Below are 115,343 nucleotides of genomic sequence, written 5' to 3' on the forward strand. Positions count from 1 at the left end.
TCTCATGTTCTCAGGATTGGATGAAGGTTTCTATCATTTTCCTTGGGAGCTATTTGCAGGATTTGGCATGATGTCTTGGTTGATCCGAGAAGGTTTGAAATTGGTCTCAGATGTGAAAAAGGAGTTTGAAAAATGAAAAAAGCGATTCTCTATCTTTTTATTGGACTATCACTAGTGGTATGGTTGGTAGAAATGTTTACAGGTTGGTTTGATCAAGCCTTCCTTCACCAAGTCATCCGTGGTGCCTGGGGATTAGGATTTATGATTTTTATCGCCTTTCCGATGGGAAAGGAGTGGCTGAAAGGAGAATATCATGAACATGATTAAGGTAGAAAGCCTAAATAAAAACATCAAGGGCAAGGCTATTTTGAAGGGTATTTCCTTTGAGATAGCTGAAGGTGAATGCGTCGCCTTGATTGGGCCCAATGGTGCTGGAAAGACCACACTCTTGGACTGTTTGCTTGGAGATAAACTGGTCACCAGCGGTCAAGTATCCATCCAAGGCTTGCCAGTGACGAGCTCTCAGTTAGACTACACAAGATCCTACCTCCCTCAAGAAAATGTCATCGTTCAGAAATTAAAGGTCAAAGAGTTGATTGCTTTCTTTCAAAGCATTTATCCCAATCCCTTGAGCAACCAGGAAATCGATCAACTATTGCAGTTTGACAAGCAACAAAAAGAACAATTCGCAGAAAAATTGTCAGGTGGGCAAAAGCGTCTCTTCTCTTTTGTCTTGACCTTGATTGGGCGACCAAAGCTTGTCTTTTTAGATGAACCAACTGCTGCCATGGATACTTCAACCCGTCAACGCTTTTGGGAAATTGTTCAGGAGCTAAAAGCTAAGGGAGTTACCATCCTTTATTCGTCCCATTACATCGAAGAGGTAGAGCATACAGCTGACCGGATTTTGGTCTTGAATAAGGGAGAGTTGATTCGTGATACGACGCCTCTAGCTATGCGTAGTGAGGGAATTGAAAAGCATTTTATCCTTCCTCTAGCATACAAGGAAGTCATTGAGCAGTCTAACTTGGTTGAAAACTGGGTACAAAAACAAGATGCTCTGCAAGTAGTCACACGAGAGGCAAATGTTTTTTGGGAACTGTTAGTTCAAGCAGGATGTAGCATACAAGAAATTGAAGTTAATAACCGTAGTTTGCTAGATACAATCTTTGAAGAAACACAAAAGGGAGATGACTAAGATGAAACGATGGATCGCATTAAATAAGATAGAATTCCTATTAACCAAACGGCAACTAGTCTATTATTTATTATCAGTAGGGATGCCGACGGCCTTCTATTTATTCTTTTCAGGCATGTATCAGGACACACCAGGTGGACCGGCTAATTTTATGCGCGACTACCTCATCTCCATGACGGCTTTTTCCATGATGTCGACAGCTATCTTTTCATTCCCAGTTGTTTTACATACCGACAAGATCAACAACTGGCAGAAAATATTACGTCATAGCCCTGTAAATATGGTAGAATATTATCTATCAAAGATAACAAGTATGATGGTTGATTATTTGGTCTCAATTCTGGTTGTTTTCTCAGTTGGACATTTTGTAAGAGGTGTGGACATGTCTCTTGGAAACTGGATTGGAGCTGCGCTTTTGCTGATAGTTGGAAGTGTAGCTTTTGTAGCCCTTGGTTTGGCCTTGACTCTCTTACCAACTAGTCAGTTGATGTCTGTCGTAGGCAATCTTCTTTACTTTGGCTTGGCTGTTTTAGGCGGACTCTGGATGCCCGTCTCTTTATTTCCAGACTGGATGCAAGCAATCGGGAAGCGTCTACCAAGCTATCAGTTGATGGAATTGATCAAGACCTTCTTAAATGAGGGTGGCCTCAATCTATCAGCCACAGTTTATCTACTTGTTTTTTCAGCAGTTTTGTTTGGTTTGACCATTTACCTTCAAGGTCATAAGGAGAATGCTTAATGCTTGAAAGACTGAAGAGCATAGACTATATGTATTGGGCCAGTTTGATTTTTATGGTTTTTCCCATCCTTCCTGTAGTGATTGGGGAGCTTGCTGTCTGGCATTTATTGATTGATATTCTATTTGTCTTGGCTTACTTAGGTGTTTTAACCACCAAGAGTCAGCGTTTATCCTGGCTCTGTTGGGTTATCATGCTAGCCTATGTAGCTGGCTATACTGCCTTTGTTGGTGTAAATTATATCTGGTTCTTCTTTTTCCTTGCCAATCTCTTAATTTATCATTTCGGCGTACGTAGTTTTAATTCTTTACATGTCCGAACTTTTCTCCTTGCTCAAGTCCTTGTTGTGGGGCAACTTTTGATTTTTCAGGAAGTTGAAGTTGAGTTTCTAGTCTATCTACTTGGAATTCTCACTTTTATCGATTTAATGACTTTTGGCTTGGTTCGGATTCGTATTGTGGAGGATTTGAAAGAAGCTCAGGCCAAGCAAAATGCCCAGATAAATCTATTGCTTGCTGAAAATGAACGCAGTCGTATCGGTCAGGATTTGCATGATAGTCTGGGACATACCTTTGCTATGCTGAGTGTCAAAACAGATTTAGCCTTGCAGTTATTTCAGATGGAGGCTTATCCACAGGTGGAAAAGGAATTAAAAGAAATCCACCAGATCAGCAAGGATTCGATGAATGAAGTGCGAACTATCGTGGAAAATCTAAAATCACGGACCCTAGCTTCAGAACTTGAAACTATCAAGAAGATGCTTGAGATTGCTGGGATTGAGGTTCAAGTTGAGAATCAGTTGGACAAGGCTAGCCTGACTCAGGATATAGAGTCGACAGCTGCTATGGTTTTGTTAGAACTGGCGACCAATATCATCAAGCATGCCAGAGCTGAAAAAGCCTATCTAAAACTGGAACGTACAAATCAGGAATTGCTATTGACAGTTAGAGATGACGGGAAAGGTTTTGCAACTGTAAAAGGAAATGAACTCCATACAGTCCGTGACCGTGCAGCAGCATTCTCAGGTCAAGTAGAGCTGGTCAGTTTGAAAGATCCCACAGAGGTGCGCGTGCATCTGCCTTATAAGGAGAGAAAGTAGATGAAAGTATTAGTCGCAGAAGATCAAAGTATGCTTAGAGATGCCATGTGCCAGCTCTTAAGCTTTCAACCAGATGTGGAGACTGTCTTGCAGGCGAAAAATGGAGCTGAAGCTATTGAGGTTTTGGGAAAAGAAGCAGTAGATATTGCCATTCTTGACGTCGAAATGCCAGTCAAGACAGGACTAGAAGCGCTCGAGTGGATCAAACAAGAAGTGCCTGAAACAAAGGTGGTTATCGTTACAACCTTTAAACGTCCAGGCTATTTTGAACGAGCGGTCAAAGCAGGAGTCGACGCCTATGTCTTGAAAGAGCGAAGCATCGCCGAACTCATGCAAACCCTGCATACGGTGTTAGAGGGACGAAAGGAGTATTCTCCAGAGCTGATGGAAGTCATGATGACCCATCCCAATCCCTTGACCGAGCAAGAAGTCGCTGTTCTACATGGAGTAGCCCAAGGCCTGTCTAACCAAGAAATTGCGGACAAGCTCTACCTTTCAAACGGTACTGTCCGTAATTACATGACCAATATCCTCTCCAAACTAGGCGCAAGCAACCGAACCGAAGCAGCCAAAACCGCCGAAGAAGAAGGCTGGTTGTGAGGAGAGAAAGAAAAAATTATCGGAGATAACTTATGTCAAAAAAAATAATAAATGTTGTTGCAGCAGCCATAGAACGAGATGGTAAAATATTTTGTGCACAAAGACCTGAAGGTAAAAGTTTGGGAGGTTTTTGGGAATTTCCGGGTGGGAAATTAGAAATAGGGGAATCTCCTGAACAAGCTTTAGTCCGTGAAATTAAAGAAGAGCTAAATTCTGAAATTGAAATTATTTCTTACATCAATGAAGCTTCATATGATTATGATTTTGGGACAGTTGTTATGAAGACCTATCATGCAAAGCTGATATCAGGGAAGCTAGAGTTGCTTGAACACCAAAATTCAACTTGGTTAGCTCCTAATGAACTAGATACTCTCAACTGGGCTCCAGTTGACCGTCCAGCTGTAGAATTATTAACAAAAAAATAAGAGATTATTCTCTTATTTTTTTGTTAAATAATCATAAAGTGTGGAAGAAATCTCATTGACTAATTCAAAATTCATTGTAACTACAGGAGTTTTTCCATCCTGCATCCTAGTTTCAGTAGCACTATTTTCCAAATAACTAACTGGCCCTAGATAATAGAAATCACTTCCCTCACCGTCTTCTTTTTTTACGAAGAGATGAAGAGCCAAACCAGTTTGATTAGATTGCATAATATCAGCAACTTCTTTGGACTTAAAGCTTCGATTGCTCCGAGAATACCAATGAAAGACTTTGTTGGATAAGAACCCATCTTGATACTGGGTTGTTTCTGTAATATCGTCATCCTTATGATAAGTTACAAAGATAGGACACGTTCCATGTTTGACCTTGTATCCATATACAGTAGAACTTTCATCCTTGTCCCAGTTGAGAAGTCTCACAGCATCTTTTCGAGAGTATTTCTCACCTACTGTCAATGGTTCCTGCGGATATTTTTGAGAGCGCTCTAGACCAGTCTGAATGATGTCTAAGATAAATTTTTTGTATTCCTCTGTAAGAAATTGAGTGAAATCTGTTGCTAGTTGATAAGTGTCATCTTCAATGCTTAAGGCTGACAAACCATACTTTTCTTGATCTCTTTTAACGAAAAAGTTATAGTCTAAACAGTTTTCGATAGATTTAAATAACTGTTCGGAGGATCCTAATTGCTTCATTGTTAGGATTTGTTTAAATTCAGAACGGGAAATCTTTCCTTTTTCTAGTAATATTTTTAAAAGATAGAGTTCTTCTTTTCGTTTACCATTGGATAGTTCTTTGCAGAGGAAAGTCAGAAAACCATTTAATTCAGGAATTTTAATGAACTGATCATCTTTTTCAAAGGAAGCAACAACCTCTCCATAATGATTAAAAGTATCAAAGAAAACATAGGGATCTAGACTATCTAGTTTCCAAAAATCACTGAGATTTGGAGTACGTCCCAAGCGATTCTTCGTTTCCATATAGGCTTCTTTTAGGATAGCTCGATTGGAGAGATTTGTATTGGAAATAGACCTAAAGATTTGTTCTTTAGCCACTTCTTCAAAATTGATAGTTGTTAGACCATTTAAGATATTGGGCTCTCTTAGCTCTCTTCGGTAATTATCTTTATTCATTGATTTATCACCAAATAAAGCGATTGGAATTAAGTAATTATTTTTATAATTTCCAATAAAATCAATGATCGTAACATATTCTTTGCTATCATGTTTACGAAGACCACGTCCCAGTTGTTGAACAAAAACAATACTAGACTGAGTATTTCTTAACATGACCACTTGGTTGACAGAAGGAATATCAATCCCTTCATTAAAAATATCCACTGTTAAAATATAGTCTAGTTGACCCTTTTCGAGTTGAGAAACTACCTCATTTCGTGTTTCAATATTATCATCGCCTGTCAATGCTCGACAAGCTTTTCCATGTTGATTCAATTTTAAAGATAGCTCATGTGCTTCCTGTTTAGAGGAACAGAATATCAACCCTTTTACTTTTTCTCCGCTTACGCCATAAAAATCAATTTTTTGAAGAATATGTTTAACTCGTTCGTTAGATGTTAAGTTTGAGATATTTGTCTTTTCATCGATTAGATGCCCATCTACCTCAATATCCTTTACCCCAAAATAAATAAATGGGCAAAGCATATCATTATCAAGAGCATCTTGTAGACGGATTTCATAGGCGATATTATAATCAAATAGTTCATAAATATTTTGTCCGTCTGTTCGCTCAGGTGTTGCAGTCATTCCTAAAAAGAATTCTGGCTGAAAATGTGCCATCATTTTTTTGTATGAATCAGCCCCAGCTTTATGAACCTCATCGATTAAAATATAGTCAAAATAATCTTTTGAAAATAGATTTAAATGTGAATCACGGGATAACGTTTGAATCGTCGCAAAAATATACTTCTTATTTGTCAAATCAGCTCCAGAATGATAAATCAAACCTTCTGATTCTGGGAACTGTAGAACCTTTTGAAAATCCTTTAAAGATTTTTGTAGGATTTGCTCCCTATGAACGACAAATAGCATTCTTTTCGGCTCAAATTGTTGAACATCAAAAGCTGATAAATACGTTTTACCTGTCCCTGTAGCACTGATGACTAAAGCTTTCTTTTTCCCCGAATCGCGAACGGCTTGCAGACCTCTCAATGCTTCTTTTTGCATTTTGTTAGGTTCAATGCTTGATACCTGATATTCAGCTATTGCCTCTTCTCGAATCTGATCCACTCGAATTGTTTTTTTACGCTTTCTAGCATATGAATCAATCTTCTCTGCCGTTAAAACATCGGATTTTGTCCAAATTTTTTCGAATTCTTTTTTAGTAGCTTGAATTAACTCCCCGTTGTGAGTTGAAGTCAATTTTATATTCCACTCGTAATTGATCTTTAGTGCATTATGAGTTAAATTTGAGCTTCCTGAAATAAGAACTTGTTTCCCATCATGCTCAAAAAGATAAAACTTAGCATGCATTTGAAGACTCTCAGGAGTGAGTCGAACTTCAACATTTCTCAACTTTAGTAATTCTTGCATAGCAACTGGATCATTAAAATCAAGATAAGGAGATATCAGAATTTTACCTTTTATTCCTTTATCCATTAAATCGGATAATTGGGATTTAATCAGAGCAATCCCTGATTGGGTAATAAATGCTACAGAAATATAAAAGGATTGGCATTTTGATAATTCTTCTTGAATATCCTTCAATACATAACGCTTAGACTCTGGGTCATTGATTAATATTTGAGGAGAGTATCCTCCTTCTTGAAATTTAACATTATCAATAAAACCAAACTTTAAAGATTTGATCAAGGTATCTTGAAATAATGTAACGCCTTCTGGCATAGAGCTTCTCTTTTCTATTCTTTTTAACACATTCATTATACCAAAAAAACACGGCATTCCGCCGTGTTTGTGTGTTTATTTCACCAACTTCTTCATCTCATCAATACGTGCTATAGTCGCATCGTATTTGGCTTGGTAGTCGGCTTGTTTGTCGCGTTCTTTTTGGACGACTTCTGGTTTGGCGTTGGCTACGAAGCGTTCGTTAGAGAGCTTCTTACCTACCATATCCAGTTCTTTTTGCCATTTAGCCAGTTCCTTGTCGAGACGAGCCAGCTCTTCTTCGACATTGAGGAGGTCTGCTAGAGGCAAGTAGATTTCTGCCCCTGTGATGACACTTGACATCGCGAGTTCAGGTGCAGGGATGTTTGATGCAATTTCCAGGTGTTCTGGATTTGTGAAGCGTTTGATGTAGTTGACATTGCTGTTAAAGAAAGCTTCCAAGTCGCTATCGCTTGTCTTCACAAGGATTGTGATTGGCTTGCTTGGAGCTACGTTTACTTCCGCACGCGCATTACGAACAGCACGGATCAAGTCTTTGAGACTTTCCACGCCAGTATGAGCCGCAAGATCTTCAAAGGCTGGATTGACAGTTGGGTATGCTGCTGTCACGATAGAGCCTTCTGAAATTTGTCCAAAGATTTCCTCTGTCACGAATGGCATGATTGGGTGAAGGAGACGAAGGATCTTGTCCAAGGTGTATAGGAGAACAGAACGTGTAATGATTTTCTCTTCTTCGTTATCGCTATAAAGGACTTCCTTGGTCAACTCAACGTACCAGTCCGCAAACTCATCCCAGATGAAGTTGTAGAGGATATGACCTGCAACACCAAACTCAAACTTGTCAAAGTTTTCAGTGACTTTTCCGATCGTTTCGTTGAGGTTGTGGAGAATCCAGCGGTCAGTAACGTTTCCAGCTTCCTTGTTAACAACTTTTTCGACATTGGCAGTTGCTTGCTCAAGGGTCAAGCCTTCATTGTTCATGAGGATGTAGCGAGAGATGTTCCAGATCTTGTTAATGAAGTTCCATGAAGCATCCATTTTCTCGTAAGAGAAGCGCACGTCTTGACCTGGTGCAGAACCGTTTGAAAGGAACCAGCGAAGGGCATCGGCACCGTATTTCTCAATAACATCCATCGGATCAATCCCGTTACCGAGAGATTTAGACATCTTACGTCCTTGCTCATCACGGATAAGACCGTGGATAAGAACGTTTTGGAATGGCTGACGGCCTGTGAATTCCAATGATTGGAAGATCATACGAGACACCCAGAAGAAGATGATGTCGTAACCTGTTACCAAGGTTGAAGTTGGGAAGTAACGTTTGAAGTCTTCTGAATCGACATCAGGCCAGCCCATGGTTGAGAATGGCCAAAGGGCAGAACTGAACCAAGTATCCAAGACGTCTTCGTCTTGAGTCCATCCGTCACCTTCAGGAGCTTCTTCACCGACGTACATTTCACCCTCAGCATTGTACCAAGCAGGGATTTGGTGACCCCACCAAAGCTGACGAGAGATGACCCAGTCGTGGACATTTTCCATCCATTGGAGGAAGGTATCGTTGAAACGAGGTGGGTAGAATTCTACCTTGTCCTCTGTATCTTGGTTAGCAATGGCATTTTTAGCCAATTGGTCCATTTTGACGAACCATTGTGTAGACAAACGTGGCTCAACCACTACACCTGTACGCTCTGAGTGACCAACACTGTGGACACGTTTTTCGATTTTAACGAGGGCACCGATTTCTTCCAACTTGGCAACGACTGCCTTACGGGCTTCAAAACGATCCATACCTGCAAATTCAAAGGCCAAGTCATTCATAGTTCCGTCATCGTTCATGACGTTGACTTGTGGCAAGTTATGGCGTTGACCAACCAAGAAGTCGTTTGGATCGTGGGCAGGAGTGATTTTCACAACACCAGTACCAAATTCGGGATCTGCGTGCTCGTCTCCAACGATTGGGATCAGTTTGTTAGCAATTGGAAGGATGACGTTTTTACCAATCAAGTCCTTATAGCGTGGGTCTTCTGGATTGACCGCAACCGCAACGTCCCCAAACATAGTTTCAGGACGAGTGGTCGCAACTTCAAGAGCGCGTGAGCCATCTTCCAGCATATAGTTCATGTGGTAGAAGGCACCTTCGACGTCCTTGTGGATCACCTCAATATCAGAAAGGGCTGTGCGAGCTGCTGGGTCCCAGTTAATGATAAATTTACCACGGTAGATCCAACCTTTCTTGTATAGGTCCACAAAGACCTTACGAACGGCTTTTGACAAACCTTCGTCAAGCGTGAAACGCTCGCGAGAGTAGTCTACAGAGAGCCCCATCTTGCCCCATTGTTCCTTGATGGTAGTGGCATATTCGTCTTTCCATTCCCAGACTTTGTCGAGGAATTTCTCACGACCCAGGTCATAACGCGTAATGCCCTCACCACGCAAGCGCTCCTCAACCTTAGCTTGAGTCGCAATCCCAGCGTGGTCCATCCCTGGAAGCCAAAGAGTATCAAAACCTTGCATGCGTTTTTGACGGATGATAATATCTTGCAAAGTTGTATCCCAAGCGTGACCAAGGTGGAGTTTCCCAGTTACGTTTGGTGGTGGAATGACGATCGAATAAGGCTTAGCCTTTTGATCGCCTGAAGGCTTGAAAACATCAGCGTCAAGCCATTTTTGGTAACGACCAGCCTCAACCTCGGCTGGATTGTATTTAGGTGAAAGTTCTTTCATTTTAATCCTCCGTATTTATATTTTCTTTTAAAATATCTATATATCTTTTTTCTTCTTTATTAACTTTATCAAAATAAATAGACTCTACACTTAGTACTAATACTGTTGTCAAAAGAGTAAAAACTATTGTAATCCAAACTTCTATTTCAGAAGAAATCATCCAATATAACATTCTATATATGCTATAGCTTATGGAGCCAAATAAGATTGCTAAAAACCACCTTTTAGCCTTTGTTATTTCATTAATTTTTCTACTAACATCGCCAAAAAAGAATATGCCTAATACCATAAATAAAGTTGATATAGTTAAAAGCGATGTATCTAAAATTACTTTCACATTAATTTCTTTCACATTAAGAAGAAACAGAAAATTAGATAATGAACCTACTACTAACACAAAATATATCAAATTATTAATTGTATCAAATTTTATTTCGCGTTTTGACCTCTCCCAATCGAATTTTAACAGCAGCTCTAAATATTTTGTTAAAATTCTTACATTTTTACTTGAATAATCAAAATTATCAATTAAGTTCCAAATATGACCATCATTCATATAAAATTCATACTCGTCTTCCTTAGAGATATATCTACCATATGTATTCAGTTGAGTTTCAAGTCTACTTATTGCAGAATATCGGTTATTACCATTTAATAAATCAACTATAATTGATTTTATATCTCTCCGCCACTCTGAACGTTCTTTTGTTATGAATTCTAACTTATTTTTCTTGCTGTTATTTACAAACACTAAAACTGCACTTAAAATAGCTCCTATACCAGCTCCACTGATCAGAGTAATAATTGGGCTTATTTCCAATTTTTTACCTCACTTTCGAAATTCTTCAATAAATCGCAACTGTTGGATTTTCTCGAACAGTTCAACTAACAGTTCAACTAACAGTTTAAACACTCCCACTCACTCTTCAGCAAGCCATATATCAGACTGTCACAGCGGTTGCCTTGAGCATCTTTGCGGTCTCTTATGCGGCTTCAAGGGTAAAGCCAAGCTTTTCCGCGACTCGTTGACTTTGAAGGTTATATCCAAAGCAAGACAATTCTATCTTGTGTAGGTTTAGTTCTGTAAAAGCTAAGTCAATCAAGGTACGCGCTGCTTCTGGGACATATCCCCGGCCCCAATAGTCTGGGTGCAAGGTATAGCCAATCTCCAGTACATCGTCTTCGTGGCGATGGTTGAAATCAACAGATCCTATAACTTTATCAGTCCCTTTGACCACAATGCCGTAGCCAGCTGGGAGATTGTCCTTTTGATTGCGTTCAAGAAGGATATGCTCCAGATAGTAAATTTCATCTTCCAAGGTCTTGACGGGTGGAAAGCCTGCTGGGTAAGAAACCTCTGGCAGACTAGTGTAGACATGAATATCCTCAGCATCAGCTATTGTACGGACTCGTAAAACGAGACGCTCCGTCTCTATTCGTTCTGGCAACTCTGCTCTTGTCATCCTTCTTCCTCGCTTTCTTAATAAAGCTTCCCATGGGATTGACTCGGTCATCTAGATAACGATAAACGCGCTGATGGCCGTCCCCCATAAAGTAAGTCGGCGCAAAGCAGTCATTTTTAAAATGGCCCTTATCATCTAAGAGCTTTGGATCAGCCAGACGGTCGATAATCTTGGCAAAGATATGGCAGATGCCATCTTCCTCGATAATCCTATCCACCTGGCAATCCAATACGACTGGACAAGCCTCTAAAATCGGCGCCTGAGTCTGTTCAGAAATCTCGTAGTCAAGTCCCAAATGTTTCAATTTCTCCCGATGGCTGATAAAGCCAGCCTGCTCCATCTCAAGCATGAGGTTTTCATCAGGGATGTTTACGGTAAACTGTTGATAATGCTTAATCTGGTCGGCTGAATTTTCCTCAGCACCAACACCGATGACCAGCCAATCGCCCAGACTATAAGAGGAACTGCAGGTTGTGATATTGTACCCAAAGTTCTGGTCCTGATACCCTAAGATGAAGATAGGAAAACCATAGTAGAGTTTACTTGTTTTGAAAGATTGTTTCATGACAACCTCCTTTGGCTAAGGGTGTAAAAGAAAAATCGCCCCTGTCATCAATCTGACAGGGACGAATGTGTTTATCCGCGGTACCACCCAATTTCGGGCAGAGCCCGCAACTTTAATCTTCTTGTTTCGCTTTTATGACATCGTTAGCTCGTCTTGGCGTACTTGAGTACAGCCTGCAAATCGCTGCCTAGTCCTAAAAGGAAACAAAAAGATTTATATTTCAATTTTTAATTTCAACTCACTAGCAACCAGTTTTGACACATTTGTGGACTTCTCAGCTCCGCCACTTTCTGTAAAATGTGGACTCAAAACACCTCTAATGGCTTTATTTTAACAAGTTTTTCACGGAAATGCAAGGGACAAGAAAGATTACTTGAACTTGATGCCGTTTTCTTTTAATTTCTTGATAGTAGCTGGACCGATTCCTTTCAAGGCAAGGAGTTCTTTTTCTGTCCAATTTTTGAAGTCAGCAGCAGACTTAATCCCTTCATCGTAGAAAGTTTTAGCACGGTCAAGTGGAAGTCCGCCTAGGTCAGCTGCGAAATCTTCAACAGAAGTTGTAAGCTTGTGGGCTTGCTCTTTAGTTGCTTCTACAGCTTTTTCTACTTGCTTAGAGACTGCTTTTCCTGCTTCACTTGCTGCTTTTTCAGCATGCTTCACAACTTTTTTTGTTTCTTCGACAACCTTGTTTACAGCATTTGAAAGTGCACCTGAGCGACGAAGACTGTTTCTTAATTGTTTTTTACGTTGTAGTTTTTTTGACATGATAAGATCCTTTCAATAAAAAACCCCTGTGATTGAACAAGGACTAATCTTTATGTTTTTATTGTATCAACTTTCTTTGGGAAATGCAAGGCTTCTTAGTTTAGAAAGATAGGAGTCCTATAGGGAATTCCGCCTTAGAATAAGAGAATATGATAGAAGAAAAGCGAAAAATATGGTATAATGAAACGATAGATTTTTGAATAGGAATACAATCATGTTTGGATTTTTAAAAAAAGATAAAGTAACAGAAACACCAGCAGTGGTCCCCGCACATATCGGAGTTATCATGGATGGCAATGGTCGTTGGGCTAAAAAACGGATGCAACCGCGTGTCTTTGGGCATAAGGCTGGGATGGATGCTTTGAGAACGGTAGCCATTGCTGCTAGTGATATGGGTGTCAAGGCTATGACTGTTTATGCCTTCTCGACTGAAAATTGGACACGTCCAGACCAGGAAGTCAAGTTTATCATGAACTTGCCTGTTGAATTTTATGATAAGTATGTCCCCGAATTGCACCAAAAGAACATGAAGATCCAAATGATTGGGGAAACCGATCGCTTGCCAAAACAAACTTTTGAATCATTGAAAAAAGCGGAAGAGTTGACCAAGTTGAACACAGGTTTGATTCTTAACTTTGCCCTTAATTACGGTGGACGAGCTGAGATTACACAAGCGGTCAAATTGATTGCACAGGATGTTTTGGATGCTAAGGTGAATCCAGGCGATATTACAGAAGAGTTGATTGAGGAATACCTCTTTACAGGGCATTTGCCTAAGGTCTTGCGTGATCCGGACTTAATCATTCGAACGAGTGGGGAGCTTCGCTTGAGCAATTTCTTGCCTTGGCAAGCAGCTTATAGTGAACTTTATTTCACAGATGTTTTGTGGCCTGACTTTGATGAGGAAGCTTTGAAAGAGGCTATTGCAGAGTATAATCGCCGCAATCGTCGATTTGGAGGAGTTTAGGAAAAGTTATGAAAAAGGATTTATTAAAGAGAACCATATTTGCCGCTCTGGCATTAGCAATCTTTATCCCGCTCTTGGTGATTGGTGGGCTTTGGTTACAGATTGCTATGGGACTTCTAGCCATGCTAGGGGTTCATGAGTTGCTTCAGATGAAAGGGTTAAATACCATGACCCCTGAGGGGCTGCTGACCTTGTTAGCGACTTTTGCACTGACAATCCCCCTAGAAAACTACTTGACATTTTTGCCTGTAGATGGGAATGTTGTCGCATATGGTGTTGTGATTTTTATCATGTTAGGTTGCACTGTTTTTAGCAAGAATTACACCATTGAAGATGCTGTATACCCAATCGCTATGAGTTTCTATGTTGGTTTTGGATTCAATGCTTTAGTGGATGCTCGGATCGCAGGTTTGGATAAAGCCCTCTTGGCCCTCTGTATCGTATGGGCCACTGATAGTGGTGCTTACTTGGTCGGAATGAATTTCGGTAAGAGAAGATTGGCTCCGAGAGTCTCTCCGAACAAATCAATCGAGGGAGCCTTTGGTGGAATTTTAGCTGCCATGCTTGTCACTCTTATCTTTATGTTAGTAGATAGTACGGTTGCCCTTCCTTATGGCATTTACAAAATGACGCTCTTTGCTATTTTCTTTAGTATTGCAGGGCAATTGGGTGACTTGATTGAGAGTGCCATGAAACGCCATTTTGGTGTCAAGGATTCGGGGAAATTTATCCCAGGACATGGTGGGGTGCTGGATCGCTTTGACTCTATGTTGGCTGTTTTCCCTATTATGCACCTCTTTGGCTTATTTTAAGGAAAGGTGAACAAATATTAAATGTTAGGATTATTAACCTTTATCCTTGTTTTTGGAATTATCGTGGTGGTTCACGAGTTCGGCCATTTCTACTTTGCTAAGAAGTCTGGAATTCTGGTTCGTGAATTTGCCATTGGTATGGGTCCGAAAATCTTTGCCCATATCGGGAAAGACGGGACTGCTTACACGATTCGTCTCCTACCGCTTGGTGGTTATGTTCGCATGGCAGGTTGGGGTGAGGATACCACAGAGATTAAGACAGGAACTCCTGTTAGTTTGACCTTAGCCGAAGATGGTAAGGTGAAGCGCATCAATCTTTCTGGTAAGAAGATCGACCAAACGGCTCTTCCGATGCAGGTCACTCAGTTTGACTTTGAGGATAAACTCTTTATCACAGGTCTGGTTTTGGAAGAGGAAAAAACTTTCTCTGTAGACCATGATGCAACGATTGTAGAAGCTGATGGGACGGAAGTTCGTATCGCTCCGCTAGATGTTCAATATCAGAATGCGACTGTCTGGGGCAAGTTGATTACCAACTTTGCAGGTCCTATGAATAACTTTATTCTAGGAGTTATCGTCTTTTGGATTTTGATTTTCATGCAAGGTGGCGTTCGTGATACGCAAACGAATAACTTCAGTATTATTCCCAACAGTGCATTATCTAAGGTCGGTGTTGAAAATACAGCACAAATCACTAAAGTCGGTTCACACGAAATTAGTAACTGGCAAGATTTGATTCAGGCAGTTGAGACAGAGACCAAGGACAAAACAGCACCTGTATTGGATGTAACAGTCTCTGAAAATGGAACTGAGAAGCAAGTCAGTGTGACCCCTGAGGAAAACCAAGGTCGCTATATTCTAGGTGTTCAACCGAGACTCAAATCAGATATCTGGTCTATGTTTGTAGGGGGATTCACCTCTGCTGCTGATTCAGCCTTGCGCATTCTCAACGCCTTGAAGAGCTTGATTTTCCAGCCTGACTTGAATAAATTGGGTGGACCTGTTGCTATCTTTAAGGCAAGTAGTGATGCTGCTAAAAATGGTCTTGAGAATGTTTTGTTCTTCTTGGCTATGATTTCCATCAATATCGGGATTTTCAACTTGATTCCTATCCCGGCACTAGACGGTGGAAAAATCGTGCTCAACATCATAGAAGCTATTCGCCGTAAACCGCTGAAACAAGAAATTGAAACCTATGTTACTCTAGTTGGAGTTGTGATTATGGTTGTCTTGATGATGGCCGTGACTTGGAACGACATCATGCGTACCTTCTTTTAAGAATTAGAGGAAAAATATGAAACAAAGTAAAATGCTTATTCCAACGCTTCGCGAAATGCCAAGCGATGCTCAAGTTATCAGCCACGCCCTTATGTTGCGTGCTGGTTATGTTCGTCAAGTATCAGCAGGTGTTTATTCTTACCTACCACTTGCTAACCGTGTAATCGAAAAAGCCAAGAAGATTATGCGTCAAGAGTTTGACAAGATGGGTGCTGTTGAAATGTTGGCTCCAGCCCTTCTCAGTGCTGACCTTTGGCGTGAATCAGGACGTTATGAGACCTACGGTGAAGACTTGTACAAATTGAAAAATCGTGAGAAGTCAGACTTTATCTTGGGTCCAACTCACGAAGAAACTTTTACGGCTATTGTCCGTGATTCTGTCAAGTCATACAAGCAATTGCCTTTGAACTTGTACCAAATCCAGCCTAAGTATCGTGATGAAAAACGTCCACGTAATGGACTTCTTCGTACGCGTGAATTTATCATGAAAGATGGTTATAGCTTCCACGCTAACTACGATAGCTTGGATGTAACCTATGATGAGTACAAGGCAGCTTACGAGCGTATCTTTACTCGTAGTGGCTTGGACTTCAAAGCCATCATCGGTGACGGTGGAGCTATGGGTGGTAAGGATAGCCAAGAATTTATGGCCATCACACCTGCTCGTACAGACCTTGACCGTTGGGTTGTTTTAGACAAGTCTGTCGCATCATTTGATGAGATTCCTGTAGATGTACAGAAAGAAATCAAGGCAGAGTTGCTCAAATGGATGGTTTCTGGTGAAGATACCATTGCTTACTCAAGTGAGTCAAGCTATGCAGCTAACTTGGAAATGGCCACTAACGCCTACAAACCAAGCAACCGTGTTGTGACTGAAGACCAAGTAGCTCGCGTGGAAACACCAGGTGTCAAATCGATTGATGAAGTTGCTGCTTTCTTGAATGTCTCTGAAGAGCAAACAATCAAGACCTTGGTTTATATCGCAGACGAGGAGCCAGTTGTTGCCCTACTCGTTGGCAATGACCAACTCAATGAAGTCAAATTGAAAAACTACCTTGGAGCAGACTTCTTAGAACCTGCAACCGAGGCGGAAGTGAAAGAATTGTTGGGAGCGGACTTTGGTTCACTTGGCCCAGTCAATCTTCCAGAAAATGTCAAGATTATCGCAGACCGCAAGGTCCAAGATAGTCGCAATGCTGTTGCAGGTGCTAACGAAGATGGTTACCACTTGACTGGTGTCAACCCAGGTCGTGATTTCACTGCTGAGTATGTCGATATCCGTGAAGTTCGTGAGGGTGAAATCTCTCCAGATGGACAAGGTGTGCTCAACTTTGCACGTGGTATCGAGATTGGTCACATCTTCAAACTTGGGACTCGTTACTCAGCAAGTATGGGAGCAGATGTCTTGGACGAAAACGGTCGTGCAGTTCCAATTATCATGGGATGTTATGGTATCGGTGTTAGTCGTCTCCTTTCAGCAGTCATGGAGCAACACGCTCGCCTCTTTGTTAACAAAACTCCAAAAGGTGAATACCGTTACGCTTGGGGAATCAACTTCCCTAAAGAATTGGCACCATTTGATGTACATTTGATTCCAGTTAATGTCAAGGATGAAGCAAGTCTTGCATTGACAAATCGTATCGAAGAAGCTTTGGTCAATAAAGGCTACGAAGTCTTGACGGATGACCGTAACGAACGTGTCGGTGTTAAATTTAGCGATAGCGACTTGATTGGTCTTCCAATCCGTATCACTGTCGGTAAAAAAGCAGCTGATGGTATCGTAGAAGTTAAGATTAAGGCGACTGGAGATACTATCGAAGTTCACGCAGATAGCTTGCTTGAAACCCTTGAAATCCTAACAAATAAATAAAATCTATAATCAGAAGAAAAACAAGACAAAAATGTAACTAGTTTTTGCCTTGTTTTTTCTCTATAATGAGATAAAATAAAGATAAAAAGAGTAAATAAAGAGGTAGAGCTATGCTAAAATTTCCAAAGGATTTTGTCTGGGGTTCCTCAACTTCTGGGCCACAGACAGAAGGGCGAGTGCCTGGTGACGGAAAAGGAGATAATCTCTGGGATTATTGGTTCCAAGTAGAACCAAATCGCTACTACAATGGGATTGGACCAGATAAAACATCGACCTTCTATGAAAATTGGGAAAAAGATATCGAATTATTGTTAGAAACAGGTCATACAGCCTTTCGGACTTCTATCCAGTGGTCTCGTATTTTCCCACAAGGACGTGGAGAAGTCAATCCTCAAGGTGTGGCTTTTTACCGTCAGGTCTTTGAAGCTATTAAGGCCAAGGGAATCCGTCTCTTAGTCAATCTCTATCATTTTGATCTGCCTTTTGCCCTTCAAGAGGATGGCGATGGTTGGGAAAATAAGGCAACCATCAAGGCTTATGAAGACTATGCGCGTTTCTGTTTTGAAACTTATGGAGACTTGGTAGACCAATGGATTACCTTCAATGAGCCTATCGTTCCTGTTGAGTTTGGCTATTTCTATGATGCCCACTATCCTCATAAGGTAGATGCCAAAGCTGCGGTTCAGGTAGCATATAACACTCAACTGGGCAGCACTCTTGCAGTAAAGGCTTGTCACGAAATGTTGCCGGATTCTAAGATTGGGATTGTCCTCAATTTGACGCCAGCTTATCCACGTAGTCAACATCCTGCCGATGTGAAAGCTGCTCGCATAGCTGATCTCTTTCAGGCCCAATCTTTCCTAGATCCATCTGTCTTGGGAACTTATCCAGAAGAATTAGTGGAAATTTTAGCTGAGCATAATTTACTGCCAGATTCTACAGCAGAAGAATTGAACCTCATTCGTGAACATACAGTAGACTTTCTTGGGGTTAACTACTACCAACCTTTGCGTGTCATGGCGCCACGTTTTGCTAAGCATCCTGACAGCCCGCTTTTGCCAGAACATTTTTATGAACCTTATATCATGCCTGGTCGTAAAATCAATCCCCACCGTGGCTGGGAAATCTACGAGCAAGGGATCTATCATATTGCTCAAAATATCAAGGAAAACTATGGTAATATCGAGTGGATGTTGACAGAGAATGGGATGGGCGTTGAAGGTGAAGATAAATTCCGCGAAAATGGAATGATTCAGGATGATTATCGTATTGACTTTGTCAAAGATCACCTTCGTGAACTTCATCGTGCCATTGAAGCCGGTGCTAATTGTAAAGGCTACTTGATCTGGACATTTATCGATTGCTGGTCATGGCTCAACAGCTATAAAAACCGCTATGGTTTGGTCGAGCTTGACTTAGAAACACAAGAACGCCGCTTGAAAAAATCAGGGCACTGGTTCAAAGAACTCAGTGACAATAATGGATTTTAAGCAATTTTTCAAATAGATTCAAAAAAACCATTGGAAATGAACTTCTCAATTTGAGAACTTCCAATGGTTTTTCTTGTTCTTATAATAGTCCGATAAAAAGTAGTAGAGCTGATAAAGCAATAAAGGCTAGGGTTGCTAGACCACGTTGGCCTGGGCTGTAAATCTTTCGTTCTCCTCGAACTGGGAAGACGATAGCCAGTAATGCACCCCCGACAGCACCCCCAACATGCCCAGCAAGGCTGATACCAGGCATTAAAATACTACCTACTAGATTGATGACTAAGAGGGAGAGGTAGGATTGACCAAGTTGTTGGAGATAGGGATTGCGTGAAGCATATCGGAGAACAACAATTGAGGCAAACATACCGTAGAGGGCAGTTGAAGCACCTGCAGTAATAGCATTGGGACTAAAAACTAGGACAAAGAGATTTCCCATCATACCTGATAGAAGGTAGATAAAGAAAAACTGTTTGGAGCCAAAGATTTGCTCCATCTGACGTCCCAAAAAGTAGAGGGATAGCATATTGACTAAAAAGTGCTGCAAGCCAATGTGGACAAAGGTTGCGGAGAATAAGCGCCAGATTTGTTCAGGCATGGCCTTGATAGCAGGGGGATACACAGCTCCGAATTTATACAAGGTGGCTGCGCTGGTATAGTTGAAACCACTGGTTAGAAACATGAGTATAAAAACCAGGGTTGTCACGAGTAGAAAGAAGCTCGTGACAGGATACCGACGATCAAAAATTTCTTTCATAGATGAGTACCTCCTCAACATGAATATCGTAGTGCTCAGGTTGAAAATTCTGAATCTGACATGGATAAATCGTACTAATAGTATGACCTGGGAAACGCTCTAAGTAGCGGTCGTAATAGCCACCTCCATAGCCAACCCGATAGCCAGAAGTGTTGAAAGCCAAACCAGGAACATGAATCAGGTCAATCTGAGAGGGTTCAAGGATTGTGAAGTCTCCTTGAGGTTCAAGAAGTCCAAAAGAATTTCTTTCGAGTTTCTCTGGTTCATATAGAACAAAGTCCATTTTTCCATGTGGATAGGTTTTGGGAATGAGGAGTGTCTTCCCATCTTTTTGAGCCTGTTCAATGAGTCTAGCTGTCTGAAATTCATGAGGGAAAGACAGGTAAGTGGCGATGGTTTTTGCTTCCTTGTAGAAGGGATGTAGAAGTAGTTGCTCATTCAACCAAGCGTCCATGACTTCCTTTTCTTCGGCTGATAGAGATTTGAGTTCTTGCAAGACCTGCTTGCGTAGGGCTTTTTTCATTGTTTACTCCGCAGCTTTCTTTGCTAAAAAGCTTGATACAGCCTCGACTCCAATTGCCAGAGCTTCTTCCTTAGGACTCATCTTTGGATGGTGAAGAGCATAGGGACTATCAATTCCAAGCCAGAACATGACACCGGGAACCTTGGAGAGAAGATAACCAAAGTCTTCTCCTGTCATGGCAGGTTCGATGTCGATTAGTTCAATTCCCTCTTTTTCATCAAAGAAGGTCATCAATTCTCGAGCTAATTCAGGGTTGTTTTCGACAGGTAGGTAACCTCCCTGCTTGAGTTCAACTTCCACATCCATATCAAAAGCAGCTGCGACACCTTCAGCGATGGCTTTGACACGTTTTTGAACTAAGAGGCTCATGCTATGTGTGAGAGCTCGAATGGTTCCATGCAAGAAAGCTGTATCAGCGATGACATTATTGGTTGTTCCAGCTTGAAAGACACCGAAAGTGACGACAGCTCCCTCGATAGGATCAACATTACGGCTAACGACTGACTGAACTTGAGTGACAAAATAGCTAGCTGCAACCAGAGCGTCGTTTGCTTGATGTGGAAAGGCTGCGTGACCACCTTTACCCTTGAAGCGAATCTTGACTTCGCAAGTTCCTGCAAAGAGTGTATGGGTATTGGTCGCAATCTGTCCAACTTTTAGGTCTGGACGAACATGAAGCCCATAGAATTGGTCAGGCAACCAGTCGTCAAAGGCCCCGTCTTCATACATGAGCATGCCACCTGCTTCGTTTTCCTCGGCAGGTTGGAAGAGAAAGAGGAGATTATTTTTAGGTTGGTTTTCTAGAGCGCGTTCGAGACTTCCTAGGGCAATGGTCATGTGAAAGTCATGCCCACAAGCATGCATACGGTCTGGGTGTTGAGAGGCAAAGGCAAGACCTGTTTGTTCAACGATTGGGAGTCCGTCGATATCTGTCCGCCAACCGATGGTACGTTCTGGCTGACTTCCCTGTAAATACACTAAAATACCTGTTCGCCAAGTGCGAATTTGAACAAAATCTTTACCAACTGTTAATTTCTCAATGACATTGAGCAAATAAGCTTGAGTCTTGACTTCTTCTAAACCGATCTCAGGAATTTGGTGAAGATCACGTCGAGTCTGAATCAAATCTAACATAGTTAATTTCCTTCTGCTGATACGATAAAGAGGCTGGAAGAGTTTCCGCCTCTGTTACTATTTACAAGGTGCGAAGCGCATCTTCTAGCGCTGTTTTTTGTTGGGTTTGGCTATCGATTTCTTTGATAACACGAGCTGGGACACCGGCAACCACAACATTTTCTGGAACATCTTGAGTGACGATGGCACCTGCTGCAACAACAGAACCGCTACCGATTTGAACACCTTCGATAACCACAGCGTTAGCACCGATGAGTACATTATCACCGACACGGACAGGCTCTGCACTAGCTGGTTCGACAACACCTGCAAGAACAGCACCGGCACCTACGTGACTATTTTTACCGACAATAGCACGTCCACCTAGAATAGCACCCATGTCAATCATAGTGCCAGCACCGATTTCAGCACCAATATTGATCACAGCTCCCATCATGATAACAGCGTTATCGCCAATCTCAACCTGGTCACGGATGATAGCCCCTGGTTCGATACGAGCATTGATGTCGCGTTTATCAAGGAGAGGTACAGCTGAGTTGCGAGCGTCTTGCTCAACAACATAATCTTTATTTTCTGTTAGTCCTTCAAGAAGAGGTGCGATATCCTTCCAGTCTCCAAAGAGAACATTTCCAAGCTTGGTAACAGAAGCAGGGATAGATCCAGTAAGTTGCCCCTCAAAGGTCACTTTTACACTTGTCTTTTTCTCAGCATTTGCGATAAATTGGATAATTTCTTGTGCATTCATTTTTGTAGCAGTCATAGATGTCTCCTCACTCTTTGTAATGCTTACTATTCTACCAAAAAAGGCTTCAAAATTGAAGCCTTAAGTGTTAAAAGAAGATTCTTTTAGTTTGTCCTTTGATTCTTCGATGGATAAGAAGATCATGGGAATAATAATCAAAATCATAGCTAATAGCAGGTAGCCGTCCAAGACAAGACCTAGAAATAGAACGCTTAGAATAGCAGAGGATAGCGGTTCACTTGCACTGACCACTGACACCACCAATGGGGATACGAGTGATACAGCCTTCATAGATAGGAAAAAGGCAAAAGCTGTTCCCAAAAAGGCAATGGTCAAACAAATCAAGATGCTCACCCAATCCAGCTGAAAACTAATTCTATAAACAGGATAGAGAAAATTACTAAAGAGTCCAGCCAGCATCATTCCCCAACCAACAGTGGGAACAAAACCATATTTTCGAGCAAATGGCTGGGGCAAAATGACATTAAACATGACGCCCAGCGCACTGAGAAGTCCAGTTAATAAAGCGATAGGAGTGATGGATAACTTAGAGAGATCGCCTTTGGTAGCCATCAAAAAGACCCCAAGCATGGCAGTTAAAACATAGAAGATTGCTTTTTTAGAAGCTTTTTTCTTGTAGATGATACGGTTGTATATGAGAATGAAGACAGGACTGATAAATTGTAGGATGGTTGCAGTTGTCGCATTAGAGTGTTCTACACAGAGATAGAAGAAATACTGAACAGAGAAGATTCCTAAGATGGCATAAGCCAGAAAAGGCAGGTAGTTTTTGCGCTTTCTCCATATATCGAATAGCTGTGAGCGGAACTTAAAGCTAGAAAAGATAAGTACGAAACCACCTGCAAGGCTTAGTCGCATGGAAGTAATCCAGCCAGATGATACTTGATAATGCGTAAAGAAGAATTCTCCTAAAATGCCACAAATACCCCATATTAATCCAGATAGGAGGGAGTAAATGGTTCCCTTAAAAATATTCTTTTGATACTGATTCATATAGAAAGGTTAGCGTTGGGATCTATTCGAAGAAGAGTTGTTGCTCTCACTGGTAGTATTATTGTTAGTATTACCATTATTATTGCTGTTGCTACTGTTATTACTTCGATTATTATTGTTGCTATTGTTATTGTTATCTTTGTCTTTTTTATCTTTGTCTTTGTTATCTTGTTTTATTAAATTTCCAACAATTGTATTCCAAGCATTTCGATAGTCAGCCTCACTACCACCAATTGCAAAGTGGAATGTCGTAGTTGGGGCACCAGCTTGGTTGGCCCAGTAACTTGTAACAGTCTCTCCGCCAATTTCGTAATCTTTTCCGTTGAGATTAACTCGTCCTGGCTTTTGACCAGTTGATTTAAGAACTTGAGAAGAAGTTACACTTGAATCAAGGCTGAAACGCTCAGTTCCCCAAGCAGAAGGAGAAGCTTGTTGAATAGCATTTACCAGATTAGCCATGTACTTAGCATTACGGAAGTATGCGCCGTTAGCTAGGGGACTATTATCATCGTGACCAACCCAGCCTCCAAGAGTCAATTTTGGAGTTGAAAGCATGAGCCACATATCACCTTCTTCGTTGGTTGTACCAGTTTTACCAATCCAATCAGCACCTGCTAACTTAGAATTGATGGAAGCAAGATCGCTTTGAAAGCTCGTGGTTACTCGTGATGAAAGTACGTCTCTCAATAGACTTTGCATAATGGTTGCAGTAGCTTTAGAGTAGACCTGAACAGGTTCGTCTTTATGCTCATATATGACCTCGCCATTGCTTTTTTCGATTTTCGAAATCATGTATTTTTTATGGTAAACTCCATTATTAGCAAGTGTTTGATATCCATTTGTATGTTGAGCTACAGTAACTTCAATTCCTCCTCCCATAGGAAGACTTTCAATACCATATTCTGGGATTTCATAACCCATTTTTTCCATGTAGGAGCGGACATCAACTCCTTTTTCACGGAGCATACGATAGGTCCAGTAGGCAGGGATGTTCCATGAATAATTGAGGGCTTCCTTAAGGTTTATCATAGCTGTTCCTGGACTGTTGACGTGCATGATAGGGGTTCCGTTAGCAAAGTTGGTAGGATAGTTTGATAGGATACTAGCACTTCCCATCAATCCTTGGTCAATAGCAATACCATAAGCTAATAGTGGCTTAGTAGTAGAGGCAGGAGAGCGTTTAGTATCAAAAGCATGATTATTTTGATTGTTTTGGTAATCTCGTCCTCCTACAAATCCTATGATGGCTCCTGTTTTATTATCCATTAAGACATTTCCGACTTCAGGTTGACCACTACTATCATTTAAAAGGTAGCCATAATTTGCCACAGCATCTTGCATGGCAGCGTGGATCGTTTTGTCGATTGTAGTAGTGATACGGTAACCACCATTTTGAATTTCTTTTTCAGCTAATTCACGATAGGATTTTTGGATAGACTCGTTTTTGAGTTCTTGGGCAGAGACGTTGTCTTTTTGTACCAAGTAGTCATACATGAGATTAGTTGCTTCATCGAGAGCAGTAAAGTAGAGATAGCCCCTAGAAGTTACGTCTACACTTTCAGCTGGTAAGAAATCTTGCTTAATGTCATATGCCTTATAGGTTTCGTAGTCTTCTTGACTGAGCACTCCAGTTCTGTACATATTGTAAAGGACATCTTTTGAACGTTTGATACCTAGTTCCATATCCTCTTCGCTCTTCATTTCCCCAGTTGATTCATAAGGTGAGTAGGAGATAGGACTTTGTGGCAATCCTGCTATGAAGGCTGCTTGAGGAATCGTTAGCTGATTGGCGTCAACCCCGAAAATACCCTTGGCTGCTTGTTGAGCTCCTGCGATGTTTTGACCTTTATTGTTACGACCAAAAGGAGCAACATTGAGATAGGTTGTTAGGATTTCGTCCTTGCTCATAGCTCTTTCTAAGGCCAAGGCATCCACGATTTCACTGGCTTTACGAGCAAGTGTAGGAGCATCACCAACCACTTGTTGTTTGATGAGCTGTTGTGTTAGGGTAGATCCTCCACTGGAAGAACCAAGTCCGATGAATTTTCCTAGACTGGCGCGAATAACCGCTTTAGGAACGACACCGTTGTGCTCTGCAAAGTGTTCATCCTCGGTTGCAACGATAGCTTGCTTGAGATTATCTGAAATGGCGTCTGATGACACAGAAGTGCGAAGTAGATCGCTTTCGATAGCGCTAATCATGGAACCATCTGCATAGCGAATTTCAGAGATGGATGAAATATCGTTCACTTGTTTGACTAAATCTTCTGTTTGAGGGACACTTACTTTATCAAACAGGGAAACTGCATAACCGAAAACAACTCCAGTACCTAAAAGTCCACCAAGAAAGGCGATAATGAATAGGGTATTAAAGGTTGCCTTGATTCCCAGTAAGATATTGGCAAAGATAGTCCAAATATTCGTTTTGGTTTGCTTTTTCTTTTTAGATTTTTTAGGACCACTTTTTCCTAAATGTATATTTTTTAACTTTGTTTTTAGGGACTGAAGGAAAGCCAGTCCTTTTTCTTTAAGTTCTAACAATTTATTCTTCATTTCTTTCCTCACTCTTATTATTATACCATAAAAGCAATGATTGCAAGAAATTAGTCTTGGACGAGCTTTAGAGGGGTTAGGCAACAAAAAAACCAGGTAAATTCAACCTGGTTTTAAGGGTTTGTTATTCACCTGAAAGTTCTTTTCCAAGATCAATCAAGTAGTCTTTCAAGTGGTCTTTAACTTGTGGGTGTTTGAGAGCATATTCGATGGAAGTTTTCATAAATCCAAACTTATCTCCGACATCGTAACGTGCACCTTTAAACTCGCGAGCAAATACTCGTTGGGTTTTATTGAGGGTATCGATAGCATCTGTTAGTTGGATTTCATTTCCGGCGCCAGGTTTTTGATTTTCAAGAATACCAAAAATCTCAGGTGTGAGAAGGTAACGACCGATGATGGCTAAATCACTAGGAGCATCCTCAGGTGCTGGTTTTTCAACGAAGGTTTCAACGCTGTAAAGTCCGTCTTTTCCTTCACCTTGAGGTGCGATAACACCATAGGCAGAGACTTCTTCGTGTGGTACAGGCATCACAGCAATGGTAGAAGCGTGAGTCTCTTCGTAATCATTCATGAGCTGTTTGGTCAATGGGACAGCACTGTCATCAGTGATATCCATGAGGTCATCTCCCAGCATTACCACAAAAGGTTCGTTCCCGACGAAAGCTTTGGCTTGTAAAACGGCATCTCCGAGTCCACGTGGGTGTGTTTGACGGATGAAGTGAAGGCGCATGCCTGTTGTTTCATCAACTAATTTTAAGAGATCTGTTTTTCCTTTTTCCCTGAGGTTGTATTCTAGTTCAAAGTTTGAGTCAAAGTGATCTTCGATAGAACGTTTTGACTTCCCTGTTACAACAAGAATATCCTCAATTCCAGACTTTAGAGCTTCTTCAACGATGAATTGAATAGTTGGCTTATCCACGATTGGCAACATTTCTTTTGCCAATGCTTTGGTTGCTGGTAGGAAACGAGTTCCAAGTCCCGCGGCAGGGATAACAGCTTTTCTAACTTTTTGCTTCATGAGCTTCCTTTCTAACGGTGATTATGACCACTCGTTTTCTGCCTTGAACTCGTTACTCATGAGTTCAGAAACAGCATCTTTAATATTAACATTTTCATAAATAACTTGGTAAATAGCCTGGGTAATAGGCATATAGACTCCAAGCTCTTGCGCCAATTCGTAAGCGGCTTTGGTTGTTGAAATTCCTTCGATGACCATTCCCATATTTGCTTCGATATCTGCCAAGGCTTCACCACGCCCAAGAGCATCACCTGCTCGCCAGTTACGTGAGTGGACAGAAGTTCCGGTGACGATTAAATCCCCAACACCTGAAAGTCCGCTATAAGTCAGTGGATTTGCTCCAAGTTTGACTCCTAGACGAGTGATTTCCGCAAGCCCGCGCGTGATAATAGCTGCTTTGGCATTATCTCCAAATCCAAGTCCATGAAGGGCTCCTGCACCAACCGCGATGATATTTTTAAGAGCACCAGCTGTTTCCACTCCGATCACATCTGTATTGGTATAAAGACGGAAGTAGTGGTTACTAAAGAGTGCTTGAACATACTGAGCTGTCTCTAAATCCTTAGATGCAGCAGTAATCAAGGTAATATCACGGACGATTGTTTCTTCTGCGTGACTAGGACCAGATACAACCACAATTTCACTGCGGAACTCTTCAGGGATTTCTTCTTCAAGAATGGTTGAAAGACGTTTGTGACTATTTGGCTCGAGACCTTTTGAAGCATGCATAATAACCACTTTATGATCAAGAACAGCAGCTACCTGTTGAGCTACCAATCTTGTCACCTTAGTTGGAACTACGAACAAGACAGCGTCAACGCCCTTCAAGACTTCTGCCAAATCATGGTAGGCAACAATCTTTTCGTCTAAAACAGTATCCTTAAAATAGCGTTTGTTGGTATGTTGTGTATTGATTTCGTCAATTTGGTCAGGAATATTTCCCCAGATACGTACTTCATGTCCATTGTCATTTAAAACTTGTGACAGAGCAGTACCCCAAGAACCAGGCCCTAAAACAGCGATGGTTTGTTTGTTCATTTTCCCCTCCTTCTGAGAAAGCACTTTCCTATATTCTACCATAAAAAGCCCTATCTTGCATCTATATTATTTATGAAGAATTAACTTAGTAAGAGAGTATAAATAAAAAAACAGCCAATAAGAAATTTGGCTGTTTTTAGGAGACAAACTAGAGTGTAATACTATTGTTTTTAGAAATTTTCATAAATAGTAACAATGAAGTAACTGTCAAGACAGTGAGGATAGTTGACAAAGCAGCTGCCACGCCATAATTTCCACGAAGTACTTCAGTGTAGATAGCTACGGTCATTGTTCTAGTCTTAACATTGTACAAGAGAATCGAAGTAGAAAGTTCTGAAATCATTGTTACCCATGATAGGATTGCACCTGAGATGATACCTGAAAGCATCATTGGGGTAGTGATTTTAGTAAAGGTATTGAGACGGCTACTTCCCAAACTTTCGGCAGCTTCTTCGATACTAGGAGCAATTTGTTGCAAACTAGCAACTGAAGAGCGAATAGTATAAGGAAGTCTTCTGACAGATAGGGACATGATCAAGATGAAGGCTGTTCCTGTAATCATAAGGAAGCCACTTCCGAAGATACCTGTATTGAATGAAGAGATAAAGGCAATACCGAGAACTGTTCCTGGTACGATATAAGGTACCATACTAAGACTATCGATTAGATTCGTAAATAGGTTGCGCTTACGAACTGCAAGGTATGAGATGAAGGTCGCAAAGACAACAACTAGAATCAAGGCAAGTAGAGGAATGCGAATGGTATTGAAAATAGCAGATCCCATACGGTTAAAGGCTGTCTTATAGCTATTTAATGAGTATCCTTTAACAAATACCATACCTGATGTCTTAAGGAATGATGTGTAAATCAAGTAAACTTGAGGTAATACAGAGAATAAGATAATGCCATAAACAGTCACATAAATAGCAGCCATCTTTCCTTTTGTCGTTTTCTTAGGTTCGATTGGATGAAGCGAGTTCATACTAAAGCTGAAACGATTTGAAATGTACTTTTGAATGAGGAAGATAGCAAGTGCGATTGTAATAGCCATGATTGCTAGAGCAGATGCGAATGCTGAGTTGCCTCCAACCTCACTGATAAACTGAGTATAGATTAATACCGGGAAGGTACGATATCCCTCACCAATCAGCATCGGAGTACCAAAGTCTGAGAAAGCTCTCATAAAGACTAGGAGTGCCGCTGCGAGTAAAGTTGGAACTAAGAGTGGCAAAACGACTGTTAGAATTCGTTTAAAGCCGAAAGATCCCATGCTTTCAGCAGCTTCCAAGAGGGAGTTGTCGATACTCTTCATAGTTCCAGCTACGTATAGGAATACGAGAGGGAAAAGTTGGAGTGTAAAGACAAGTACAATACCTTTAAAGCCGTAGATATCAAAACCTGGCAAATGTAGTGTGTTGGTTAGAAATTTTGTGATAACTCCGTTTCTACCAAGAAGTAGAATCCAAGAATAGGCACCTACAAAGGGAGCTGACATGGATGCGATGATAATCAAAATTTGTAAAAATTTCTTTCCCTTGAAGTCATACATTGAAAAAAGATAAGCTAGCAAGGTACCAACAACGACAGAAGTGATTGTGGCAGTTACAGAAACCTTAAAACTATTAATGAGTGTCTCAGAATAATAAGATTTGCTAAAGAATGTTACAAAATTTTCTAAAGAGAAACTACCTTCATGTATTAGCGCTTGTTTTAATACAGTCACGATTGGGTAGACTAAGAAAACTAAGTATGTAAGGAAAATGAAGAAGGAAGATGCAGTCCAGATATTTAGTTTTTTACGATCCATGGCTGACTCCTTTTATGAGATTCCGAGAACCATCTTCAGAGAAGACATTGAGTTTCTGAGTATTGATACGTAAACGAACATGATTTCCTTTTTCTAAATCTTCTTCGAATGTAGATTCTTCACTCACTTGAAGTTTTGGAGCAAATCCTGTTTCAATGAAGTATTCAGTATTTAATCCAAGGTAAACGCTGTCGGTAATTGTTCCATCGATTGGGCCATTTTCATCACGGATAAATTCTTCGGGACGAATGCTGACACGGATGTTTTGTTCGTCGACTTGGTCAAGAGCTGGCATACGAAGAGAATAACCATCTTCAAAGACTATGTAAGATCCATCAGCTTGTTTTTCTAAACGAGCAGGAATTATGTTTGTTCTACCAATAAAGGTTGCGACAAATTCATTCGCAGGTTTGTGGTAAAGTTCTTTTGGACGACCAATTTGTTGAATAACACCATCTTTCATAACGGCAATTTGGTCAGAAATAGCCATGGCTTCTTCTTGGTCATGAGTTACGTAGACAGTTGTAATACCAACTTCGTGTTGAATTTCGCGGATAGCTTGACGCATATCTAAGCGAAGTTTTGCATCTAGGTTACTGAGGGGCTCATCCATGAGGAGAACGCTAGGATTAACAGCCAAGGCACGTGCTAAGGCAACCCGTTGTTGCTGACCACCACTAAGTTTATCTGGTCTACGATCAGCGTATTGGGAGATCTGCATTAACTCAAGGTATTTATTCGTTTGTTTGATGAGTTCATCTTTTGGAACTTTCTTTTGCTTGAGTCCAAATGCTACGTTATCACGCACTGTCAAATGTGGGAAAATCGCATAGTTTTGGAAAACCATTCCAATGTTTCGCTTGCTAGGTTCCATATTGTTGATTTTAGTATCGTCGAAGTAGAATTCTCCTCCTTCGATGCTATTGAAACCTGCAATCATACGAAGCAAGGTTGTTTTTCCGCACCCTGAAGGCCCAAGGAGAGTGAAAAGGCTCCCCTTAGGAATGGTAACGTTTAAATTTTCGATAACAGGTACATCATTGTAGATTTTCTTAGCATTAATAATTTTAATCTCGCTCATAGTCGACCTCTTTTATTGTTTAGATTGGATATCTGTAAAGATTTCGTTGTATTTTTTAACAATATCTGATTTATTTTTGATGACATAGTTATAATCTTCAGTTAGTGTTTTAATTTGTTCGATTGGTTTCATGTTTTCGCTAGTTTTAGCATTTTTACGAACTGGACGGTTAGTAGTTGTTGTACCAAGGGTATCTTGAACTTCTTGAGAAATGATAAAGTCGATAAATTTCTTAGCGTTTTCTTTATTTTTCGCGTTTTTTATAATAGCAGCACTTGCTGGTAAGAAGACAGTTCCTTCTTTTGGATAAACAACTTTAATGTTGGCACCATCGTTTAGAAGTTTAACTGCAGGATCTTCGTATGAAAGACCAACAGCCATTTCTCCATCTGCTACAGCCTTGTAAACACCAGATGAACTTGAGCCAATTTTGCCGTCGATCAAAGTAAAGAGGTCTTTGACATATGTCCAAGCTTTATCATCTGTATACCCACCTTGTGCTTGTAGCATGTTTGTTAGTTGTGCAAAAGCACTAGAAGAGTTAGCTGGGTCAGCAGTTGCAATTTTACCTTTGAGTTCTGGTTTGATAAGATCACTATATCCTTCGATATTCATCCCCTTAGTTAAATCAGGGTTTACAATTAAAACACTTCCGTCTAATGTATAAGGAGTTGAGTAACCAGTTGTATTTTGATATTCTTTGATGACATTTTCATTTTCAGGAGAAACGTAGTTTTCAAAAAGCTCCCCATGAGTAGCATATTGAGTATAAGAACCACCAAATATGATATCTGCAACAGGTGCTTCTTTTTCAGATTCCAATTTTTTAAAGAGTTCGCCAGTTCCTGCTTGAATGAGTTCAACTTTAATGCCATATTTTTCTTCAAAAGCAGGGATTGTTGCACCAATTAGTCCTTCTGAGTTTGGCGAATAGACTACAAGAGTATCGCTACCTCCGTTTTCAGTAGCTTTATCTCCTGAAGCCTCGTCAGAAGAACAGGCAGTCAGCCCCAAAATAGCAAGTCCACAAGCAGCAAAATACATCCATTTCTTTTTCATGATGGATACCTCCAAAGTTTTTGTTATATCTATTTTAAAAAAATGTAAGCGCTTTTAAAACCCAAAATTCTATCCTATTAGGGGAAAATTCTCTACAAAAAAGAAGAATAATTTCTAAACTATCCTTCCTATGTTTTTTAATTCTTTTGGAGAAATATGAAAGTATTTCTTAAAAACTTTTCCAAAATACTTATAGTCTGAGAAGCCGACTTCTTCAGCGATTTGACTAAGAGGAGAGTCAGGATGTTGACTCATCTTTTCAACGGCTTGTTTTAAACGATATTGAAGGATGTATTCGTTCAAGGTGATAGGGAAATCTTCTTTGATAACCTTGTAGAGATAACTTTCGCTATAGCCTAGATTCTCTGCAATGGTAGAAATGGTAAAGTGTAGGTAGTAGTGTTGGTGTACAAATTCGAGAATTTGTTGAATCAGTTGATTTTGAGGATTGATTTTTTGAAGAGAGGTAACAAAGGTTTGATAGTCTTGTAAAAATGGATTGGATTGGTGTTGGGTCATTTTGAGACGAAGTGTTATTTTTTCTAGACACTCTGTTAGTTCTGTGACGTTTATAGGCTTAGATAGGAAGTCTACAGCTCCAAATTGCATAGCTTTTTTAGCATTTTGGAAATCGTCATAGCCAGATAAGATCACTTTTTCATAGGAAATAGACTTTGTGGCTTCAAACATCATAAAAGCATCCATGATGGGCATGGTGATATCCGATAGTACAATATGTGGTTTTAGTTTTTGAATCAGTTCCATTCCTTCTTGTCCATGGCTAGCAGTTCCTACAATTTGAATACCTAAAGCAGAGTAATCGACAGCAATCTCAAGCCATTTTCGAATAAGGTGTTCGTCTTCAACAATGATTAGCTTAAACATGTGTTCTTCCTTTCGTGACAAATTTCACCCAAGTTTCACCTTTGGGATTTACTCCTAAATCCAACTCGACATTTTCAAAAAAGTTATTCAATCGTTTGTAACTATTGACAATACCGTGCTGCGTATGTGGACTATTCAGAGATTCTAAGATATGGAAACATTCTTGTTTAGTTAAACCACCTGCATTATCCAAAACGATAAAAGTCAGTGTTTCTTGCTCTTGAGTGATTTGGATAGAGATAGCAAGGTCAATACGATACTGTCTTCCATATTTTAGAGCATTTTCTACAAGCGGTAATAGGAAAAGTTTCGGAACGGTTTGGGAATATAGACTTTGAGAACAGTTAATTTGATAAGAAAATTGTTCAAAACGAATTTGATGAATCTTTAAGTAAGCTTCAATAATCTCTAAATCTTGTCCAAGAGTCGTTTCTTTCTCTAATTCAGTCACACTGTATCGCAAGATGCGCGTGAGATTTTGAATCAGTTCTTGAGTAATACTCGCATCAATCATACTCGTGATTTTAATGGTTTCCAAGGTATTGTATAGGAAGTGAGGATTGAACTGAGCTTCTAGCATCTTTCTTTCAAAGACCCATTTTTCCTTCTCGATAGTTAACATCTTTTGATGAAGCTCGTCCAACTCCTGTAGCATATCGTTAATTTTCTCGGCTATCAGTTCAAATTCATCCTCAGTATGGAGAGTAAGTTTCTTTTCTTTTTTCTTAGGAATTTCATGTAATTGAAAGACTAAACTTTCAATAGGACCAGCATTATGGGTTGCGATTTTATGGGCGATTCTCCTAGCCTGCCAAAAATATAATAGAAAGATACAAAGTGTTAGTATGGAAGCAAGGCTAAGTAAGCTAGGAATAGGAAAGAATGATTGGAAAGTGTAAATTGAAAAAATTGAATCAACTTTACGTTTTTCAATCAAAATTGGATTTTCAACGAACCAATGTGTTTTTGAACGGAGCGATTTCTCATCAAATTTTTCCAGAGTTGATTGTGTAAATTGATTAGTATTACTAGAGTATATATTACCAAAGGAATCTGTGATGATGTATTTTGAATTAATTAAGGGGATGCTTGATACGAAATCATTCTCATTCACAAAGGAAATACTATATGCTATTGCTCGTTGATTTTGAATTATAGGCATAATAAAGACAGCATAATGTTGCTTGTCCATCGATAGAGCAACTTTCTCTGAAATGGATCCTTGGGTAGTGTTTTGAATTAATAATTTTAAATAATAGGGAGCTAAAAGAGTTTCTTTATGATTGCGATTGGTGCTAAATAAAAGTTCGCCAGTCTCATCGAGAATGACAAAATCAGAACTGAGTTTTAGTTGAGCTTTTGTTTCATAAAATAGACTAAATAATTCTCTATCAGTGTGTTTACCTTCTATAAATTCTGGAACCATTTTTTTATTCATGGTTTCCAATAATTCATAATTTGCTTGTTTCATGTCTTGAACATGTTGAGTAATTTGTTGAGTATCCTTAGCTAGTTGCTGCTTTTGAAGGAAATAGGAAAAACCAAATAGAAGGATAAGGAGTAAGAGAGAAGTCGCTAGGGCAGCTAAAGAACTGCGGTGAAGAATCTCTTTTTGGAGAGAATTTTTGAAAGAATGGGGCATAATTCACCTCTTTGGGAAGAGTTTGTTAAAGTAAGTATAGCAGTATTAAAAATGGAAGGCAAGGTCAAAAAAGAAAAGAGTTAAGAATAAAGAGGCTAATTCCCTCTAAAAATGGTATAATAGGAACATCACGAAAATTGGAGAGACAGCATGAGTTTTTACAATCACAAAGAAATCGAGCCTAAGTGGCAGAAACACTGGGCTGACCATCATACTTTTAAGACAGGAACAGATGCCTCAAAACCTAAGTTTTATGCATTGGACATGTTCCCTTATCCATCTGGAGCAGGTCTTCACGTAGGACACCCAGAAGGATACACAGCGACAGATATCCTTAGCCGTTTCAAACGTGCCCAAGGCTACAACGTCCTTCACCCAATGGGCTGGGATGCTTTTGGTTTGCCTGCAGAGCAATATGCTATGGATACAGGGAATGACCCAGCGGAATTCACAGCGGAAAACATTGCCAACTTCAAACGCCAAATCAACGCCCTTGGTTTCTCTTACGACTGGGACCGTGAAGTCAACACAACGGATCCAAACTACTACAAGTGGACTCAGTGGATTTTTACAAAGCTTTACGAAAAAGGCTTAGCTTATGAAGCGGAAGTGCCAGTAAACTGGGTTGAGGAACTAGGGACAGCTATCGCCAACGAAGAAGTTCTTCCAGATGGAACATCTGAGCGTGGTGGCTATCCAGTTGTCCGCAAACCAATGCGCCAATGGATGCTCAAAATCACTGCCTATGCAGAGCGCTTGCTCAATGACTTGGATGATCTGGACTGGCCAGAGTCTATCAAGGACATGCAACGCAACTGGATTGGTAAATCAACTGGTGCCAATGTCACCTTCAAAGTGAAAGGGACTGACAAGGAATTCACCGTCTTTACGACACGTCCTGATACTCTTTTTGGTGCGACCTTCACTGTTTTGGCGCCTGAGCATGAACTAGTAGATGCCATCGTAAGTGCGGAACAAGCTGAAGCCGTAGCAGATTACAAACACCAAGCTAGCTTGAAATCAGACTTGGCTCGTACAGACCTTGCCAAGGAAAAAACAGGGGTTTGGACTGGTGCTTATGCGATCAACCCTGTAAACGGCAAAGAAATTCCAATCTGGATTGCCGACTACGTTTTGTCTAGCTATGGTACAGGTGCTGTTATGGCTGTACCTGCCCACGACCAACGTGACTGGGAATTTGCCAAACAGTTTGGACTTCCAATCGTAGAAGTACTGGAAGGTGGAAACGTAGCAGAAGCTGCCTACACAGAAGATGGCCTTCACGTCAACTCAGACTTCTTGAACGGTCTTAACAAAGAAGAAGCGATTGCTAAAATCGTGGCTTGGCTGGAAGAAAAAGGTTGCGGCCAAGAGAAGGTGACCTACCGTCTCCGCGACTGGCTCTTTAGCCGTCAACGTTACTGGGGTGAACCAATCCCAATCATTCATTGGGAAGATGGAACTTCAACAGCCGTTCCAGAAAATGAACTCCCACTTGTCTTGCCAGTCACCAAGGACATCCGCCCTTCAGGTACTGGGGAAAGCCCACTAGCCAACTTGACAGACTGGCTGGAAGTAACCCGCGAAGATGGCGTCAAAGGTCGTCGCGAAACCAATACCATGCCACAATGGGCAGGTTCAAGCTGGTACTACCTCCGCTATATCGATCCACATAACACAGAAAAATTGGCTGATGAGGATCTACTCAAACAATGGTTGCCAGTCGATATCTACGTGGGTGGTGCAGAACACGCTGTGCTCCACTTGCTTTACGCTCGTTTCTGGCATAAATTCCTCTATGATATCGGTGTTGTTCCAACCAAAGAACCATTCCAAAAACTCTTTAACCAAGGAATGATTTTGGGAACAAGCTACCGTGACCACCGTGGTGCTCTTGTAGCGACTGATAAAGTTGAAAAACGTGACGGTTCCTTCTTCCATGTGGAAACAGGCGAAGAGTTGGAACAAGCGCCAGCCAAGATGTCGAAATCCCTCAAGAACGTGGTAAACCCAGACGATGTGGTGGAACAATACGGTGCTGATACCCTTCGTGTCTATGAAATGTTCATGGGGCCACTCGATGCTTCGATCGCTTGGTCAGAAGAAGGCTTGGAAGGAAGTCGTAAATTCCTTGATCGTGTTTACCGTTTGATCACAAGTAAAGAAATCGTTGCAGAAAACAATGGTGCTCTAGACAAGGTTTACAACGAAACTGTTAAAGCTGTCACAGAGCAAATCGAGTCCATGAAATTCAACACAGCCATTGCCCAACTCATGGTCTTTGTCAACGCAGCGAACAAGGAAGACAAACTCTATGTGGATTACGCTAAAGGCTTTATCCAATTGATTGCTCCATTTGCTCCTCACTTGGCTGAAGAACTCTGGCAAACAGTGGCAGCAACAGGCGAGTCTATCTCTTATGTAGCTTGGCCAACATGGGACGAAAGCAAATTGGTTGAAGATGAAATTGAAATCGTAGTCCAAATCAAAGGAAAAGTCCGCGCCAAACTCATGGTCGCTAAAGACCTGTCACGCGAGGAATTGCAAGAAGTTGCTCTCTCTGACGAAAAAGTCAAAGCAGAGATCGAAGGTAAAGAAATCGTGAAAGTAATTAGTGTACCTAATAAGCTTGTAAATATCGTAACGAAATAAATTTAAAAGTCCTTCAGAGTAGAATCTGGAGGATTTTTTGTAGATTACCTGTGAGATGTGATATACTATTCACATCTTTAAACTTATAAGTGTGAGACAAGGAGAAAGTTATGCCAGTAAATGAATACGGTCAGATGATTGGTGAATCTGTAGATGATACACCTGGAGTTTTGCCTTCACTTATACGGATAGAAGGGCGATATACGACTATAGAAGCTCTATCGGTGGAAAAGCATGCAGAGGATTTATTAGCTGTCTATGGCCCAGATAGTCCTCGTGAGATGTGGATCTACCTTTTTCAACCACCTGTGGCTAATCTAGAAGAGTTAATGGTAGCTTTAAAGCAGATGATTGAGCAAAAGGATCGCTTTTACTACGCGATTATCGATAAAGCGACTGGTAAAGCACTGGGTACTTTTTCGCTCATGCGTATTGACCAAGCCAATCGCACCATTGAAGTTGGCTCGGTGACTTTTTCTCCGGCTCTCAAACAGACCAGGATGGGAACAGAAGCTCACTGTTTGCTAGCCCGTTATGTCTTTGAAGAACTCAACTATCGACGCTATGAGTGGAAGTGCGACGCCCTCAATCTTCAATCTAGAAAAGCAGCAGAACGTTTGGGCTTTGTCTATGAAGGCACCTTCCGCCAAGCTGTTATCTATAAAGGTCGCACCAGAGATACGGATTGGTTGTCCATGATCGATAAGGACTGGCCACAAGTCAAAGCTCGTTTGGAAACATGGTTGGCTCCTAAAAACTTTGATAAAAATGGGCAGCAGATAAAATCGCTTAGGCAATGTTAGAAAGGTTCTACTATGATAAAATTTACAAAAGAATCCTCTGTTTCAATTGATGACGTTTTACATCTCTATCAGGCAGTTGGTTGGACAAACTATACCAATCAGCCACAGATGTTGGAGCAGGCCTTGTCTCATTCGCTAACGACTTATCTTGCGCGTGATGGTGAGGAAATCGTTGGTTTAATGCGTCTGGTTGGAGACGGTTTTTCATCCGTTTTTGTCCAGGATTTGATTGTTTTGCCTAGCTATCAGCGCCAAGGAATTGGTAGTAATTTGATGAAAGAAGCCTTAGCTGACTATAAGGATGCCTACCAAATACAACTAGCGACTGAACAGACAGAAAAAAACTTGGGTTTTTACCGTTCTCTGGGGTTTGAAACCTTATCTACTTATGATTGTACAGGAATGATTTGGGTGGATCGAAAAAAATTTAAATAATTCTTTTATCTTAAGTTAACTTTAAGTTTACTCATGTATCATGTAATCATTAAGTAAAGACCTCCTAACTTTATTTAATAGAAATCCTAAACTTTTCTTTTTCATAATAATCTCCCTAAAGAAGCCACCAAATCAGGTGGCTTTTTTTATGTTCAAATGCAGAAGTTTTAAGGTAGAATTGACCACATAATCATCCATTTCGACCACATAGCACCAAACTATATTTTTTCTTTTTCCTTTTTGTTAAACTGAAGGTGTAAAAAGGAGGAAGGAAATATGATTTTACAAGTAAAAGGCCTCACTAAGAACTATGGAGACTATACAGCAGTAAAAGATATAAATTTAGAGTTTAAAAAAGGAAGTTTTAACGCAATCTTAGGACCTAATGGGGCTGGCAAATCGACCACGATTTCAATGTTAATCGGACTTAAAAGAGCAACTAATGGTCAAATCATCTATGCGCCCAATACTCGGATTGGAGTTGTTTTTCAAGCAAGTGTATTGGATGAAAAGTTGACGGTCAAAGAAAACCTAGCCATTCGCGCTCAGCAGTATAAGGGGATTAAAGGTGGTCGTGTGGAAGATTTAATCAATCAACTAGGGTTGACTGCTTTTCAGAAACAACTTTATGGAACTTTATCAGGAGGACAGAAACGTCGAGTTGACATTGCTCGGGCTCTCCTAGCCAATCCCGATATTTTATTTCTAGATGAGCCTACGACTGGACTAGATATTCAGACTCGCAAATCCATTTGGGATTTATTGTATCGTCTACAAAGAGATGAAGGGATGACTATTATCTTAACGACTCATTATCTGGATGAAGCAGATGAGGCAGATCAACTTTATATTATAGATCATGGAAAGGTTATTGCCCAAGGTTCTGCTGCTGAAATTAAAAGTGAGTACGCTTCCAATCTTTTAAAAATTTGTTTTAAAGACAAGCAGGTGGAGAAATTCTTACCTAAAAATATGCCTGTGGAAAAGGAAAATGAGTTTGAGTATAGTCTTTATCCTAAGAGCCAATTGGAAGCTATTGATTATTTGACCCAAGTTCGTGAGAAGATTGCTAGCTTTGAATTTCGTCCAGGAACTATGGATGATGCCTTCATAGCCCTTACAGGAAGAGAGGTGCGCTAATGTTAGCTTTGTTAAAACGTGATTTTTTGTTGTATTTTCGTAATCGTTCAGGAGTCTTTTTCTCATTACTGGGAGCTTTGATTTCCTTTCTACTCTATATCATTTTTTTGCAGAAAAATCTGATGGATGCCTGGTCTCAACTTCCTGATAATAAGAGCCTTTTAAATAACTGGCTGATGGGTGGAACATTGGCTGTGACTGGGATTACAACCAGTTTTACAGCTTTGACCCAGATGGTACAAGATCGTGAAAATCAAGTGGATCAGGATCTCTTTTTGACAGATTTAGGGAGCTGGGGCTTGCAACTGTCTTATCTTATTAGTAGCCTTATCATTTCCTTTGTTATGCAAGCCTTTATGCTTGTTGTTATGAGCCTTTATTTTCAAGAAATTCCAGCTATGAGTAAGCTATTTGAAATTAGTTTAATCATGCTGCTAAGTAGTCTCCTTTCAACATTGGTAAATGTACTCTTGATTTATCATTTCCAGTCAGTAGATAGTCTGGGTAAATTGGCTACAATTGTAGGTACAGCTTCAGGATTTTTAGTGGGAACTTATGTACCAATGGGAATTCTTCCTAACTTCGCTAAAGTTCTCATGAAGTGCACACCGGCTACCTATCTTGCTTCTCTCTATAGACAGGTCTTAATGAAGGAGCAATTAGAAACTACATTTATGGGGAATAGTAGCTTATTAGAAGAGTTTCAAGAAAAATTAGGAATCCGGCTTAATTGGCAGAACCTTTTAACAAAGGAAGAAACATACTTAATAGTGGTGAGTATCTGCCTCCTAACTTTTCTGCTTTGGCTGGTAGTAGTTAAAATCTCTAGCAAAAAAATAAAATTTATAGGTTAAGCTAACTTTAAGTCTTCTACTGTATCATGTAATCATTAAGTAAAGACCTCCTAACTTTATTTAATAGAAATCCTAAACTTTTCTTTTTCATAATAATCTCCCTAAAGAAGCCACCAAATCAGGTGGCTTTTTTGTTTGTAGGCTGGATTTTTGCTATAATAGGAACATGAGTAGAATTTTAGATAATGAAATCATGGGTGATGAGGAGTTGGTAGAGCGTACCCTCCGTCCCCAATATTTACGTGAATATATCGGACAAGACAAGGTCAAGGATCAGCTTCAAATCTTTATCGAGGCAGCAAAAATGCGTGATGAGGCGCTAGATCATGTTCTTTTGTTTGGCCCTCCAGGTCTCGGGAAAACAACCATGGCTTTTGTCATTGCCAATGAATTGGGAGTCAATCTTAAGCAGACGTCTGGTCCTGTCATCGAAAAAGCAGGTGATTTGGTAGCGATTTTGAATGACTTGGAGCCAGGAGATGTTCTTTTTATTGATGAGATTCATCGCTTGCCCATGTCGGTAGAAGAGGTCCTTTACAGTGCCATGGAAGACTTCTACATTGACATCATGATTGGTGCAGGAGAAGCTAGCCGTAGTGTCCATCTAGATTTGCCACCTTTTACCTTGATTGGGGCAACGACACGAGCTGGGATGCTGTCCAATCCTCTTCGTGCCCGTTTTGGGATTACAGGTCACATGGAATATTACGAACATGCTGACTTGACAGAGATTGTCGAGCGGACGGCAGATATCTTTGAGATGGAAATCACTCATGAGGCGGCTTCCGAGTTAGCTTTACGCAGTCGTGGAACTCCTCGTATCGCCAATCGTCTCCTCAAGCGCGTGCGTGATTTTGCGCAGATTATGGGCGATGGCTTGATTGATGATGTGATTACGGATAAGGCCTTGACTATGCTGGATGTAGACCATGAAGGTTTGGACTATGTAGACCAGAAAATCCTTCGCACCATGATTGAGATGTACGGTGGGGGTCCTGTCGGTCTAGGAACTCTTTCGGTTAATATCGCTGAAGAGCGTGAGACGGTTGAGGATATGTACGAACCTTACCTGATCCAGAAAGGATTTATCATGCGAACTCGTTCAGGACGGGTCGCGACAGCCAAGGCCTATGAGCATTTGGGGTATGAATACATTGAAAAATAAGGCTGATATTTTAGACTCTTTCAGAGAAAATCCTGATATGATGGCTATTCTGACTATCATTCGTGACTTGGAGTTGAAAGATTCCTGGTTAGCAGCTGGTTCGGTTCGAAATTTTATCTGGAATCTTTTGTCAGAGAAACCAGCTTTTGACCGTGAAACGGATGTGGACGTCATTTTCTTTGACCCAGAGGTGAGTTATGAAGAAACGCTGGCAATAGAAAACAAGTTGAGAGAGGACTTCCCCCAGTATCTGTGGGAGTTGAAAAATCAAGCCTACATGCATCAGCATAGTCCCCATACGGAACCGTATGTGAATTCCTGTGACGCTATGAGTAAATATCCCGAACGTTGTACGGCGATAGGACTTCGCTTGCATGCTGACGCAACTTTAGAGCTCTTTGCTCCTTATGGTTTAGAGGATATTTTGAACTTTCAGGTTTCTCCAACTCCCCATTTTTTAGAAAATGACGACCGGATGAAGCTTTATCAACAGCGTTTATCTAAGAAAAACTGGCAAGTAAAATGGGAAAATCTCACAGTTAAAAATACTTAAGGAAACTTTAAGATAGGAGCTGTATACTTATCTCATAAGTTAAGAAGAACTTAACTTATACTCCTAAAACTTTTTCATAATAATCTCCCTATAAAAAAATTAAGTCGCCCAATCAGGCGGCTTTTTTTGTTGCGAACTCGATGTGAGAATGGTTTCTAATAAAGGGCAAACACCGGCGAAATGTTGACAAAGGGGAAAGATTTCTCTAGTATAAGAAGTGAGCTAGAGATTTTCTGAGATTAGAGTAAATTGAAGTCCAGTGGTTTGAGAAAGAGATGTTGAACAATGACTAAAAGAATGAAAAACAATAGGAAACTAGTTAATCTAGGATTGTATCAAAACAAAATAGTCTATTATGACTTAAAAGAAAAGAGACTTTACTTTTCAATTCTCGAAAGAACCTCTAAGAATTACCATTACTACACTCTTGGACTCACTTTGCTATCTCTCCCCATTATTCGATTGCTGAATGGTTTAACCATTTTTGATATCCCTACTATCAAATATTCTAGCGTCATTCTATGTTCCTGTCTTTCCTTGCTCATAGGAAAACTTGTAGTTGACTATTATGACAAAGACTTGGACTTATATCCTGCATTGTTTACAGATATTGAGTACTCAGAGTTCTTAGAAATAGCTAAGAAAAATGGAAGTCTTGCTTTTTTATTTATTTGTATTAGTAGTATCAGTTTGATGGTTTCCGTGATCAGTTATCTGGTCTATGCAAAGTTTTTAGGATTGCTGATTTATTCTGTTCTTTTGTTCATTCTCTACATTTGTGTAGTCAATAATGTACATAGACGGAATAAAGTTATTAAAAAACTTAACTAGTGAAAATCTTCCATATGATTGGTTGTGGAAGGTGTAAGGATATAGGAAGGTCTCGTGGAGTACTACGAATAAAATTTTTAAAAAAGATTGGAGTAAACATGAGTAACAAAGTGTCAATTATGCAAGAGATGTTTAAAAAAGAGGGGTCAGATGAACTGGTTCCTGCAGTAACCATTATCTTAGACGGTCAAATTAGAAATATCATCGATGCTCTTTCAGAACAGAATGGCTATGAAGGTTATCCAGAAGCTATTTCAGAAATTCTTTTCAAAGGGATAGAAAGCATGATTAAAAAATAAATTGGAGATAGATAATCCGAGAAAAAGAGAGCGAAAACCGCTCTCTTTTTGTGATATAATAGCCCTATGAGATTAGATAAATTTTTAGTTGCCTGTGCTGTCGGGAGTCGGACGGAAGTCAAAAACTTTCTCAAGTCAGGGCGCGTGACGGTCAATGGCAAGAAAGAAAAATCTGCCAAGCTACAAATTGATGAAGAGACAGACGAGATCTGTTTTGATGGGGAAAAACTAGACTACGAGGAGTTTGTTTACTATATGATGAACAAGCCCCAGGGCGTTATCTCAGCGACTGAAGATCCTAAACACAAGACAGTTTTGGATTTGTTGGATGACTATGCACGTGCCAAGGAAGTTTTCCCAGTAGGGCGCTTGGATATCGATACGCATGGACTCTTGCTCTTGACCAATGATGGCAAACTGGCTCATGCCCTTCTTTCACCTAAACGCCATGTGGATAAAACCTATCTTGCGCAGGTTAAGGGAATCATGACAGATACAGATGTTGAGACATTTGCCAAGGGAATTCCACTCAAGGACTTTACCTGTCAGCCTGCCAAGCTGGAGCTTGTGTCTATTGATACGGAAAAGGAAGAAAGCCTGGTCCGAGTGACCATTGCAGAAGGGAAATTCCACCAGGTCAAACGGATGGTGGCCTACTGTGGTAAAGAAGTTGTGGACTTGCAACGTTTAACCATGGGAACTTTGACCTTGGATGAGGATTTGAAAAGTGGAGAATGGCGTCGTTTAAGCAAGGAAGAGCTAGAAGGCTTGCTTAAAAGTGTTCAATAAACTGGATAATAGGAAAAGGTAGGGGAAATGTCCCTGCCTTTTTCAGTTTTTGGTTGCTTCCTTTGTGAAAAGAGTTATAATAGACAGTAAGAAAAAAGGAGGATTTTATGAACGCGATTCAAGAATCATTTACAGATAAATTATTTGCTAACTATGAAGCAAATGTAAAATACCAAGCTATCGAAAATGCTGCCAGTCACAATGGAATTTTTGCAGCCCTTGAGCGTCGTCAAAGCCATGTAGACAACACACCTGTTTTCTCACTTGACTTGACTAAGGACAAGGTCACTAACCAGAAAGCATCTGGTCGTTGCTGGATGTTTGCGGCCCTTAATACTTTCCGCCACAAACTCATCTCTCAATACAAACTTGAAAACTTTGAATTGTCACAAGCCCACACCTTCTTCTGGGACAAGTATGAAAAATCTAACTGGTTCTTGGAGCAAGTCATTGCGACAGCTGACCAAGAATTGACAAGCCGCAAGGTTAGTTTCCTGCTTCAAACTCCACAACAAGATGGTGGTCAGTGGGATATGGTAGTTTCTCTCTTTGAGAAATACGGTGTCGTACCTAAGTCTGTTTATCCAGAGTCTGTTTCATCTAGTAGCAGCCGTGAGCTCAATGCAATCCTTAATAAATTGCTTCGTCAAGATGCTCAAATCTTACGTGACCTCTTGGCTTCTGGCGCAGACCAAGCGACTGTTCAAGCCAAGAAAGAAGACCTCTTGCAAGAAATCTTTAATTTCCTTGCCATGTCACTAGGTCTCCCACCACGTCAATTTGACTTTGCTTATCGCGATAAGGATAACAACTACCAAAGCGAAAAAGGCATCACGCCACAAGAGTTTTACAAGAAATATGTCGACCTTCCACTAGAAGACTATGTTTCTGTGATCAATGCTCCAACTGCTGATAAACCTTACGGTAAATCTTACACAGTTGAGATGTTGGGAAATGTCGTTGGAAGCCGTGCAGTTCGCTACATCAACGTACCGATGGAACGCTTGAAAGAATTGGCCATTGCCCAAATGCAAACAGGAGAAACTGTTTGGTTTGGTTCAGATGTTGGCCAGCTCAGCAACCGTAAAGCAGGAATCCTTGCGACAGATGTCTATGATTTTGAATCAAGCATGGATATCCAACTCACTCAAGACAAGGCAGGACGTTTGGACTACAGCGAAAGCTTGATGACTCACGCTATGGTCTTGACTGGTGTTGATTTGGATGAAAATGGTAAATCAACTAAGTGGAAAGTTGAAAACTCATGGGGAGACAAGGTCGGAACAGATGGTTACTTTGTTGCTTCAGATGCTTGGATGGACGAATATACTTACCAAATCGTTGTCCGTAAAGAATTACTGACAGCAGAAGAACGAGCTGCTTATGAAGCAGAACCAATCGTCCTTGCACCATGGGATCCAATGGGTGCCTTGGCAGAATAAATGAGATATAAAAAGAATGTTTCTATAATTTTTAGGGTTGGTGGAAATTTTCCACCAACCCTATTTTAGTGTATACAAAAAGGCCAACATCCATTATATTAAAAGCGCCTAAACCTAAAACAAAAGAATGATGACCATATGAACAATATACTAGAAGCTACACTACAAATCAAAGATAAAAACATTATTTGGGATAATAATGTTCAAGAGAAGATATTAAAAAATAGAAAATCTTTATTTTATTCAGCTACATATACGCATAAACCAGAATTTTGTGCCGTTTGTGGGTGCGTTAGCCAAAATAACAATATAGTTAAAAACGGGACGAAAACTTCTCGTATCACTCTCTGTTCTGTTTCAGGCCTTCCAGCCTACTTAAATCTACGAAATCAGAGATTTCTCTGTAGAGAATGTGGTTCTTCATTTACTGCAGATACTAGTCGAATTGTAGAAAAATACTGTCATATCTCGAAACGATTAAAAAATGAAATTAAGGCAAAAATAAGTGAAACAGTATCTGAAACATATATTGCCAAAGAAACAAATGTTTCAATTCATACCGTTAGACGTATCATAGATGATACAGCACGATTATTAACGATTAAACCATTACATGATTTACCCGAGCATTTGTGTTTTGATGAATTTAAATCTGTTAAATCTTCCGATAGTAATATGAGCTTCATTATTTGTGATAGCACTACACACAAGTTGGTCGATGTTGTACGAGATAGAAAATCTTACAGTTTGAAACAATATTTTTATCGTTTTGAGCCTAAGACTAGATTAAAGGTGAAAACTATCTCCATCGATATGTACTTGCCATACATTCAATTAATAAAAGAAATGTTTCTTAACGCAAAAATTATCATTGATCCTTTTCACATTGTACAAGCCTTGAATAGAGAACTAAATCGAACTCGGGTACGTATCATGAATCAGCATCGTTATAAAAATCCTAAATTATATCGAAAGTTAAAACATTATTGGAAGTTAATTTTAAAGAACCCTAATGAACTTCAGAACTATAAATATAATCGTTATAAGCTTTTTGAAAGCTTCATAACAAGTAAAGGAATCGTAGATTATATCTTAGAAAACAATCCATCTCTAAAAAATGATTATGAGGTTGTACATTCACCTCGTGAATGTATACAGGATAGAGATTATATAGAATTCAAGGAAACGATTGAAGCAGCTACGCAATTAGACCTATCTCCTGGTTTAAAAAGAGTATTAAAGACTCTTATGACTTACTTGCCATATATTCAAAATACTTGTGAGTATCCAACTAGAACAAAAGGCCCTATTGAAGGAATAAACAATAAAATAAAAGTGCTTAAAAGAAATGCCTACGGCTTTAGAAACTATTACTATTTTAGAAATAGGATTATTTTAATAACAAAAATGTTTGGCCCAAAACAAAAAGGAATTAAGCAACAATTAGTTGCTTAATCCCTTCCTAAATTTCTTCATCAACACTATTTGACAAAGAGCCCTTTTTTAGTGCTCAAAATAGCACTCAATTTTAAATGGATTTGGTGTTCAAAAAATATAATCAAATGCAACAAACTAATTTCATTTTTAATAGGCACAATTAATTTTAGAAGATAGTACGAAAAAATATTGACTGTTTTCTTTAGAATGTGTAAAATTTAGATAGATTATTTAAAGTGAGGTTTTTTTATCTTGTCTATATTAAAGAAGAAATTTAATAAGTTTAGTGTTCTATTGAATCTGGTATTAATAGCTATTATAGCTATTGGAGTGCTATTTTTCTTACCTAAGGAACATAAATCAGAAGTCAAATCGTCAATTAATATCGAAAGTATTGAAAAAGTGAATGAAGTTGTATTTTTGAATGCGGGAATTAATGAAATTATTTCTGAAACAAAAACAACTCAAGTTTTTGGGTTTGATGTGCCGTTCTCTAAAAAAGCAGCATTAGTAATTTTAAATTATAACGCTAAATTTGGAATTAAAAGTAGTGTAAAGGTTGAACAAATAAGCGAAAAAGAATATAAGGTTATTGTTCCAAAATTGGAAGTAATTGGTGTTGAACTTTCAAAAGATGATCCTTATGATTTATATGATAGTCATGGAGAGTTATTAAGTGGGACTACAGAAGATGTTGATACTGGGAAATTGGTCACAAACCAACTTTCTAGTGATAAACAAGCAGAGTATTTAGATAAATTTAAGAGTGAAATTAAAGAATCTGCAATCAATTATTATAAAACAATATTTTCTTCAATGGATTCTGAAGTAAAAGTAACTATAGAATTTACAGAATAATTTTTGAAATACAAAACCCTGACCATCTCTGGTCAGGGTTTTGTGTGGTTCTATAATTTTTAGGGTTGATGGAAATTTTCCACCAACCCTATTTTAGTGTATACAAAAAGGCCAACATCCATTATATTAAAAGCGCCTAAACCTAAAACAAAAGGATGATGACCATATGAACAATATACTAGAAGCTATACTACAAATCAAAGATGCACACAATGAAGGTGTTACATTCCATTTCTTAGAGAATATTAAAGAAGTATTGCGTGATGAGAGTGGGAAAGTAACTGGTGTAAAGGTTATTACAATGGAACTTGGTGAATCAGATGAAAGTGGAAGAAGATTAACGCATGAAGTGGCAGGTAGTGAACATATTATTCCATGTGATCTTGTCGTTGCAGCAATTGAACAAAAGTAGACTTTAGTGTTCTAGATGAAAGGTAAAAATTTGACTTTCGGTCAACATCAGAATACAATAGAAATAAATAATAACAGGTGATGCATATTTAGGTCCTCAATCTATCGCAACCGCAATTAAAGACGGGCGAGAAGTTGCGACAGAAGTACATGAATCGTTTAAAGAAAACATATAAATAACTTGTGGTGCCTTTCGTTTTTTACTGGGAAAATTAAGGAACTATAGTTATAAATACTTAAAGATATTAATATATTAACATGCGTATATTTATAGGAAGATTAAATAGAAATATTTGATATTAGCAAGAATATCTACATCTTATAACATATAGGTATTAATATATTCATAAAATATTAGGAGGAGAAATAATGAACAAGAAACTATTATCAGGCTTATGTGCAGCAGTACTCTTATCAGGTTTAGTAGGATGCGGACCTAAGGAGTCAAAACAAAATACCACAACAAGTACTTCTACAATAGAAACAAAAAATACCACAACAAATAACTCTGAAGTAACAGAGAAGAACTTCAAAGACTTCCCGGATACAGATGAAAAGTACTTCACATATGAAGAGTGGCAAGAAGGATACGCAATCTATAGTTGTACTTCTGACGACAAGGTTGTTCGTGTACCAAAAACCATTAATGGTAAACCTGTTATAGCGATTGCACAGCGTGGTATGGCAAATCTTGAAAAATGTGAAGCAATCGTCTTACCAGATACAGTAAGATATGTTGGAGAGTCATCTTTTGGTCAAGATAAAGCATTGAAGTACATTTATTTAGGAACATCATTAGAAACTGTTGATGATCACGCATTTTTAGGAGCAAGTTCTCTAGAGTCTGTTGTATTTCCAGAAGGAACAAAATCAATTGGTCAATTGGTATTTTCAGACACACCATCAATCAAATCGATCACAATACCTGAAAGTGTAATTGAAATAACAGACTTATTTTACTTCCCAGAAAATTCAAATAAGAATGTAGAAATCCATACACCTAAGGGATCAAAGGCAGAAGAGGCTGCCAATAGTTTAGGACTCAAAGTAGTAAATGACTAAAGGGGAATAGTATGAACAAGAAACTACTATCAGGCTTAGGGACTGACCCCAAAAAGTGAGAATTTAATAAAAACACCCTAGGGCTACCGTCTTCGGTATTCAACCGGAGACAGGTAGTCCAATTTTTGTTGGATTCTTTTTTCATTAGGTTCTTCATCAACACTATTTGACAAAGAGCCAAAAGAATCAGGTGATAAACCTGATTCTTTTTTGTTTGTATGTTCTCACCGAGATTACATAATACCGAAGAAACGAGCTGCGATACCAACTGCAAAGAGGGCAAGGATGATTGTGATTGGAGATACTTTTTTCTTAAGCAACCACATGCAAAGGAAAGTAAGGAGAAGTCCCATCAATCCTGGAATCAATGAGTTCAACTGACCTTGAAGCGTTTGTGGTTGAACGCTATCCAAGCTCATGCCACTAAGTGCTTGACCAAGAATACCCTTCAATTCTCCACCTGTAACAGGACCTTCTGGGAAGTTGATGTAGGCACCTTCTGATAATTGTTTACCTGGAAGGTTGATAGTGAAGTTGATGGATACCCAACGTTGTACAAGAACGGCAAGGATAAACATACCAAGGATAGAAGCTCCTTTAGTGATGTCTTTCAAGATACCACCTGACATGTCTTTAGTGATTTCAGATCCAGCCTTGTAACCAAACTCTTGTGTATACCAAAGGAAAGACATACGGATTGCATTCCATCCAAAGAAGAAGAGAAGTGGTCCAACGATGTTACCAGTTGCAGCAAGTGAAGCACCAAGGGCACCAAGGATCGGACGAACTGTAAACCAGAAGACTGGGTCACCGATACCGGCAAGAGGTCCCATCATACCGATCTTAACACCTTGGATAGCAGCGTCATCGATTTCAGTACCGTTAGCGCGTTCTTCTTCAAGTGCAAGAGTAACCCCCATGATTGGAGCAGCTACGTATGGGTGAGTGTTGAAGAATTCAAGGTGACGCTCAAGAGCAGCTGCTTGGTCTTCTTTTTTAGTGTAAAGTTTCTTGATAGCTGGGATCAAAGAGTAAGCCCAACCCAAGTTTTGCATACGTTCGTAGTTCCAAGAACCTTGAAGGAATTGTGAACGCCACCAAACTTTTTGGCGATCTGATTTTGATAATTGAATTTTTTCAGCCATGATTGTTCCCCTTTCTAGTAGTCTTCTAGGATATCACCGATTGGATCGTTAGAAGTTGCAGCTCCTCCGCCACCGTTTCCACCTTGTTTAGAAAGGTTGAGGTAGATGAAGGCAAGGGCAACACCGATGACACCAAGGGCAATCAAAGTCAATTGAGAGATTGCTGCAAGAGCAAAACCGATAGCGAAGAATGGCCATACTTCACGAGTAGCCATCATGTTGATAACCAAAGCGTAACCAACGGCAACGACCATGGCACCACCGACAGCCATACCACCGTTCAACCAGTCTGGCATCAATTTAAGAGCATCTTGAACAGCAGAAGCAGGGATAGCGATAAGGAAGGCAGCAGGGATTGCAATACGTAGACCTTGAAGAACAAGGGCAAAGTAGTGAGCACGTTCAACAGCTGCAATGTTTCCTTCTTTAGCAGCAGCGTCAGCAGTGTGAACCAAACCAACTGAGATTGTACGAACAATCATAGTCAAGAAAAGTCCAGCTACGGCAAGAGGGATTGCAGTTGCAGTTGCGACTGCGATACCTTCAGTAGTAAAGTTACCACCTTTAATCATGATGATTGCAGCAGCAACAGAAGCAAGAGCAGCGTCAGGAGCTACAGCAGCTCCGATGTTTGCCCAACCAAGAGCGATCATTTGAAGTGATCCACCAAGCATAACCCCAGCTTCGAGGTTACCAGTTACAAGCCCGATAAGGGTACATGCTACGATTGGTTGATGGAATTGGAATTGGTCGAGGATACCTTCAAGACCTGCGAAGAAGGCAACAACTACAACCAAGATAGCAGAAATGATTGAAATATCTGACATGGTTTTATTCCTTTTCTATTTAATGTTAATTATTGAACGTTAGCTTTGCTAATCAAGTCAAACAAATCTTTTTTAGTGTCGTTTGGTACTTTACGTACGTCAAATTCAACACCAAGGTCACGCATTTTTTCAAATGTAGCAACGTCGTCTTTGTCCATTGACAATACGTTGTTGACCATTGTTTTACCAGTTGAGTGAGCCATTGATCCAACGTTAAGAGTCTTGATTGGTACACCACCTTCGATAGCTCGAAGAGCATCTTGTGGTGTTTCAAACAAGATAAGGGCGTGTGTGTTACCAAAACGAGGGTCTTTTGCAACCTCAATCAATTTTTGGATTGGAACAACGTTAGCCTTCACTCCGTTTGGAGCTGCTTGTTTGATCAATTCTTTACGAAGGTCATCTTTAGCAACGTTATCTGAAGCAACGATGATACGGTCTGCTTTTGAATCTGGTGTCCAAGCAGTTGCGACTTGCCCGTGAAGAAGACGTGTGTCAAGACGAGCAAGATTGATTTTCAATTTACCGTCTCCGATTACAGTTCCTTCTGGAATAGCAGCTTGGGCTACAGGAGCAGCTGCAGCAGTTGCAACTTCCTCAGCTGGGTTTAGCTCTTCTGGAAGGGCCTTGATGCCATCTTTGGCTTCTTTAATGATGTTTGCAGCAACTTTAGCCACTCCGGCATTAGCGTCCATCAGGCGTTCGGTGTAGGCTTGGATTAACATCGGCAAGTTAAGTCCTGTGATGATGGCAAATTTACGCTCAGGATTTTCTCCCATTACGCGGCTAGCTTGGTTAAATGGAGAACCACTCCAAAGGTCAGCCAATACTAGAACCTCATCTTCTGCGTCAAATGCAGCCACAGCATTGTTGAATTTTGCGTATAAGTCATCTGGACCTTCGTTTGGCATAAAGGTTACAACTTGAACCTTTTCTTGTTCACCAAAGATCATAGATCCTGACTGATGAATACCCGCGGCAAATTCACCGTGGCTCGCAATAATGATTCCGATACTCATTATTGTCATTCCTCCTTATAAAATGTTTGGCTTGTAGTTTAAGAAAACTTTAAGACTCTTTAAGTATAAACCGTTTTCAGCAAAAAATCAACTACTTATAATAAATCCTAAAAAGTGGAGGGAGAAGGCTGTTTTAGAGATGTTGATATATCAACATCTAGTGGTTTTATCTAGAGAATAGTAAAAAAATTTAATATAAAAAAGTCCTAGTACAGAAATCGACGAACCAAATCGGTATCTTATTTCTAGCCCCCTATACTTCAACCATTGGATGCTTAAAGAATGTGGATAGTAAAATGACGTTTTGTCAATAGTGTTCTTGAGCGTTAAAAAAAAGAACTTTAAGTTCAATAAATTGCTATGTCAAAATTTTATTGCTAAAAAACGAGGTGGGGTCTTTTGTCCCTACCTCGTTTTGGAATTTATTATCTATCTTAATGAGTAAAGTCTAGAACCATGCGACCTTGGATGGTGCCAGCAGCCATTTCATCAAAGACAGCAATGGCATCTTCGACGGGCCGTTTTTGAACAACTGGAACCACGAGACCTTCAGCACCAAATTGGAAAGCTTCTTCCAAATCTTTACGTGTACCAACAAGGGAACCGATGACCTGAATACCGTCAAGAACTGTTTTAACGATACTTAGATCCATCATTTCTGAAGGGAGTCCGACAGCTACTACACGACCACCTGCACGAACAGAGTCAACTGCTTGGTTGAAGGCAACTTTTGATACAGCTGTTACGACAGCTGAGTGAGCACCACCGTTTGTTTTTTCTTTGATAAGGCCTGGAACATCTTCGACTTCAAGACCATTAATCACGATATCAGCACCGACTTCTTTAGCTAGAGCAAGTTTATCGTTGTTAATATCTACTGCTATAACGTGAGCGTTGAATACTTTTTTAGCGTATTGAACAGCTAAGTTACCAAGTCCTCCAGCACCATAGAGTACAACCCATTGGCCTGGCTCAACTTTTGCTTCTTTGATAGCCTTGTAGGTAGTAACACCGGCACAAGTGATTGAAGAAGCTTGGGCTGGATCGAGACCTTCTGGAACCTTAACAGCATAATCTGCAGTTACGATACATTGTTCTGCCATACCACCATCAACTGAGTAGCCAGCATTTTTTACTGTACGGCAAAGGGTTTCGCGTCCGGTTGTACAATATTCACACATGCCACAGCCTTCAAAGAACCAAGCTACGCTGACACGGTCACCAACTTTTAGACTCTTAACATCAGGAGCGATTTCTTTTACGATACCGATCCCTTCGTGACCGAGAACACGTCCTGGAACTTTTCCAAAGTCACCATGGGCAACGTGGAGGTCTGTATGGCAAACACCACAGTACTCAACTTCAACAAGTGCTTCGCCATTTTCGAGCGGACGGAGCACTTTTTCTTCAATAGCAACACCAGTGCTTTCTGGATTTACAACAACAGCTTTCATAGCTATCCTCCTTGGTTAGTAGTTGAGGTGCAGAGGAAAAGGGGCTTGCCTTAAATCGTGATTCAAGTGAAGTCAAATTTGAACTGCCCTCTTTTTTGTCTATATGTGAATTATATCACGATATTTAATATAATGCAAGGAGATTTATGTAAAAATATATGAAATCGCTTAACTGGTTGACGATACTGTGAAATTTGCACAATAATATCTAACGTATTCATGGAAAATTTCATATAAAGAGGAACTTATTTGGTCTCAAATATAGGGAGTGAGCTTACAAACAGATTTTCTAAGATTCATCTCTAGGAGTTTTTGGTATAATAGAGAGTAATTTATTTTCTAGTATAAGAAGTTAGAGTGAGAGGTATGTATGTCCCCTTCAATTCAGTTATTAAAAGACCGCTATTTAAAAAATATCAAAGAAAATCCAGATCTCTACATCGGTATTGAGTTGGAGTTTCCTATTGTTCATACGAAAGGCCAACCTACAGATATTGAAGTCAGCAAGGATTTGTTGCGCTTTTTGGTGGATGCTCTCAGTCTGAAAGTTGAAAAGGAGGACCAGGAGGGCAATCCGATTCAACTTATAGAACCTGTGAGTCAGGATCGGATTTTGTTTGAGGTTTCCTACACGACCTTGGAATTTGCCTTTGGTAGGGCTCAGAATATCCAAGAGGTTGAAGGACGTTTTCAGGCCTATATGAAGGTAATCCAAGAAAAGCTAGGCGAAAAGAATCATGCTATCCAGGGTTTGGGGATTCATCCAAACTGGAATCAAAATGACAATCGACCTGTCGCTTATCCACGCTATCAGATGCTGATGGATTATCTGAGTATGGGGAGTCACCAAGAAAGTGCGCATTTACATGACTTTCCACAATACGGAGCCTTCATCTGCGGGAGTCAAGTCCAGTTGGATGTTTCGACCGATAACTACCTACGTGTCATCAATGCTTTCACACAGATAGAGGGAGCCAAAGCTTACCTGTTTGCCAATTCTGAGTTTTCTGGAGCAGACTGGGACACCCAGATTTCACGAGATATTTTTTGGGAAGACTCCATGCATGGGATTTATCCAGAGAATGTTGGTGTCAATACCAGACTCTTTAAAGATGAAGATGATTTCTTTGATTATTTAGACCATTCTGCGATTTTCACAGCAGAACGAGATGGAGAAACCTATTATTTTTCTCCGATTCAAGCTAGAGATTACCTAGCTATTGACGATATTCATGCTTATACTCTAAATGGGAAAGAAACTTTTCTTGTTCCTCTAGAAAAGGATTTCCAAACGCACCGTAGCTACCAATTCCAAGATTTAACAACTAGAGGAACGGTCGAATTTCGGAGTGTTTGTACACAGCCGCTAGGCCGAACCTTTGCTTCAGCAGCCTTTCATCTAGGTTTGTTGGTGAATCTTGACAAGCTTGAAGCTTACCTAGAATCAGCTCCTTTCTTTGGAAATTTTGGTCGTGACTACAAGTCTTTGAGAAGACAATTTTCTAAAAAACACCTCACAGATGAAGAAACAGCTGGGATTGTCCAGTTCTCCAAAGACTTGCTAGCGATAGCAGAGCAAGGACTTAAGATGAGAGGTCAGAGTGAAACGACTTATTTAGAAGCTTTGAAAGAAGAATTGGACGTATAATTTTCTTATAACGGAAGAATTTTCTGAAAAATCATGTTATAATGAATGAGACTATAGATAAAGGATAGAGATTTATGACATTAGTTTATCAATCAACGCGTGATGCGAACAATACAGTAACAGCCAGCCAAGCGATTTTGCAAGGTTTGGCAACAGATGGAGGCTTGTTCACTCCAGTAAGCTATCCAAAGGTGGACTTGGATTTTGACACATTGAAAGACGCTTCCTACCAAGAAGTGGCTAAACTTGTCTTGTCAGCCTTCTTGGATGACTTTACAGCAGAAGAGTTGGACTATTGTATCACCAATGCCTATGACAGCAAATTTGATACACCAGCTATTGCCCCTCTTGTCAAACTTGATGGTCAATATAACTTGGAACTTTTCCACGGTTCAACCATTGCCTTCAAGGATATGGCCTTGTCTATCTTGCCCTACTTTATGACAACAGCTGCTAAGAAACACGGTTTGGAAAACAAGATTGTCATCTTGACAGCAACATCTGGAGATACTGGGAAAGCTGCTATGGCAGGATTTGCGGATGTCCCAGGAACTGAAATTATCGTCTTTTATCCAAAAGATGGTGTCAGCAAGGTACAAGAGTTGCAAATGACCACTCAAACTGGGGACAATACTCATGTTATCGCCATCGATGGAAACTTTGACGATGCTCAGACAAACGTGAAACATATGTTCAATGATGTGGCTCTTCGTGAGAAATTGGCAGCCAACAAGCTCCAGTTCTCATCAGCTAACTCTATGAATATTGGTCGTTTGGTCCCTCAGATTGTCTATTATGTTTATGCCTACGCTCAGCTTGTTAAAACTGGCGAAATTAAGGCTGGTGATAAAGTTAACTTCACCGTACCGACAGGAAACTTTGGAAATATCTTAGCAGCCTTTTACGCCAAACAAATCGGCCTACCAGTTGGCAAGTTAATCTGTGCTTCAAATGACAACAATGTCTTGACAGATTTCTTTAAAACTCGTGTTTATGACAAGAAGCGTGAGTTTAAGGTGACTACTAGTCCATCTATGGATATCTTAGTATCTTCAAACTTGGAGCGTTTGATTTTCCATCTTTTAGGAAATGATGCGGTTAAGACAGCTGAACTCATGAATGCTTTGAACACTCAAGGTCAGTATGAATTGACAGATTTTGATGCAGAGATTCTTGACCTTTTTGCAGCAGAGTATGCGACTGAAGCAGAAACAGCAGCAGAAATCAAGCGTGTTTATGAGTCAGATGCTTATATTGAGGATCCTCATACAGCAGTTGCTTCGGCCGTATATAAAAAATACCAAGCAGCTACAGGCGATATGGCTAAGACCGTGATTGCTTCAACAGCTAGTCCATATAAATTCCCAGTAGTTGCAGTAGAAGCTGTAACAGGGAAATCAGGCTTGACCGACTTTGAAGCTTTGGCTCAGTTGCACGAAATTTCAGGAGTGGCAGTGCCACCAGCAGTTGATGGCCTTGAAACAGCTCCAGTTCGTCACAAGACAACTGTTGCAGCGGCAGATATGCAGGCAGCAGTAGAATCTTATTTAGGACTTTAAAAGAGAGGAAGTAAACTCGGTTGGGAAACTAACTGAGTTTCTTTTCATCAGGAGGAAGGATTGTTTAAGAAAAATAAGGATATTCTCAACATAGCTTTACCTGCCATGGGTGAAAATTTCTTACAGATGCTCATGGGGATGGTAGATAGCTACTTGGTAGCTAATCTTGGGTTAATCGCCATTTCGGGTGTTTCTGTAGCTGGAAATATTATCACCATTTATCAGGCTATTTTTATTGCCTTGGGAGCAGCAATTTCTAGTGTTATATCAAAAAGTTTGGGACAGAAAGATCAGTCTAGACTAGCCTACCATGTGACAGAAGCTCTCAAGATAACCTTGCTATTGAGTTTAATTTTAGGTGGCTTGTCCATCTTTGCAGGTCAAGAGATGATTGGTCTTTTGGGTACTGAAGCGCCTGTGGCTAAGAGCGGTGGACTTTACCTGTCATTGGTGGGTGGTTCAATTGTTCTCCTGGGCTTAATGACTAGTTTAGGGGCCTTGATTCGCGCTACCCACAATCCTCGACTGCCGCTTTATGTTAGTTTTTTATCCAATGCTTTAAATATTGTTTTTTCAAGTGTCGCCATTTTTATCCTTGATATGGGGATAGCTGGTGTAGCTTGGGGGACTATTTTGTCTCGTTTGATCGGGGTTGTGATTTTGTGGTCACAATTAAAACTTCCATATATGAGACCGACGTTTGGACTGGATAAAGACCTGCTGACCTTGGCGTTACCTGCAGCAGGAGAGCGTCTCATGATGAGGGCTGGTGATGTAGTCATTATTGCCTTGGTTGTTTCCTTTGGGACGGAGGCAGTCGCGGGAAATGCTATCGGTGAAGTTTTGACTCAGTTCAACTATATGCCTGCTTTTGGTGTTGCGACAGCAACAGTCATGCAGGTAGCTCGAGCAGTTGGGGAGGATGATTGGGCAAGGGTGGACAGACTAAGTAAGCAAACTTTTTGGTTGTCTTTCTTTCTCATGTTGCCCTTAACGCTTAGTATCTATGCTCTCGGGACACCACTAAGCTATCTCTACACCAGCGATCCTGTGGCTATCAAAGCCAGTGTTTTAGTGATTCTTTTTTCACTTTTAGGGACTCCTATGACAACGGGAACGGTCATTTATACAGCTGTCTGGCAAGGTTTGGGAAATGCCCGACTTCCCTTTTATGCGACAAGTATTGGAATGTGGTGCATCCGTATTGGGACTGGTTACCTGATGGGAATTGTTCTTGGCTGGGGTTTGCCTGGTATCTGGGCAGGAACGCTTTTGGATAATGGTTTCCGTTGGATTTTCCTACGCTATCGTTACAAATCTTATATGACATTGAAAGGATAAAAAATGCAAGAAACGGCTTTTATTTGGGATTTAGACGGGACCTTATTGGACTCCTATGAAGCTATTTTGTCAGGGATCGAGGAAACCTATGCACAATTTTCCATTCCTTTTGACAAGGAGAAAGTTCGAGCTTTTATCTTGAAATACTCTGTCCAGGATTTACTAATGCAAGTGGCAGAAGAAAGAGGCTTGGATGTTGATAGGCTCAATCAAGTTCGGGCTCAGAGCTTGGCTGAAAAGAATGCCCAGGTCATCTTGATGCCGGGGGCGCACGAGGTTTTAGCCTGGGCAAATCAGCAAGGAATTCAGCAATTTGTTTACACCCACAAAGGCGATAATGCCTTGACTTTTTTACGAGATTTGGGCTTGGATGTTTATTTTACAGAAATTTTGACAAGCCAGAGCGGTTTTGCTCGTAAACCAAGTCCAGAAGCAGCGACCTACCTTATCAGCAAATACCATTTAAAACCAGACCGCACCTTTTATATAGGGGACCGCACCTTAGATATCTATTTTGCACAAAACAGTGGCATCCAGAGTATCAATTTCCTTGGAGCTCTAGTGGATTGCAATCATCAGATTTCTTGTTTAGCGGATATTCCTTCTCTCTCTTTATGAAAGTTTTATGAAAGAGAATATGTCAGCTTTGTGACAAAATTCATACATACTATTTCAATTAATGTGGTTTGTTACAGAGCTTAGACAGTTTTATTAAATAGCCCCCCAAGGGCTTTTTTTCTTTTTTCTTTATGTTATGATAGAAAGGTACTACATTTGAAAAGGAGTTTGAATAGTATGAAGAAACGAATTATTTTAGCATCAACAGTAGCTCTATCACTTGCCCCTACCTTGGCGACTCAAGCAGAAGAAATTGTATGGTCACCACGTTCAGTTGAGCAAATTCAAAACGATGTTGCTAAAAGCGAAAATAAAACAAGTTACACAATTAAGTACGGAGATACCCTAAGCACGATTGCAGAGGCTTTGGGAGTAGACTTAAATGTCCTTGCAAACTTGAACAAAATCACAAATATTGACTTGATTTTCCCAGAAACTGTACTGACTACAACTGTTAACGAAAATGAAGAAGTAACAGAGGTTGAGGTTTATACACCTCAAGAAGTTGGTTCTGATGTAGCAAGTGCAACAGCAGATTTAACAACGAATCAAGTAACAGTAGATGAACAAACTGTTCAAGTCGAAGATTTGACACAACCAGTTGAAGAAACTGAAGCTGTAGCAGAAACTACAGTATCGTCAGAAGCAACAACAGCAGAAGCAACTACTGAAGCTGCGGCACCTGTCGTTGAAGAAACAACTACGGTCGCTGAACCAACAACTACGGTCGCTGAACCAACTACAACAGTTGAAGAAACAACGACTACTGTTGAGGAGACAACTACAACAGAAGCAACAACTGAGGCTGTAACAGAAGCTCAATCAGCTCCAGCAACTTACCAAGCTGAACCAAGTCAAGGTGCATCAGCAACTTATACAGCGCCAGCTGCTCCTGATTATGCAAATATTGCAGCTACAAAATCAGAAAATGCAGGTCTCCAACCACAAACTGCTGCCTTTAAAGAAGAAGTAGCTAACTTGTTTGGTATCACATCATTTAGTGGTTACCGTCCAGGAGATCCAGGTGACCACGGAAAAGGTCTAGCGATTGATTTCATGGTCCCAGTTAGCTCAGCTCTCGGTGATCAAATTGCAGATTATGCTATCCAAAATATGGCTAGCCGTGGAATCAACTACATCATCTGGAAACAACGTTTCTACGCACCATTTGATAGCAAATACGGACCAGCTTACACTTGGAATCCAATGCCAGACCGTGGTAGCGTAACAGAAAACCACTATGACCATGTTCACGTATCAATGAACTAATAATGAACGAGAAGTTGGGAACTGATTCAGTTTCCACTTCTTTTTTATTTTCAAATTCTTAGATAGCAAAGATAAACTCCAGACATAAAATTTGGAAACCTAGTTTTCTGGGATTGTGGCTAGCAGGCAAATTTAACGGATTGAGCAAATGGCTTGCAAAGTCAATTCATTTGTATTATACTTGATGAGTCAATTATTGATAAATCAAATATCAACGAGGAAAGAACAATGTCAGAAATACATGAATTGCTGTACCAGCTCCATTTAACGGATCAAACGATTACTCAACTTTTTGAGAAACAATTGGGAATTAGTTTAACCCGCTATCAAATTCTGCAGTTTTTATTGCAAAAGTCACCGTGTAACCAAACTGCCGTTCAAGAGAAGTTACAGATTGACCAGGCAGCTTTGACCCGTCATTTTAAGGTTTTAGAGTCAGAGGGCTATGTCAGTCGTAAGCGTAATCCAATCAATCAGCGGGAAGTCCTAGTTGAATTAACCCAAGAAGCCAAGAATCAACTATTAGTTAATCCGCCTAAATATCACTTGAATGTGAAGGAACAGATGGAGAGCATCTTATCGCCTGGTGAGCAGAAAGAACTGACAACCTTACTGACAAAACTAGTCTCAGGTTTAGAAAAAATAGAATTTTAAGGAGAACACTATGTCAATCATTACTACTGTTTTAGCAACTATTGTTGCCCTCGAACATTTTTATATCTTTTATTTGGAGAGTATGGTAACCCAATCAGACGCAACTAGCCGGGTCTTTAATATGGGAAAGGAAGAGTTGACTCGACCATCTGTTGCCTCACTGTTTAAAAATCAAGGGATTTATAATGCTTTGATTGGGGTGTTTCTTATCTATGGGATTTATTTCTCGCATAGCTTAGAAATCGTAACAATCTTTGTTTTGTTTGTCATAGGAGCAGCGACTTATGGCGCTTTAACAGCAGATAAAAAAATCATTCTAAAGCAAGGTGGCCCAGCAATCTTAACACTTTTGAGTATCCTCTTATTAAAATAAAAAAACCAGCACTTTCTATGAAGGTGCTGGTTTTTAATAACTGCTGTTAAACTTTTCTCCGCTTGATTTCAAGTAGTCTTTGATAGAAGAAGATTTGGCTACTATAGATATAAGGGAAGATAGAGATACTTGCGATTCCAAAGCTAATCCAGATAAGGATATACCAAGGAAGTAGTTGTAAATCAAGGACAAAGCGTTGGAACTTATAGCCTTTCATAAGAAAGCGGCTGGTATGCAGCACGCGGCTCGGTTTGGCAATTCCGATTGCAAGGGTGTCACATAAAAGTAGTTCAACTTGGGAATAGGCATAATATTGTGGCAGATAGATAATGGTTCCCAAAATCATTACTAGGACGCTACCAAAGAAATAGAGAGCGAAAGTAAGTAGGAAGTGTTCGATATCTGGATTGGTGACGTCGACAGATGGAAATTCGGGATGAAGTTCCACAAATTTACGAGCCATGGCACTGCTATAAAAGAGCAAGTAGACTCCAAAAAGATTAGGGATGCTCCATAAAAAGAGATAGAAACGCTTGAGTAAGAGCGTTAGAAAAGTTTGGGTAAAGAAGCGGTTGTCAAGCAAGGACAGACTATCTTTAAAGGAAAGCTCTATCTCAGAAATTCTGTAAAGATTAATCGTGGTAAAGAGGGCACCAGCTAGGATGATGGAACTTGTAAATCCAACGGCTATCGGAAAGAGAGCAGACTGGATTGTAATCCCTAGAAAACTCAAGAAGGACTGTTCAAGAATGCCTTCATCAAGTAGGGATAAAGGTCTGATAAAGCTCGATAGAATCAAGAGAATACTTGGTAATAAAAAGACAAGCAGCAAGCGAGGATGCTCGGCTTGAAATTGTCTAGCCTGCTCGCGAACTTCTTTTAAATTAATTTTTGGGTACTTCATTCTTTCATTATACCATAGTTCGTGACAGTTCCTGTTTTTTTTGATAGAATCATACAGTATGCCACTGGGCACAAAGTAAGAACTGGGACTGTCTTTCCCAGCTTCGGAGGTAAAAAATGTCAGATTCGCCAATCAAATATCGATTGATTAAAAAAGAAAAACACACAGGAGCTCGTTTGGGTGAGATTATCACACCCCATGGAACCTTCCCGACGCCTATGTTTATGCCAGTAGGGACTCAGGCAACGGTCAAGACTCAGTCGCCAGAAGAATTGAAAGAGATGGGTTCAGGGATTATCCTATCCAACACCTATCACTTGTGGCTTCGACCTGGGGATGAACTCATTGCCCGTGCTGGAGGTCTTCACAAGTTTATGAACTGGGACCAACCAATCTTAACGGATAGCGGCGGCTTCCAAGTGTACTCTCTAGCAGACAGCCGTAATATTACAGAAGAAGGGGTAACCTTCAAGAATCACCTCAACGGTTCTAAGATGTTCCTTTCACCTGAAAAGGCCATTTCTATTCAAAACAATCTGGGCTCAGACATCATGATGTCCTTTGACGAATGTCCCCAATTTTATCAACCCTATGATTATGTGAAAAAATCGATTGAACGTACTAGCCGTTGGGCAGAGCGTGGTTTAAAGGTTCACCGTCGTCCACATGATCAAGGTCTATTTGGGATTGTACAGGGGGCAGGATTTGAAGATCTTCGCCGTCAATCAGCTCATGATCTTGTAAGTATGGACTTCCCAGGCTACTCTATCGGAGGACTAGCGGTTGGAGAAACCCACGAAGAGATGAATGAAGTTTTGGACTTTACGACCCAACTGCTTCCTGAGAACAAACCTCGTTACTTGATGGGAGTAGGAGCGCCAGATAGCTTGATCGATGGGGTTATTCGTGGTGTGGATATGTTTGACTGTGTCTTGCCGACTCGTATCGCTCGTAACGGGACTTGTATGACCAGTCAAGGTCGCTTGGTAGTCAAGAATGCTCAGTTTGCGGAGGACTTTACACCACTTGATCCAGAGTGTGATTGCTACACATGTAAGAACTATACCCGTGCTTATCTACGCCATTTGCTTAAGGCAGATGAAACCTTTGGTATCCGCTTGACAAGTTACCATAATCTGTATTTCTTGCTCAATCTGATGAAGCAGGTTCGCCAGGCTATCATGGATGATAATCTTCTGGAATTTCGTGAACATTTTGTTGAAAAATATGGTTATAACAAGTCAGGGCGAAATTTCTAAATTTAGCTTGAAATCAGCTAAAAATCCTAAGTTTTATCTTAGGATTTTTCTGTTTTTTTTGATAAAATAAAGGTACTATGAATGAAAGTTAGATGGCTTTTTTGCCAATCTAATGAATGGAGAATAGACTCGTATGCGTATTAAATGGTTTTCCTTGATTAGGATTACAGGTTTGCTTTTGGTACTCTTGTATCATTTCTTTCAAACGACTTTCCCAGGAGGTTTCTTTGGGGTTGACGTCTTCTTTACCTTCTCAGGTTTTCTGATTACATCACTTTTATTAGAAGAATTTGGACAAAAAGGGAAGATTGATATCTTAGGATTTTTTAGAAGACGTTTCTATCGGATTTTTCCGCCAGTTGTTTTAATGATTCTTGTCATCATGCCATTCACCTTCTTGGTTCGCCAAGATTATGTGGCAGGAATTGGTGGGCAGATTGCCGGTGTTCTAGGATTTATGACGAACTTCTATGAAATGCTGACAGGAGGAAGTTATGAATCTCAGTTTATCCCTCACCTCTTTGTTCACAACTGGAGCTTAGCTGTTGAAGTTCATTATTATATCTTGTGGGGCTTGGCAGTCTGGTTCCTATCTAAGCGAGCAAAATCAAGCGGACAACTACGAGGAACAATCTTTCTACTTTCATCAGCTGCCTTTATCGTCAGTTTCCTTTCGATGTTTATCGGTAGTTTTATTGTAAGTTCTTATTCAACAGTATACTTTTCAAGCTTAACTCATGTGTATCCATTCTTCTTAGGTAGTGTGCTTGCTACCGTAATAGGGGTTCGTCATGCAACGCCACTTTTTAAACGTTTGAATAGAAGCTTGGATTTGAAGCAGACTTTGCTAGTCTTTGGAGCTGGGCTCGGAGTCTTGCTATTATTGACCTTCTTTGTGAAATTTACATATCTCTTTGCTTATTTACTCGGCTTCTTGTTTGCAAGTTTGGCAGCGCTTCTGATGATTGTTGCGGCACGCGTCTTGCATGAGAAAACACCGACGATCAAAGAGCCAAAGATTATCAGCTTTTTAGCGGATACCAGCTATGCTGTCTATCTTTTCCACTGGCCGTTTTATATTATCTTTTCTCAATTGATGGGCAACCTGCTAGCAGTGATTTTAACCACCATCTTCTCTTATATCTTCGCAACTCTTTCTTTCTATGTCATCGAACCTTTGGTAGCAGGAAAAACTACGGAACTCTTGCAAAAGGCAAAAGAAATTCCGCACATTAAACCAATTTTTGCTGGTAGTGCAGGAGTGCTTAGTTTGATTACTTTAATCGTGATACTGATAGCTCCTCAAGTAGGCGCATTTGAAACGGATTTGATGGTTAATGGTCTCAATCAGGCGCAAACCAATATAAACCGAACAAAAACCATGGCAGATCAAGCAGAAGCCAGTCGCTATAATATAGCTGAGGGTGTATCCATCATTGGTGATTCAGTAACCTTGCGTGCTTCAGATGGACTAAAAGAAATCTTACCAGATGCGCAGATTGATGGTCAGATCAGTCGAAATACCAAACAGGCAAATGAATTGATGTTGAATTACAGTCAGAATAAAGCCTTGCCTAAAATTGTAGTCATTGCGACTGGCGTTAATAATCCTGAAAATTATAAAGCTGATTTGGATCTGCTGATAACAAACCTTCCAAAAGGACATCAACTTGTTTTAGTTACTCCATACGAGGGAGACACAACGCAGGAAACACAACCTTATGTTGAGCAGTATGCAAACTATGCGCGTGAACTGGCACAAAAATATTCATATATAGCACTAGCAGATTGGAACCAAGTCGCTAAAGATCATCCAGATATTTGGAAGGGAACAGACCAGGTTCACTTCGGTAGTGATACGACCAAGCAGGATGAAGGAGCAAAACTTTACGCAGAAACCATTAATGCTGCTGTTAAAGCTCTTGCAGACAAACCTGTCAAATCAAAATAATCACTAAAAAGTAGAGATTGTATCTCTACTTTTTTGCTTTAACGAGAATTGGGAAAAACTTGCCAAATTGTCAGAATTATGAGAAAATAGGAACAATCAAAAAATGGAGGGAATGCAATGAGAGAAGACATCAAGATTAATGACCGTGCTCTAGCATTGGAAGATCAAATCATTGAAGTACTCGAAAAAGTTTATGATACAGATGTAGAGTTAGATGTATACAATCTTGGATTGATTTATGAGATTCATTTAGATGAGGCTGGCCTTTGTACAGTTGTTATGACCTTCACTGATACTGCCTGTGACTGTGCAGAAAGTCTACCAATCGAGATTGTGGCAGGTTTAAAACAAATTGATGGGATTGAGGATGTCAAGGTTGAGGTTACCTGGTCTCCAGCATGGAAGATTACACGCATTAGTCGTTATGGACGTATAGCCTTAGGGTTGCCTCCGCGATAAAAAATAGAGTGATAAGATGAATTATGAATCGGGATTAAAGACCTGATTTATATTTTTCTTTTTTTTGTTTATTTATTTCATACAATAAACAAAAATTTTTGTTAAGAGTAACCACTTCACTCAAAAAAATGTTATTATAGTAGAAGTGATTATAATAAAAAGAATAAGGTAGAATAGATATGAAATTATCTGTAGTAATTCCGTTTTATAACGAAGAGAATATGATTCAGAAGATGTATGATGAATTGGTTAAAGAAATCAATCAAATTACAAAGGCGGAATTTGAAATTATTTTTATTAATGACGGAAGTAAGGATCGTACTTTTGAACGTATGTTAGCCATCGCAGCTGGCGATTCACGTGTTAAATACATCAGCTTCAGTCGGAATTTCGGGAAAGAAGCTGGAACTATTGCAGGGCTTGAATATGCAACAGGAGAAGCAGTTATTCTAATGGATGGAGATTTGCAGCATCCACCAGCAATGCTTCCACAAATGATTGAAGCTTATGAGCAAGGATACGATGTTGTAAGTGCTCGTCGTACACGTACAGGAGAAAAACGTCACCGTACTTTTTTAGCTAAACATTTTTATAAACTTGCCAATAAAATGATGGATATCGAGCTAATGGACGGAGTCTCTGAATTCCGATTGTTTAGCCGTAAAGTTGTAAACGCCATTATATCTATGCAAGAATACAATCGTTTTTCTAAAGGAATTTTTGCTTGGATCGGCTTTAACGAAAAAGTTATCGAATATGAAAACCAAGTTCGTACTGTAGGTGAAACAAAATACTCGTTGAAGTTCTCATTGAACTATGCGATTCAAGGGATTTTATCATTCAACGATAAACCTCTACGTATGTGTATTAATTTTGGTTTATTCTGCTTATTAATTTCATTGGTTTATGTTCTTTGGACCTTTATCCAATATCTCGTAGTACCGGATTCACTCGTGAGTGGATACTTTACTACAATCTTCTCAGTCGTTCTCTTTGGTGGAATTCAATTGATTTCTATTGGGGTACTCGGAGAATATATCGGTAAGATTTATTATGAAGTGAAGAAACGTCCACATTATCTTGTTGACCAAACGAACATTACTGTGAAAGGAGAGCAAAATGACGACTAAGAAAAAAGTCTATCTAGCAAGTTTTATTGCGCCTATGCTCATTATGTTTGTAGCTTGGGCTATTGATGGCTTCTTTCCTTTCGGGACAAAGTCACTCATGGCGGTTGACTTTAACGCACAGTATATTGGCTTATATGCTTATTTCAAACATTTATTTTTAAATGGCGATTGGAGTAGTTTCTTCTACTCTTTCTCTAAATCCATTGGAGGGGGGATGTTAGGGATTTGGGGCTTCAACTTGTTGAGTCCATTTAACTTACTCTTTCTATTAACCTCTGAAGAAAATTTCCAATGGGTGGTTCCAATTGTTATTGCCTTACGTTATGGAGCGATGGGATTAACCATGGCACATTTCTTGGTTAAACGATATGATGGATTAAAGAATAAGACCTACTTGGTTCCAATCGTCGCTACCATCTACGCATTAAATGGGTTTAATGTTAGTTATCAAATGAACCCAATTTTCTATGATGGAATGATCATGCTTCCATTAGTTTTAATTGGGGTTGAACAAGTACTAGATAATAATTCTCCAAGAGGCTATATTGGCATGCTGGCATTATCTCTCTTTGTTCAATTTTACATGGGTTATATGACCTGCATTTTTGTGGTCATTTATGCTTTGTTCTACATTATTCGTTCAGAGAATTTAAGAAATAAAAAGGTTATTCTAACAAGACTGGGGAAATTAGCTGCCGCATCTATACTAGCTGTTGGAATAGTATCAGCTGTATTGCTCCCAATTCTAATTAGTTTGGTATCAACAAAAGGGGGCTTGCAAAGCACTCTGAGATTTGATTGGAAGTTACAAATCAATCCGTTTGAGATTTTAGCAAAACTCTTTTTAGGAGCTTTTGATAATACTTCTTGGCCAGCTGGACCTAACTTGCCAAATATATATGTGGCTAGCTTTGGTTTACTAGGAACACTTTATTACTTTATTTCAAGTAAGATTTCAAAATGGAGTAAAATTGCAGCAAGTTTTGTTCTCGTAGTGTTTTTGATTTCTTGTGCCCATGAATTTACAAGTAAGTTGTGGCATATGGGACAAAATCCTGCTGGATTTTTCTATCGATTCTCATGGATTATTGCTTTCTTTTTAGTTTATTTGGCTTATCTAAGTCTACGAGAAGTGGAGAAATTTACTAAAAGAGAAGCTAGCTTCCTGCTGATTAGCGGTGCAGTTATCTTTTCTATTGTACAGTTACAACAACACTCTTTCTTAACAGTTTGGCAACGTCTTGCAACGATTTTGATTTTTGTGGTTCTGCTTGCAGCTTTATTCTATCCTAAAGTAAAAAGAGCTTGGATGATTATAGCTGCTTTGACTGTAGTTGAGTTAACAGCTAATGCAGCACTTGTTCAATCACGTGTTGGCTATACAGATGCCTACAAGTATCACGATGCTGTTTTACAATTAAAGGATGCTATTAACCCTATTCGACCTGACCACAGTGATTTTTACAGAATTAATAAATCATTTAATCTAAGTAAGAATGATCCATTCATGGTGGATTATCCTGGCTTATCAATTTTTAGTTCCAACTTAGAAAATAGTACGCGAGATTTATTTGACCGTTTAGGAAATAATGGAATTAACGCAACGACCTACTATCAAGGAACTCCGCTACAAGATGCACTCTTCTCAGTGAAATACTTAGTGACTCCAAAACCAGTGCTTAAAGAGGATTATCCGGATACATCCAAGTTGTATGTATTCGGAAATATGGTAACGCGTAAAGATATTACGACAAAAGAACCTGTTTATGAAGCGGCTAGAACAAAGACTTTCGAGACAGATTTGATTTTGCCAATTGCTTATGGTGTTAATGATGCAACCGTGAATGTAAAATTAGAGAACCACCAACCGATTCAAAATCAAAATAAGATAGTACAAGCAATGGGAGCGACGAGCGATTATTATTTAGCTATATTAGCAGCAAATGAATTGAAGTTAGATAATATGGAATCATCTAAACCAGAAACTTACAAACGAATTGATTCATCTAAACCAGGAACGATTACCTATCATTTATTACCTCAATCTGCTGAAGATTATTGGGTATCAATTCCGCAAAAATTATCTCATACAGATAAAAACAAAGTTCGTATCTTGTTGAATGGCAAAAATTACGAATTCCAAGATAAATTTCAACAAACACAGTTCATACAAATTGCGCATAATTCTGCTGGCCAACCTGTAGATTTAACGATTGAAATTGAAACGGATAATGAATATGACTTATCTGGATTACGATTAGCTCGTTCAAATGGTGCATTAGTAAATCGTATCATTCAAGAACGTCAGCTTCAAGGAATAAAATTGTCTCATTGGGATAATCGTAGTTTTAAAGGGACAGTGAATATTACTGATGACAGTACCTGGATGATGACAAGTATTCCATTTGAAAAAGGTTGGACTGTTAAAGTAGATGGAAAAGTAGTTGAAACTGCAAGAGTTTGGGATAGCCTGTTGGCATATAAAATTACGCCAGGTGAGCATACAGTTGAAATGAGTTACTTGCCAGATGGATTTGTTTTAGGTTTTATAATCTCAACCGTATCTATCGCTCTTTATGGATTTGCAATTTACAAAAAATGGATTTAATATAGTGGGAGTAGACTATAATGAAAATTTCAAAAATGAAATTAAAATATAGTTCGCTGTTCTTTGTTCCATTTATGGTTATGTTAGGGGTCTTCCTTTGTTTAGGGTTGACTCCCTTTTCACAAAATTCGATACATAGTGGAGACTTTCTTGCACAATATTTTCCGCTATATATCGGATTACATAAACTGTTCTGGAGTGGAGATTTTGGCGGTCTGTTTTGGTCCTTCGAGAAATCACTTGGAGGAGCAATGCCAAGTGTTTGGGGTTTTAATAGTTTAAGTCCATTCACGTTTTTATACGTAATCTTCCCGGTTTCAACATTTCAAATTTTGAGTTATGTAATCCCACTAATTCGTTCTGGGATAATGGGAGTCGTCTTTGGGTATTTCTTGGAAAAGAAATTTCAAGGAGTGTCTAAACATTACTGGTTATCGTTAGGATTATCTTCGTCGTATGCTCTTAGTGGCTTTATCGTATCGCAACAGTACAATCCTAATTTCTTAGATAATCTAATTTATGTACCGTTGATTCTTTTAGGAATTGAAGAAATTGCGGGTGGAAAGCGATCGTTTAAATTACCGATTTTTCTTTCCATTAGTTTGATTACGAATTTCTATACAGGCTATATGATGTGCCTTTTTGTAGCACTGTATACGTTTTATATTATCTTCTCAACGGATGACCCTCTGATTGAGGCGCTACTAAAAATGGGGAAAGTTGCTTTATTTACACTAATTGGTGTAGGAATTGCAGCGTTTTGGTTATTGCCGGTCTTTAGTGCCTTGTTAGAGAGTAAAGCGAGCGCTGGGAGTACCTTCGCATGGTCATGGGATTTCGTTAATGATGTAGTAGCAATGCCTCAAAAATTTATTCTAGGATCCTTCGGAGAAAAAGAATGGGGTGATCCAAAGGCTCTACCGCAGCTATATATTGGTGGCTTGGCTCTCTTTGGGTTGTTTACATTCTTTGCTAAGAAAGAGATTACTCTCCTTAAGAAGTTGTCAGCGATAGTCGTCCTTCTTGTGTTGTTTCTCTCATTCTCTATTCAAGGCTTCGATCAAATTTGGCATATGGGACAACGTCCCGTTGGTTTCTTCTTTAGAAATTCATGGGTAGCCAACAGCTTTATGCTGGTATTGGCGTCAGAAAGCTTACTACAATGGAAAGATAAGCTTCGATTAAGCGAGTTTCTAGTGGCTATTTTTGGGTTTGGTTCAATACTTGTATTATCGACTCAAAGAAGTCTTCAATTTGTTGAAACGCCACAGAAAATACTCGCATTTTGCTTTTGGACAACTATCTTATTAGCGTTTTTCTTTAGAAAAGTAGATAAAGTTCGTAGGTTACAATTAGTAGCCGGAGTGGTGATTATCGAACTAATGATCAGTTCTTTTGTTGGATTTAAAAGGGTACCTTTTTTCATTGGTAATGAAGGATTAAAGAGTCAAATGGAATACGCTACTGCTTTTGACCAAGAAGGTTACAGTGGTTCAAAGGCATTTACACGGATGGAAATGCATAAGGGCTTGTCTCATGCCAACTTCCCTATTGCCTATAATTATAATGGGGTATCACATTTCACTTCGAGTCTCGAGTATTCATTGATTGAGGAATTGAGCTATCTAGGATTGCCGTCATCGCAATCAGTTGTTAACTATACAAGTCGTAATGTCATTCTGGATTCATTCTTTGGAATCTCAAACTTTATGATGGATGGAGATGAAAAACGTATTTTTTCAGACGTTCGTGGATTGTATGAGAAAGTAGGTACGTTAAAGAACTTTGCTGTTTATCGTAATCCATATGCCTTTTCTCTTGGATATTTAACTAATGAAAGTTCAGCGACGAATATCTCATTTGAAGCACATCAACCCGCTGCCAATTTGAATCAGCTATTACAAGTGATTGGATTATCTGGAGCAAATGCACTAAGCGAAGTGAGTGTTGGGGAACCAGTTACCTCGAATTTAACAAAGTCGGGAGACAAATACACTCTATCAAATGAAGGAGAATCTTCTAACATTGAATGGAAGTTGACTCTTGAACCAAATAAGTTGTACTTTGTTGAAATTCCAGAAAGACAAGCTGGTTCGGTAAATAAGTCAAAGGTGAAGCTCAACGGATTAAGTTATCCCTATGAAAATCGATTCCGAGATAATCAATTTTGGATGCTTGGCAATGGAAACTTAGATCAAACGATTACTCTCACTTTTGAAGAAGGAAAAGCCAAAGAATGGGATTTTCGAGGTTTTAAATTTTATTCAATTGATATACCAACGCTAACAAATGCATTGGAACAGTTTAAAAAAACACATGATATCACCATTGATTCCTATTCAAATTCAACGGTGAAAGCACATGTCAATGTTCCAAATAGTGAACAATCCTTCGCAACCTTCACTATTCCATATCACTCAGGTTGGAGTGTAACAGTAGATGGTCAAAATCAAGAAGTTCAAAAATCTCTTGGTTTCTTTATGGGTGTTTCACTAACTGAAGGAGAACATGAGATTATATGGAGTTATAGCCCACCAGGGTTAAACACTGGAATAGTACTTTCAATGACTTCTCTCATCGTACTCATTTACTTGTGGAAAAAGAAAAAAGTGGAGTAGATAACATACTTTGTTGCCTATTCCAATGAAAAAGGATGAAGTTCGTAAGAACTTCATCCTTTTTGTGTGCCTATTATACCACTGTAATAAGGTAATTCTTTATAGGATAATATGAGAGCTTATTTTTTACCCGATTGTTCCATATTCCAGAAATCTGTAACGGCACCACGAGAAGCAGATGATACGGTATGGGCATATTTACCGAGGACACCACGGCTATAGAGTGGTGGCAAGGTTGTTTCTGCCTTGCGTTTTTCAAGTTCTTCATCGGAAACGGCCATGGAAATTTCTTTAGTATCTTGGTCGACAGTGACAATATCGCCTGTACGGAGGTAGGCAATTGGTCCACCATCCTGAGCTTCAGGAGCGATATGTCCAACAACCAATCCATAAGTACCACCAGAGAAGCGTCCGTCTGTCAAGAGGGCAACTTTGTCTCCTTGGCCTTTACCAACGATCATTGATGAAAGTGATAGCATCTCAGGCATACCAGGACCACCCTTAGGTCCAACGAAACGAACAACGACTACGTCGCCATCAACGATTTCATCTGACAAGACAGCTTGGATAGCATCTTCTTCTGAGTCAAAGACCTTAGCTGGACCAACGTGACGACGAACCTTAACACCGGACACCTTGGCAACGGCACCGTCAGGAGCAAGATTACCGTTCAAGATGATAAGCGGACCGTCCGCACGTTTAGGATTTTCAAGAGGCATGATGACTTTTTGACCTGGAGTAAGATCTGCAAAGTCAGCTAAGTTTTCAGCGACAGACTTACCAGTACATGTGATGCGGTCTCCGTGAAGGAATCCATTTGCCAGCAAGTACTTCATAACCGCAGGCACACCACCAACTTCGTAGAGGTCTTGGAAGACATACTGACCAGAAGGTTTCAAGTCGGCCAAGTGAGGCACACGTTCTTGGATAGTATTAAAGTCCTCAAGAGACAAGTCAACATTAGCTGCGTGGGCAATAGCAAGCAAGTGAAGAGTGGCGTTAGTAGAACCACCGAGAGCCATTGTCACTGTAATGGCATCTTCAAAGGCTTCGCGAGTCAAGATATCTGAAGGTTTGATACCAAGTTCAAGCATTTTGACAACTGCACGACCGGCTGCTTCGATGTCTTCTTTCTTATCAGCAGATTCAGCTGGGTGAGAAGAAGAGCCTGGCAAACTCATACCTAAAACTTCGATAGCAGTAGCCATAGTATTGGCAGTATACATACCACCACAACCACCAGGGCCAGGGCAGGCATTACATTCCAGACGTTTGACGTCTTCAGCCGTCATATCACCGTGGTTCCATTTTCCGATACCTTCAAATACAGAAACCAAGTCGATGTCTTTGCCATCCAGTTTTCCAGGGGCGATAGTACCACCGTAAGCGAAAATAGCTGGGATATCCATATTGGCAATGGCAATCATAGAACCAGGCATGTTCTTATCACAGCCCCCGATAGCTACAAAGGCATCTACGTTATGACCACCCATAGCAGCTTCGATTGAGTCTGCGATGATATCACGTGACGTTAGGGAGAAGCGCATACCCGGCGTTCCCATGGCAATCCCGTCTGCTACAGTAATGGTTCCAAACTGCACAGGCCAAGCACCAGCAGATTTAACACCTTCTTTAGCCAATTTTCCAAAGTCATGCAAATGGATATTACATGGTGTGTTTTCTGCCCAAGTTGAAATGACCCCAACAATCGGTGTTTCAAAGTCCTTATCTGTCATACCAGTCGCACGAAGCATGGCACGGTTAGGTGATTTTACCATGCTGTCATAGATGCTGCTACGGTGACGTTTATCTAATTCTGTCATTCAAGTCCCTCCCATTTTAGTTTGTTCCATTATAGCACAATTTTCACATGAATAACAGAAGAAAATTTTTAAATTTTCAGACAATTCAGTAGTGTACGATAAAAAAATAAAACTTTTTTTGTCAAGTAACTTTACTTTACAAAAAAGTTTTGATATACTATTAAAGTTGATGAAAATCAAACCTAATTGAATTTATATCTTAAAAGGAGAAAAACGAAATGGCAGTACCTGCACGTCGCACTTCAAAAGCGAAGAAAAACAAACGTCGTACACACTACAAAGTAACAGCTCCATCTGTAAACTTTGACGAAACTACTGGAGATTACTCACGTTCACACCGTGTATCACTTAAAGGATACTACAAAGGACGTAAGATTGCTAAAGCTACATCAGCTGAATAATAGAAGGGAGATACCATGCGCGTAAATATTACACTTGAACACAAAGAATCTGGTGAACGCTTGTACCTTACTTCTAAAAACAAACGTAACACTCCAGACCGTCTTCAATTGAAGAAATACTCACCAAAACTTCGCAAGCACGTTGTGTTTACAGAAGTGAAGTAAGCATTCAATACGAATCAATACATAAGAAAAACGCTGATTTCAAGCGTTTTTTCTTTTTTCAATTTCAATACATTTCACTATATTTCAGTCCAAACTCTACTTTTTTAGATAAATATATCATCTGGATATTGAAGTTAAGCCCTGCTATCATTTCGATGGCAGGGCTTTTTAATGTTTAGTACACTACCTTCTTATCTATATTTTGATGGAGCTGAAGTTGACATTTACAAAGTTTAATGTTAAAATACATTCAAAAATATATTTGAATGAGGTATTTTATGATTCAAAATATTGTTACTTCAATAATCCTGTATTCTGGGACAGCCGTAGACTTACTTATTATCCTAATGTTATTTTTTGCCAAAAGAAAAAGCAGAAAAGACATCATTAACATCTATTTAGGACAATTTCTAGGCTCTGTTAGTCTAATATTGCTAAGTTTGCTTTTTGCATTTGTCTTAAATTATATTCCTAGTAAAGAGATTTTAGGTTTGCTCGGTTTGATTCCAATTTTCCTAGGCCTCAAAGTTTTGCTTTTAGGAGATTCTGATGGAGAAGCTATTGCAAAAGATGGTTTGCGCAAAGATAATAAAAACCTGATTTTTCTAGTTGCTATGATTACTTTTGCAAGTTGTGGTGCTGACAATATTGGTGTTTTTGTCCCATATTTTACTACCTTAAATTTAACGAATTTGATAGTAACTTTACTTACTTTTCTAGTCATGATTTATCTCCTGGTTTTTTCTGCCCAAAAATTGGCACAAGTCCCTTCTGTTGGAGAAATTTTGGAAAAATATAGCAGATGGTTTATTGCCAGTGTTTATTTAGGACTGGGGATATATATCCTGATTGAAAACAACGTTTTTGACATGCTAAGGACTGTATTCGGCTAGGAGAAAAAATTATGAAAAAAGATAGTATCTGTCAAGTGGATGTTATAAATCAACAAAATGTTACAACCGCAACGAACTACCTTGAAAAGGAAAAAGTCCAAAAATCACTTCGCATTTTATCAAAATTTACCGATAATAAACAGATAAATATCATCTTTTATCTTCTTGCTGTTGAAGAACTCTGTGTATGTGATATAGCCTGTTTACTAAATCTCAGTATGGCATCTGCCTCCCACCATCTTCGTAAACTAGCCAATCAAAACGTCTTGGATACTAGAAGAGAGGGGAAAATTATATATTATTTTATAAAAGATGAGGAAATCAGAGATTTTTTTAATCAACTAGGATAACAACTATTTTTACTACTCTACCATTCACTCTACCTTTTATTATGTAGCATTCTAAAAACATTGATGTACCAACGTTTCTAACAGCTAAAATAGAAATTATTTAATCTTTTTATAGAAGTGAAGTAAGCATTCAATTCGAATCAATACATAAGAAAAACGCTCTAGTCAAAATGACTAGAGCGTTTTTGTATTGTTTTTAAAAATAGACATTTTATTAAAGCACATATTCGTGAGCATATAATTTGAGCGCGCTCTCATATTATGATATACTAAAATCAACCCAGATATATTGGGTTATGAAAGGAGGCGCATATTATGTTGTGGTCCATTATTGTAGGAGGCTTTATCGGCCTTGCAGCAGGAGCAATCACTAAAAAAGGTGGCTCAATGGGAGTAATTGCTAATATTTTTGCTGGTTTAATCGGTTCATCAGTAGGTCAATCACTCCTTGGTACTTGGGGACCTTCACTAGCTGGTATGGCTATCATTCCATCTATTGTTGGTGCAGTGATTGTAGTTTCTGTGGTATCGTTCTTTTTGGGTAAAAAAGGTTAATGTTTTACTCGAAAGCAGACTATAGCTTTTAATTTATAATGACGGGTAAAGTTATGGTTTGTTGCACTAATTGAAAGGATTTTATATGTCAAAATCAAAGAAAATATTATTGTTTATTTTCTGTATTTTAATCTTGACAATTTTCCTTCCTATTTTGATAGATTACCACCAGGTTAGTGATTTAGGGATTCAATTGACTAGCTGGCGACAGACATCATTTGAATATTATCTCGCTAGATATGTATTTTGGGGGCTTCTAGGCCTGTCTATCTTAGTTTTATTATGGATGTTAGTAATCCTGTTTTATCCTAGACAATATCTGGAAATAAAACTTGGAACTAAAGACGATAAATTAAAACTAAAAAATTCAGCTATTGAAGGGTTTGTTCGATGTTTATTGGATGAACACAAGATGGTCAAAAATCCCAAAATTCAGGTACATACTCGGAAAAAGAAATGTTTCGTTTATGTAGAAGGTACAGCTGTTCTTTCAGATAACATTGCTAACAAATTTGAAGTAGTTCAAAACGAAATCACTCAAGGACTGAAAGAATTCTTTGGTATTGATCGAGAGGTTAAACTGGAAGTTTCAGTGAAAGAATATGACCCTCAAAAAGCAGCTAAGAAAATTGTTAGTCGTGTAAAGTAAGGAAGTAAAAAATGGAATGGTTTAAAAAATATCAATACCCAATTCTATGTGGTGTAGTAGGTATTATTCTAGCCTGCTTCATCCTATCCTTCGGTTTCTTTAAAACATTGTTCGTTTTAATCTGTGGAGCCTTAGGAATTTGGTTGGGATACTATGTACAGAAGAATTATTTAAATAAATAAAGGAGTTTCATATGTCAAACGTAGAAAAAAATGTAACTGAAAAAAAAGATGTTGTTGTTTCTAAAGATGTTCGAGGAGAATTAACTTACGAAAATAAAGTTATTCAAAAAATTATCGGTCTTTCACTAGAAAGAGTCCCAGGACTATTACATGTTGACGGCGGATTCTTCTCAAATCTTACAGAAAAACTTGTCAATACTAATGATGTAACACACGGTGTTAACGTTGAAGTTGGTAAAGAACAAGTAGCAGTTGACTTGAACGTTATCGTAGAGTACAGAAAAAACGTTCCAACTCTATACAAGGAAATCAAAGACGTTATCGTATCAGAAGTTGCGAAAATGACTGATCTAGAAGTAGTTGAAGTTAACGTTAATGTTGTTGACATCAAAACTAAAGAACAATATGAAGCAGACTCAGTTAGCCTTCAAGATCGTGTAACTGACGTGGCAGAATCAACAGGCGAGTTCGCGTCAGAACAATTGTCTAGAGTGAAATCTGGTATCGGTTCAGGTGTCGCAGCAGCACAAGAAAAAATTAGTGAAGGCGCTGAATTCGTTCAAGAAAAAGTTGGCCAAGGCGTTGATAATGTTAAAGACGCTGCAGCCAAAGCAGAACCACGTGTTCAATAATTACTAATTTAGAAAAAATAAAAGGAGGACATACTTATGTCTACAGAAGAAAAATTCAACCAAGCAGCAGGAGCTGTTAAAGAAGGCGTTGGTAAATTGGTAGGTGACAAAGGACTTGAAAGCGAAGGAGCTGCTGAAAAAGTTGCTTCTAAAGTTAAAGAAGTCGCTGAAGATGCAAAAGACGCTATTGAAGGCGCTGTTGAAGGTGTTAAAAACATCTTTAAAAAAGACGACGCTAAATAATAAAATTTAGGTAATCTTGCTATTTTCCTTGGAAACACTCCCTAACTGGGGGTGTTTTTGTTATTCGTTTTTATCAATGCACGTTTTATAGAGAAAAAAAGGATACAGGACAAACAAATTACTGTATTCTTAAAATAACTTAGAGCAGATTTAACAAAGCAGCGACTAATACGATTATAGTGCAAATTATTTTTCCGATTTTTTCATGTTGCTTGAACAATTTATCAGAGAAAAGAATCAATACAAGCGCAACACACATCAACACAGTTCTTAAAGTTTGAGTAGTCATGGTCCATACTCCTTTCGTTATTCTGTTAATCCAGTAAATAAGTTGAATAGTAATTATACAATTTTCAAACATATCCATCTGCTCTGGTAAAGCTTTTGTTCTTTGATTATTAATCGGTATCTCTATCTATCTTTATTATAGTACCAACATCATTATTAAACAAATAAATGTAATTATTTTTATAGTTTGGCATCTGTAAAATTTTGAAAACGAGGGATACCTGCTCTGAATTTACTCCTAAAAAAGCAATTTAAAGCAGTTGATATTTATCAAAAAATCTCAGAACTAACAACTAGATAAAATAACTACATTTTTTCGTGATATAAATTAGGTGTTCGGATATATAGAAAACGATTTAGTCATATGAATTGCACCTCAAAAGTTAGACAGAAAAAAATCTAACTTTTGGGTTGTTTTTGTTATTTATTTTTATGAGTGTACATTTGGCAGAGACAATATCACAGACAATATAGATTCCAATTTTACTAATTTAAATATTTTAAAATAAAAAAGGTAGTAAGAGAGTATCTTACTACCTTTTTTGATTTATAAACCTAGTTTACTAAACTAATTCAATCAACATTAACCTCTCGTATCTTTTTCGACAGATTTTAATAGTTTGCTTGCTAGATAGGCCAATAGGATAGAGAAAGCAACTAAAAGGATCCATGCAACTATTAAATTTACTTGTACTTTTGTTGACGTACTGAAAAATGATCCTCCCTCTTTAAAACCCGCTAAGTCTAAAAGCCCATCAAAACTATAACGACTAAGTGTGAAATAAGATAAGAACTGCAAAAAGCCATTTAAAGGTATATTTCCTGCAAAGAGAAATTGAAGGAGAATGACAAAGGGCATTACAGTCATTGCCTTTTCAACATTTTTAACAATTGAAGAGACAAATAAACCTAAAGCATCTGCCGAATAAATGGTTAAAAATATAGTTAAGAAATAAGAAATGAATCGTAAACTGTCATTATCAAAGATAGTCTTAAATTCTGAAATCGAGTGGTGATAGAATAAGAATAAAATACTGGAGAAAATAATAGCTTGAATTAGAGAAACAAGGGCTTGGAATAACATGTGGGCGAACATATACGATGATAGGTTCATGCCCCCTCGGTATTCGTGTTTAATAATATCTCTTTCTTTACAGATCAATGTAATAGAATTAAAAACTCCTATCCAAATACAGGCACAAACAATAATGAATGAAGTGGATTTCACTTCTGCACCTAAGCCGGTTGAAAATCCGTCTTTTCCAGCTACAATGCAAGTAATAAGGGCAATGATAGCAGTACTTATAAAAGAATACCATCCGTTAGAATTTAAAAAATTTCGTTTAAATTTACCCAAATAGATCAAAATTTGTTCTTTATTCGATGCGTAATTCATCTTAACCTCCTCTATATTCTCTATATTTTTCGATGTAGTAATCTGAAGTTCGCTCTACTTCAGACACCACGAGTTCAAGTTGATTGACATTAAAGAATTCTAGGGTATCTTCTACAGAACCATAAAAGGCCATTTTACCGCACGATTCTTCCTCACTTTTAGCGAGAACTAATACTTTATCAAATAATTCTGGTGTTCGATCTGGACTATGTGAGATAACAAAAACAATCTTATTGTCATCTGCGATACTTCTTAAGCTAGCCATAATTGAACGAGCGTTACTGCCATCTACTCCAGAATCTGGTTCATCTAGAACAAATACAACTGGATCTGCAATATACTCAGTAGCAATACTCAATCTTTTTTTCTCTCCGCCACTTAATTCATAGACCAAAGCCTCTTTTTTCTTTGTTAGTTTGACTGTTTCTAATACTTTTGAAATTTTTTCTTCTAATAAAGCAGGATCTTTAGTAAAATCTCGTACTAGTTTCATCTCTGCGGCATTTTTCAGAGTCATATAAACACTATCTTTTTCACGATGAAGACTAAATTGAGGGACATTGGCAATCATTCTTCGAACTTTGTCAAATTGATTATAGATGTTTATATTTCCTAATAAGATATCAGCATCCGCTTTTTCTATGCCCATGATTGCATTGATCAGTGTGGTTTTTCCTGCTCCTGAACCACCTAAAATGAGCACGATTTCGCCAGAGGATACTTGAAAGTCAATCTCTGATAATAAAAGTTTCTCTCCTGCGAGACGCTTTCGAATTCGAACAGATAACTGTGTATCTTGTTCAATTCTATTGATATTATCTGCGAGACTCTTTTCTTGACTTTCAGTTAATTCATGTTGAAAAACTAAGGAATTATTATAAATGACGAAGAGTCGATGGTTTATGGATACTAAATCATAGTTATTTAGGTATGTTTTATCCTTAATTAGATGATTATTCAAATAAATCATGTCTCCGAGAGGGTGGACATATATATTACTGTTGTCTAGGACTTCAAAATGCTTGTCTACTTTCTCTGCTAGACTTGTGTTGATTTCCTTTTGCTTCCATTCGATATACTTCTGGTTCATGAGACTAAAAATATAAATAGTATCATCAACACGGAGGGTATCTCGATTATTTAGGTAGTGTTTTTTACCGATATCAATTTTTGCATTATTTATATAGATGACTTCTGAATCACTCTGTAAATAGTAACCAATATGATCTTTTTCTAATAATATATTCTTATCATCGTTCAAAATCTCAGGTATTTCCTTGGTGACAACGCTTCCTTCTTTGAGAACGAAGGTAAATAAGGAGATTGTATGATCTTGAACTTCCTCTCCTTTGTCTAATTTTTCAGAGATAGTTTCTTTTATCCTATCACCCATGTGTTTAAGGGTTGATGGCATTTTGAAAGAAATATTTTTATTTTCTTGATCATTGTCTCTACGTATGCTATCGACATACTTTAAGTCCACTTTAGGTTTGATATTATCTATATACTTTCCACAAAAAGGACAAAACTTCCAACCGATTCCAATATTTTTGAAGCAGCTAGGACATTTTGTTTTTACAATATAATCCTTCATTTCGACTCTACTTTACTACTTTTCCACAATTGATGCAAAATTCGAAGCTTTTTGATAGACTTGTTCCACAATGGGGACAAGAAACTAAGTCTTGACCAGATGAATCAATAGATTTTTGAAGAGAAATCTGCTCTTGAAAGAGCTTAGTGATTTCAGCGATTTCAGTTGAATAGAGAGGATTTTTCTTTATTTCTTCTAAATGTTCTTCAACAAATTTGATGCCTATTAATCTATACAAGTCATTGATTTGATTTTGTAGTACTTGAATTTCCTTTTTTTTGCGAAGATTTTCTGCATTTTGCTTTCCTTCTGAAATAACAGTGCTTGTTGTCTCTTTGACAAGTCTAGCTCCATCTTTCAATTGATCTAAAAAAGCCATCTGTTCTCCTTATCTATGCTTATTGTAAGTATATATTTCACTTGATTCCAGTATAACACATATGATAACATTATCAAAATTTTCATATACCGTTTTAAAAGTTAATAGAAAATAGTTTGATATTGAGATTCATAATTTCTAATCAAGCTTGTATTTAGAGAAGTGATGGTTGTAACGGACACAATTCCAATCTAGCTTTTTTCTATTTATATTTATTGCTCCTATTTTTGAGAGCGCTTGAAATATGTTATAATAAAACTAGATTAAATTTTTGGAGGAAAACCGTGGGGAATTTCATTGAGCTAGTCTTTCATCGTTTCTTTTTGGGGATGATTGCGACGGCTTATTTTTGGTTATTGACACTAGCAGGAGGAGTGATTTTTGGTATAGCACCCGCTAGTGCAACTCTTATGAGTTTATTTGCTGAAAATGGCTATTCTTACCGTGCTTATCGTTTCAAGGAAGCATGGGCTTTATTTAAGAGCAGTTTTGTCAAAAGTAATCTCAGTTTCTACACCTTTATAGGGATTGACTTAATCTTGATTTATGGCTTGTATCTGATGATTCAGTTGCCAAACCAGACGATTATCCACTTGGCAGCAACATTTCTAAATATCTTTTTAGTAGCCTTGGTATTTTTGGCCTACACGGTATCTTTAAAGTTACAGGTTTACTTTGAATTGTCCTATAAAAACACCTTAAAGCTCGCCTTTATCGGAATTTTTATGAGTTTATCAGCAGTGGCCAAGGTTCTCCTTGGTAGCGTCTTGTTAGCCATTATTGGCTTCTATATGCCAGCCCTCATCGCTTTTGTAGGTATTGGGATGTGGCACTTCTTTATTAGTGATTTATTGGAGCCTGTTTATGAAAGTATTCATGAAAAATTGGCAACCAAATAAGACCAAACAATTCCGCCTCCACTCACTCCTAAGAATCTATAGTCTGGTGATGATTGTCATCATTTCCTGCTTTGCTCTCTTGATTTCTTATGCAGACTGGGATATGCGTGAAAGGGAAGCAAATCGTGTCGGTCAGCGTGTTCTCGCTCGAACAGTCGATGAAGTTGAATACTACTATCGGGAGTCAAATCGCCTAGCTCAGGGATTGGTCGAGAATCAAGCCCGCATTGAAGGGATTTACAAGTATTTTAGCCTCAGCACGCCAGATTATTTTTACTGGCAGTTAGAGCGCAAGGCGTCACCCTACATTTCCGTTTCTATTTATGAAAATATCGATGATATATACGTGCGAAACGATTTTGTGACAGGTATTTCGATTGTTCTACAGGATTCAACGGATGTATTTGTTTCCAAAAGAGGAAACAGAGGTGGACAGAAGATTCCAGCTGAGAGCTTTAAACCAGATGCCAATAGTTTCGCTGTTCCAGTGTCTGATCCCATCTCGGACCAAGCTCTAGGGGTCATTTATATTTCCGTAGAACCAGAATTCCTCTATAAAGCGATTGACAACACCAGGGGAACAATTCCTGTAGCAGTAACTGTCATTGCACCATATGAAACAGATATGTTCTATATTGGAACGAAGGGAACGAATGAGTCTTGGTTGGTAGGAACAACTGCCCATGGTTATCAAGTTCGAGTAGCTGTACCAAAGGATTATGTTTGGAGTGGGACTTTAGCGAGTTCGGCACTTATTTTAGGTTTGAGCGCCTTCTTTATCATCATTTTATATATGACCTTAAGAAGGACTTTTTCTGACTATCAAAGTCAGGTTGTGGACTTGGTGGACTCTATCCAAGCCATTACTAAGGGAGAGCAGACCAAGAGAATCGACACAGATAAAAAGGACCAGGAATTGCTACTAATTGCTGAGTCGACAAATGATATGTTGGATCGACTAGAAAGTAATATTCACGATATTTATCAACTGGAACTCAATCAAAAAGATGCCAACATGCGAGCCTTACAAGCTCAAATTAATCCGCATTTCATGTATAATACTCTGGAATTTTTGCGGATGTACGCGGTGATGGAAAATCAAAATGAACTAGCAGATATCATCTATGAGTTCAGTAGTCTCCTGCGCAATAATATCTCTGACGAGCGAGAAACGACCCTCAAACAAGAAGTGGAGTTTTGTCGGAAGTACAGTTATCTCTGTATGGTTCGCTATCCAAAATCCATTGCCTATGGATTTAAGATTGACCCTGAATTGGAAGAAATGCGTATTCCAAAGTTCACACTCCAACCGTTAGTGGAAAATTATTTTGCCCATGGAGTTGATCATAAAAGAACAGATAATGTTATCAGTATCAAGGCTTTGAAAAAAGATGGCTATGTCGAAATTTTAGTAACCGATAATGGCCGTGGGATGTCTGTTGAAAAACTAGCAGAAATTCAAGCTAAACTGGCTCAAAGAACCTTTGAACACACAGCAGATTATAAGGGGCAACGACAGTCTATTGGGATTGTTAATATCCACGAACGCTTTGTGCTCTACTTTGGAGACCGCTATAACATCAATGTAGAATCAGCTGAACAAAAAGGTGTTCAATATAGAATTACCATTCAGGATGAAGAGAAAGGATAAACATGTATAAAGTACTATTAGTTGACGATGAGTACATGATTACAGAAGGACTTAAGCGTTTGATCCCTTTTGAAAAATGGGATATGGAAGTCGTTGCAACAGCCAATCATGCTGACGACGCTTTGGACTATGTTCGAGAGCATCCTGTAGACATCGTCATTTCTGATGTCAACATGCCTGACAAGACAGGACTTGAAATGATTGGGGAAATGAAGGAACTCTTGCCAGAGGCTTACTATATTCTTCTTTCCGGCTATCAAGAATTTGAATATGTCAAGAAAGCCATGAACCTCAATGTTGTAGATTATCTTGTCAAACCAGTTGATAAGGTTGAACTGGAGCATTTACTTGAGAAAATCCTTGGTCAACTTCGTGAGAAAGTGCATGAGCCAGAAATGTTAAGTCAAAAGTTAGACGACGAAGCATTTAAAGCACACCTGTCTCAAAAAGAAAACTGGTGGATTGGACTCTCTCAAGAGAAACAAGGGGATTTTGTCATTCCTTACTATGTTTTAGGTCAGGACTGGCAGATTGTGATTGCAGCTCAGAAATTCGACGGTCTACTTGTCATGCCTTTTGAGTTACCTTATCAGGCCAACTTTGAAAAATGGAAATTTGACGTTGAAAAAGCCCTCTTCTATGGAACTGTAAACCTCGATCAATCTGAAAGTCTCTTTTCTTATTATGAACCCATTTATCGAGTTATTATCCAAGGAAATCTTCAGCAGATTATCGAGGAGTTGAACCTACTCGAGAAGATTGTCTTAGAAAACACACCGAGGGTATCCATCACCAAGCAACTCTTTACTCAGTTTGTTATGGATGTCTTCCATCTCTTTGAACATTTGAAAGCAGATGATATGACAGATATTGTCAAGAATATTCATGCCATCACAAACTTTGAAGACTTAGTAGCTTATACCAAGGAAACCTTGACGTCCTTCTTTGGCCAATACCGCATGAATGAGAATGTTGTCAGTGTACTCGAAGTTATTGGTAGAGACTACAAAAAAGAGCTATCTCTCAAGGATATCAGCAAGGACCTCTTTATCAATCCTGTTTACTTAGGTCAGTTAATCAAGAAGGAAACCAATTCAACCTTTGCTGAGCTTCTCAATAAGCAACGCATCAAGGCAGCTCAGCAACTTTTACTATCTACAAATGATAGTATTGAGGATATTTGCTATACGGTTGGTTACAGTAATGTAGGCTATTTCTATAAGGTCTTTCGAAAACTATGTGGGAAGTCTCCGAAAGCATACCGTAAGCAGGTGGAAGTAAACTTGTAGAATTTGTTTTACTTGTTAAAATATGCTATAATAAATTAAAAATTATGAGGAGGTTACTTTTATGAAAAAGAAACCAATCTATCTATGGATTTTATTAGTCTTATCAGCGATTAATTCAGCCTTGGCAATAGTTGGAATATTCACTCCAGTACCTAGTAAGGACGCCCTTCGTGCTAGCCAAGAAAATGTTGGGACACTTAGTGCTCAACAAATAGAAGATGCTGTTAACTATGCCCACCAAGTGTCAGAGTCATCTCACTCTATTTTTAACACGATACTCATTATTCTATCCGCTATCCTAGTTGTAGTAGCCTTTGTTTTCTTAATTCGTAAGAACTTGCAGTTGGCGAACTACACTTATGTTGGATATGCCTTACTAGCTATTGTTGGACTAGTCCATGACAATATGAATCTACAAGATGCTATGCAATTGATTAAAGATGACACCCTACGTTTAGGAATGGAAGTCATGTCAAAAGCAACCACTATTATTTTCATCGTCATCAATGTTATCTTTTTGGGAATCGTCTTCTATAAAATATGGCGTCAGCAAAAAGAATTAACAGAATCTCAAGAGGAAGAACTCGCCTAAGAGTTGACAAAGGATAACTATCAAGATACAATCTTGGTAGTTATTTTTTTGGATTCGAGAAAGAGGGAGGAAAAGATGAAAAAAATTTCCTTAGTTTATATCAGTCTAAGCGGCAACACGGAGAGCTTTGTAACACGTTTGAAAGCTTATTTGTTGGAGCAGTATGCGAATATTGATGTGGAAAAAATTCATATTAAAGACTTGGTCAAGGAAGGAGAAGACTTCTTTGAGATGACCAACCCATATGTGGCTTTTCTACCAACTTACCTCGAAGGTGGAAATGGAGTTGACAATGGAGATGTGGAAATCTTGACCACTCCAGTAGGTGACTTTATCGCATATGGTGATAATGCTAGCAAGTGTTTTGGTGTCGTAGGATCGGGTAACCGCAATTTTAACAACCAATACTGTTTGACCGCCAAGCAATATAGCCAGCGCTTTGGTTTTCCAGTCCTAGCTGACTTTGAAATGCGCGGAATGCTAGGAGATATTAAGAAGGTTGCTGGGATTATTGCAGAGCTTTATGAACTTGAATCCTTGTAAGAGGATAGAGTTGCTGGGCTAGATTTTTATCCCATGGATCATAGAATTATTTCAAAAGAGAACAGTTCAAATGAGTAAATTACAGAGATCATTTTTAAAGTATTTAAAACGCAAACCAAGCTTCAAGGATATTATGCTATGCAGTGCTTTGCTACTATTAGCGATTGCTCTGCTACTGTTCTCTGAGAAAATTTTTGATGAAAATGCAGCACCATTTGGAACCATGGTATCCTTAGGGATTGTTATCCTGGTAGAAATCTTAGCTGTCAGAAATAAATAAAAAGACTCGAGAAATGCATCTCGAGTCTTTTTGTTAGTTGCGAATTTCGTCAACGATTTCTTTTGCAATTGGAATTCCTAATCGGTAACCTTTGTTGATGTAGTCAATGACATCATTGATATTTTCTATCGTTTGGATTTTCTCTTTGATAGTTGCACGAAAAGCTGGATCTTTCAATAGTTGGTCCTGAAGCAGTCTTTGAAGTTTCTCTTTTTCATATTTGTTGACAAGAAAGAGAAAAAGAAGACTGATAACAACTAGAATATAAGCATACTGGCTCATAAAAATTCTCCCTAGGTGATAAAGAAGTAAGTGGTTAGAGAAAAACGAATATCCTTCGCCTTTCGAGTGATGATACTGTAAGCGCCTAGCCACTTGTTATTAATTAGTAAGGCGTTTAGGCAAATCGCCCGATAGCGATTGTCGTCAAGAGACTAGTAACTTTAGTTCCAGTCTCTTGTAACGAGTTACATCTTCTCTGGCGCCTCTACACCCAACAGACGAAGCGCTTCTTTGAGGACGACTGCTGTTGCATAGCTAAGGGCTAGACGGCTGTCACGTTCTGGACTTTCATCTAAGATACGAGTGTGGGCATAGTATTTGTTAAAGGCTTGCGCTAAGCTGATTGCAAATTTAGCGATGATAGAAGGTTCGTAATTATCAGCTGCACGTTTAATAATACGTGGGAAGTCTTGGATTAACTTAATAATTTCCCAGCTTTCAGCATCGTTCAAGCTATAGTTGGCACCTGCTTCAGGTTTGAAATCGGCTTTACGCAAGATTGATTGGATACGAGCGTAGGCATACTGAACATAAGGGCCAGTCTCCCCTTCGAAGGATACCATAGCTTCAAGGTCGAAGTCATATCCATTTGTACGGTCAGTTTTAAGGTCATAGAATTTAATGGCCCCAACTCCAACAGCATGAGCGACCTGGTCTTTGTTTTCAAGTTCTGGATTTTTGGCTTCGATCTGCGCTTTAGCACGGCTGATGGCTTCTGCGACGGTTGGCTCGAGTAAGATAACATTCCCTTTACGAGTAGAAAGTTTTTTCCCTTCTTTTGTAACCAAGCCAAAAGGAACATGGACAATGTCTTGGCTCCAATCGTAACCCATTTCTTGTAAGACAGCCTTGAGTTGCTTAAAGTGAGCAGATTGTTCTTGACCAACGACATAGATAGATTTTGCAAATTGGTACTCATTTTTACGGTAGAGGGCCGCAGCTAAGTCACGCGTGATGTATAGAGTTGCACCGTCAGATTTCTTGATAAGAGCTGGGTGTTCAATTCCATATTTTTCAAGATTAACAACTTGGGCACCTTCTGATTCGACTAATAGTCCTTTTTCAGAAAGGATGTCTACAACTGCATCCATTTTATCATTGTAGAAAGCTTCTCCGTTATAGCTGTCGAATTCAACTTGTAACTCATTGTAGAGACGGTTAAATTCTACCAAGCTTTCATCGCGGAACCATTGCCAAAGAGCGAGAGCTTCCTCATCGCCGTTTTCAAGCTTGCGGAACCATTCGCGTGCTTCTTCATCCAAGCTTGGATCATTCTCAGCTTCAGCATTAATGCGGACATAGAGCTTAAGGAGTTCATCGATTGGATGAGCTTTGACAGCTTCTTCGTTACCCCATTTCTTGTAGGCAACAATCAACATCCCAAACTGTTTGCCCCAGTCTCCCAAATGGTTGACCTTGACAGTTTTATAGCCGATTTTTTGGAAGATATGTGACAAGCTATCTCCGATAACTGTTGAACGAAGGTGACCGATTGAAAATGGTTTAGCGATATTAGGGCTAGACATGTCAATGACAACATTTTCTTGATTGCCAATCTCTTGGTCAGCGTAGTGCTCTTTTTCAGTGATAACGTTTTGTAGAACTTGATCAGAAATGGCAGTCTTATCAAGGAAGAAGTTGACGTAAGGACCTGTTGCTACAACCTTTTCAAAAGCTTGGCTATTGATCTTTTCAGCGATGTCAGCAGCAATCATTTGAGGAGCTTTACGTTCAACCTTCGCCAATGAGAAGGCAGGGAAGGCGATATCTCCCATGTCTGAGTTTTTAGGTGTTTCTAGTAAATTTAAAATAGCCTCTTGGTCCAGGCTATCAATGACGCTAGCCAACTCGCTAGCAATCAATTCTTTTGTATTCATTTAAGGCTCCTTTAGGGCTTTTCTACTATTTTATCACAATTTACTACATTTTTTTTGAAAGAAGAGATTTTTTTTGAAATATCCAGTTTTTTTGATATAATGTTCTTACTAAAAAAATGTAAAATGTTATAAATATGCACTTGAAAGGATCTTATGAGAAAAAGAGAACGTCATCAGCTCATCAAGCGAATGATTACAGAAGAAAAATTAGGAACTCAAAAGGAAATTCAAGATCGATTGGAAGTCTGTGATGTCTTTGTGACACAAACGACATTATCCCGTGATTTGCGAGAGCTTGGCTTAACCAAAGTTAAGAAAAACGATGTTGTTTACTATGTGCTAGCAAATGAGACAGAGAAGATTGATCTAGTCGAATTCCTTTCACATCACTTAGAGGGTGTTGCAAGAGCCGAATTCACCTTGGTTCTCCACACTAAACTTGGAGAAGCATCCGTTTTAGCCAATGTAGTAGATTCAAATAAAGATGGGTGGATCTTAGGTACTGTTGCCGGAGCGAATACCTTGTTGGTTATCTGTAAGGATCAACATGCAGCTCAAGTCATGGAAGAACGCTTGCTAGAGTTAATGGAAGATAGATAAGGTCTTGAGAGCTTCTCTCAGGACTGTTTTTACAAGGAGAGAGTAAATGACTACTGAAAAATTATCACCTGGTATGCAACAGTATGTGGATATCAAAAAACAATATCCAGATTCTTTTTTGCTTTTTCGTATGGGTGATTTTTATGAGTTGTTTTATGAGGATGCAGTCAATGCTGCACAGATACTAGAAATCTCACTGACCAGTCGCAACAAAAATGCTGAAAATCCGATTCCCATGGCTGGAGTTCCTTATCATTCTGCCCAACAGTATATTGATGTTCTAGTTGAACGTGGCTACAAGGTTGCCATCGCTGAACAGATGGAAGCCCCTAAGCAAGCTGTCGGTGTTGTTAAGCGTGAGGTCGTCCAGGTCATTACACCAGGCACAGTGGTTGATAGTAGTAAGCCAGATAGCCACAATAACTTTTTGGTAGCTATTGATCGTGATGAGTCTCGATATGGTCTAGCCTACATGGATTTGGTGACAGGTGATTTTTATGTAACGGGATTATCAGATTTCTCTCTAGTCTGTGGTGAAATCCGTAACCTAAAGGCCAGAGAAGTGGTGATTGGTTACGACTTGTCTGAAGTGGAAGAACAGATTCTCAGTCGTCAAATGAATCTAGTGCTTTCCTATGAACAAGAAACATATGAAGACGTTCATCTGTTGGATTCAAGATTGGCAACTGTTGAAGGAGCAGCTAGTGGGAAACTTCTCCAGTATGTCCATCGGACGCAGATGCGAGAGCTCAGCCACTTGAAGCCTGTTATCCGTTATGAAATCAAAGATTTCTTGCAGATGGATTTTGCGACCAAGGCTAGTCTGGATTTGGTTGAAAATGCTCGCTCAGGTAAGAAACAAGGGAGCCTGTTCTGGTTGCTAGATGAGACTAAAACTGCAATGGGCATGCGTCTTCTACGTTCTTGGATTCAACGCCCCTTAATTGATTTAGACCGTATCCTTGAACGTCAGGAAGTTGTACAAGTCTTTCTGGATTATTTCTTTGAGCGCAGTGATTTAACGGAAAGCCTCAAGGGAGTCTACGATATCGAACGTCTGGCTAGTCGAGTATCTTTTGGCAAAAGCAACCCCAAAGACCTCTTGCAATTAGCAACTACCTTAGGAAGTGTTCCACGAATTCGCGCCATTTTAGAAGGAATGGAGCAACCAGCTCTAGCTTATCTAATTGAACAACTAGATGCTATTCCTGAGTTGGAAAGCCTGATAAGTGCTGCCATTGCCCCAGAGGCTCCCCACGTGATTACCGAAGGTGGTATTATCCGAACGGGCTTTGATGAGACCTTGGATAAATACCGTCGTGTGCTGAGAGAAGGGACTAGCTGGATTGCTGAGATCGAGGCCAAGGAAAGAGAAAACTCTGGCATCAATACTCTCAAGATTGACTACAATAAAAAAGACGGCTACTATTTCCATGTAACCAACTCGCAGCTAGGTAACGTACCAGCCCACTTTTTCCGTAAGGCTACGCTGAAAAACTCTGAGCGATTTGGGACAGAGGAATTGGCGCGTATCGAGGGAGAAATGTTAGAGGCGCGTGAGAAATCAGCAAACCTAGAATACGAAATCTTTATGCGTATTCGTGAGGAGGTTGGCAAGTATATCCAACGCCTACAGGCTCTGGCTCAAGGAATCGCTACTATCGATGTCTTGCAAGGCTTGGCAGTAGTTGCAGAAAAACAACACCTGATTCGACCAGAGTTTGGGCAAGAGTCGCGGATTGATATCCAGAATGGTCGTCACGCAGTTGTTGAAAAGGTCATGGGAGCTCAGACCTATATTCCGAACAGTATCCAGATGGATGAAGATACTAGCATTCAACTAATTACAGGTCCGAACATGAGCGGGAAGTCAACCTACATGCGCCAGTTGGCGATAACAGCAGTTATGGCTCAGATGGGTTCTTATGTCCCTGCAGAAAGTGCTCGTTTGCCAATTTTTGATGCAATTTTTACCCGTATCGGTGCGGCAGATGACTTGGTTTCAGGTCAATCCACCTTTATGGTAGAGATGATGGAAGCTAATAATGCCATTAGTCATGCGACCAAGGATTCATTGATTCTTTTTGATGAGCTTGGTCGAGGAACCGCAACTTATGATGGTATGGCTCTAGCCCAGTCTATTATCGAGTATATCCATGAGCATATTGGTGCCAAGACTCTCTTTGCCACGCACTACCATGAATTAACCAGTTTGGAAACTAGTCTTGAACATCTAGTAAATGTACACGTAGCTACGCTTGAGCAAAATGGTCAGGTCACTTTCCTTCATAAGATTGAACCAGGTCCAGCAGATAAATCGTACGGTATTCACGTTGCTAAGATTGCAGGATTGCCAGCAGACTTGCTAAAAAGAGCGGATGCGATTCTAACTCAACTAGAGAGCCAAGGTCAGGAAAATCCAATTTCTATCAATCAAAGGAATGTTGTCAATGAGCAAATGTCTCTCTTTGATGAAAAAGAAGAAAATCCTATCTTAGCAGAGTTGGCCCAAGTAGATGTGTACAATATGACACCTATGCAAGCCATGAATCTCTTATTAGAATGGAAGCAAAAATTATAAGCAAAAACCCACTCGCAAAAAGGAGTGGGTTTTTAGGCCTTATTTTTTCTGAGCTAATAGTTGGTTGATGTGGGCAACCTTCTTTGATTCTCTTTTGTAGAGAATCGTCCAAATGATGAGGTAGACGATGGCAAACTCTGGGATGAGCTGAAGGATGAAAGTCCAGTGAAGAGGGAACCAGCCTGCTAGGATTGCTAGAGGGACAAAGCCTAGCAACATAAGAAAGAAGTGGGTGACAGTTGCACGAAGGAGACTCCAATCTTGAGCAAAGAGACGGCTACCAAAACTAAAGAGGATTCCAATCGCTGCCCAAATAAGCAGACAGTAAAGTAAGACGAGTGATCCATGCACCTGATGTTGGGTCATGAATTGCCCAATTAAAGAGTTGGGGCTGAGAGGTGCGTAGTTACTTGGTGAGTGGATAAACGAAAAGATAATAGATAGGATGAGACCGATGAGGATACCAGTTGTGGCATCGTGAAATACTTGTTTTTTCATAGTTCTAATTTCTCCTTAATAGCTTTGAGGTAACGGCGAGATGAGTAGGTGAAACTTTCGTTTTTAAGATAAATTTCAATCAAGCCGTTAGAGGTTAGTTTTAGATGACTGATCGCATCAATGTTGACAATTTCGGATTGGGAAATTTGGATAAAGGAAGCAGGTAGAATTTCACTTGCTTGGTAGAGACGAATGTCAAGTGCATAGGTTTGGCTATTCGTTTCGGCCAGAACCTTACGATTTTCAATGTATACACGCTGAATCTTGCTAATCTGAATCAAGTAGACCTGGTCTTGGAATTTCCCTTTTATGGTATCTTTTTGATCTAGGGATTGGACAAAGTTCTGAACCTTTTGAACTTTAGGGGACAAGGACGGTGCCTCTATGATGATTTGCTCTTCAGTGTATTGCTGATCAATATCGAGTCTGACTTTCATAATTTCTCCTTTCATCAAGTTGTAATAGAGATCTCTTACTTACAAATCTATTAAACACCATTTTGTCGACAAATACAAGATGCTTTGTCTATGTGGTCGGTTGAAGAGTCTATCTGGTAGGCGACCGTTTTCAAAGAGATTTTAGAGCAAAGAAGTCAAAAAATAAGAAGAAATATATTGACAAAAATAGAAAAAACGTGGTACAATGTTAGACGGTACTTTTTACTTTTGGTCTCTCAAGAGTGTACAGGGACGTGCTGACAAATGTTGCAAAAGTACACACAGATGATAGCTGTCACCAAGTGTATCATCACCAAAAATAAAAAAACACAGGAGAATGTAGATGCCTACAATTAACCAATTGGTTCGCAAACCGCGTAAATCAAAAGTAGAAAAATCTAAATCACCAGCTTTGAACGTTGGTTACAACAGTCATAAAAAAGTTCAAACAAACGTTTCTTCACCACAAAAACGTGGTGTTGCAACTCGTGTTGGAACAATGACACCTAAAAAACCTAACTCTGCCCTTCGTAAATTTGCTCGTGTACGTTTGAGCAACCTTATCGAAGTTACTGCCTACATCCCAGGTATCGGACACAACTTGCAAGAGCACAGCGTGGTGCTTCTTCGCGGTGGACGTGTGAAAGACCTTCCAGGGGTACGTTACCACATCGTCCGTGGTGCACTTGATACTGCAGGTGTTAACGATCGTAAACAAGGCCGTTCTAAATACGGTACTAAACGTCCGAAAAAAGCATAAGGAAAGGGGATAAAGAGAAATGAGTCGTAAAAATAGAGCTCCAAAACGTGACGTATTGCCAGATCCGCTTTACAATTCACAATTAGTTACTCGTCTTATCAACCGCGTTATGCTTGACGGTAAACGTGGTACAGCTGCTTCAATCGTTTACGGTGCTTTTGAACAAATCAAAGAAGCTACTGGTAACGATGCACTTGAAGTATTTGAAACAGCTATGGAAAACATCATGCCTGTACTTGAAGTACGTGCACGTCGTGTTGGTGGATCTAACTATCAAGTCCCAGTTGAAGTTCGTCCAGAACGTCGTACAACACTTGGACTTCGTTGGTTGGTAACAATCGCTCGCCTTCGTGGTGAACACACAATGCAAGACCGCCTTGCAAAAGAAATCTTGGATGCTGCTAACAACACTGGTGCAGCAGTTAAGAAACGTGAAGACACTCACCGTATGGCTGAAGCTAACCGTGCCTTCGCACACTTCCGTTGGTAATAAAATGATACCAAGAGCGACAAAGGCCCAAGGCAAAAATAGGAAACTGATGCAGTGTTCCGTGAACACAAAGCAGTTTATCTTTTTTGCACCGGGCCTCGCTCGGGTTCAAATCAGTTAACTTGAGCTTTTAGCCCGGGTTCAATTGATCTCAAATCGGCTAACTAACTTTAGCCCGAGTACAATTCAACTTCCCATCTCACAAGTTGAAACCAACTAAACAAGATAAACATTGAGAACGGGTGGGTCCTGCCTATCCGTTTTTATTGAAATCGTGTTATAATAGAATAGAAATAAAAAATATAGGAGAAACAAACCTCATGGCACGCGAATTTTCACTTGAAAAAACTCGTAATATCGGTATCATGGCTCACGTCGATGCTGGTAAAACAACTACAACTGAGCGTATTCTTTACTACACTGGTAAAATCCACAAAATCGGTGAAACTCACGAAGGTGCGTCTCAAATGGACTGGATGGAGCAAGAGCAAGAACGTGGTATCACTATCACATCTGCTGCAACAACAGCTCAATGGAACAACCACCGCGTAAACATCATCGACACACCAGGACACGTGGACTTCACAATCGAAGTACAACGTTCTCTTCGTGTATTGGACGGTGCGGTTACAGTTCTTGACTCACAATCAGGTGTTGAGCCTCAAACTGAAACAGTTTGGCGTCAAGCAACTGAGTACGGGGTTCCACGTATCGTATTTGCCAATAAAATGGACAAAATCGGTGCTGACTTCCTTTACTCAGTAAGCACACTTCACGATCGTCTTCAAGCAAATGCACACCCAATTCAATTGCCAATCGGTGCTGAAGATGACTTCCGCGGAATCATTGACTTGATCAAGATGAAAGCTGAAATCTATACTAACGACCTTGGTACAGATATCCTTGAAGAAGATATTCCAGCTGAATACCTTGAACAAGCTCAAGAATACCGTGAAAAATTGGTTGAAGCAGTTGCTGAAACTGACGAAGAATTGATGATGAAATATCTCGAAGGTGAAGAAATCACTAACGAGGAATTGAAAGCTGGTATCCGTAAAGCGACTATCAACGTTGAATTCTACCCAGTACTTTGTGGTTCTGCCTTCAAGAACAAGGGTGTCCAATTGATGCTTGATGCGGTTATCGACTACCTTCCAAGCCCACTTGATATCCCTGCGATCAAAGGTATCAACCCAGATACTGAAGAAGAAGAAACTCGTCCAGCATCTGATGAAGAGCCATTTGCAGCACTTGCCTTCAAGATCATGACTGACCCATTCGTAGGTCGTTTGACATTCTTCCGTGTTTACTCAGGTGTTCTTCAATCAGGTTCTTACGTATTGAATACTTCTAAAGGTAAACGTGAACGTATCGGACGTATCCTTCAAATGCACGCTAACAGCCGTCAAGAAATCGACACTGTTTACTCAGGTGATATCGCTGCTGCCGTTGGTTTGAAAGACACTACAACTGGTGACTCATTGACAGATGAAAAAGCTAAAATCATCCTTGAGTCAATCAACGTTCCAGAACCAGTTATCCAATTGATGGTTGAGCCTAAATCTAAAGCAGACCAAGATAAGATGGGTATCGCCCTTCAAAAATTGGCTGAAGAAGATCCAACATTCCGCGTTGAAACTAACGTTGAAACTGGTGAAACAGTTATCTCTGGTATGGGTGAGCTTCACCTTGACGTCCTTGTTGACCGTATGCGTCGTGAGTTCAAAGTTGAAGCGAACGTAGGTGCTCCTCAAGTATCTTACCGCGAAACATTCCGCGCTTCTACTCAAGCACGTGGATTCTTCAAACGTCAGTCTGGTGGTAAAGGTCAATTCGGTGATGTATGGATTGAATTTACTCCAAACGAAGAAGGTAAAGGATTCGAATTCGAAAACGCAATCGTCGGTGGTGTGGTTCCTCGTGAATTTATCCCAGCGGTTGAAAAAGGTTTGGTAGAATCTATGGCTAACGGTGTTCTTGCTGGTTACCCAATGGTTGACGTTAAAGCTAAGCTTTACGATGGTTCATACCACGATGTCGACTCATCTGAAACTGCCTTCAAGATCGCTGCATCTCTTGCACTTAAAGAAGCTGCTAAGACTGCACAACCAGCTATCCTTGAGCCAATGATGCTTGTAACAATCACTGTTCCAGAAGAAAACCTTGGTGATGTTATGGGTCACGTAACTGCTCGTCGTGGACGTGTAGATGGTATGGAAGCACACGGTAACAGCCAAATCGTTCGTGCTTATGTTCCACTTGCTGAAATGTTCGGTTATGCAACAGTTCTTCGTTCTGCATCACAAGGACGTGGTACATTCATGATGGTATTCGATCACTACGAAGATGTACCTAAGTCAGTACAAGAAGAAATCATTAAGAAAAACAAAGGTGAAGAATAATTCACCGTCACTTTAAAAGAAGTCACTTTGTGGCTTCTTTTTCTGTTTGGTAGAAATAGCTAAAATTGCCTCAAATATGGTAAAATAGAAGGAGTATATTGTGAGGAAAATGGATGTCAACCACTTTTGAAATTTTAATGAATCAGTTGGGAATTCCCGCTGAGATAAGAAATCATGAGGCCTTCTCCCAGGCTGAAATTGAACAAGTTATTGTACACAAGCAAAGTAACATTTGGGAGTTTCGTTTTGTCTTTGAGAATATTCTACCATTTGAGGTTTTTCTGGAATTGAAAAAGGGCCTGAAAGAAGAATTTTCAAAGACTGGAAATCAGGCTAGTTTTGAGATTAAAACTCGAAGCCAAGATTTTTCAAGAGAGCTTTTACAAGCCTACTATCGGGAGGCTTTTTCAGATGGCCCTTGTTCTAGCCAAGGATTTCGGACCACGTATCAGGATTTTCAGGTTCGATTTGAAAATGATCAGTTGATTATTGAGGCCTCTGAAGCAGCAGATACAGAGCATTTCAGAAAAAACCATTTGCCAAATCTGTGCAAACAACTTGAGCTCTTTGGTTTTCCTAAGTTTACATGCCATTTAGAGAAAAATGAAGATTTGACAAAGGAAGAGCAGGAAGCTTTCCATTCGGAAAATCAAATGATTGTTCAGGCTGCAAATGAAGAGACCCTTCGAGCTATGGAACAGTTAGAGCAGATGGCACCGCCTCCTCCAGTTGAGGACAAACCTGTCTTTGATTTCCAAGCCAAGAAGGCAGCTGCTAAGCCTAAACTCGACAAGGCAGAGGTAACTCCAATGATTGAGGTCAATACCGAAGAAAATCGACTGGTTTTTGAAGGGGTTGTCTTTGATGTGGAGCATAAAGTGACTAGAACGGGTCGTGTCTTGATTAGTTTCAAGATGACGGACTATACGTCTAGTTTCTCCATGCAAAAATGGGTCCGAAACGAAGAAGAAGCTCAGAAGTTTGACATCATTAAGAAAAATTCCTGGCTCCGTGTTCGTGGAAATGTCGAGGTCAATAATTTCACACGAGATTTGACCATGAATGTGCAAGATGTGCAGGAAGTAGTCCACTATGAACGTAAGGACTTGATGCCAGAAGGTGAGCGTCGCGTTGAGTTTCATGCCCATACCAATATGTCGACTATGGATGCTCTTCCTGAGGTCGAGGAAATCGTTGGAACAGCAGCAAAATGGGGCCACAAAGCGGTAGCAATCACAGACCATGGAAATGTTCAATCCTTCCCTCACGGTTATAAGGCCGCTAAGAAAGCTGGTATTCAGCTCATTTATGGAATGGAAGCCAATATCGTTGAGGATCGTGTTCCTATCGTCTATAACGAAGTAGAGATGGATCTTTCTGAAACTACCTATGTAGTCTTTGACGTGGAAACGACTGGTCTATCTGCTATCTATAATGATTTGATTCAGGTGGCAGCTTCCAAGATGTATAAGGGCAATATCATCGCTGAGTTTGATGAATTCATCAATCCAGGGCACCCCTTATCAGCCTTTACAACCGAATTGACAGGGATTACTGATGATCATGTAAAAAACGCTAAACCCTTGGTTCAAGTTCTGAAAGAATTCCAAGAATTCTGTAAAGATACCGTTCTTGTAGCCCATAATGCAAGCTTTGACGTTGGTTTTATGAATGCCAACTATGAGCGTCACGGTCTTCCAAAAATTACTCAACCTGTCATCGATACGCTAGAGTTCGCTAGAAATCTCTATCCAGAGTACAAACGCCATGGTTTGGGACCTTTGACCAAACGTTTTGGCGTAGCTCTAGAACACCACCATATGGCCAACTATGATGCGGAAGCAACTGGCCGTCTGCTCTTTATCTTTATCAAAGAAGTAGCAGAAAAACACGGTGTGACGAACTTAGCACGATTAAACCTTGATTTAATCAGTCCAGATTCATATAAGAAAGCTCGTGTCAAGCATGCGACAATCTATGTAAAAAATCAAGTGGGCTTGAAAAATATCTTTAAGTTGGTTTCCCTCTCTAATACCCAGTATTTTGAAGGAGTTCCACGGATTCCACGTACGGTACTAGATGCCCATCGAGAAGGTTTGATCTTAGGTTCAGCCTGTACGGAAGGGGAAGTCTTTGATGCAGTCGTATCACAAGGGGTAGATGCGGCAGTCGAAGTAGCTAAATACTACGATTTTATCGAGGTGATGCCTCCGGCTATCTATGCACCTCTGATTGCCAAAGAGCAGGTCAAGGATATGGAGGAACTTCAGACCATTATCAAGAGCTTGATTGAGGTCGGAGACCGTCTCGGTAAGCCAGTTCTTGCGACAGGAAATGTCCACTATATCGAACCTGAGGATGAAATTTATCGGGAAATCATCGTGCGAAGTCTAGGTCAGGGAGCCATGATTAACCGAACGATCGGTCATGGAGAAGCTGCCCAACCAGCTCCGCTACCAAAGGCACACTTTAGAACAACCAATGAAATGTTGGATGAATTTGCCTTTCTAGGGGAAGACTTGGCTCGCAAGATTGTCATTGAAAATACCAATGCCTTGGCAGAAATCTTTGAGCCTGTTGAGGTCGTTAAAGGCGACTTATATACACCTTTTATCGACCAAGCCGAGGAAACGGTTGCCGAGTTAACCTATAAAAAAGCCTTTGAAATCTATGGAAATCCACTCCCAGATATTGTCGATTTGCGGATTGAAAAAGAACTAACCTCTATTTTGGGGAATGGATTTGCTGTGATTTATCTAGCTTCACAGATGCTAGTGCACCGTTCCAACGAACGAGGCTATTTGGTCGGTTCCCGTGGGTCGGTTGGATCTAGTTTTGTTGCGACTATGATTGGGATTACCGAGGTCAATCCGCTCTCGCCTCACTATGTCTGTGGCCAGTGTCAGTATAGTGAGTTTATCACGGATGGTTCCTACGGTTCAGGTTTTGATATGCCCAATAAGGATTGTCCAAACTGTGGCCATAAACTCAGCAAGAATGGACAGGATATTCCTTTCGAGACCTTCCTTGGTTTTGATGGGGATAAGGTACCCGATATCGATTTGAACTTCTCTGGTGAGGATCAACCGAGCGCCCACTTGGATGTCCGTGATATCTTTGGGGAAGAATATGCCTTCCGTGCAGGAACGGTTGGTACGGTGGCTGCTAAAACAGCCTATGGATTTGTCAAGGGTTACGAGCGTGACTATGGCAAATTCTACCGAGAAGCCGAAGTTGAGCGTCTAGCTCAAGGAGCTGCTGGTGTTAAACGGACGACCGGTCAGCACCCAGGAGGAATCGTGGTTATCCCTAATTATATGGATGTCTATGACTTTACACCGGTCCAATACCCTGCAGATGACGTGACCGCTGAATGGCAGACCACTCACTTTAACTTCCACGATATCGATGAGAACGTCCTTAAGCTCGATGTCCTGGGACACGATGATCCGACCATGATTCGGAAACTGCAGGACTTGTCAGGCATTGATCCAAATGATATTCCTATGGATGATCATGGTGTCATGGCTCTCTTTTCGGGCACAGATATCCTTGGAGTGACACCTGAACAAATCGGTACCTCAACTGGTATGCTTGGTATTCCAGAGTTTGGAACTAACTTTGTTCGAGGCATGGTGGATGAAACCCATCCGACGACCTTTGCGGAGTTGCTTCAACTTTCTGGGCTGTCTCACGGTACCGACGTATGGTTGGGAAATGCCCAGGATTTGATTAAAACTGGAATTGCAGACCTATCAACCGTTATCGGATGTCGGGATGACATCATGGTTTACCTCATGCACGCAGGTTTAGAACCTAAGATGGCCTTTACCATCATGGAGCGAGTGCGTAAGGGATTGTGGCTTAAAATCTCAGAAGAAGAGCGCAATGGTTATATCGAAGCCATGAAGGCCAATAATGTGCCTGAGTGGTATATCGAATCTTGTGGAAAAATCAAGTACATGTTCCCTAAAGCCCATGCGGCAGCCTACGTTATGATGGCCCTTCGCGTGGCCTACTTCAAGGTTCACCATCCAATTTATTATTACTGTGCATACTTCTCCATCCGTGCTAAGGCCTTTGATATCAAGACCATGGGGGCAGGCTTGGATGCTATCAAACGTAAGATGCAAGAAATTGCTGAAAAACGCAAGAATAATGAAGCTTCTAATGTAGAAATTGACCTCTACACAACACTTGAAATCGTCAATGAGATGTGGGAACGTGGCTTTAAGTTCGGTAAATTGGACCTCTATCGCAGTGATGCGACTGAATTCATCATCGATGGAGATACCCTCATCCCACCGTTTGTCGCTATGGATGGTCTGGGAGAGAACGTTGCTAAGCAACTGGTTCGTGCCCGTCAAGAAGGGGAATTTCTCTCTAAAACCGAGTTACGCAAGCGTGGTGGACTCTCCTCAACCTTGGTTGAAAAGATGGATGAAATGGGAATTCTGGGCAATATGCCAGAGGATAACCAGCTCAGTCTGTTTGATGATTTGTTTTAAAAAAAATAACAGACGGACAAATATTGTCCATCTGTTTTGTTATACTTATACCATAAAAAGAAAGAGGTTTAAATGATGGTCAATACAGGATTAGATAACAAATATCAATTTGAAAATTTTATAGAAAAAGATGGTAATGCTTTGGCAAAGAAAGGATCCTTAGAAGTAGTGAAGAACTTAGGATTAAAATATAATCCCCAATATAATCCTCTTTATATTTATGGGGAATCAGGTTCAGGTAAAACACATCTCCTTCAAGCAATTGGAAATAAGGTTCTTGAGAACAATCCAGAAAAGCGAGTAAAATATATTTCTGCCGAAAACTTATTAGAAAATGAGCTAGAGATACAAAAAGTTAGAGATGCAGAATTAGATCTTCTTATCGTTGATGATATCCAGATATTGGGAGAAAAAGATGATATGATTCAAGAAAAATTCTTTAATCTTTTTAATTCTCTACATGTTAAGGATAAGCAAATGGTTTTCTCTAGTGACACTGAACCAGATCAATTGGAAAATGTACCTTCTCGTTTGATTGTGCGTTTTAAATGGGGGATGACAGTGTGTCTAGCATCGCTTGAAAAATAATAAGAAGGACTGCAAATGAATGATCAAGAGAGACTACTAAACATTTTTTTACGTTTACAGTTAGGTATTTCATTAGGAAAAAAGCAATTAGCCCAGGAATTTGAGGTTAGTGAAAAGACGATACAGAGAGATTTTTCGCTACTCCGTGATATTTTATCTAGTAACACCAGTTATAGTGGAGACTTGCTTTATAACCGTAAAACGAATAAGTATTGCTTAGCAAGTAAGTCAGTTTTTAATAAAAAGGATATTCTCGTTATTTCAAAGATTTTATTGGAAAATCGAGCACTGAATAAACCAGAAATTGATAGCTTACTAAAAAATTTACTTGCCTTAGTTCCTCGTGATGACCAGAAAGAAATTGAACAGATCATTGGCAGTGAAAAACTTAACTATACTCCCTTAACGGATCAACAAGATAGAATAGAGAAAATTTGGAATTTATCGGAGGCTATTCTACATGAACAGGTCTTAGACATTATCTATCAAAAACCTTATTCTGAATCTTCTAAGAAGCAGACGGTTTTGCCTATATCTCTTTATTATGATAGTCATTATTTCTATCTGGTTGTATACCAGTTGAAACATGCTACTTATATTACTTTAAGAGTAGACCGTATCCAGTCATGGTCTCTTAGTGGTATAGAGAAACCCTCTATTTCTTATCGAGATAAATTTAGAGATGGTGATATTCGTAACGAGAGAGTAGATGCTTTTATCGGGAAGAAAATCAGTATTGAAATCGAGTATTTGTACGATCCGACGATTGTGATGGATCAATTTCCAAATGCAAAAATAGTTGGGGAAAATGGTAGCTGGACTCATTTTAAGTTTGAAAGTCAGCATACACCGGGTCTTAAACGCTGGTTGTTGGGACAAGGGGAAGCAGTTACTGTTTTGTCTCCTCGGATTTTAGTAGAGGATATGAAGCAAACAGTTCAAGAAATGATAGATAAATATAGATGAGGATAAAATGAGTATTCAATTTACTTCTAAAAAGGTTGGAGAACTATGGATAAATGATTTTTATTCAAACGTTATCAATCTTAAATGAACAAAAGTCATAATTACAAGATGCAGTAACTGATTGATTTAATTGTTCATTTTCTAAGTTCGGAAGAATGTTACACTATCTTTTCAGGAGTAGGACAGAACGAAATTTGCTAAAAATCGTACTATTTTACTCCTGCAATTATATACTGGTATTCTCAAATATAGAAAATTTATTGTAGTTGGTCTTAAATTGAGAAAAATAATATTATGTTCTACATAGACAATATTGATTTTACAATTTTTATATGCTATACTACCTCTAATAATTAATATATAATTAATAAAGAAGTAGAAAGGTGATGGAGATATGACTGAATGGATTGTTATTGATCAGTTTGGCAACATGATTGCACAAGGATTTTGGACAAAGGAAGCAGCAGAACAGTATTCAAAAAATATTCCTAATACAAGTGTTATTCAAAAGAATTAGCCACTCTTAACTACAGATTCATATGAATTTGTAGTTTTTTTAAAATACTATAAAGGCGGATAAAATGAGTATTCAATTTACTTCTAAAAAAGTTGGAGAACTATTGAAAGAAGAGGATTTGCGGATTCCTTCTTATCAAAGACCTTATAAATGGAACAGAAAGCATATCCGTAATCTTTTTTATGATCTACGAGATGCTATGGGGAAAAAGGAATATCAGGTTGGTTTTGTTATCTTGCATGAAAATGATGGATACTTAGATATTGTCGATGGACAGCAACGGCTAATTTCTATTTCCTTGTTTCTTTATTTACTAGATGATTTTGAGGATTATAAGGGTGCTAATCAACTACTAAGTGCTGAATTTGGAGAGCTATCTTGTTATCATGCGAGTGAAAATTATAATGAGTGGGAAAATTTGACTCAATTGGTTGGTGAGAATCAGGCAAAAGATATTTGTAACTTTCTATTGGAAAATTGTTCTGTCTCTGTGATTACTATGCCACAGGAACGATTATCAGAGGCCTTTCAGTTATTTGATTCTCAGAATAATCGTGGAAAATCTCTAGAACCTCATGATTTGCTCAAAGCCTATCATCTTCGTAAGCAAGATTCTGAAGATGAAAGAATTGTTGAAAAGTGGGAGCAATTTGTAGAGGATAAAGAGTTAAGTCTCAAAGAGTTATTTGATAAGCATCTTTTTCGTATGAGACGTTGGTCTAGGGGAGAAACAGGATTAACAAACAAGCGTTATGGCTCTTATCTACGATTTACAGAGGATTATATTGACGACTTTAAAGGCGTTGATTTGAATCAGAATTTTCCATATCTAGAATTGTATCGTCATATTGAAAATCTCCCCATGTCCATTACTATGCCAATAATTGATGGAAGTAAATTTTTTGAGTATATTGAATCTGCTCATGAAACTATTAAAGAACATAAAGATTTTTTAAATGAAGAGTTAGGATTTTCTGATGAACCTGAAGGGGAAGAAAAAAATCTAGCTTACCCAGAAGGTATGTTGAACATTTACAATAGCTCAAAAGGACGCTACCTCAAGTGTCACAATATATTCCTAAATATTTGCTCGCTTTTTGCAGAGAGATTTGGAAAGAATGAGCTATCAAAGGATATAGTAGAGACCTTGTTTATTTGGTCTTATTACCCTCGAGTTAAGTCTAAAGCAATATATGATGCAACGGTAGGGAAATATGCCGCTGGTGGAAGTTTTAGACAAAAAGAGGCTCAAAAGCTATTTCAACTTTTATCCCATGCTGTTACTCCGAATGATTTCATGATCAAGATAGATAGAGAGCTATTTGAAAATTATACTGTGGACAAGATTATAGAAGAGGAAAAAGATAAATGGTAGAAACACATATAAGTTTATCAGTGAATCGTTTGTTAAATGAAGATACCTATGCTATTCCTCTTTATCAGAGAAATTTTGCTTGGACTTATGATGAAATTGAGCAGTTATTGAACGACGTAGCAGATGCTTTTCAAGAAAATAGAGACAATTACTATATTGGAACATTAGTCGTTAATAAAGAGAATAACCTTTTCAAAATCATAGATGGGCAACAACGAACAACAGCTCTTAATTTGATTGCCTTAGCTTTGAAGCATGAGTTTGGTTTTGATAGATTGAAAGCTGTCAATCTTACCTTTCCAGCTAGGAAGAAATCAAATGAGAATATTCAAAAACTATTTACTAAGCAAAAAATCTCTGAGGACGATGAAAATGAATTAACTAGAGGTTACGGGCATGCTAAAGATACCTTGAAAAAAGTGCTAGAGGAGCGCCAGCTTAATCCTCAGTCTTTCGTTGATTATCTTTTTGAGAATGTCATCATTTTTCGGAGTATACTTCCTGAAGATTTAGATTTGAATCTTTATTTTGAACGTTTTAACTCTCGAGGTGAACAACTAGAAGCTCATGAAATTCTTAAGGCGCAAATGATGGCTAAGTTTGGTGAAAATCAAGAAATGGCACAAAAATTTGCGAGAATATGGGATGCTTGTGCAGAATTTGATAAGCCGGTAATCAATGCATTTACAAAAAAAGCAAAGAAAAAGCATCCTGATGCAGAAAGAGAAAAAATATTTCCTTTGAATTGGATTAAAGGAAATAATTATCAGAATAGCTTTCTTTTAAACATTGATGAGTCTTTAAGTCAAGTAGAAGTTCAGTCAACTAATAAGAAATCTTTATTATCTAGTATAGAAAATAAAGAATCTACAACAGTTAAAGTAATATCACATACGAATGAAGTGGAAAAATACAGAACGATTATAAACTTTGAAACATTTTTATTTTTCGTATATTATATAACATTTGGGAATGTCTCCCCTTCTGATATACAGCTTGATGACAAGAAATTATTAGAAACATTTGAAAACGTAACTAGTGTTAATACAAACATAGAAGATATTACATTATTTATTAGGAATTTATTGAAATTAAAATTTATATTTGATAATTTAATCGTACGAATGTCACAAGAGACTAATAATAGAAGACAAGAAAATGATTGGTTTCTGCAGAAAGTTTATCGGAATGATTATAATAATAAAACTAGAGGAGATTTATTTGTTCAATACTATTATGATAAAAATTCTTTTGAAAAGTTCAATGATGATATTTTAATGCTCCAATCTATGTTTGCTGTGACCTTCACGGCCAATCGTGACAGTCGTTGGTTATATGAGATCTTGCAATTCCTCTTTAACCATATTGAAGAGTTAGATCAGCCAGAATTTGGCTCTTATTTTAAGGATTTTCTTGAAATAATGGCTGTAAGATATGCTGATGGAAAATTGTTTACCAAGGAAGGTATTATCAAGAAATATAATGATATTCCTGTTTATGCATTCAATTTTGTTGATTACATCCTATGGAAAAATCGTGAAGAATTAAAGAAAGCATACGATGTTAAGTTTGAAGATTTCAAATTTGCATATCGTCGTTCTATAGAGCATTGGTTTCCACAACATCCAAATAGTGATGAAAGAGTTGAAAAAATTGATGATAAATTTTTGCACTCCTTTGGGAATCTCTGTATCATTACAGATAGTCAAAATTCGAAGTTTGGAAATTTAGTTCCAAGTGCAAAATATAAACAATGGGAAGGAATTTTCAATCGCCAGAGTTTAAAATTACAGATGATGGCAGATGTAACGGTAAAGAATGATAAATGGGGTATTTGTGAGATTCAATTTATGGAAAAAGAAGTGGAAAGATATGTACACGACTTTTGTGATAGTTAAATAAAAACAAGCTTTATTAGGCTTGTTTTTAAATTTACATCATATGTGATATACTAGTAAGGGAAGAATTTTGAGTAAGACAAATATGCTCAAAGATTTGAAATAAAAAAGAAAAGAGAAACAACATGGTTTTACCAAATTTTAAAGAAAATCTAGAAAAATACGCTAAGCTTTTGGTTGCAAACGGAGTGAACGTGCAACCTGGTCATACCTTGGCTCTCTCTATTGATGTGGAGCAACGCGAGTTGGCTCACTTAATCGTCAAAGAAGCCTATGCACTTGGAGCGCACGAAGTTATCGTTCAATGGGCAGATGACTTTTTAAACCGTGAGAAATTCCTTCACGCGCCGATGGAGCGTTTGGACAATGTGCCAGAATACAAGATCGCTGAGATGAACTACCTTCTTGAAAACAAAGCAAGTCGTCTCGGTGTTCGTTCTTCTGACCCAGGTGCCTTGAACGGAGTGGATGCTGAAAAGCTCTCAGCTTCTGCCAAAGCTATGGGAATTGCAATGAAGCCAATGCGTATCGCAACTCAATCTAACAAGGTTAGCTGGACTGTAGCAGCCGCTGCTGGACTTGAGTGGGCTAAGAAAGTCTTTCCAAATGCTGCGAGTGACGAAGAAGCAGTGGATCTCCTTTGGGACCAAATCTTCAAGACTTGCCGTATCTACGAAGAAGATCCAGTTAAGGCTTGGGAAGAACATGCAGCTATCTTGAAGAGCAAGGCGGAAATGCTCAACAAAGAACAATTCTCAGCCCTTCACTACACAGCACCAGGAACTGATTTGACACTTGGCTTGCCGAAGAACCACGTTTGGGAATCTGCCGGAGCGATCAATGCTCAAGGCGAAGGTTTCTTGCCAAACATGCCAACAGAAGAGGTCTTTACAGCCCCTGATTTCCGTCGTGCAGATGGTTATGTAACGTCTACAAAACCTCTTAGCTACAATGGGAATATCATCGAAGGCATCAAGGTGACCTTTGAAAATGGTCAAATTGTTGATATCACAGCTGAAAAGGGTGATCAGGTTATGAAGGACCTCGTCTTTAAGAATGCTGGTGCGCGTGCCTTGGGTGAATGTGCCTTGGTACCAGATCCAAGCCCAATTTCACAGTCAGGTATTACCTTCTTTAACACCCTTTTCGATGAAAATGCTTCTAACCACTTGGCTATTGGTGCAGCCTATGCAACGAGCGTTGTTGGTGGAGCAGAGATGAGCGAAGAAGAACTGGAAGCTGCAGGACTTAATCGTTCAGATGTTCACGTTGACTTTATGATTGGTTCCAACCAAATGGATATCGATGGTATCCGTGAGGATGGAACACGCGTACCACTCTTCCGCAATGGAGATTGGGCAATTTAAGGAGAAACTATGATTGGAAGTATGTTTGTCGGTCTTTTGATCGGACTATTAGCAGGAGCTATCACCAATCGTGGAGAACGGATGGGATGCTTCGGAAAAATGTTCTTGGGTTGGATTGGTGCTTTCCTGGGTCAAATGCTTTTTGGAACTTGGGGCCCTATCTTAGCTGATACGGCTATTATCCCATCAGTTTTAGGAGCCATGATTTTATTAGCCATCTTTTGGAGAAAAGACAGCTAGTTTTAACTTGCTAGAACAGATAAAGAGGTTGGAAATCATCCAACCTCTTTTTTATGAGCTGCAAAAAAAGACTGATATGCGGCTAGCTTGGCTTTCAGTGACTGTTCCTTTTTATATTGCCTCAAGTATGGTACAATAAAAACATGAGAATTCAACAATTACACTATATTATCAAAATCGTAGAGACTGGTTCGATGAATGAGGCTGCCAAGCAACTTTTCATTACTCAGCCTTCTCTATCAAATGCCGTTCGTGACCTAGAAAATGAGATGGGAATTGAGATTTTTATCCGAAATCCTAAGGGAATTACCCTCACACGTGATGGGATGGAGTTTCTATCCTATGCCCGTCAGGTTGTTGAGCAAACGCAACTTCTAGAAGAACGTTATAAGAATCCAATCGCTCATCGCGAGCTTTTTAGTGTGTCTTCACAACACTATGCTTTTGTAGTTAATGCCTTTGTTTCCTTGCTCAAGAAAAGCGATATGGAAAAGTACGAGCTTTTTTTGCGTGAGACGAGAACTTGGGAGATTATCGACGACGTCAAGAACTTCCGAAGTGAAGTGGGGGTCCTCTTTTTAAATAGCTATAACCGGGACGTTCTTTCGAAGATGTTGGATGACAACCATCTCGTTGCCCACCATCTCTTTACAGCCCAACCCCATATCTTTGTCAGCAAGACTAACCCTCTTGCTAAAAGAGACAAGGTGCAGTTGGCAGACCTAGAAGACTTTCCATACTTGAGCTATGACCAAGGTACCCATAATTCTTTCTATTTCTCAGAGGAGATTTTGTCTCAGGAACACCACAAGAAATCCATCGTTGTTAGTGACCGTGCGACCTTGTTCAATCTCTTGATTGGTTTGGATGGCTATACCATCGCGACTGGTATCCTTAATAGTAACCTCAATGGAGACAATATCGTTTCGATTCCACTTGATATTGATGATCCCATTGAGTTGGTTTATATCCAGCATGAGAAAACTAGCTTATCTAAGATGGGTGAACGCTTCATCGAGTACCTACTTGAAGAAGTTCGCTTTGATAAGTAATTTGAATAAATGAGAAGAGAAAAGAAGAATGACGACATTAAATACAAATGATTTTGATTTTCACTTGCCGGAGGAACTGATTGCTCAGACTCCTTTGGAAAAGCGCGATGCCTCTAAACTCTTGATGGTCAATCGCAAAACAGGTGAATTTCAAGATCGCCACTTTCACTCCATTATCGAAATGCTAGAGCCAGGTGATGCCCTGGTTATGAATGATACCCGTGTCTTGCCAGCTCGACTTCATGGTCAAAAAGAAGAAACAGGAGGCCATGTTGAACTCTTGCTTTTGAAAAATACAGCAGGAGATGAGTGGGAAGTCTTGGCTAAACCAGCTAAACGTCTCAAGGTCGGCACCCGTGTTATCTTTGGTGATGGTCGACTTAGCGCAGTTGTGATCGAGGAATTAACCCATGGTGGCCGTATTGTCCGTTTTGAGTATGAGGGGATTTTCCTAGAAGTACTTGAAAGTCTTGGAGAAATGCCTTTGCCTCCTTATATTCACGAAAAATTGGATGACCGTGAACGTTACCAGACCGTCTATGCCAAGGAGAGTGGATCAGCAGCAGCCCCAACTGCAGGGCTACATTTTACCAAAGAATTACTAGAAGAAATCCAGCAAAAAGGCGTTCACCTAGTCTACCTGACCTTGCATGTTGGACTTGGGACCTTTAGACCTGTTTCAGTAGATAATCTGGATGAGCATGAGATGCACTCAGAGTTTTATCAATTGTCTGAGGAAGCTGCAGCGACCTTGCGTCAGGTCAAAGAAAATGGTGGCCGTGTCATTGCTGTGGGGACAACCTCTATCCGTACGCTAGAGACTATTGGAAGCAAGTTTAACGGCCAAATCCAGGCCGACTCTGGCTGGACTAATATCTTTATCAAGCCAGGTTATGACTGGAAGGTGGTGGATGCTTTTTCTACTAATTTCCATTTGCCGAAGTCTACCTTGGTCATGCTTGTCTCAGCCTTTGCAGGCCGTGAATTGGTCCTCAAAGCCTACCAGCATGCTATCGATGAAAAATACCGTTTCTTTAGCTTTGGCGATGCCATGTTTATCTACTAAAAAACGAGCAAATCAAAACTAGAAATAAAAGGGCTAATTCCTACTTGGATTAGCCTTTTTTCGATATATGATAGCTGTTGAATTAAAAGCAAATAAATGATACACTGAAGACTATGATACAGCCGTCAAATATATGCAAAATCTGACGAGCTACTTTTATCTGAGTCTATTTCAAAGGAGATTTTTATGAAAAACAAAACATTACGCTATACGAGCCTATCAGTCCTGACCTTGTTGACTGCCTTGACCTTGGTTGCCTGTGGTGGAAAGACTGACAAGAATACGTCATCTTCAAACCAAAAGGAAACAACAAGTAAGGTGACTACAGAGTCCGCAAGTAAAACTGAAGCAGGCCAAAAAGAGGAGCAGAAGTCAGAAACAAATAGTGCGACAGAAGCTACAACCACTCAAGCAGAACAAAAGGAAGATAAGCAAAAATCACAAGAGGCTTACGCTAAGTTTGTAGGGACTTGGGAAAACTACGCGGGAACAACTGCAACAGTCACAGCAGATGGAATTGTAACGATCCAAAGTTCAAATGGAACCTTTAAATACGAGATGGGGCAAGTAGAGGAAAAAGACGGCTACTACTCAACAGGTATTCATCTTGTCGGTGGTGGACAAGGGGCACGACTAATCTTTACCCCAGCCGGAGTCCAAAACGAAGTGACAGGTACAGACGGTAGCCAAGATGTCTTGTCTATCGGTCAATCTGTAAGTGACAAAGATAACCAATTTTACCGTAACTAAGAAGATCAATCAGAAGTAAGGGTGGTGAAATGTCCTTGCGTTCTAACCAATTTTAAAAGGAGTATAAAATGAGTACGGCTTTTGTTATTTTCTTTATCATCTTTATGTTACTAATCTTTGTTTTTGTAGCAGGGATTGTTTATTGGGCTATTAGCCACGCCAATAAAAACAACAAAGAATACCAAGCCTTTGCAACTGCTCACGGCTATCAATTTGAACAAGCTCAAGGTAGAGACAACTATAGGGATTACTCAAGCAAAACGATATCTAGTACGCTTACTATAACTCCTACCCAAAGTCCCTATGTAGAAAAATATGCCAATTTTAGCCATTATCCTTTTGGGTGTGGACATGAGAGAAAAGTTGCCTATGTCATCTCTGGTAACTACAAGGGGAAGCAATTCCGAGCTTTCACTTATCATTTTAGAGGCAATGCAATCGAAGGGACAGGAACAGGTGGTGTCTTTAATGTTGTCATGATTGAATGTCCAAATACACCAAAAGGTCAGCTTTCAGAGCAAGTCTTCTACGAAAATGGATTTCTTTGCGAATACCAACATGGAAATCTAAATGTGGAAACCATTCATGATCGAGTGAACCAACTAGGAAATATTGCTCAAGGTTTATAATTCTTTCATTCTAGATCTCTCTATGGAGCAAGTTCTATCAATGGTGTCATAAAATTGAAGGAATAAATGAAGAAAAAAATTCTTTTGCAGGCAAGTTTTAAGAAAATCAGTTGGTTAGAGGGGAAAGACAAGCATGTTTTTTAGGAAAGTGATTTATATAGGGGAGAGCGAAGGTCAGGCTATTTATGTTCATATCGACGAGCCACGAAATCCTCTAGCAGCTCCTAAAAGTAAATTTTTAGATACTGAGGCCTCTCGTGGAAATCGAAAACACATTGTCTGGTTGATTTGTGGCCTTTTAGCATTCAGTAGCATCATGCAGTTTTTTCCCGCAACGCGCTTTTTTACAGGTGTCTATAGCTATGGAACCCTGATTTATTTTCTGCTAATTTGGTTACTGGAAGTCATTCTACTATTGGTGATCGTGGAGCGAGCACTCTACAAAAATGTTTCCCTAGCGGAGGCTACCAGCAAGGAAAACTTCAGAAGAGCCGTCAATAGTAATCTCTTTTGGAATAATTTTTCAGATAAGAAGGTTACCCTTGGCAAGAAGCTAATTGCTTGGGTTTTCACAGTCTTTATGGCTGTTATGGGCTTGGTGGGTCCAATTTCTGTCATTTCCATGCTCGTTTTGAAGATGATGGGAACACCAATCGGCAGTGAGGTGTTTCCTTTAAGTTTGATGGGGGTTTTGCCAGCTGTCGCAGTTCTATTGCTGTGGCAAAATAATATGATTCGATGGCTGAAGGCAGTTGAACGGTACAGAAATAGTCGAGTTAAGAAGTAAATATAACAAAGGAAATAGAAAGAGGTCAATATGTTTTTTCTTAGACGCCGTCTGGAATACAAAGAATATCTGGGGATTAGCGACCGCGAATGGTACAGCAAACGCTATTATAAGAAGTTGATCAAAAGCAGTCAACTAGAAGAGGAGTAGTGGGATATGAACCGTCAGTCAGAAGCATTAAATAAGGAATATTTTCAAGCGCTGGGTTCCACGCGAGCTTCTGTTAGAATGTTGAGTTTGGCCTGGGCTGGTTTGTTTGTATTGAGCATCGACCTGACTCATGTATACTTTTTTATCAAGGAGCAATTCACAGTAGATCCCTTTTCGAATGTCCCTTTTCTTTTTCTATGTCTCCTTCTATTGCTCATGCTGGGCTGTCAGATTATGTCATTCAGCAAGACATTCGTCTATAAACATCAACTCTTTAGTACTGCGATGCTCTTTGTACTAATCAATGGGATTCATCTTTCATTGGTTTTAATGGATTATATCCTCACTATTTTAACGAATGAGGTTCTAAAAAATTCGCTGATCTACTCGCTGATTTATTGGTTAAGTTCCATTGGTTTATTCATTGGGTTAATTGTTTATAATGCCAGTTGGTTAAAAAAGCAACTAAGAAAAGGATTTTCAGAAAAACGAACAACTGCTAACTATATAGCCTTTTCAAGTGTTTACAGTAAACCATCCCTTTGGATTATTCTAGGAGTTACTTTGTTAGGCGGAGGATTGGCTAGTTTATCCGGTTATTATTTGCAAACATTTGGGATTGTGAGCAATATAGTGTTTATTTCAGCTTTTTCAAGATTAATCGTCGAAGTTGGTTATCTACTTTATCTAAGAAGTAAGGATAAGACCTATTGGGAAGAAGGACCGAAGGAAGACCAGAGTAAGTTCTTCTTGAAAACCATAGATCTCAAAAAGGCCAAACACCGCTTGACTACAGAAGTTGTCTTATTTTTGACTCTAGCAGTGTCTTTAAAACTATTGAATATAGATGCCGAAAATAGCCCAAGTTGGCTCATAGCAACCATAAGAATTTTTGGGTATACCATTCTCTTGGATGCTATGATTAGTCTTGTGTATTCTCAGATAAAAAAGAAGAGATAGGGAGAAAGAAGAAGCAGAAAGCCTTCTTTGACTATTTGGAAAGAGGTGGTAAGATCAATGTTAGATAAAATGAAACAGTTTAAGTGGTTGATAATAGTATCTTTTATCTTATTAGTCATTCCTTTTTATCGCACTAATAAAAATTCTCAAGAATCTAGTACTCTAAAAACAGCTTTTGAAAAACAGGATAGAATTGAAGCTCTTCATTATTTAATGAGGTCGGAAAAGTACGCATCTCAAATACGTGAAGCGGGGTACATCATTCCATCTGATGGTGCTATTCGTCTAGATGGAGTTATTTATCCGCTTGAAATAGAAGGAGACCTACATTTGAAAATCAGCCCTCCTCAGAAAGATGCAAAAGATTTTCAGTTATTTTTCATTACACAAGTTAATGAAAAACAAACATATGTAGCTTTCGTGTTAGATAAAGACCTTAATTTAATTTATTCTAACTATTCTCAGGATAACGACAGTGGAAAAAGAGAAGGAGTCTCTATCTCGCAATCCGAAGAAGATCGTCTGTTGAAAACTGTTCGAGGAGAGATTGATGGCTTCATGGAAAATATGTATCGGATCTTATATGCCTAAGTATAGATATAGGTGCTACTACAGACATTCGTGATTATTCGAGCCCGTTCTTTACTTTTTGTTTTATTTAAAAAGGAATCGTAAAGTGTGAGTCCCCATTCAAGTTGCAAGAAAGGAAGACAAAATGAATGCCGAGCAATTAAAGAAACTATCTGATATTTTATATTCTGAAAACAAGTCTGAAGTTGTGAAACTAGTTCAGTCTATTAACGCTGAAGATGAACTCTTTGTCTTGCTTGATAATTATAACTGGGATAATGGATTTGAAGTGCCAGAGGCAATTATTACTCACACGAATTGTACTCTTTCTGTTGCCTTATTAGCTTTTTATAGGGCAGATGGGTTACGATATTTATTTGAAGGAGAGGATGCTTTTGCAAATCCTTTATTGAAATCCTGGAAAACTTTTATCAAGGAAATTTATGATAAAATCCTGAAAGAGCACTATCCGATTGGAAATATCTCTTATGACCCTGAAATAACAAACATTCAAAAATTCAAATTGAAGAAGCTACATCCTAACCTTAGTTCCTTTATTTTAGATGGTGTTTCTGGAAAAGATTTACATATTTTGCTTTAAATGAGTTGGTAATTCTTATCGGAGAGTGAACATGTTAAAAAAGTATGTTAAAACAAAACCTATTCAAGCAATCTTGATGCTTATAGTTTTGGCTTGGTCAGTCTATGAGATTGGGTCGATTAGTACCGCTAGCAACGCGTCCTTGACCAAGGAATTTATGCATAGCCGCTATGTGATGGTCTGGCCTATGGTAGATGGTCAGGTCAAGCTCTATCATTATGCAGAAGAATGGACTACGCCTGCCTTGAACGGACTCATGCATTTAGACTATAAAATTACTAAGATAAGTGCCTACCCTTCAAAATCTGGCGAGCAGGTCTTCGCTACATACAGTCCGGCTTCTGATACAAACAATTACGAGATTTCATTTCCCTTAGATGGAGCATTAACAGCTGCGTATTTTTCAACGGTAGATAGCAAGTATTATCTAACAGCAGATAATGCGATTGTCATAGAACAAAAGACTGGGAAAACTGTTGAGGAGTTAACTCAGGATATCGATCAAGCACGCAAAGATTTCCTGCATGTTCTTGGCAAGATGAAGACTGTCTGTCTGTTTTATCTAGTCCTTCGTTTTATAGTGTTACTACTCTGTATCAAGTGGTCAGGTGAGCGTCGAAAATTCACAGAAGCTGAGACAATACCCAACAGATAAGACCAGCTATAAGAAAGCAAATAAGGAGGAGAAGATGGCTTCAGAAAAAGAACCAAATTGGAATCTTGGTTGTAATTTATTACTTACGGCAGTCCTCGTAGGTGTTGCTCTTTTATATTTTTCAGTCAAAAATGCCTACAATCACACTCTGCAACCTGGGCAAAGTGTTGAAATACGTGTCCGTCCTCGTGCAGACCAACTAGAGTATAGTTCAGAATTGATTTTAGAAAAGAAGGATAATCA

General features: G+C 39.3%; 109 protein-coding genes and 3 pseudogenes (2 of these 112 running past the window's edge). 78 read left to right on the plus strand and 34 right to left on the minus strand.

Annotated elements, in window-relative coordinates:
• The 7 genes in view from LG369_RS00575 to LG369_RS00605 are tightly spaced (at most 32 nt apart) and all read left to right on the plus strand, a layout consistent with a single transcriptional unit that may run on beyond the window.
• Window positions 1–136, plus strand: the 3' portion of a protein-coding gene (locus tag LG369_RS00575; protein WP_025170070.1) for a hypothetical protein. The gene continues 71 nt to the left of window position 1, outside the view; 136 of the gene's 207 nt are visible here — the last part of the coding sequence; the start codon falls outside the window, past its left edge; the stop codon is at window positions 134–136.
• A complete protein-coding gene (locus LG369_RS00580) occupies window positions 133–327 on the plus strand; it encodes a hypothetical protein (RefSeq protein ID WP_004250555.1) in 195 nt (64 codons plus the stop codon). Before LG369_RS00575 ends, LG369_RS00580 begins: the two co-directional genes overlap by 4 nt.
• Complete coding sequence (locus LG369_RS00585) at window positions 314–1,198, plus strand: ABC transporter ATP-binding protein (RefSeq protein WP_225749943.1); 885 nt, start codon at window positions 314–316, stop codon at window positions 1,196–1,198. Before LG369_RS00580 ends, LG369_RS00585 begins: the two co-directional genes overlap by 14 nt.
• 1 nt (window position 1,199) lies before the next feature.
• The gene (locus tag LG369_RS00590; protein WP_225749944.1) at window positions 1,200–1,937 is read left to right on the plus strand and encodes an ABC transporter permease; all 738 of its coding nucleotides are present in this window, start codon (window positions 1,200–1,202) and stop codon (window positions 1,935–1,937) included.
• Entirely contained in the window at window positions 1,937–3,034 is a 1,098-nt protein-coding gene (locus tag LG369_RS00595; protein ID WP_225749945.1) for a sensor histidine kinase, read from the plus strand. The genes LG369_RS00590 and LG369_RS00595 overlap by 1 nt, the downstream gene beginning before the upstream one ends.
• Window positions 3,035–3,634 (plus strand): response regulator transcription factor, encoded by a 600-nt coding sequence (locus LG369_RS00600; RefSeq protein ID WP_006154868.1) that lies wholly within the window; start codon window positions 3,035–3,037, stop codon window positions 3,632–3,634.
• A gap of 32 nt (window positions 3,635–3,666) precedes the next feature.
• On the plus strand, window positions 3,667–4,059 hold the full coding sequence (locus tag LG369_RS00605; protein WP_225749946.1) for a (deoxy)nucleoside triphosphate pyrophosphohydrolase: 393 nt from the start codon (window positions 3,667–3,669) through the stop codon (window positions 4,057–4,059).
• Between the two features lie 12 nt (window positions 4,060–4,071).
• Here the strand turns inward: LG369_RS00605 and LG369_RS00610 are convergent, their stop codons facing one another.
• From LG369_RS00610 to LG369_RS00635, 6 genes and pseudogenes are all read right to left on the minus strand, one after another.
• Window positions 4,072–6,936, minus strand: coding sequence for a DUF3427 domain-containing protein (locus LG369_RS00610; RefSeq protein ID WP_225749947.1), 2,865 nt, complete (start codon window positions 6,934–6,936; stop codon window positions 4,072–4,074).
• A gap of 75 nt (window positions 6,937–7,011) precedes the next feature.
• Window positions 7,012–9,660, minus strand: coding sequence for a valine--tRNA ligase (locus tag LG369_RS00615; protein WP_074324482.1), 2,649 nt, complete (start codon window positions 9,658–9,660; stop codon window positions 7,012–7,014).
• Window position 9,661: 1 nt separating this feature from the next.
• Window positions 9,662–10,480, minus strand: coding sequence for a hypothetical protein (locus LG369_RS00620; protein ID WP_225749948.1), 819 nt, complete (start codon window positions 10,478–10,480; stop codon window positions 9,662–9,664).
• Between the two features lie 77 nt (window positions 10,481–10,557).
• Window positions 10,558–11,123, minus strand: a pseudogene (locus LG369_RS00625) (GNAT family N-acetyltransferase).
• Window positions 11,053–11,688 carry a flavin reductase family protein gene (locus LG369_RS00630; RefSeq protein ID WP_074324484.1) on the minus strand — a complete coding sequence of 212 codons (636 nt, stop codon included), beginning with the start codon at window positions 11,686–11,688 and terminating at the stop codon, window positions 11,053–11,055. The pseudogene LG369_RS00625 and the gene LG369_RS00630 overlap by 71 nt, the downstream one beginning before the upstream one ends.
• A 369-nt stretch (window positions 11,689–12,057) precedes the next feature.
• Window positions 12,058–12,453: a helix-hairpin-helix domain-containing protein gene (locus tag LG369_RS00635; protein ID WP_004250587.1), complete on the minus strand. Its 396-nt coding sequence runs from the start codon at window positions 12,451–12,453 to the stop codon at window positions 12,058–12,060.
• Between the two features lie 214 nt (window positions 12,454–12,667).
• Between LG369_RS00635 and LG369_RS00640 the strand changes: the two genes are divergently transcribed.
• From LG369_RS00640 to LG369_RS00660, 5 genes are all read left to right on the plus strand, one after another.
• A complete protein-coding gene (locus LG369_RS00640) occupies window positions 12,668–13,420 on the plus strand; it encodes an isoprenyl transferase (protein WP_074324485.1) in 753 nt (250 codons plus the stop codon).
• Window positions 13,421–13,428: 8 nt separating this feature from the next.
• Window positions 13,429–14,232 (plus strand): phosphatidate cytidylyltransferase, encoded by an 804-nt coding sequence (locus tag LG369_RS00645; protein ID WP_024054371.1) that lies wholly within the window; start codon window positions 13,429–13,431, stop codon window positions 14,230–14,232.
• Between the two features lie 21 nt (window positions 14,233–14,253).
• Window positions 14,254–15,510, plus strand: a complete 1,257-nt coding sequence (gene rseP, locus LG369_RS00650; protein ID WP_074324486.1) for an RIP metalloprotease RseP — start codon at window positions 14,254–14,256, stop codon at window positions 15,508–15,510.
• Window positions 15,511–15,526: 16 nt separating this feature from the next.
• Complete coding sequence (locus tag LG369_RS00655) at window positions 15,527–17,380, plus strand: proline--tRNA ligase (RefSeq protein ID WP_074324487.1); 1,854 nt, start codon at window positions 15,527–15,529, stop codon at window positions 17,378–17,380.
• 110 nt (window positions 17,381–17,490) lie between these two features.
• Window positions 17,491–18,870 (plus strand): glycoside hydrolase family 1 protein, encoded by a 1,380-nt coding sequence (locus LG369_RS00660; RefSeq protein WP_225749949.1) that lies wholly within the window; start codon window positions 17,491–17,493, stop codon window positions 18,868–18,870.
• Window positions 18,871–18,949: 79 nt separating this feature from the next.
• Here the strand turns inward: LG369_RS00660 and LG369_RS00665 are convergent, their stop codons facing one another.
• The 13 genes from LG369_RS00665 to LG369_RS00725 form a co-directional block, all read right to left on the minus strand.
• The gene (locus LG369_RS00665) at window positions 18,950–19,624 is read right to left on the minus strand and encodes a rhomboid family intramembrane serine protease (protein ID WP_070678464.1); all 675 of its coding nucleotides are present in this window, start codon (window positions 19,622–19,624) and stop codon (window positions 18,950–18,952) included.
• Window positions 19,608–20,147: a 5-formyltetrahydrofolate cyclo-ligase gene (locus LG369_RS00670; protein WP_070678467.1), complete on the minus strand. Its 540-nt coding sequence runs from the start codon at window positions 20,145–20,147 to the stop codon at window positions 19,608–19,610. Before LG369_RS00670 ends, LG369_RS00665 begins: the two co-directional genes overlap by 17 nt.
• A 3-nt stretch (window positions 20,148–20,150) precedes the next feature.
• On the minus strand, window positions 20,151–21,281 hold the full coding sequence (locus tag LG369_RS00675; RefSeq protein ID WP_070678470.1) for an N-acetyldiaminopimelate deacetylase: 1,131 nt from the start codon (window positions 21,279–21,281) through the stop codon (window positions 20,151–20,153).
• A gap of 61 nt (window positions 21,282–21,342) precedes the next feature.
• Window positions 21,343–22,041 carry a 2,3,4,5-tetrahydropyridine-2,6-dicarboxylate N-acetyltransferase gene (dapD, locus tag LG369_RS00680; RefSeq protein WP_070678473.1) on the minus strand — a complete coding sequence of 233 codons (699 nt, stop codon included), beginning with the start codon at window positions 22,039–22,041 and terminating at the stop codon, window positions 21,343–21,345.
• Window positions 22,042–22,104: 63 nt separating this feature from the next.
• Window positions 22,105–23,037, minus strand: coding sequence for a DMT family transporter (locus tag LG369_RS00685; RefSeq protein ID WP_070678476.1), 933 nt, complete (start codon window positions 23,035–23,037; stop codon window positions 22,105–22,107).
• A gap of 9 nt (window positions 23,038–23,046) precedes the next feature.
• The gene (pbp1b, locus tag LG369_RS00690) at window positions 23,047–25,590 is read right to left on the minus strand and encodes a penicillin-binding protein PBP1B (RefSeq protein ID WP_070678479.1); all 2,544 of its coding nucleotides are present in this window, start codon (window positions 25,588–25,590) and stop codon (window positions 23,047–23,049) included.
• A gap of 124 nt (window positions 25,591–25,714) precedes the next feature.
• Entirely contained in the window at window positions 25,715–26,611 is an 897-nt protein-coding gene (gene galU / locus LG369_RS00695) for a UTP--glucose-1-phosphate uridylyltransferase GalU (protein WP_070678482.1), read from the minus strand.
• 21 nt (window positions 26,612–26,632) lie between these two features.
• Window positions 26,633–27,649, minus strand: coding sequence for an NAD(P)H-dependent glycerol-3-phosphate dehydrogenase (locus LG369_RS00700; RefSeq protein ID WP_070678485.1), 1,017 nt, complete (start codon window positions 27,647–27,649; stop codon window positions 26,633–26,635).
• Between the two features lie 148 nt (window positions 27,650–27,797).
• Window positions 27,798–29,456, minus strand: a complete 1,659-nt coding sequence (locus LG369_RS00705) for an ABC transporter permease (RefSeq protein ID WP_070678488.1) — start codon at window positions 29,454–29,456, stop codon at window positions 27,798–27,800.
• On the minus strand, window positions 29,446–30,537 hold the full coding sequence (locus tag LG369_RS00710) for an ABC transporter ATP-binding protein (protein ID WP_070678491.1): 1,092 nt from the start codon (window positions 30,535–30,537) through the stop codon (window positions 29,446–29,448). The genes LG369_RS00705 and LG369_RS00710 overlap by 11 nt, the downstream gene beginning before the upstream one ends.
• 12 nt (window positions 30,538–30,549) lie before the next feature.
• Entirely contained in the window at window positions 30,550–31,596 is a 1,047-nt protein-coding gene (locus LG369_RS00715) for an ABC transporter substrate-binding protein (RefSeq protein WP_070678494.1), read from the minus strand.
• Between the two features lie 114 nt (window positions 31,597–31,710).
• Entirely contained in the window at window positions 31,711–32,481 is a 771-nt protein-coding gene (locus tag LG369_RS00720) for a response regulator transcription factor (RefSeq protein ID WP_070678496.1), read from the minus strand.
• On the minus strand, window positions 32,474–34,123 hold the full coding sequence (locus LG369_RS00725; RefSeq protein ID WP_074324494.1) for a sensor histidine kinase: 1,650 nt from the start codon (window positions 34,121–34,123) through the stop codon (window positions 32,474–32,476). Before LG369_RS00725 ends, LG369_RS00720 begins: the two co-directional genes overlap by 8 nt.
• A gap of 150 nt (window positions 34,124–34,273) precedes the next feature.
• Between LG369_RS00725 and leuS the strand changes: the two genes are divergently transcribed.
• From leuS to LG369_RS00795, 14 genes are all read left to right on the plus strand, one after another.
• Complete coding sequence (gene leuS, locus LG369_RS00730; RefSeq protein WP_225749950.1) at window positions 34,274–36,775, plus strand: leucine--tRNA ligase; 2,502 nt, start codon at window positions 34,274–34,276, stop codon at window positions 36,773–36,775.
• 110 nt (window positions 36,776–36,885) lie between these two features.
• On the plus strand, window positions 36,886–37,578 hold the full coding sequence (locus tag LG369_RS00735) for a GNAT family N-acetyltransferase (protein ID WP_074324496.1): 693 nt from the start codon (window positions 36,886–36,888) through the stop codon (window positions 37,576–37,578).
• 12 nt (window positions 37,579–37,590) lie between these two features.
• The gene (locus LG369_RS00740; RefSeq protein WP_004250626.1) at window positions 37,591–38,013 is read left to right on the plus strand and encodes a GNAT family N-acetyltransferase; all 423 of its coding nucleotides are present in this window, start codon (window positions 37,591–37,593) and stop codon (window positions 38,011–38,013) included.
• A 276-nt stretch (window positions 38,014–38,289) separates the two neighbouring features.
• On the plus strand, window positions 38,290–39,153 hold the full coding sequence (locus LG369_RS00745) for an ABC transporter ATP-binding protein (RefSeq protein ID WP_004250628.1): 864 nt from the start codon (window positions 38,290–38,292) through the stop codon (window positions 39,151–39,153).
• Window positions 39,153–40,007 carry an ABC transporter permease gene (locus LG369_RS00750; RefSeq protein WP_004250630.1) on the plus strand — a complete coding sequence of 285 codons (855 nt, stop codon included), beginning with the start codon at window positions 39,153–39,155 and terminating at the stop codon, window positions 40,005–40,007. Before LG369_RS00745 ends, LG369_RS00750 begins: the two co-directional genes overlap by 1 nt.
• Window positions 40,008–40,173: 166 nt before the next feature.
• A complete protein-coding gene (gene ruvB, locus LG369_RS00755; RefSeq protein WP_004250631.1) occupies window positions 40,174–41,172 on the plus strand; it encodes a Holliday junction branch migration DNA helicase RuvB in 999 nt (332 codons plus the stop codon).
• A complete protein-coding gene (locus tag LG369_RS00760; RefSeq protein WP_225749951.1) occupies window positions 41,153–41,725 on the plus strand; it encodes a nucleotidyltransferase family protein in 573 nt (190 codons plus the stop codon). The genes ruvB and LG369_RS00760 overlap by 20 nt, the downstream gene beginning before the upstream one ends.
• Before the next feature lie 929 nt (window positions 41,726–42,654).
• Complete coding sequence (locus LG369_RS00765) at window positions 42,655–42,855, plus strand: hypothetical protein (protein ID WP_006153032.1); 201 nt, start codon at window positions 42,655–42,657, stop codon at window positions 42,853–42,855.
• A gap of 66 nt (window positions 42,856–42,921) precedes the next feature.
• Window positions 42,922–43,644, plus strand: coding sequence for a pseudouridine synthase (locus LG369_RS00770; protein ID WP_225749952.1), 723 nt, complete (start codon window positions 42,922–42,924; stop codon window positions 43,642–43,644).
• Window positions 43,645–43,751: 107 nt separating this feature from the next.
• Window positions 43,752–45,086 (plus strand): aminopeptidase C, encoded by a 1,335-nt coding sequence (pepC, locus tag LG369_RS00775; protein ID WP_006152794.1) that lies wholly within the window; start codon window positions 43,752–43,754, stop codon window positions 45,084–45,086.
• Window positions 45,087–45,224: 138 nt separating this feature from the next.
• A complete protein-coding gene (locus tag LG369_RS00780) occupies window positions 45,225–46,541 on the plus strand; it encodes an ISL3 family transposase (protein ID WP_004250640.1) in 1,317 nt (438 codons plus the stop codon).
• Between the two features lie 234 nt (window positions 46,542–46,775).
• Window positions 46,776–47,381, plus strand: a complete 606-nt coding sequence (locus tag LG369_RS00785; protein WP_004250641.1) for a DUF4230 domain-containing protein — start codon at window positions 46,776–46,778, stop codon at window positions 47,379–47,381.
• A gap of 166 nt (window positions 47,382–47,547) precedes the next feature.
• Window positions 47,548–47,793, plus strand: a complete 246-nt coding sequence (locus tag LG369_RS00790) for a hypothetical protein (protein ID WP_004250643.1) — start codon at window positions 47,548–47,550, stop codon at window positions 47,791–47,793.
• A gap of 368 nt (window positions 47,794–48,161) precedes the next feature.
• A complete protein-coding gene (locus LG369_RS00795) occupies window positions 48,162–48,854 on the plus strand; it encodes a leucine-rich repeat domain-containing protein (protein ID WP_004250645.1) in 693 nt (230 codons plus the stop codon).
• A gap of 83 nt (window positions 48,855–48,937) precedes the next feature.
• Here LG369_RS00795 and LG369_RS08530 read toward each other — a convergent pair whose 3' ends face one another.
• From LG369_RS08530 to adhP, 5 genes are all read right to left on the minus strand, one after another.
• A complete protein-coding gene (locus LG369_RS08530; protein WP_367400507.1) occupies window positions 48,938–49,027 on the minus strand; it encodes an IS3 family transposase in 90 nt (29 codons plus the stop codon).
• A gap of 60 nt (window positions 49,028–49,087) precedes the next feature.
• Window positions 49,088–49,999, minus strand: a complete 912-nt coding sequence (locus LG369_RS00800; RefSeq protein WP_070678627.1) for a PTS system mannose/fructose/sorbose family transporter subunit IID — start codon at window positions 49,997–49,999, stop codon at window positions 49,088–49,090.
• A gap of 14 nt (window positions 50,000–50,013) precedes the next feature.
• A complete protein-coding gene (locus tag LG369_RS00805; protein ID WP_004250648.1) occupies window positions 50,014–50,826 on the minus strand; it encodes a PTS mannose/fructose/sorbose transporter subunit IIC in 813 nt (270 codons plus the stop codon).
• 29 nt (window positions 50,827–50,855) lie between these two features.
• On the minus strand, window positions 50,856–51,845 hold the full coding sequence (locus LG369_RS00810; protein WP_070678630.1) for a PTS sugar transporter subunit IIB: 990 nt from the start codon (window positions 51,843–51,845) through the stop codon (window positions 50,856–50,858).
• 434 nt (window positions 51,846–52,279) lie between these two features.
• Window positions 52,280–53,299 (minus strand): alcohol dehydrogenase AdhP, encoded by a 1,020-nt coding sequence (gene adhP / locus LG369_RS00815; RefSeq protein ID WP_070678633.1) that lies wholly within the window; start codon window positions 53,297–53,299, stop codon window positions 52,280–52,282.
• A 370-nt stretch (window positions 53,300–53,669) separates the two neighbouring features.
• Here adhP and LG369_RS00820 point away from each other — a divergent pair, with 370 nt between their 5' ends.
• The 7 genes from LG369_RS00820 to LG369_RS00850 all read left to right on the plus strand — a co-directional run bounded on the left by LG369_RS00820 (window position 53,670) and on the right by LG369_RS00850 (window position 60,761).
• The gene (locus LG369_RS00820; protein WP_074324498.1) at window positions 53,670–54,947 is read left to right on the plus strand and encodes a glutamate-cysteine ligase family protein; all 1,278 of its coding nucleotides are present in this window, start codon (window positions 53,670–53,672) and stop codon (window positions 54,945–54,947) included.
• Window positions 54,948–55,021: 74 nt separating this feature from the next.
• Window positions 55,022–56,506 carry a threonine synthase gene (gene thrC / locus LG369_RS00825; RefSeq protein ID WP_074324499.1) on the plus strand — a complete coding sequence of 495 codons (1,485 nt, stop codon included), beginning with the start codon at window positions 55,022–55,024 and terminating at the stop codon, window positions 56,504–56,506.
• A 60-nt stretch (window positions 56,507–56,566) separates the two neighbouring features.
• Window positions 56,567–57,847 carry an MATE family efflux transporter gene (locus LG369_RS00830; protein ID WP_074324500.1) on the plus strand — a complete coding sequence of 427 codons (1,281 nt, stop codon included), beginning with the start codon at window positions 56,567–56,569 and terminating at the stop codon, window positions 57,845–57,847.
• Between the two features lie 3 nt (window positions 57,848–57,850).
• Entirely contained in the window at window positions 57,851–58,465 is a 615-nt protein-coding gene (locus tag LG369_RS00835; protein ID WP_074324501.1) for an HAD family hydrolase, read from the plus strand.
• Window positions 58,466–58,642: 177 nt separating this feature from the next.
• A complete protein-coding gene (locus tag LG369_RS00840) occupies window positions 58,643–59,734 on the plus strand; it encodes a LysM peptidoglycan-binding domain-containing protein (protein WP_225749953.1) in 1,092 nt (363 codons plus the stop codon).
• Window positions 59,735–59,962: 228 nt separating this feature from the next.
• Window positions 59,963–60,388 (plus strand): MarR family winged helix-turn-helix transcriptional regulator, encoded by a 426-nt coding sequence (locus tag LG369_RS00845; protein ID WP_074324503.1) that lies wholly within the window; start codon window positions 59,963–59,965, stop codon window positions 60,386–60,388.
• A gap of 10 nt (window positions 60,389–60,398) precedes the next feature.
• Window positions 60,399–60,761, plus strand: a complete 363-nt coding sequence (locus LG369_RS00850) for a DUF1304 domain-containing protein (RefSeq protein WP_070678653.1) — start codon at window positions 60,399–60,401, stop codon at window positions 60,759–60,761.
• 46 nt (window positions 60,762–60,807) lie between these two features.
• On the opposite strand, the gene LG369_RS00855 is transcribed toward LG369_RS00850, so the two are convergent.
• A complete protein-coding gene (locus tag LG369_RS00855) occupies window positions 60,808–61,665 on the minus strand; it encodes a DUF975 family protein (RefSeq protein ID WP_036756847.1) in 858 nt (285 codons plus the stop codon).
• Window positions 61,666–61,781: 116 nt separating this feature from the next.
• Here LG369_RS00855 and tgt point away from each other — a divergent pair, with 116 nt between their 5' ends.
• The 6 genes from tgt (at window position 61,782) to LG369_RS00885 (ending at window position 71,690) form a co-directional block, all read left to right on the plus strand.
• Complete coding sequence (tgt, locus tag LG369_RS00860; protein WP_225749954.1) at window positions 61,782–62,924, plus strand: tRNA guanosine(34) transglycosylase Tgt; 1,143 nt, start codon at window positions 61,782–61,784, stop codon at window positions 62,922–62,924.
• Window positions 62,925–63,057: 133 nt separating this feature from the next.
• A complete protein-coding gene (locus LG369_RS00865; RefSeq protein WP_225749955.1) occupies window positions 63,058–64,875 on the plus strand; it encodes an acyltransferase family protein in 1,818 nt (605 codons plus the stop codon).
• Window positions 64,876–64,992: 117 nt separating this feature from the next.
• Window positions 64,993–65,334, plus strand: coding sequence for a metal-sulfur cluster assembly factor (locus LG369_RS00870; RefSeq protein ID WP_004250665.1), 342 nt, complete (start codon window positions 64,993–64,995; stop codon window positions 65,332–65,334).
• 179 nt (window positions 65,335–65,513) lie between these two features.
• Window positions 65,514–66,464: a glycosyltransferase PgfS gene (gene pgfS / locus LG369_RS00875; RefSeq protein ID WP_004250666.1), complete on the plus strand. Its 951-nt coding sequence runs from the start codon at window positions 65,514–65,516 to the stop codon at window positions 66,462–66,464.
• Complete coding sequence (locus LG369_RS00880) at window positions 66,454–69,072, plus strand: YfhO family protein (protein ID WP_225749956.1); 2,619 nt, start codon at window positions 66,454–66,456, stop codon at window positions 69,070–69,072. The genes pgfS and LG369_RS00880 overlap by 11 nt, the downstream gene beginning before the upstream one ends.
• A gap of 20 nt (window positions 69,073–69,092) precedes the next feature.
• On the plus strand, window positions 69,093–71,690 hold the full coding sequence (locus LG369_RS00885) for a YfhO family protein (RefSeq protein ID WP_225749957.1): 2,598 nt from the start codon (window positions 69,093–69,095) through the stop codon (window positions 71,688–71,690).
• Window positions 71,691–71,809: 119 nt separating this feature from the next.
• Here LG369_RS00885 and ilvD read toward each other — a convergent pair whose 3' ends face one another.
• Window positions 71,810–73,513 carry a dihydroxy-acid dehydratase gene (ilvD, locus tag LG369_RS00890; protein ID WP_225749958.1) on the minus strand — a complete coding sequence of 568 codons (1,704 nt, stop codon included), beginning with the start codon at window positions 73,511–73,513 and terminating at the stop codon, window positions 71,810–71,812.
• 218 nt (window positions 73,514–73,731) lie between these two features.
• On the opposite strand from ilvD, the gene rpmF reads away from it, so the two are divergent.
• Entirely contained in the window at window positions 73,732–73,914 is a 183-nt protein-coding gene (gene rpmF, locus LG369_RS00895) for a 50S ribosomal protein L32 (RefSeq protein ID WP_045618073.1), read from the plus strand.
• A gap of 15 nt (window positions 73,915–73,929) precedes the next feature.
• Entirely contained in the window at window positions 73,930–74,079 is a 150-nt protein-coding gene (gene rpmG / locus LG369_RS00900) for a 50S ribosomal protein L33 (protein ID WP_001265622.1), read from the plus strand.
• A gap of 77 nt (window positions 74,080–74,156) precedes the next feature.
• On the opposite strand, the pseudogene LG369_RS00905 reads toward rpmG, so the two are convergent.
• Window positions 74,157–74,329: pseudogene (locus tag LG369_RS00905) on the minus strand (FanG protein).
• Window positions 74,330–74,357: 28 nt separating this feature from the next.
• On the opposite strand from LG369_RS00905, the gene LG369_RS00910 reads away from it, so the two are divergent.
• From LG369_RS00910 to LG369_RS00940, 7 genes are all read left to right on the plus strand, one after another.
• The gene (locus LG369_RS00910; RefSeq protein ID WP_318779988.1) at window positions 74,358–74,972 is read left to right on the plus strand and encodes a CadD family cadmium resistance transporter; all 615 of its coding nucleotides are present in this window, start codon (window positions 74,358–74,360) and stop codon (window positions 74,970–74,972) included.
• An 11-nt stretch (window positions 74,973–74,983) separates the two neighbouring features.
• Window positions 74,984–75,322: a Cd(II)/Zn(II)-sensing metalloregulatory transcriptional regulator CadX gene (gene cadX / locus LG369_RS00915; protein WP_225749960.1), complete on the plus strand. Its 339-nt coding sequence runs from the start codon at window positions 74,984–74,986 to the stop codon at window positions 75,320–75,322.
• 315 nt (window positions 75,323–75,637) lie between these two features.
• Window positions 75,638–75,877 carry a GlsB/YeaQ/YmgE family stress response membrane protein gene (locus tag LG369_RS00920; RefSeq protein ID WP_006149342.1) on the plus strand — a complete coding sequence of 80 codons (240 nt, stop codon included), beginning with the start codon at window positions 75,638–75,640 and terminating at the stop codon, window positions 75,875–75,877.
• An 85-nt stretch (window positions 75,878–75,962) separates the two neighbouring features.
• Complete coding sequence (gene amaP / locus LG369_RS00925; protein WP_024053918.1) at window positions 75,963–76,526, plus strand: alkaline shock response membrane anchor protein AmaP; 564 nt, start codon at window positions 75,963–75,965, stop codon at window positions 76,524–76,526.
• 11 nt (window positions 76,527–76,537) lie between these two features.
• On the plus strand, window positions 76,538–76,708 hold the full coding sequence (locus LG369_RS00930; protein ID WP_004250679.1) for a DUF2273 domain-containing protein: 171 nt from the start codon (window positions 76,538–76,540) through the stop codon (window positions 76,706–76,708).
• A gap of 11 nt (window positions 76,709–76,719) precedes the next feature.
• Window positions 76,720–77,340 (plus strand): Asp23/Gls24 family envelope stress response protein, encoded by a 621-nt coding sequence (locus tag LG369_RS00935; protein WP_004250680.1) that lies wholly within the window; start codon window positions 76,720–76,722, stop codon window positions 77,338–77,340.
• A 36-nt stretch (window positions 77,341–77,376) separates the two neighbouring features.
• Entirely contained in the window at window positions 77,377–77,583 is a 207-nt protein-coding gene (locus tag LG369_RS00940) for a CsbD family protein (RefSeq protein WP_004250682.1), read from the plus strand.
• Between the two features lie 871 nt (window positions 77,584–78,454).
• Here LG369_RS00940 and LG369_RS00945 read toward each other — a convergent pair.
• Genes LG369_RS00945 through LG369_RS00955 form a run of 3 tightly spaced genes read right to left on the minus strand, consistent with a single transcriptional unit; the run spans window position 78,455 to window position 81,240 of the window.
• A complete protein-coding gene (locus LG369_RS00945; RefSeq protein ID WP_225749961.1) occupies window positions 78,455–79,267 on the minus strand; it encodes an ABC transporter permease in 813 nt (270 codons plus the stop codon).
• Between the two features lies 1 nt (window position 79,268).
• Window positions 79,269–80,861 (minus strand): ATP-binding cassette domain-containing protein, encoded by a 1,593-nt coding sequence (locus tag LG369_RS00950; RefSeq protein WP_225749962.1) that lies wholly within the window; start codon window positions 80,859–80,861, stop codon window positions 79,269–79,271.
• Window positions 80,862–80,868: 7 nt separating this feature from the next.
• On the minus strand, window positions 80,869–81,240 hold the full coding sequence (locus tag LG369_RS00955; protein WP_074324511.1) for a zinc ribbon domain-containing protein: 372 nt from the start codon (window positions 81,238–81,240) through the stop codon (window positions 80,869–80,871).
• A gap of 284 nt (window positions 81,241–81,524) precedes the next feature.
• Between LG369_RS00955 and LG369_RS00960 the strand changes: the two genes are divergently transcribed.
• From LG369_RS00960 to LG369_RS00985, 6 genes are all read left to right on the plus strand, one after another.
• Entirely contained in the window at window positions 81,525–82,139 is a 615-nt protein-coding gene (locus LG369_RS00960) for a YesL family protein (RefSeq protein ID WP_225749963.1), read from the plus strand.
• On the plus strand, window positions 82,117–83,790 hold the full coding sequence (locus LG369_RS00965) for a sensor histidine kinase (protein ID WP_225749964.1): 1,674 nt from the start codon (window positions 82,117–82,119) through the stop codon (window positions 83,788–83,790). The genes LG369_RS00960 and LG369_RS00965 overlap by 23 nt, the downstream gene beginning before the upstream one ends.
• Window positions 83,791–83,792: 2 nt before the next feature.
• Window positions 83,793–85,079 (plus strand): response regulator transcription factor, encoded by a 1,287-nt coding sequence (locus LG369_RS00970; RefSeq protein WP_070678684.1) that lies wholly within the window; start codon window positions 83,793–83,795, stop codon window positions 85,077–85,079.
• Between the two features lie 61 nt (window positions 85,080–85,140).
• Window positions 85,141–85,671: an ABC transporter permease gene (locus LG369_RS00975; protein ID WP_070678687.1), complete on the plus strand. Its 531-nt coding sequence runs from the start codon at window positions 85,141–85,143 to the stop codon at window positions 85,669–85,671.
• Window positions 85,672–85,746: 75 nt separating this feature from the next.
• On the plus strand, window positions 85,747–86,214 hold the full coding sequence (gene nrdI / locus LG369_RS00980; RefSeq protein WP_070678690.1) for a class Ib ribonucleoside-diphosphate reductase assembly flavoprotein NrdI: 468 nt from the start codon (window positions 85,747–85,749) through the stop codon (window positions 86,212–86,214).
• Between the two features lie 70 nt (window positions 86,215–86,284).
• Window positions 86,285–86,494, plus strand: coding sequence for a hypothetical protein (locus tag LG369_RS00985; RefSeq protein ID WP_225749965.1), 210 nt, complete (start codon window positions 86,285–86,287; stop codon window positions 86,492–86,494).
• A gap of 33 nt (window positions 86,495–86,527) precedes the next feature.
• Here LG369_RS00985 and LG369_RS00990 read toward each other — a convergent pair whose 3' ends face one another.
• Both LG369_RS00990 and argS read right to left on the minus strand, forming a co-directional pair.
• A complete protein-coding gene (locus LG369_RS00990) occupies window positions 86,528–86,776 on the minus strand; it encodes a hypothetical protein (RefSeq protein WP_004250711.1) in 249 nt (82 codons plus the stop codon).
• Between the two features lie 185 nt (window positions 86,777–86,961).
• Window positions 86,962–88,653 carry an arginine--tRNA ligase gene (gene argS, locus LG369_RS00995; protein WP_225749966.1) on the minus strand — a complete coding sequence of 564 codons (1,692 nt, stop codon included), beginning with the start codon at window positions 88,651–88,653 and terminating at the stop codon, window positions 86,962–86,964.
• A gap of 153 nt (window positions 88,654–88,806) precedes the next feature.
• On the opposite strand from argS, the gene argR reads away from it, so the two are divergent.
• Together argR and mutS are read left to right on the plus strand one after the other, a co-directional pair.
• On the plus strand, window positions 88,807–89,253 hold the full coding sequence (gene argR / locus LG369_RS01000; protein WP_225749967.1) for an arginine repressor: 447 nt from the start codon (window positions 88,807–88,809) through the stop codon (window positions 89,251–89,253).
• Window positions 89,254–89,299: 46 nt separating this feature from the next.
• A complete protein-coding gene (mutS, locus tag LG369_RS01005) occupies window positions 89,300–91,834 on the plus strand; it encodes a DNA mismatch repair protein MutS (RefSeq protein WP_225749968.1) in 2,535 nt (844 codons plus the stop codon).
• A gap of 39 nt (window positions 91,835–91,873) precedes the next feature.
• Here mutS and LG369_RS01010 read toward each other — a convergent pair whose 3' ends face one another.
• Together LG369_RS01010 and LG369_RS01015 are read right to left on the minus strand one after the other, a co-directional pair.
• Window positions 91,874–92,332 carry a DUF3021 domain-containing protein gene (locus LG369_RS01010; RefSeq protein WP_225749969.1) on the minus strand — a complete coding sequence of 153 codons (459 nt, stop codon included), beginning with the start codon at window positions 92,330–92,332 and terminating at the stop codon, window positions 91,874–91,876.
• On the minus strand, window positions 92,329–92,769 hold the full coding sequence (locus LG369_RS01015; protein WP_225749970.1) for a LytTR family DNA-binding domain-containing protein: 441 nt from the start codon (window positions 92,767–92,769) through the stop codon (window positions 92,329–92,331). Before LG369_RS01015 ends, LG369_RS01010 begins: the two co-directional genes overlap by 4 nt.
• 343 nt (window positions 92,770–93,112) lie before the next feature.
• Here LG369_RS01015 and rpsL point away from each other — a divergent pair, with 343 nt between their 5' ends.
• The 22 genes and pseudogenes from rpsL to LG369_RS01120 form a co-directional block, all read left to right on the plus strand.
• The gene (gene rpsL / locus LG369_RS01020) at window positions 93,113–93,529 is read left to right on the plus strand and encodes a 30S ribosomal protein S12 (protein WP_001142333.1); all 417 of its coding nucleotides are present in this window, start codon (window positions 93,113–93,115) and stop codon (window positions 93,527–93,529) included.
• Window positions 93,530–93,548: 19 nt separating this feature from the next.
• Window positions 93,549–94,019, plus strand: a complete 471-nt coding sequence (gene rpsG, locus LG369_RS01025) for a 30S ribosomal protein S7 (RefSeq protein WP_000087873.1) — start codon at window positions 93,549–93,551, stop codon at window positions 94,017–94,019.
• Between the two features lie 320 nt (window positions 94,020–94,339).
• Window positions 94,340–96,421 (plus strand): elongation factor G, encoded by a 2,082-nt coding sequence (gene fusA, locus LG369_RS01030; RefSeq protein WP_225749971.1) that lies wholly within the window; start codon window positions 94,340–94,342, stop codon window positions 96,419–96,421.
• 113 nt (window positions 96,422–96,534) lie between these two features.
• Window positions 96,535–100,929: a PolC-type DNA polymerase III gene (locus LG369_RS01035; RefSeq protein WP_225749972.1), complete on the plus strand. Its 4,395-nt coding sequence runs from the start codon at window positions 96,535–96,537 to the stop codon at window positions 100,927–100,929.
• A gap of 72 nt (window positions 100,930–101,001) precedes the next feature.
• Window positions 101,002–101,517, plus strand: a complete 516-nt coding sequence (locus LG369_RS01040; protein ID WP_225749973.1) for a DnaA ATPase domain-containing protein — start codon at window positions 101,002–101,004, stop codon at window positions 101,515–101,517.
• A gap of 15 nt (window positions 101,518–101,532) precedes the next feature.
• Window positions 101,533–102,483 carry a helix-turn-helix transcriptional regulator gene (locus tag LG369_RS01045; protein ID WP_225749974.1) on the plus strand — a complete coding sequence of 317 codons (951 nt, stop codon included), beginning with the start codon at window positions 101,533–101,535 and terminating at the stop codon, window positions 102,481–102,483.
• 394 nt (window positions 102,484–102,877) lie between these two features.
• Complete coding sequence (locus LG369_RS08475) at window positions 102,878–103,000, plus strand: hypothetical protein (protein WP_257375148.1); 123 nt, start codon at window positions 102,878–102,880, stop codon at window positions 102,998–103,000.
• 64 nt (window positions 103,001–103,064) lie between these two features.
• On the plus strand, window positions 103,065–104,375 hold the full coding sequence (locus LG369_RS01050; protein WP_225749975.1) for a DUF262 domain-containing protein: 1,311 nt from the start codon (window positions 103,065–103,067) through the stop codon (window positions 104,373–104,375).
• Window positions 104,369–106,273: a DUF262 domain-containing protein gene (locus LG369_RS01055; RefSeq protein ID WP_225749976.1), complete on the plus strand. Its 1,905-nt coding sequence runs from the start codon at window positions 104,369–104,371 to the stop codon at window positions 106,271–106,273. Before LG369_RS01050 ends, LG369_RS01055 begins: the two co-directional genes overlap by 7 nt.
• 125 nt (window positions 106,274–106,398) lie before the next feature.
• Entirely contained in the window at window positions 106,399–107,640 is a 1,242-nt protein-coding gene (locus tag LG369_RS01060; protein WP_225749977.1) for an aminopeptidase, read from the plus strand.
• A 9-nt stretch (window positions 107,641–107,649) separates the two neighbouring features.
• Window positions 107,650–107,880 (plus strand): GlsB/YeaQ/YmgE family stress response membrane protein, encoded by a 231-nt coding sequence (locus LG369_RS01065; protein ID WP_006149365.1) that lies wholly within the window; start codon window positions 107,650–107,652, stop codon window positions 107,878–107,880.
• Window positions 107,881–108,023: 143 nt separating this feature from the next.
• A complete protein-coding gene (locus LG369_RS01070; RefSeq protein ID WP_004250738.1) occupies window positions 108,024–108,932 on the plus strand; it encodes a LysR family transcriptional regulator in 909 nt (302 codons plus the stop codon).
• A 28-nt stretch (window positions 108,933–108,960) separates the two neighbouring features.
• On the plus strand, window positions 108,961–109,998 hold the full coding sequence (gene queA, locus LG369_RS01075; protein ID WP_225749978.1) for a tRNA preQ1(34) S-adenosylmethionine ribosyltransferase-isomerase QueA: 1,038 nt from the start codon (window positions 108,961–108,963) through the stop codon (window positions 109,996–109,998).
• A gap of 186 nt (window positions 109,999–110,184) precedes the next feature.
• Window positions 110,185–110,748, plus strand: coding sequence for an ABC transporter substrate-binding protein (locus LG369_RS01080; protein WP_225749979.1), 564 nt, complete (start codon window positions 110,185–110,187; stop codon window positions 110,746–110,748).
• A 68-nt stretch (window positions 110,749–110,816) separates the two neighbouring features.
• Window positions 110,817–111,377 (plus strand): hypothetical protein, encoded by a 561-nt coding sequence (locus LG369_RS01085; protein WP_225749980.1) that lies wholly within the window; start codon window positions 110,817–110,819, stop codon window positions 111,375–111,377.
• A gap of 133 nt (window positions 111,378–111,510) precedes the next feature.
• Window positions 111,511–112,164, plus strand: a complete 654-nt coding sequence (locus LG369_RS01090; RefSeq protein ID WP_225749981.1) for a hypothetical protein — start codon at window positions 111,511–111,513, stop codon at window positions 112,162–112,164.
• A 54-nt stretch (window positions 112,165–112,218) separates the two neighbouring features.
• Window positions 112,219–112,314 (plus strand): annotated as a pseudogene (locus tag LG369_RS01095) (beta-carotene 15,15'-monooxygenase); the annotation flags it as partial.
• 6 nt (window positions 112,315–112,320) lie between these two features.
• On the plus strand, window positions 112,321–113,274 hold the full coding sequence (locus LG369_RS01100; RefSeq protein WP_225749982.1) for a hypothetical protein: 954 nt from the start codon (window positions 112,321–112,323) through the stop codon (window positions 113,272–113,274).
• A gap of 57 nt (window positions 113,275–113,331) precedes the next feature.
• On the plus strand, window positions 113,332–113,865 hold the full coding sequence (locus LG369_RS01105; protein ID WP_225749983.1) for a thiol-disulfide isomerase: 534 nt from the start codon (window positions 113,332–113,334) through the stop codon (window positions 113,863–113,865).
• A gap of 124 nt (window positions 113,866–113,989) precedes the next feature.
• Entirely contained in the window at window positions 113,990–114,445 is a 456-nt protein-coding gene (locus LG369_RS01110) for a DUF4274 domain-containing protein (protein ID WP_225749984.1), read from the plus strand.
• 31 nt (window positions 114,446–114,476) lie between these two features.
• Entirely contained in the window at window positions 114,477–115,100 is a 624-nt protein-coding gene (locus tag LG369_RS01115) for a hypothetical protein (protein WP_225749985.1), read from the plus strand.
• 34 nt (window positions 115,101–115,134) lie between these two features.
• Window positions 115,135–115,343, plus strand: the 5' portion of a protein-coding gene (locus LG369_RS01120; RefSeq protein ID WP_225749986.1) for a hypothetical protein. 268 nt of this gene lie beyond the right edge of the window; the window shows 209 of its 477 coding nt (coding positions 1–209); its start codon is at window positions 115,135–115,137; the stop codon falls past the right edge of the window.

Source organism: Streptococcus sp. Marseille-Q4154 (genome assembly GCF_916700545.1).
GTDB classification, from domain to species: domain Bacteria; phylum Bacillota; class Bacilli; order Lactobacillales; family Streptococcaceae; genus Streptococcus; species Streptococcus infantis_I.

Bases quoted from the DNA above. Each gene is read 5' to 3' on its own strand.
- LG369_RS00580 (WP_004250555.1), top strand. From the start codon at position 133: ATGAAAAAAGCGATTCTCTATCTTTTTATTGGACTATCACTAGTGGTA.
- LG369_RS00585 (WP_225749943.1), top strand. From the start codon at position 314: ATGAACATGATTAAGGTAGAAAGCCTAAATAAAAACATCAAGGGCAAG.
- LG369_RS00590 (WP_225749944.1), top strand. From the start codon at position 1,200: ATGAAACGATGGATCGCATTAAATAAGATAGAATTCCTATTAACCAAA.
- LG369_RS00595 (WP_225749945.1), top strand. From the start codon at position 1,937: ATGCTTGAAAGACTGAAGAGCATAGACTATATGTATTGGGCCAGTTTG.
- LG369_RS00600 (WP_006154868.1), top strand. From the start codon at position 3,035: ATGAAAGTATTAGTCGCAGAAGATCAAAGTATGCTTAGAGATGCCATG.
- LG369_RS00605 (WP_225749946.1), top strand. From the start codon at position 3,667: ATGTCAAAAAAAATAATAAATGTTGTTGCAGCAGCCATAGAACGAGAT.
- LG369_RS00610 (WP_225749947.1), bottom strand. From the start codon at position 6,936: ATGCCAGAAGGCGTTACATTATTTCAAGATACCTTGATCAAATCTTTA.
- LG369_RS00615 (WP_074324482.1), bottom strand. From the start codon at position 9,660: ATGAAAGAACTTTCACCTAAATACAATCCAGCCGAGGTTGAGGCTGGT.
- LG369_RS00630 (WP_074324484.1), bottom strand. From the start codon at position 11,688: ATGAAACAATCTTTCAAAACAAGTAAACTCTACTATGGTTTTCCTATC.
- LG369_RS00635 (WP_004250587.1), bottom strand. From the start codon at position 12,453: ATGTCAAAAAAACTACAACGTAAAAAACAATTAAGAAACAGTCTTCGT.
- LG369_RS00640 (WP_074324485.1), top strand. From the start codon at position 12,668: ATGTTTGGATTTTTAAAAAAAGATAAAGTAACAGAAACACCAGCAGTG.
- LG369_RS00645 (WP_024054371.1), top strand. From the start codon at position 13,429: ATGAAAAAGGATTTATTAAAGAGAACCATATTTGCCGCTCTGGCATTA.
- rseP (WP_074324486.1), top strand. From the start codon at position 14,254: ATGTTAGGATTATTAACCTTTATCCTTGTTTTTGGAATTATCGTGGTG.
- LG369_RS00655 (WP_074324487.1), top strand. From the start codon at position 15,527: ATGAAACAAAGTAAAATGCTTATTCCAACGCTTCGCGAAATGCCAAGC.
- LG369_RS00660 (WP_225749949.1), top strand. From the start codon at position 17,491: ATGCTAAAATTTCCAAAGGATTTTGTCTGGGGTTCCTCAACTTCTGGG.
- LG369_RS00665 (WP_070678464.1), bottom strand. From the start codon at position 19,624: ATGAAAGAAATTTTTGATCGTCGGTATCCTGTCACGAGCTTCTTTCTA.
- LG369_RS00670 (WP_070678467.1), bottom strand. From the start codon at position 20,147: ATGAAAAAAGCCCTACGCAAGCAGGTCTTGCAAGAACTCAAATCTCTA.
- LG369_RS00675 (WP_070678470.1), bottom strand. From the start codon at position 21,281: ATGTTAGATTTGATTCAGACTCGACGTGATCTTCACCAAATTCCTGAG.
- dapD (WP_070678473.1), bottom strand. From the start codon at position 22,041: ATGACTGCTACAAAAATGAATGCACAAGAAATTATCCAATTTATCGCA.
- LG369_RS00685 (WP_070678476.1), bottom strand. From the start codon at position 23,037: ATGAATCAGTATCAAAAGAATATTTTTAAGGGAACCATTTACTCCCTC.
- pbp1b (WP_070678479.1), bottom strand. From the start codon at position 25,590: ATGAAGAATAAATTGTTAGAACTTAAAGAAAAAGGACTGGCTTTCCTT.
- galU (WP_070678482.1), bottom strand. From the start codon at position 26,611: ATGAAGCAAAAAGTTAGAAAAGCTGTTATCCCTGCCGCGGGACTTGGA.
- LG369_RS00700 (WP_070678485.1), bottom strand. From the start codon at position 27,649: ATGAACAAACAAACCATCGCTGTTTTAGGGCCTGGTTCTTGGGGTACT.
- LG369_RS00705 (WP_070678488.1), bottom strand. From the start codon at position 29,456: ATGGATCGTAAAAAACTAAATATCTGGACTGCATCTTCCTTCTTCATT.
- LG369_RS00710 (WP_070678491.1), bottom strand. From the start codon at position 30,537: ATGAGCGAGATTAAAATTATTAATGCTAAGAAAATCTACAATGATGTA.
- LG369_RS00715 (WP_070678494.1), bottom strand. From the start codon at position 31,596: ATGAAAAAGAAATGGATGTATTTTGCTGCTTGTGGACTTGCTATTTTG.
- LG369_RS00720 (WP_070678496.1), bottom strand. From the start codon at position 32,481: ATGTTTAAGCTAATCATTGTTGAAGACGAACACCTTATTCGAAAATGG.
- LG369_RS00725 (WP_074324494.1), bottom strand. From the start codon at position 34,123: ATGCCCCATTCTTTCAAAAATTCTCTCCAAAAAGAGATTCTTCACCGC.
- leuS (WP_225749950.1), top strand. From the start codon at position 34,274: ATGAGTTTTTACAATCACAAAGAAATCGAGCCTAAGTGGCAGAAACAC.
- LG369_RS00735 (WP_074324496.1), top strand. From the start codon at position 36,886: ATGCCAGTAAATGAATACGGTCAGATGATTGGTGAATCTGTAGATGAT.
- LG369_RS00740 (WP_004250626.1), top strand. From the start codon at position 37,591: ATGATAAAATTTACAAAAGAATCCTCTGTTTCAATTGATGACGTTTTA.
- LG369_RS00745 (WP_004250628.1), top strand. From the start codon at position 38,290: ATGATTTTACAAGTAAAAGGCCTCACTAAGAACTATGGAGACTATACA.
- LG369_RS00750 (WP_004250630.1), top strand. From the start codon at position 39,153: ATGTTAGCTTTGTTAAAACGTGATTTTTTGTTGTATTTTCGTAATCGT.
- ruvB (WP_004250631.1), top strand. From the start codon at position 40,174: ATGAGTAGAATTTTAGATAATGAAATCATGGGTGATGAGGAGTTGGTA.
- LG369_RS00760 (WP_225749951.1), top strand. From the start codon at position 41,153: ATGAATACATTGAAAAATAAGGCTGATATTTTAGACTCTTTCAGAGAA.
- LG369_RS00765 (WP_006153032.1), top strand. From the start codon at position 42,655: ATGAGTAACAAAGTGTCAATTATGCAAGAGATGTTTAAAAAAGAGGGG.
- LG369_RS00770 (WP_225749952.1), top strand. From the start codon at position 42,922: ATGAGATTAGATAAATTTTTAGTTGCCTGTGCTGTCGGGAGTCGGACG.
- pepC (WP_006152794.1), top strand. From the start codon at position 43,752: ATGAACGCGATTCAAGAATCATTTACAGATAAATTATTTGCTAACTAT.
- LG369_RS00780 (WP_004250640.1), top strand. From the start codon at position 45,225: ATGAACAATATACTAGAAGCTACACTACAAATCAAAGATAAAAACATT.
- LG369_RS00790 (WP_004250643.1), top strand. From the start codon at position 47,548: ATGAACAATATACTAGAAGCTATACTACAAATCAAAGATGCACACAAT.
- LG369_RS00795 (WP_004250645.1), top strand. From the start codon at position 48,162: ATGAACAAGAAACTATTATCAGGCTTATGTGCAGCAGTACTCTTATCA.
- LG369_RS00800 (WP_070678627.1), bottom strand. From the start codon at position 49,999: ATGGCTGAAAAAATTCAATTATCAAAATCAGATCGCCAAAAAGTTTGG.
- LG369_RS00805 (WP_004250648.1), bottom strand. From the start codon at position 50,826: ATGTCAGATATTTCAATCATTTCTGCTATCTTGGTTGTAGTTGTTGCC.
- LG369_RS00810 (WP_070678630.1), bottom strand. From the start codon at position 51,845: ATGAGTATCGGAATCATTATTGCGAGCCACGGTGAATTTGCCGCGGGT.
- adhP (WP_070678633.1), bottom strand. From the start codon at position 53,299: ATGAAAGCTGTTGTTGTAAATCCAGAAAGCACTGGTGTTGCTATTGAA.
- LG369_RS00820 (WP_074324498.1), top strand. From the start codon at position 53,670: ATGTCCCCTTCAATTCAGTTATTAAAAGACCGCTATTTAAAAAATATC.
- thrC (WP_074324499.1), top strand. From the start codon at position 55,022: ATGACATTAGTTTATCAATCAACGCGTGATGCGAACAATACAGTAACA.
- LG369_RS00835 (WP_074324501.1), top strand. From the start codon at position 57,851: ATGCAAGAAACGGCTTTTATTTGGGATTTAGACGGGACCTTATTGGAC.
- LG369_RS00840 (WP_225749953.1), top strand. From the start codon at position 58,643: ATGAAGAAACGAATTATTTTAGCATCAACAGTAGCTCTATCACTTGCC.
- LG369_RS00845 (WP_074324503.1), top strand. From the start codon at position 59,963: ATGTCAGAAATACATGAATTGCTGTACCAGCTCCATTTAACGGATCAA.
- LG369_RS00850 (WP_070678653.1), top strand. From the start codon at position 60,399: ATGTCAATCATTACTACTGTTTTAGCAACTATTGTTGCCCTCGAACAT.
- LG369_RS00855 (WP_036756847.1), bottom strand. From the start codon at position 61,665: ATGAAGTACCCAAAAATTAATTTAAAAGAAGTTCGCGAGCAGGCTAGA.
- tgt (WP_225749954.1), top strand. From the start codon at position 61,782: ATGTCAGATTCGCCAATCAAATATCGATTGATTAAAAAAGAAAAACAC.
- LG369_RS00865 (WP_225749955.1), top strand. From the start codon at position 63,058: ATGCGTATTAAATGGTTTTCCTTGATTAGGATTACAGGTTTGCTTTTG.
- LG369_RS00870 (WP_004250665.1), top strand. From the start codon at position 64,993: ATGAGAGAAGACATCAAGATTAATGACCGTGCTCTAGCATTGGAAGAT.
- pgfS (WP_004250666.1), top strand. From the start codon at position 65,514: ATGAAATTATCTGTAGTAATTCCGTTTTATAACGAAGAGAATATGATT.
- LG369_RS00880 (WP_225749956.1), top strand. From the start codon at position 66,454: ATGACGACTAAGAAAAAAGTCTATCTAGCAAGTTTTATTGCGCCTATG.
- LG369_RS00885 (WP_225749957.1), top strand. From the start codon at position 69,093: ATGAAAATTTCAAAAATGAAATTAAAATATAGTTCGCTGTTCTTTGTT.
- ilvD (WP_225749958.1), bottom strand. From the start codon at position 73,513: ATGACAGAATTAGATAAACGTCACCGTAGCAGCATCTATGACAGCATG.
- rpmF (WP_045618073.1), top strand. From the start codon at position 73,732: ATGGCAGTACCTGCACGTCGCACTTCAAAAGCGAAGAAAAACAAACGT.
- rpmG (WP_001265622.1), top strand. From the start codon at position 73,930: ATGCGCGTAAATATTACACTTGAACACAAAGAATCTGGTGAACGCTTG.
- LG369_RS00910 (WP_318779988.1), top strand. From the start codon at position 74,358: ATGATTCAAAATATTGTTACTTCAATAATCCTGTATTCTGGGACAGCC.
- cadX (WP_225749960.1), top strand. From the start codon at position 74,984: ATGAAAAAAGATAGTATCTGTCAAGTGGATGTTATAAATCAACAAAAT.
- LG369_RS00920 (WP_006149342.1), top strand. From the start codon at position 75,638: ATGTTGTGGTCCATTATTGTAGGAGGCTTTATCGGCCTTGCAGCAGGA.
- amaP (WP_024053918.1), top strand. From the start codon at position 75,963: ATGTCAAAATCAAAGAAAATATTATTGTTTATTTTCTGTATTTTAATC.
- LG369_RS00930 (WP_004250679.1), top strand. From the start codon at position 76,538: ATGGAATGGTTTAAAAAATATCAATACCCAATTCTATGTGGTGTAGTA.
- LG369_RS00935 (WP_004250680.1), top strand. From the start codon at position 76,720: ATGTCAAACGTAGAAAAAAATGTAACTGAAAAAAAAGATGTTGTTGTT.
- LG369_RS00940 (WP_004250682.1), top strand. From the start codon at position 77,377: ATGTCTACAGAAGAAAAATTCAACCAAGCAGCAGGAGCTGTTAAAGAA.
- LG369_RS00945 (WP_225749961.1), bottom strand. From the start codon at position 79,267: ATGAATTACGCATCGAATAAAGAACAAATTTTGATCTATTTGGGTAAA.
- LG369_RS00950 (WP_225749962.1), bottom strand. From the start codon at position 80,861: ATGAAGGATTATATTGTAAAAACAAAATGTCCTAGCTGCTTCAAAAAT.
- LG369_RS00955 (WP_074324511.1), bottom strand. From the start codon at position 81,240: ATGGCTTTTTTAGATCAATTGAAAGATGGAGCTAGACTTGTCAAAGAG.
- LG369_RS00965 (WP_225749964.1), top strand. From the start codon at position 82,117: ATGAAAAATTGGCAACCAAATAAGACCAAACAATTCCGCCTCCACTCA.
- LG369_RS00970 (WP_070678684.1), top strand. From the start codon at position 83,793: ATGTATAAAGTACTATTAGTTGACGATGAGTACATGATTACAGAAGGA.
- LG369_RS00975 (WP_070678687.1), top strand. From the start codon at position 85,141: ATGAAAAAGAAACCAATCTATCTATGGATTTTATTAGTCTTATCAGCG.
- nrdI (WP_070678690.1), top strand. From the start codon at position 85,747: ATGAAAAAAATTTCCTTAGTTTATATCAGTCTAAGCGGCAACACGGAG.
- LG369_RS00985 (WP_225749965.1), top strand. From the start codon at position 86,285: ATGAGTAAATTACAGAGATCATTTTTAAAGTATTTAAAACGCAAACCA.
- LG369_RS00990 (WP_004250711.1), bottom strand. From the start codon at position 86,776: ATGAGCCAGTATGCTTATATTCTAGTTGTTATCAGTCTTCTTTTTCTC.
- argS (WP_225749966.1), bottom strand. From the start codon at position 88,653: ATGAATACAAAAGAATTGATTGCTAGCGAGTTGGCTAGCGTCATTGAT.
- argR (WP_225749967.1), top strand. From the start codon at position 88,807: ATGAGAAAAAGAGAACGTCATCAGCTCATCAAGCGAATGATTACAGAA.
- mutS (WP_225749968.1), top strand. From the start codon at position 89,300: ATGACTACTGAAAAATTATCACCTGGTATGCAACAGTATGTGGATATC.
- LG369_RS01010 (WP_225749969.1), bottom strand. From the start codon at position 92,332: ATGAAAAAACAAGTATTTCACGATGCCACAACTGGTATCCTCATCGGT.
- LG369_RS01015 (WP_225749970.1), bottom strand. From the start codon at position 92,769: ATGAAAGTCAGACTCGATATTGATCAGCAATACACTGAAGAGCAAATC.
- rpsL (WP_001142333.1), top strand. From the start codon at position 93,113: ATGCCTACAATTAACCAATTGGTTCGCAAACCGCGTAAATCAAAAGTA.
- rpsG (WP_000087873.1), top strand. From the start codon at position 93,549: ATGAGTCGTAAAAATAGAGCTCCAAAACGTGACGTATTGCCAGATCCG.
- fusA (WP_225749971.1), top strand. From the start codon at position 94,340: ATGGCACGCGAATTTTCACTTGAAAAAACTCGTAATATCGGTATCATG.
- LG369_RS01035 (WP_225749972.1), top strand. From the start codon at position 96,535: ATGTCAACCACTTTTGAAATTTTAATGAATCAGTTGGGAATTCCCGCT.
- LG369_RS01040 (WP_225749973.1), top strand. From the start codon at position 101,002: ATGATGGTCAATACAGGATTAGATAACAAATATCAATTTGAAAATTTT.
- LG369_RS01045 (WP_225749974.1), top strand. From the start codon at position 101,533: ATGAATGATCAAGAGAGACTACTAAACATTTTTTTACGTTTACAGTTA.
- LG369_RS08475 (WP_257375148.1), top strand. From the start codon at position 102,878: ATGACTGAATGGATTGTTATTGATCAGTTTGGCAACATGATTGCACAA.
- LG369_RS01050 (WP_225749975.1), top strand. From the start codon at position 103,065: ATGAGTATTCAATTTACTTCTAAAAAAGTTGGAGAACTATTGAAAGAA.
- LG369_RS01055 (WP_225749976.1), top strand. From the start codon at position 104,369: ATGGTAGAAACACATATAAGTTTATCAGTGAATCGTTTGTTAAATGAA.
- LG369_RS01060 (WP_225749977.1), top strand. From the start codon at position 106,399: ATGGTTTTACCAAATTTTAAAGAAAATCTAGAAAAATACGCTAAGCTT.
- LG369_RS01065 (WP_006149365.1), top strand. From the start codon at position 107,650: ATGATTGGAAGTATGTTTGTCGGTCTTTTGATCGGACTATTAGCAGGA.
- LG369_RS01070 (WP_004250738.1), top strand. From the start codon at position 108,024: ATGAGAATTCAACAATTACACTATATTATCAAAATCGTAGAGACTGGT.
- queA (WP_225749978.1), top strand. From the start codon at position 108,961: ATGACGACATTAAATACAAATGATTTTGATTTTCACTTGCCGGAGGAA.
- LG369_RS01080 (WP_225749979.1), top strand. From the start codon at position 110,185: ATGAAAAACAAAACATTACGCTATACGAGCCTATCAGTCCTGACCTTG.
- LG369_RS01085 (WP_225749980.1), top strand. From the start codon at position 110,817: ATGAGTACGGCTTTTGTTATTTTCTTTATCATCTTTATGTTACTAATC.
- LG369_RS01090 (WP_225749981.1), top strand. From the start codon at position 111,511: ATGTTTTTTAGGAAAGTGATTTATATAGGGGAGAGCGAAGGTCAGGCT.
- LG369_RS01100 (WP_225749982.1), top strand. From the start codon at position 112,321: ATGAACCGTCAGTCAGAAGCATTAAATAAGGAATATTTTCAAGCGCTG.
- LG369_RS01105 (WP_225749983.1), top strand. From the start codon at position 113,332: ATGTTAGATAAAATGAAACAGTTTAAGTGGTTGATAATAGTATCTTTT.
- LG369_RS01110 (WP_225749984.1), top strand. From the start codon at position 113,990: ATGAATGCCGAGCAATTAAAGAAACTATCTGATATTTTATATTCTGAA.
- LG369_RS01115 (WP_225749985.1), top strand. From the start codon at position 114,477: ATGTTAAAAAAGTATGTTAAAACAAAACCTATTCAAGCAATCTTGATG.